The sequence below is a fragment of the Eximiradius proteiniborus genome (genome assembly GCF_058546985.1).
Genome location: NZ_CM178592.1, coordinates 634,385 through 749,727 on the forward strand (window position 1 = coordinate 634,385; position 115,343 = coordinate 749,727).

Annotated in this window: 90 protein-coding genes, 1 tRNA gene and 1 pseudogene (1 of these 92 cut by a window edge); 47 read left to right on the plus strand and 45 right to left on the minus strand. The window is 32.2% G+C overall.

Features of this window, described 5'->3' with window-relative positions; translation table 11 throughout:
* Positions 1 to 389, minus strand: the start of a protein-coding gene (locus ACY2LT_RS02675; protein ID WP_491816200.1) for a T9SS type A sorting domain-containing protein. The gene continues 1,684 nt to the left of window position 1, outside the view; the window shows 389 of its 2,073 coding nt (coding positions 1-389); the start codon lies at positions 387 to 389; its stop codon lies off the left edge, out of view.
* 181 nt (positions 390 to 570) lie between these two features.
* Here ACY2LT_RS02675 and ACY2LT_RS02680 point away from each other — a divergent pair, with 181 nt between their 5' ends.
* The 5 genes from ACY2LT_RS02680 (at position 571) to ACY2LT_RS02700 (ending at position 6,431) form a co-directional block, all read left to right on the plus strand.
* Complete coding sequence (locus tag ACY2LT_RS02680; RefSeq protein ID WP_491816202.1) at positions 571 to 2,802, plus strand: Tex family protein; 2,232 nt, start codon at positions 571 to 573, stop codon at positions 2,800 to 2,802.
* Between the two features lie 160 nt (positions 2,803 to 2,962).
* Positions 2,963 to 3,727 carry a hypothetical protein gene (locus ACY2LT_RS02685; RefSeq protein ID WP_491816203.1) on the plus strand — a complete coding sequence of 255 codons (765 nt, stop codon included), beginning with the start codon at positions 2,963 to 2,965 and terminating at the stop codon, positions 3,725 to 3,727.
* 9 nt (positions 3,728 to 3,736) lie between these two features.
* The gene (locus tag ACY2LT_RS02690; protein ID WP_491816205.1) at positions 3,737 to 4,549 is read left to right on the plus strand and encodes a hypothetical protein; all 813 of its coding nucleotides are present in this window, start codon (positions 3,737 to 3,739) and stop codon (positions 4,547 to 4,549) included.
* A gap of 33 nt (positions 4,550 to 4,582) precedes the next feature.
* Positions 4,583 to 5,629 carry a hypothetical protein gene (locus ACY2LT_RS02695; RefSeq protein ID WP_491816207.1) on the plus strand — a complete coding sequence of 349 codons (1,047 nt, stop codon included), beginning with the start codon at positions 4,583 to 4,585 and terminating at the stop codon, positions 5,627 to 5,629.
* Positions 5,630 to 5,648: 19 nt separating this feature from the next.
* Entirely contained in the window at positions 5,649 to 6,431 is a 783-nt protein-coding gene (locus ACY2LT_RS02700; RefSeq protein ID WP_491816208.1) for an enoyl-CoA hydratase/isomerase family protein, read from the plus strand.
* A 107-nt stretch (positions 6,432 to 6,538) separates the two neighbouring features.
* Here ACY2LT_RS02700 and ACY2LT_RS02705 read toward each other — a convergent pair whose 3' ends face one another.
* From ACY2LT_RS02705 to ACY2LT_RS02720, 4 genes are all read right to left on the minus strand, one after another.
* Positions 6,539 to 8,713 (minus strand): peptidylprolyl isomerase, encoded by a 2,175-nt coding sequence (locus ACY2LT_RS02705; RefSeq protein WP_491816210.1) that lies wholly within the window; start codon positions 8,711 to 8,713, stop codon positions 6,539 to 6,541.
* A gap of 284 nt (positions 8,714 to 8,997) precedes the next feature.
* A complete protein-coding gene (locus ACY2LT_RS02710) occupies positions 8,998 to 10,770 on the minus strand; it encodes an NADH-dependent [FeFe] hydrogenase, group A6 (RefSeq protein WP_491816211.1) in 1,773 nt (590 codons plus the stop codon).
* Between the two features lie 12 nt (positions 10,771 to 10,782).
* Positions 10,783 to 13,911, minus strand: coding sequence for an NADH-quinone oxidoreductase subunit NuoF (nuoF, locus tag ACY2LT_RS02715; RefSeq protein ID WP_491816212.1), 3,129 nt, complete (start codon positions 13,909 to 13,911; stop codon positions 10,783 to 10,785).
* On the minus strand, positions 13,908 to 14,444 hold the full coding sequence (locus ACY2LT_RS02720) for an NADH-quinone oxidoreductase subunit NuoE family protein (protein WP_491816214.1): 537 nt from the start codon (positions 14,442 to 14,444) through the stop codon (positions 13,908 to 13,910). The genes nuoF and ACY2LT_RS02720 overlap by 4 nt, the downstream gene beginning before the upstream one ends.
* A 453-nt stretch (positions 14,445 to 14,897) precedes the next feature.
* On the opposite strand from ACY2LT_RS02720, the gene asnS reads away from it, so the two are divergent.
* A complete protein-coding gene (gene asnS / locus ACY2LT_RS02725; RefSeq protein WP_491816215.1) occupies positions 14,898 to 16,250 on the plus strand; it encodes an asparagine--tRNA ligase in 1,353 nt (450 codons plus the stop codon).
* Between the two features lie 252 nt (positions 16,251 to 16,502).
* Here asnS and ACY2LT_RS02730 read toward each other — a convergent pair whose 3' ends face one another.
* Positions 16,503 to 16,739: a hypothetical protein gene (locus tag ACY2LT_RS02730; RefSeq protein WP_491816217.1), complete on the minus strand. Its 237-nt coding sequence runs from the start codon at positions 16,737 to 16,739 to the stop codon at positions 16,503 to 16,505.
* 149 nt (positions 16,740 to 16,888) lie between these two features.
* Here ACY2LT_RS02730 and ACY2LT_RS02735 point away from each other — a divergent pair, with 149 nt between their 5' ends.
* From ACY2LT_RS02735 to metF, 12 genes and pseudogenes are all read left to right on the plus strand, one after another.
* Positions 16,889 to 17,377, plus strand: a complete 489-nt coding sequence (locus tag ACY2LT_RS02735) for a hypothetical protein (protein ID WP_491816219.1) — start codon at positions 16,889 to 16,891, stop codon at positions 17,375 to 17,377.
* 1 nt (position 17,378) lies between these two features.
* A complete protein-coding gene (locus ACY2LT_RS02740) occupies positions 17,379 to 17,573 on the plus strand; it encodes a hypothetical protein (protein ID WP_491816221.1) in 195 nt (64 codons plus the stop codon).
* 262 nt (positions 17,574 to 17,835) lie between these two features.
* Positions 17,836 to 18,009 (plus strand): annotated as a pseudogene (locus ACY2LT_RS02745) (hypothetical protein); the annotation flags it as partial.
* A gap of 18 nt (positions 18,010 to 18,027) precedes the next feature.
* Positions 18,028 to 18,435, plus strand: coding sequence for a CdiA C-terminal domain-containing protein (locus ACY2LT_RS02750; protein WP_491816777.1), 408 nt, complete (start codon positions 18,028 to 18,030; stop codon positions 18,433 to 18,435).
* The gene (locus tag ACY2LT_RS02755; protein ID WP_491816223.1) at positions 18,426 to 18,659 is read left to right on the plus strand and encodes a hypothetical protein; all 234 of its coding nucleotides are present in this window, start codon (positions 18,426 to 18,428) and stop codon (positions 18,657 to 18,659) included. The genes ACY2LT_RS02750 and ACY2LT_RS02755 overlap by 10 nt, the downstream gene beginning before the upstream one ends.
* Before the next feature lie 113 nt (positions 18,660 to 18,772).
* Positions 18,773 to 18,940, plus strand: a complete 168-nt coding sequence (locus tag ACY2LT_RS02760; RefSeq protein ID WP_491816225.1) for a hypothetical protein — start codon at positions 18,773 to 18,775, stop codon at positions 18,938 to 18,940.
* Between the two features lie 9 nt (positions 18,941 to 18,949).
* Positions 18,950 to 19,147, plus strand: coding sequence for a hypothetical protein (locus tag ACY2LT_RS02765; RefSeq protein ID WP_491816227.1), 198 nt, complete (start codon positions 18,950 to 18,952; stop codon positions 19,145 to 19,147).
* A gap of 231 nt (positions 19,148 to 19,378) precedes the next feature.
* Positions 19,379 to 20,569: an oxygen-binding di-iron domain-containing protein gene (locus ACY2LT_RS02770; RefSeq protein ID WP_491816228.1), complete on the plus strand. Its 1,191-nt coding sequence runs from the start codon at positions 19,379 to 19,381 to the stop codon at positions 20,567 to 20,569.
* 6 nt (positions 20,570 to 20,575) lie between these two features.
* Positions 20,576 to 21,559: a GNAT family N-acetyltransferase gene (locus ACY2LT_RS02775; RefSeq protein WP_491816229.1), complete on the plus strand. Its 984-nt coding sequence runs from the start codon at positions 20,576 to 20,578 to the stop codon at positions 21,557 to 21,559.
* Positions 21,560 to 21,562: 3 nt separating this feature from the next.
* Positions 21,563 to 22,681 carry a glycosyltransferase gene (locus ACY2LT_RS02780; RefSeq protein WP_491816231.1) on the plus strand — a complete coding sequence of 373 codons (1,119 nt, stop codon included), beginning with the start codon at positions 21,563 to 21,565 and terminating at the stop codon, positions 22,679 to 22,681.
* 104 nt (positions 22,682 to 22,785) lie between these two features.
* Positions 22,786 to 26,436 carry a methionine synthase gene (metH, locus tag ACY2LT_RS02785; protein ID WP_491816233.1) on the plus strand — a complete coding sequence of 1,217 codons (3,651 nt, stop codon included), beginning with the start codon at positions 22,786 to 22,788 and terminating at the stop codon, positions 26,434 to 26,436.
* Entirely contained in the window at positions 26,433 to 27,386 is a 954-nt protein-coding gene (metF, locus tag ACY2LT_RS02790; protein ID WP_491816234.1) for a methylenetetrahydrofolate reductase [NAD(P)H], read from the plus strand. Before metH ends, metF begins: the two co-directional genes overlap by 4 nt.
* Here the strand turns inward: metF and flhB are convergent.
* The 6 genes from flhB to ACY2LT_RS02820 form a co-directional block, all read right to left on the minus strand.
* Complete coding sequence (gene flhB, locus ACY2LT_RS02795; RefSeq protein ID WP_491816236.1) at positions 27,383 to 28,468, minus strand: flagellar biosynthesis protein FlhB; 1,086 nt, start codon at positions 28,466 to 28,468, stop codon at positions 27,383 to 27,385. The genes metF and flhB overlap by 4 nt on opposite strands.
* A 2-nt stretch (positions 28,469 to 28,470) precedes the next feature.
* Positions 28,471 to 29,274, minus strand: a complete 804-nt coding sequence (locus tag ACY2LT_RS02800; protein WP_491816238.1) for a flagellar biosynthetic protein FliR — start codon at positions 29,272 to 29,274, stop codon at positions 28,471 to 28,473.
* 4 nt (positions 29,275 to 29,278) lie between these two features.
* Entirely contained in the window at positions 29,279 to 29,542 is a 264-nt protein-coding gene (gene fliQ, locus ACY2LT_RS02805) for a flagellar biosynthesis protein FliQ (RefSeq protein WP_491816240.1), read from the minus strand.
* Between the two features lie 7 nt (positions 29,543 to 29,549).
* Complete coding sequence (gene fliP / locus ACY2LT_RS02810; protein ID WP_491816242.1) at positions 29,550 to 30,329, minus strand: flagellar type III secretion system pore protein FliP; 780 nt, start codon at positions 30,327 to 30,329, stop codon at positions 29,550 to 29,552.
* 172 nt (positions 30,330 to 30,501) lie between these two features.
* Positions 30,502 to 32,433: a ferrous iron transport protein B gene (feoB, locus tag ACY2LT_RS02815; protein ID WP_491816244.1), complete on the minus strand. Its 1,932-nt coding sequence runs from the start codon at positions 32,431 to 32,433 to the stop codon at positions 30,502 to 30,504.
* A gap of 1 nt (position 32,434) precedes the next feature.
* Positions 32,435 to 32,671, minus strand: coding sequence for a FeoA family protein (locus ACY2LT_RS02820; protein ID WP_491816245.1), 237 nt, complete (start codon positions 32,669 to 32,671; stop codon positions 32,435 to 32,437).
* A 131-nt stretch (positions 32,672 to 32,802) separates the two neighbouring features.
* Between ACY2LT_RS02820 and phrB the strand changes: the two genes are divergently transcribed.
* On the plus strand, positions 32,803 to 34,143 hold the full coding sequence (gene phrB / locus ACY2LT_RS02825) for a deoxyribodipyrimidine photo-lyase (protein WP_491816246.1): 1,341 nt from the start codon (positions 32,803 to 32,805) through the stop codon (positions 34,141 to 34,143).
* Here phrB and ACY2LT_RS02830 read toward each other — a convergent pair.
* From ACY2LT_RS02830 to ACY2LT_RS02845, 4 genes are all read right to left on the minus strand, one after another.
* Positions 34,140 to 36,362 (minus strand): heparinase II/III domain-containing protein, encoded by a 2,223-nt coding sequence (locus tag ACY2LT_RS02830; protein ID WP_491816247.1) that lies wholly within the window; start codon positions 36,360 to 36,362, stop codon positions 34,140 to 34,142. The two genes, phrB and ACY2LT_RS02830, sit on opposite strands and share 4 nt — an antisense overlap.
* 42 nt (positions 36,363 to 36,404) lie before the next feature.
* Positions 36,405 to 39,659, minus strand: a complete 3,255-nt coding sequence (gene mfd / locus ACY2LT_RS02835) for a transcription-repair coupling factor (protein WP_491816248.1) — start codon at positions 39,657 to 39,659, stop codon at positions 36,405 to 36,407.
* Positions 39,652 to 41,742 carry a hypothetical protein gene (locus ACY2LT_RS02840; RefSeq protein ID WP_491816249.1) on the minus strand — a complete coding sequence of 697 codons (2,091 nt, stop codon included), beginning with the start codon at positions 41,740 to 41,742 and terminating at the stop codon, positions 39,652 to 39,654. Before ACY2LT_RS02840 ends, mfd begins: the two co-directional genes overlap by 8 nt.
* A gap of 90 nt (positions 41,743 to 41,832) precedes the next feature.
* Positions 41,833 to 42,582, minus strand: coding sequence for an outer membrane protein assembly factor BamD (locus ACY2LT_RS02845; RefSeq protein ID WP_491816251.1), 750 nt, complete (start codon positions 42,580 to 42,582; stop codon positions 41,833 to 41,835).
* A 114-nt stretch (positions 42,583 to 42,696) separates the two neighbouring features.
* Between ACY2LT_RS02845 and ACY2LT_RS02850 the strand changes: the two genes are divergently transcribed.
* The 4 genes from ACY2LT_RS02850 (at position 42,697) to ACY2LT_RS02865 (ending at position 47,966) form a co-directional block, all read left to right on the plus strand.
* Entirely contained in the window at positions 42,697 to 43,575 is an 879-nt protein-coding gene (locus tag ACY2LT_RS02850; protein ID WP_491816253.1) for a hypothetical protein, read from the plus strand.
* A gap of 128 nt (positions 43,576 to 43,703) precedes the next feature.
* Positions 43,704 to 45,617: a molecular chaperone DnaK gene (dnaK, locus tag ACY2LT_RS02855; RefSeq protein ID WP_491816255.1), complete on the plus strand. Its 1,914-nt coding sequence runs from the start codon at positions 43,704 to 43,706 to the stop codon at positions 45,615 to 45,617.
* Positions 45,618 to 45,787: 170 nt separating this feature from the next.
* On the plus strand, positions 45,788 to 46,201 hold the full coding sequence (locus ACY2LT_RS02860; protein WP_491816256.1) for a Rieske (2Fe-2S) protein: 414 nt from the start codon (positions 45,788 to 45,790) through the stop codon (positions 46,199 to 46,201).
* On the plus strand, positions 46,188 to 47,966 hold the full coding sequence (locus ACY2LT_RS02865; protein ID WP_491816257.1) for an OmpA family protein: 1,779 nt from the start codon (positions 46,188 to 46,190) through the stop codon (positions 47,964 to 47,966). The genes ACY2LT_RS02860 and ACY2LT_RS02865 overlap by 14 nt, the downstream gene beginning before the upstream one ends.
* A gap of 47 nt (positions 47,967 to 48,013) precedes the next feature.
* Here the strand turns inward: ACY2LT_RS02865 and ACY2LT_RS02870 are convergent, their stop codons facing one another.
* The 4 genes from ACY2LT_RS02870 to ACY2LT_RS02885 are packed head-to-tail and all read right to left on the minus strand — an operon-like array spanning position 48,014 to position 52,440.
* Positions 48,014 to 49,114, minus strand: a complete 1,101-nt coding sequence (locus ACY2LT_RS02870; RefSeq protein WP_491816258.1) for a response regulator — start codon at positions 49,112 to 49,114, stop codon at positions 48,014 to 48,016.
* 12 nt (positions 49,115 to 49,126) lie between these two features.
* Complete coding sequence (locus tag ACY2LT_RS02875; RefSeq protein WP_491816260.1) at positions 49,127 to 50,317, minus strand: cytochrome c3 family protein; 1,191 nt, start codon at positions 50,315 to 50,317, stop codon at positions 49,127 to 49,129.
* Positions 50,318 to 50,328: 11 nt separating this feature from the next.
* Positions 50,329 to 51,561, minus strand: coding sequence for an NrfD/PsrC family molybdoenzyme membrane anchor subunit (gene nrfD, locus ACY2LT_RS02880; RefSeq protein ID WP_491816261.1), 1,233 nt, complete (start codon positions 51,559 to 51,561; stop codon positions 50,329 to 50,331).
* A 9-nt stretch (positions 51,562 to 51,570) separates the two neighbouring features.
* Positions 51,571 to 52,440: a 4Fe-4S dicluster domain-containing protein gene (locus ACY2LT_RS02885; RefSeq protein ID WP_491816263.1), complete on the minus strand. Its 870-nt coding sequence runs from the start codon at positions 52,438 to 52,440 to the stop codon at positions 51,571 to 51,573.
* A gap of 412 nt (positions 52,441 to 52,852) precedes the next feature.
* On the opposite strand from ACY2LT_RS02885, the gene ACY2LT_RS02890 reads away from it, so the two are divergent.
* Complete coding sequence (locus ACY2LT_RS02890; protein WP_491816265.1) at positions 52,853 to 54,775, plus strand: TonB-dependent receptor; 1,923 nt, start codon at positions 52,853 to 52,855, stop codon at positions 54,773 to 54,775.
* Between the two features lie 5 nt (positions 54,776 to 54,780).
* On the opposite strand, the gene ACY2LT_RS02895 is transcribed toward ACY2LT_RS02890, so the two are convergent.
* From ACY2LT_RS02895 to ACY2LT_RS02925, 7 genes are all read right to left on the minus strand, one after another.
* Complete coding sequence (locus tag ACY2LT_RS02895) at positions 54,781 to 55,581, minus strand: energy transducer TonB (RefSeq protein ID WP_491816266.1); 801 nt, start codon at positions 55,579 to 55,581, stop codon at positions 54,781 to 54,783.
* A 1-nt stretch (position 55,582) separates the two neighbouring features.
* A complete protein-coding gene (locus ACY2LT_RS02900) occupies positions 55,583 to 57,148 on the minus strand; it encodes an SPOR domain-containing protein (RefSeq protein ID WP_491816268.1) in 1,566 nt (521 codons plus the stop codon).
* 2 nt (positions 57,149 to 57,150) lie between these two features.
* A complete protein-coding gene (locus ACY2LT_RS02905) occupies positions 57,151 to 58,788 on the minus strand; it encodes a hypothetical protein (protein WP_491816269.1) in 1,638 nt (545 codons plus the stop codon).
* 28 nt (positions 58,789 to 58,816) lie between these two features.
* Positions 58,817 to 61,939 (minus strand): tetratricopeptide repeat protein, encoded by a 3,123-nt coding sequence (locus tag ACY2LT_RS02910; RefSeq protein WP_491816270.1) that lies wholly within the window; start codon positions 61,937 to 61,939, stop codon positions 58,817 to 58,819.
* Between the two features lie 206 nt (positions 61,940 to 62,145).
* Positions 62,146 to 62,649, minus strand: coding sequence for a DUF6580 family putative transport protein (locus tag ACY2LT_RS02915; RefSeq protein ID WP_491816272.1), 504 nt, complete (start codon positions 62,647 to 62,649; stop codon positions 62,146 to 62,148).
* 67 nt (positions 62,650 to 62,716) lie between these two features.
* Complete coding sequence (locus tag ACY2LT_RS02920) at positions 62,717 to 62,947, minus strand: hypothetical protein (protein WP_491816273.1); 231 nt, start codon at positions 62,945 to 62,947, stop codon at positions 62,717 to 62,719.
* A gap of 22 nt (positions 62,948 to 62,969) precedes the next feature.
* A complete protein-coding gene (locus tag ACY2LT_RS02925; RefSeq protein ID WP_491816275.1) occupies positions 62,970 to 64,253 on the minus strand; it encodes a dihydroorotase in 1,284 nt (427 codons plus the stop codon).
* 184 nt (positions 64,254 to 64,437) lie between these two features.
* On the opposite strand from ACY2LT_RS02925, the gene ACY2LT_RS02930 reads away from it, so the two are divergent.
* Positions 64,438 to 65,154, plus strand: coding sequence for an inorganic pyrophosphatase (locus ACY2LT_RS02930; protein ID WP_491816276.1), 717 nt, complete (start codon positions 64,438 to 64,440; stop codon positions 65,152 to 65,154).
* Positions 65,155 to 65,156: 2 nt separating this feature from the next.
* On the opposite strand, the gene dusB is transcribed toward ACY2LT_RS02930, so the two are convergent.
* Genes dusB through ACY2LT_RS02955 form a run of 5 tightly spaced genes read right to left on the minus strand, consistent with a single transcriptional unit; the run spans position 65,157 to position 71,652 of the window.
* Positions 65,157 to 66,155, minus strand: a complete 999-nt coding sequence (dusB, locus tag ACY2LT_RS02935; protein WP_491816277.1) for a tRNA dihydrouridine synthase DusB — start codon at positions 66,153 to 66,155, stop codon at positions 65,157 to 65,159.
* Positions 66,152 to 68,038 carry a protein O-mannosyl-transferase family gene (locus tag ACY2LT_RS02940; protein ID WP_491816279.1) on the minus strand — a complete coding sequence of 629 codons (1,887 nt, stop codon included), beginning with the start codon at positions 68,036 to 68,038 and terminating at the stop codon, positions 66,152 to 66,154. The genes dusB and ACY2LT_RS02940 overlap by 4 nt, the downstream gene beginning before the upstream one ends.
* Positions 68,039 to 68,051: 13 nt before the next feature.
* Positions 68,052 to 69,698, minus strand: a complete 1,647-nt coding sequence (locus tag ACY2LT_RS02945; RefSeq protein ID WP_491816280.1) for an MXAN_6640 family putative metalloprotease — start codon at positions 69,696 to 69,698, stop codon at positions 68,052 to 68,054.
* On the minus strand, positions 69,691 to 70,440 hold the full coding sequence (lptB, locus tag ACY2LT_RS02950; RefSeq protein WP_491816281.1) for an LPS export ABC transporter ATP-binding protein: 750 nt from the start codon (positions 70,438 to 70,440) through the stop codon (positions 69,691 to 69,693). The genes ACY2LT_RS02945 and lptB overlap by 8 nt, the downstream gene beginning before the upstream one ends.
* Positions 70,441 to 70,449: 9 nt before the next feature.
* Entirely contained in the window at positions 70,450 to 71,652 is a 1,203-nt protein-coding gene (locus tag ACY2LT_RS02955; RefSeq protein WP_491816283.1) for a S1C family serine protease, read from the minus strand.
* Between the two features lie 99 nt (positions 71,653 to 71,751).
* Between ACY2LT_RS02955 and priA the strand changes: the two genes are divergently transcribed.
* From priA to ACY2LT_RS02975, 4 genes are all read left to right on the plus strand, one after another.
* A complete protein-coding gene (gene priA / locus ACY2LT_RS02960) occupies positions 71,752 to 74,283 on the plus strand; it encodes a replication restart helicase PriA (protein WP_491816285.1) in 2,532 nt (843 codons plus the stop codon).
* 102 nt (positions 74,284 to 74,385) lie between these two features.
* Positions 74,386 to 75,546, plus strand: a complete 1,161-nt coding sequence (locus ACY2LT_RS02965) for a protein-glutamate methylesterase/protein-glutamine glutaminase (RefSeq protein ID WP_491816287.1) — start codon at positions 74,386 to 74,388, stop codon at positions 75,544 to 75,546.
* 31 nt (positions 75,547 to 75,577) lie between these two features.
* Complete coding sequence (locus ACY2LT_RS02970) at positions 75,578 to 76,435, plus strand: hypothetical protein (protein ID WP_491816289.1); 858 nt, start codon at positions 75,578 to 75,580, stop codon at positions 76,433 to 76,435.
* Between the two features lie 186 nt (positions 76,436 to 76,621).
* A complete protein-coding gene (locus ACY2LT_RS02975) occupies positions 76,622 to 77,557 on the plus strand; it encodes a YitT family protein (protein ID WP_491816290.1) in 936 nt (311 codons plus the stop codon).
* A gap of 6 nt (positions 77,558 to 77,563) precedes the next feature.
* On the opposite strand, the gene ACY2LT_RS02980 is transcribed toward ACY2LT_RS02975, so the two are convergent.
* On the minus strand, positions 77,564 to 78,301 hold the full coding sequence (locus ACY2LT_RS02980; protein ID WP_491816291.1) for a class I SAM-dependent methyltransferase: 738 nt from the start codon (positions 78,299 to 78,301) through the stop codon (positions 77,564 to 77,566).
* A 394-nt stretch (positions 78,302 to 78,695) separates the two neighbouring features.
* Between ACY2LT_RS02980 and ACY2LT_RS02985 the strand changes: the two genes are divergently transcribed.
* From ACY2LT_RS02985 to ACY2LT_RS03025, 9 genes are all read left to right on the plus strand, one after another.
* A complete protein-coding gene (locus tag ACY2LT_RS02985) occupies positions 78,696 to 79,130 on the plus strand; it encodes a phosphate-starvation-inducible PsiE family protein (RefSeq protein WP_491816293.1) in 435 nt (144 codons plus the stop codon).
* Between the two features lie 8 nt (positions 79,131 to 79,138).
* On the plus strand, positions 79,139 to 80,212 hold the full coding sequence (locus ACY2LT_RS02990; RefSeq protein WP_491816295.1) for a hypothetical protein: 1,074 nt from the start codon (positions 79,139 to 79,141) through the stop codon (positions 80,210 to 80,212).
* Positions 80,212 to 82,902: a cytochrome C gene (locus ACY2LT_RS02995; protein ID WP_491816297.1), complete on the plus strand. Its 2,691-nt coding sequence runs from the start codon at positions 80,212 to 80,214 to the stop codon at positions 82,900 to 82,902. Before ACY2LT_RS02990 ends, ACY2LT_RS02995 begins: the two co-directional genes overlap by 1 nt.
* A 168-nt stretch (positions 82,903 to 83,070) precedes the next feature.
* Positions 83,071 to 84,069: a PhoH family protein gene (locus ACY2LT_RS03000; RefSeq protein WP_491816298.1), complete on the plus strand. Its 999-nt coding sequence runs from the start codon at positions 83,071 to 83,073 to the stop codon at positions 84,067 to 84,069.
* Positions 84,062 to 84,829 carry a diadenylate cyclase CdaA gene (gene cdaA, locus ACY2LT_RS03005; RefSeq protein ID WP_491816300.1) on the plus strand — a complete coding sequence of 256 codons (768 nt, stop codon included), beginning with the start codon at positions 84,062 to 84,064 and terminating at the stop codon, positions 84,827 to 84,829. Before ACY2LT_RS03000 ends, cdaA begins: the two co-directional genes overlap by 8 nt.
* A gap of 89 nt (positions 84,830 to 84,918) precedes the next feature.
* Positions 84,919 to 85,929, plus strand: coding sequence for a methyltransferase (locus ACY2LT_RS03010; RefSeq protein WP_491816302.1), 1,011 nt, complete (start codon positions 84,919 to 84,921; stop codon positions 85,927 to 85,929).
* Between the two features lie 11 nt (positions 85,930 to 85,940).
* Positions 85,941 to 86,753, plus strand: coding sequence for a TIGR00282 family metallophosphoesterase (locus tag ACY2LT_RS03015; protein WP_491816303.1), 813 nt, complete (start codon positions 85,941 to 85,943; stop codon positions 86,751 to 86,753).
* A complete protein-coding gene (locus tag ACY2LT_RS03020) occupies positions 86,740 to 87,726 on the plus strand; it encodes an aspartate-semialdehyde dehydrogenase (RefSeq protein ID WP_491816305.1) in 987 nt (328 codons plus the stop codon). Before ACY2LT_RS03015 ends, ACY2LT_RS03020 begins: the two co-directional genes overlap by 14 nt.
* Positions 87,727 to 87,860: 134 nt before the next feature.
* Positions 87,861 to 89,948: a M1 family metallopeptidase gene (locus ACY2LT_RS03025; RefSeq protein WP_491816306.1), complete on the plus strand. Its 2,088-nt coding sequence runs from the start codon at positions 87,861 to 87,863 to the stop codon at positions 89,946 to 89,948.
* Positions 89,949 to 90,033: 85 nt separating this feature from the next.
* On the opposite strand, the gene trxA is transcribed toward ACY2LT_RS03025, so the two are convergent.
* Positions 90,034 to 90,417, minus strand: coding sequence for a thioredoxin (gene trxA / locus ACY2LT_RS03030; protein ID WP_491816307.1), 384 nt, complete (start codon positions 90,415 to 90,417; stop codon positions 90,034 to 90,036).
* Positions 90,418 to 90,597: 180 nt separating this feature from the next.
* Between trxA and ACY2LT_RS03035 the strand changes: the two genes are divergently transcribed.
* Positions 90,598 to 91,947: an MFS transporter gene (locus ACY2LT_RS03035; protein ID WP_491816308.1), complete on the plus strand. Its 1,350-nt coding sequence runs from the start codon at positions 90,598 to 90,600 to the stop codon at positions 91,945 to 91,947.
* Between the two features lie 162 nt (positions 91,948 to 92,109).
* Here ACY2LT_RS03035 and ACY2LT_RS03040 read toward each other — a convergent pair whose 3' ends face one another.
* Both ACY2LT_RS03040 and ACY2LT_RS03045 read right to left on the minus strand, forming a co-directional pair.
* A complete protein-coding gene (locus ACY2LT_RS03040; RefSeq protein ID WP_491816310.1) occupies positions 92,110 to 92,418 on the minus strand; it encodes an MTH1187 family thiamine-binding protein in 309 nt (102 codons plus the stop codon).
* A complete protein-coding gene (locus tag ACY2LT_RS03045) occupies positions 92,405 to 94,117 on the minus strand; it encodes a YgiQ family radical SAM protein (protein ID WP_491816312.1) in 1,713 nt (570 codons plus the stop codon). The genes ACY2LT_RS03040 and ACY2LT_RS03045 overlap by 14 nt, the downstream gene beginning before the upstream one ends.
* A gap of 97 nt (positions 94,118 to 94,214) precedes the next feature.
* On the opposite strand from ACY2LT_RS03045, the gene ACY2LT_RS03050 reads away from it, so the two are divergent.
* From ACY2LT_RS03050 to ACY2LT_RS03060, 3 genes are read left to right on the plus strand one after another with little or no spacing between them, the layout of a single operon-like run.
* Complete coding sequence (locus ACY2LT_RS03050; RefSeq protein WP_491816314.1) at positions 94,215 to 95,390, plus strand: N-acetylmuramoyl-L-alanine amidase family protein; 1,176 nt, start codon at positions 94,215 to 94,217, stop codon at positions 95,388 to 95,390.
* Positions 95,391 to 95,399: 9 nt separating this feature from the next.
* Positions 95,400 to 95,870, plus strand: coding sequence for a 2-C-methyl-D-erythritol 2,4-cyclodiphosphate synthase (gene ispF / locus ACY2LT_RS03055; protein ID WP_491816315.1), 471 nt, complete (start codon positions 95,400 to 95,402; stop codon positions 95,868 to 95,870).
* Entirely contained in the window at positions 95,846 to 98,065 is a 2,220-nt protein-coding gene (locus ACY2LT_RS03060; RefSeq protein WP_491816317.1) for a sensor histidine kinase, read from the plus strand. Before ispF ends, ACY2LT_RS03060 begins: the two co-directional genes overlap by 25 nt.
* Here ACY2LT_RS03060 and ACY2LT_RS03065 read toward each other — a convergent pair.
* Together ACY2LT_RS03065 and ACY2LT_RS03070 are read right to left on the minus strand one after the other, a co-directional pair.
* Positions 98,058 to 98,840, minus strand: coding sequence for a hypothetical protein (locus ACY2LT_RS03065; protein WP_491816318.1), 783 nt, complete (start codon positions 98,838 to 98,840; stop codon positions 98,058 to 98,060). The two genes, ACY2LT_RS03060 and ACY2LT_RS03065, sit on opposite strands and share 8 nt — an antisense overlap.
* Positions 98,837 to 101,113 carry a T9SS type A sorting domain-containing protein gene (locus ACY2LT_RS03070; RefSeq protein ID WP_491816320.1) on the minus strand — a complete coding sequence of 759 codons (2,277 nt, stop codon included), beginning with the start codon at positions 101,111 to 101,113 and terminating at the stop codon, positions 98,837 to 98,839. The genes ACY2LT_RS03065 and ACY2LT_RS03070 overlap by 4 nt, the downstream gene beginning before the upstream one ends.
* A 106-nt stretch (positions 101,114 to 101,219) precedes the next feature.
* Between ACY2LT_RS03070 and ACY2LT_RS03075 the strand changes: the two genes are divergently transcribed.
* Positions 101,220 to 101,927 carry a DUF1573 domain-containing protein gene (locus ACY2LT_RS03075; RefSeq protein WP_491816322.1) on the plus strand — a complete coding sequence of 236 codons (708 nt, stop codon included), beginning with the start codon at positions 101,220 to 101,222 and terminating at the stop codon, positions 101,925 to 101,927.
* 62 nt (positions 101,928 to 101,989) lie between these two features.
* Here the strand turns inward: ACY2LT_RS03075 and ACY2LT_RS03080 are convergent, their stop codons facing one another.
* Genes ACY2LT_RS03080 through ACY2LT_RS03095 form a run of 4 tightly spaced genes read right to left on the minus strand, consistent with a single transcriptional unit; the run spans position 101,990 to position 106,969 of the window.
* A complete protein-coding gene (locus tag ACY2LT_RS03080) occupies positions 101,990 to 102,739 on the minus strand; it encodes a succinate dehydrogenase/fumarate reductase iron-sulfur subunit (RefSeq protein WP_491816324.1) in 750 nt (249 codons plus the stop codon).
* Positions 102,736 to 104,280: a glycosyltransferase family protein gene (locus ACY2LT_RS03085; protein ID WP_491816325.1), complete on the minus strand. Its 1,545-nt coding sequence runs from the start codon at positions 104,278 to 104,280 to the stop codon at positions 102,736 to 102,738. The genes ACY2LT_RS03080 and ACY2LT_RS03085 overlap by 4 nt, the downstream gene beginning before the upstream one ends.
* A 2-nt stretch (positions 104,281 to 104,282) precedes the next feature.
* Entirely contained in the window at positions 104,283 to 106,196 is a 1,914-nt protein-coding gene (locus tag ACY2LT_RS03090) for a fumarate reductase/succinate dehydrogenase flavoprotein subunit (RefSeq protein WP_491816327.1), read from the minus strand.
* Entirely contained in the window at positions 106,193 to 106,969 is a 777-nt protein-coding gene (locus ACY2LT_RS03095) for a succinate dehydrogenase cytochrome b subunit (RefSeq protein WP_491816328.1), read from the minus strand. The genes ACY2LT_RS03090 and ACY2LT_RS03095 overlap by 4 nt, the downstream gene beginning before the upstream one ends.
* A gap of 208 nt (positions 106,970 to 107,177) precedes the next feature.
* Between ACY2LT_RS03095 and ACY2LT_RS03100 the strand changes: the two genes are divergently transcribed.
* Positions 107,178 to 108,422 carry a metallophosphoesterase gene (locus tag ACY2LT_RS03100; RefSeq protein WP_491816330.1) on the plus strand — a complete coding sequence of 415 codons (1,245 nt, stop codon included), beginning with the start codon at positions 107,178 to 107,180 and terminating at the stop codon, positions 108,420 to 108,422.
* A gap of 6 nt (positions 108,423 to 108,428) precedes the next feature.
* Here the strand turns inward: ACY2LT_RS03100 and ACY2LT_RS03105 are convergent, their stop codons facing one another.
* The gene (locus ACY2LT_RS03105; protein WP_491816331.1) at positions 108,429 to 109,361 is read right to left on the minus strand and encodes a glycosyltransferase family 2 protein; all 933 of its coding nucleotides are present in this window, start codon (positions 109,359 to 109,361) and stop codon (positions 108,429 to 108,431) included.
* 122 nt (positions 109,362 to 109,483) lie between these two features.
* Between ACY2LT_RS03105 and secD the strand changes: the two genes are divergently transcribed.
* Positions 109,484 to 111,604, plus strand: coding sequence for a protein translocase subunit SecD (gene secD, locus ACY2LT_RS03110; RefSeq protein WP_491816333.1), 2,121 nt, complete (start codon positions 109,484 to 109,486; stop codon positions 111,602 to 111,604).
* A gap of 11 nt (positions 111,605 to 111,615) precedes the next feature.
* The gene (gene secF, locus ACY2LT_RS03115) at positions 111,616 to 112,560 is read left to right on the plus strand and encodes a protein translocase subunit SecF (protein ID WP_491816334.1); all 945 of its coding nucleotides are present in this window, start codon (positions 111,616 to 111,618) and stop codon (positions 112,558 to 112,560) included.
* 240 nt (positions 112,561 to 112,800) lie between these two features.
* Here the strand turns inward: secF and ACY2LT_RS03120 are convergent.
* Positions 112,801 to 112,890, minus strand: a tRNA-Ser gene (locus tag ACY2LT_RS03120).
* A gap of 121 nt (positions 112,891 to 113,011) precedes the next feature.
* Between ACY2LT_RS03120 and ettA the strand changes: the two genes are divergently transcribed.
* The gene (ettA, locus tag ACY2LT_RS03125; protein WP_491816336.1) at positions 113,012 to 114,688 is read left to right on the plus strand and encodes an energy-dependent translational throttle protein EttA; all 1,677 of its coding nucleotides are present in this window, start codon (positions 113,012 to 113,014) and stop codon (positions 114,686 to 114,688) included.
* A 77-nt stretch (positions 114,689 to 114,765) separates the two neighbouring features.
* On the opposite strand, the gene efp is transcribed toward ettA, so the two are convergent.
* Positions 114,766 to 115,329, minus strand: a complete 564-nt coding sequence (gene efp, locus ACY2LT_RS03130) for an elongation factor P (RefSeq protein ID WP_491816338.1) — start codon at positions 115,327 to 115,329, stop codon at positions 114,766 to 114,768.
* Positions 115,330 to 115,343: the final 14 nt, after the last annotated feature.

The following is a 115,343-nucleotide window of genomic DNA, read 5'->3' on the forward strand; positions in this document are numbered from 1 at the left end:
TTCCCATTATCTTGTGAACTAATTAGATACAACACACCGCTTTGAAGATGAAAAGGTTGATTTTCTTCAGTTGCAATAATGTCTCTACCAATTAATACATAAGAATTGGATATTGGTTCATAAGCTATTGGTTCGGTTTCTTCCTGGAACATCCAGCTCCCATACAAAGTATTTCCTTGAGAATTCTTGAATGCTTTGTAAATCGAACCCTGCTTATTTACTGGAGTTGCTTTAATAATACCTGGTACATCCTGTTTAAATAAATAAGGTACTTTTTTGTAAGAATCCATTAAAGCATTTGCATCAACCTGCTTTAGCTCAAATGGCTTTGAAAATGCAATGGCTGGTAATAATGCTAATACCAGTAAAGTTTTGAATAAATGTTTCATTACAAATCTCCAAAAATGTGAAAAAATAGACAAACAACAGTTTTTTAACAAAAATTTAACAAAAATACAAATATTTTACTCTTCTACAAAAAACATAATTTATGACAATACAAATTTCAAATTAGTTACACTCAACGATATTTTTTATTTTTGCCTTTTGTTTTTTTACTATAGAGGTGAAATGTTGGACATTAGAAAATTATTAGCTGAAGAATTTAACCTTCAACAATGGCAAATTGACAATACATTAAATCTACATAATGAAGGGGCTACACTTCATTTTATTGCCAGATATCGAAAAGAAAGAACAGGTAATCTTGATGAAGTTATCCTTAGAGAAATTTTCGATAGGTTTGAATATCTTATTGAACTTGAAGAGCGTAAAAAAACAGTTCTTCATACAATTTCTGAACAAGGAAAACTTACTGATGAACTTAAAAATAAAATCGATAATTGCCTTTCTAAAACAGAACTTGAAGATTTGTATCTTCCGTTTAAACCTAAAAAACGCACTCGAGCAACTATTGCAAAGGAAAAAGGACTTGAACCATTAGCCCAAATTATTAAACAGTTTAATACGGTTAATTCAGATGATTTAGATTTGCTTAAATTAGCTGAACAATATATCAATTCAGAAAAAGGTGTTTCTACTGCAAAAGAAGCATTATCTGGGGCTTCCGACATTATTGCAGAAGAAATTTCCGAAATTGCAGAATACCGCTCCTGGATAAGAAATTTTATCATTGAAAACGGATATTTTATATCACAAATAAAAGATGAATTTGAACCGGGTTCAACAAAATTTGAAACATATCGCGACTTTAAAGTAAAGATTAAAGATATTCAACCGCACACAATGCTTGCTCTTCGACGTGGAGAAGCAGAAGGAATAATATTATTAGATGTAGAATTCGATGAAGCAAGTGTTTTAAACTATCTGAACAATAAAATTATTTTAAATAAAAATGAAAATATATATAAATTCTTTGAAAATACTATAAAAGATAGTTTCGCACGGTTAATCAAAAATTCAATAATAGGAGAGGTTCGGCTTGCTAAAAAAGTCTATGCGGATGAAGAATCAATAAAAGTTTTTGAAAAGAACCTTCGTCAAATTTTACTGGCTGCTCCTGCAGGACTAAAAAGAACAATTGGGATCGATCCGGGTTTTCGCACCGGATGCAAATTGGCAGTTTTAGATGAAACAGGTAAGTTCCTTGAATATAAAGCGATATTTCCTTTCAATTCCGAATACGAAAAAAATACTGCGAAAAAAGTATTAATTTCATTCATTCAAGATTATCATATAGAACTCATTGCTATCGGTAATGGAACTGCAAGCCGGGAAACTGAGACATTTGTTCGGGAGACAATTTCTAATCTTTCAGAAAAGCCGATAATAATCATCATTAATGAATCCGGTGCATCAGTCTATTCTGCAAGTAAAGTAGCCCAGGAAGAATTTCCTGAATTAGACTTAACTGTTCGTGGAGCAATAAGCATTGGACGCCGCTTGCAAGATCCGCTTGCAGAACTTGTGAAAATTGATCCTAAATCTATCGGTGTAGGGCAGTACCAGCACGATGTCGATCAAAAATTGCTCAAAAAGAAACTTGAAGAAACTGTTTCGAGCTGTGTAAACTATGTAGGTGTGGATTTAAACACTGCTTCAAAGGAACTCTTGAACTATGTGTCAGGAATAACTCCACGTGTTGCCGAAAAAATTATTGAATGGCGAAATAATAATGGTAAATTCACTTCTCGTAAAGAACTTCTAAATGTGCCATTTTTAGGAGAAAAAACCTTCGAACAAGCTGCTGGATTCTTACGTATCCGTAACGCTGAAAATATTTTGGATAATACCGCAGTTCATCCTGAAAGTTATTATGTCGTTGAAAAGCTTTCAAAAGATTTAAACCTATCACTCGAGGAAATTGTAAAAAATCCAAAAATACTTAAAAGTGTTGATTTACAAAAATATTGCACTGATGTTATTGGTTTGCCAACGCTTCTTGATATTATTTCTGAACTGGAAAAACCTGGACGCGACCCTCGCGATGAATTTCGCTGGGCTAATTTTCAAGAAGGAATCAATGATATCTCAGATTTAAAAGTTGGGATGATACTCGAAGGTGTTGTAACGAATATTACTAATTTTGGTGCGTTTGTCGATATAGGTGTTCACCAAGATGGATTAGTACATATTTCAGAAATTTCACATAATTTTGTAAATGACCCAACAAAAGTTATCAAAGTTGGGCAAATAGTTAAAGTGAAAGTATTAGAAGTTAATGAAAAACTACGGCGAATTAGTCTTTCTATTAAACAAGCAATGGAAAATAAAGTGAATAGAATTAAGAAAAACAAAAGTTCATTTACAATAGATGACTTACGTTCAAAGTTCTCTAATTAAGTGACGGGAATTAATAAAATTATTGAATATTAAGAGAAAACATAATTTTTACTTTATAATATCGTTTTACAATTCATAATTGTATCATTGTAAACTTGAAACTTTTATTTAATTATTGAGTAAATAATTATTATATTCATATAAAATAGTCGAGATATCTATGAATAAGTTTATTTTCCTATTGATTATTGCTTTTTTACTATATTCTTGTTCTGATAATGATACTACTTCACAAACAAATTCAGAAATCCAACCAAGAAGTCTTTCTTCTTTTTGGATATTCGATAATTATAGTATTGATTCAAATAACATTGAGAAAAAATCCAATAACTATGATTCTGTGGTAGTTACTGGTCAAAAAACTTTACTTGATAGAGTAGGAACAATATTTTTTTCCACAACAAAAAATTACAATGGACAAGAATTGGCTACATCTGAATATTATATGTATGAAGAAAATCAAAAAATATATATGCATTCGAGTAGGTTCAACCAGTTTTTACAAGGCGGTGGCCAATTAGGCTTGCCATTTACTTTTAAAGAGCAATGGGTAAAAGTTGCTGATATGAATGATGATGATTGGAAAGCTTACGAAGATGAGATACCTGAAACAGTGTTTATGGGATTAGGTACAATTTCTGGGAAATTGCTTATCACAGGAGAAAAAAAAGGTAAAAAAGATTTCTATTTGAACAACAAGAAATTTCAATCAAACGAGTTTTATCTCAACGTTGCTTTCAACGGGAATTTGAAATTACAACAAGCTCCCATTCCTGTCAATTTAAATTTTGAACAAAAAATTTATATTCAGTTTGTAAATGGAATTGGACTTGTTCAGCAAACAAATCTTCCAACCAAAGTACAACTTTTTGGTTTTACTTTCCCTGGTTCGAAATCTGTATTAACAAAATATTTAATAAAATAGGAGTAAATAATGAAAAAGTATGTTTTGCTATTTTTGTTGCCTTTTTTCTTTGTTGCTTGTTCAGACGATGACAACAACAACAATCCAATTGATAATTCTACAGAAAAGAATTATTTTCCTCTTAAATCAGGGAATTACTGGTTTTATGAGAAATATGATTTAGATATGCAAAACCAAATCAAGCCTGATACCAAAAGAAATGATTCCGTTGTAACAGCTTCAAGTATTACATATCTTGAAAAAGTGGCATATCCTTTTGTTCAATATTCCTGGATGATAAATGATTTGCCTATAGAAACAGCTCGTTACCATTTTTACTACGAAAAACCTAAATTATATACAGAGACAAAATATGTATTACCAACAAACTCTGTTTTCGGATTGCCAATAGACAAAATTGAAAACAAATGGATTGTTCTTGCTGATTTTCAGGCAACAAACTGGGATGTATTTTCTCACCAGTTTGCGAATGAAACTGTTCAGCTTCCGAACCTCCCAATTTCCCTAAAATTTAATGCTAACTATACGGTCAAAGCAACTCGAAATGCTTCCACTACAAAAATTTCAATAGGAAATAATTCTTTCGATGCTGTCGAAGTTGTATTGAATCATTCGATCAAGGGTAATCTGAGCTACACTATTCTAAGCTTTCCGATTGAAGTTCTTTTAGTTCAAAGATTTTATTTCGTTGAAAATATTGGGTTGGTTAAAACAATTCTTGAATCTAAAACAATTGAAATTAATTTGGGAACTATGGGAACTCAACAATTTGATATTGAAGGCTATCAGAAAAATTTAGTTCGTTATAATGTTAGTAAATAATCCTTATAATTTTTGTAAAGTAGGGAAGAGGTAATGAAAAAAATTGTATATGTTATTATTGCTATTCTATTTTTAGCAAGTTGTAGCGATGATAATTCCACTCAACCGACAGAGAACAGGATTATTTATTTTGCTCCAACATCAGGTTCGGTTGGGAATGTAGTTGAAATTGTCATTGAAGGCTTTACTAATAAAAAATCTGAACTTGAAGTGAAATTTAATGGAAAAGTAGCTGTTATTGATACAATTACCAAAGCAGCTTCAAACAATCAATTTGTTATCAGAACTTTTGTTCCTTCTGGAGCAACAACAGGTAAAATTTCAATTACATACAAAGGTAAAACTTATTACAGCGAAACAGATTTTGTTGTAAATGTACTTAGTGGAGATCTTTTGCCTTTGGGCAACGGATGGTATTGGGTTTATAAAAAATATCAACTTGATACTAACTCAAATCCTATTATGAACTATTATACTTTAGATAGCTTGGTTTGTGTTGGTAAAGAATTTATTTTGCAGCAAGAAGCATACAAATTTTTGAGCTTTTCTTCTTTTGATAATTCTAATCAATATAATCAAAACAAAAATCAATACTTTTATAAAGTAAATAATACTTACTTCGCTCATTCGAGTTGGTTTGATGATTTAGTGAATTTTGGATCTTCGGGATTGGTTTTGCCATTCGAAATAACTGATCAATGGGTGAAAATTATTAACCCGAACCAAAATGACTGGCGTATATATTCTCATACATTTGTCAATGAACAATTTTCATTCGGTACAATTAATGGTGAACTTACAATTGATGGGATAAACAAAGGAAGTGTATCAACTACTATTAGCTCTACAACATTTCAAAATGCTGTTAAGGTCGATTATAAATTTAAATTTGTTGGTAATGCACAAACACAATTTGGTAATTTACCTCTTAATCTTGAAAGAGTACTATCGATTTATTACGTTCCCGGAATTGGCAAAATAAAAGCGAAGATGTTACCAATGAGATTTGTTGTTGAAGGACTCATTGATCAGATCATCCCTGGTTATGAGCAGCAACTTAGTAAAAACTTTATTAATTAAATTTCAATAGGAACTCCAAATGCCTTACGATACAATAATATTCGAGATTAATAAGGAAATTGCCATAATTAGGCTTAACCGTCCTGAAAAATTAAATGCTCTTAATAAAAAAATGTTAGATGAACTTGATGATTGCATCAAAAATATTGAGACAAACAATGCTATATACGGACTAATAATTACTGGTTCTGGCAATAAAGCTTTTGCAGCTGGTGCAGATATTTCTGAATTACACGAATGTAATAAACAAACTGGAAAGCTGTTTTCTGAATATGGTAGTTATGTCTTTAAACGAATTGAACAATTAACAATTCCTGTTGTTGCGGCAATAAACGGATATGCACTCGGAGGTGGGTGTGAACTTGCTCTTGCTTGTCATATACGTTTTGCTTCTGATAATGCCAAGCTTGGACAGCCAGAAGTTAGTTTAGGTGTTATGCCGGGTTATGGTGCATCTCAACGTCTCCCTCGAATTGTAGGCAAGTCAAAAGCTATTGAACTCATTATCTCTGGCGCGATGATTGATGCAAACGAAGCTTACAGAATAGGTTTAGTCAATAAGATTTTCTCGCAAGAAGAATTACTCTCGAAAACATTGGAATTTTTAAATACTTGCTTTAGAAACAGCAAATTGGCTATCAAGTCATCGATAGATTGTATTAATAAATCCTTTGAAATGTCTCTACTCGAAGGTCTTCATTACGAAAGTCAGCAGTTTGGTGAAATTTGCAACACTAAAGATTTTAAAGAAGGAACACTTGCTTATTTAGAGAAAAGATTACCTGATTTTCAAAATGAGTAATGATAGCTGATATTAATAGTTGATTATATAAAATAATTGATACATTTTCAGAATAAAAAGGCTGCTCTATTGGATGAGCAGCCTTTTTTCTGACAATATTTCAGTTTTTAGTATTCAGAATAGAATTTGGAACGATAGTCTTCAATCTTAGCTTTTTGCTTAACTGTTTGGAACCAACTACCATAAGCAGATGCACGTGCATTTTGGCGGAGCTCACGAGCTTTTTCTTGATATTTAGAATTCACTTCGTTTTCATTTGGAATAGTTTTAGAGTAAACCTGAATAATATACCAACCGTTTTCACCACGAATTGGTTCTAAAATTTTACCAGTTTCTGCATTCATAACTGAATTTGTGAATATAACGTCCATACCAACACCAGGTACTTGACCGTTATTGCTTAATTTTTCTTGATGAATGACGTTATGGTTTGTAACATTAGCTAAATCACCCAACGCTTTTACTTCGTTATAAACTTTTTGTGCTTTGTCTTTCAGCATTTCAATTTGCTTTTTGCGAATTATATTTCTACGAATTTCCTTTTCGTAAACAGCTAAACTTGGTGTGCCTTCACTAACGGCGTCAATAACCTGCATTATTACAATTTCATTTTGTTTTGTTTCTTTGGGTTTCGTTATTCCACCAACATTAAGTTCAAATACCTCATTTGTTAGTGCCCAAGAACCAAATAGAGGGAATGTTTTTGAGATGAAATCGGATGTATCTACTCTTAATTTAAGTTGTTTGGCTAATTCATCAAATGATTTTCCTTCTTCAACTTGTTTTACAAATGAGTGAGCATCCATAAACAGCTTATTACGTGTTGGATTGGAGATTGTAGGTGTAATTTTTATCTCGCTATATTTCAACTCGTCAGATTTTTTGTCCATTACTTTTATTATATGATAGCCAAATTGAGTTTCAACTGGACCTACAATTTGACCGGGATTAGCTGCAAAAGCTGCATCTTCGAAAGGTTTCACCATTCGTCCTTTACCAAAATATCCTAAATCGCCGCCTTGCATAGCTGAACCTTTATCCTGGGAAAGTTCTTGTGCTAATTTAGCAAAATCTTCACCAGAGCGAGCACGTTTCAGAATTTTTTCAGCTTCAGCTTTTGCACTATCTTTATTGTTTCCAAAAGAAATTAAAATATGGCTTGCTTGAACAACTTCATTTTCTCCCTTACGACGTCCGTCTAAACGGAAGAAATAAGTCCCATCAAATAACTTTACCGGACCGATAACTTGCTTTTCTACTGCATTTGCTAAATAGGAAAGGCGACTTGGATCTATATCTTTTATTAATTTCCAATCGTAAGTTTCTCCACTGAATTCGCTTAATCTAACTTCGAATGCACTATCAATAGCAGCAATATCTTGAAGAGTATTTAAATCATCTAATATTTTTTGAATTCTTTTTTCAGCACGTACTGAGTCTTCTTTTGATGGTTGAATAGGAATTCGCACGAATTTTATTTTTCTTTGGTTTTCTCCTTTGTAGAATTTCTTATTTTTTTCGAAATAATCTTTGATTTCTTGATCAGTTACTTTAATATTATCAACATTAATATCTTTGGCACCCAAATGAATAAAACGAACATCAGCAAAGCTGTTTTCATCCTTGTAAACTGTTTTAGCATACATAGGAGAAACAAAGCTACCAGCAGTTGTAATAGTTGTGTTCAAAGCTTCATTTAGTTTTTGAGAACGCAGATAATTCTCAATCTTAATCAAGTCGTTTCTGAAATCATTAATTGCCTTTTCTCTTTCTTCGATAGGTATTTGATTCGGGTCACGCCCCATATATTTGACAATATTTTCTGGATTTGTGATTAAATCATAATAGATTTGTTTATTGAGATTCCCAGCCGTATCAGTAAATGAACGAGCCAAAAAATCAGGTGGATTTTCAATTAAAACATCTACAATTTCATTATTAGTTACTTTTATTCCAAGCTTTTCTGCCTCTTGCTTTAGAATTATTTCAGAAATCATTTGGTCCCAGACTTGTGTCATTATTTGATTTTGGTCAATTTCAGCTTCTGGGTTTTGCATTTGTGCTCTTTGCTGTTCAATTGCTTGATTTACTCTTTCCTGAAAGTCCTTGTAGAGGATTTTTTCACCATTTATGTAGGCAATTGCAGCAGTTTGAGGGTTGCTACCTTGTTGCAAAAGTGTAGAAATATCTGCATCGCTTGCTACCATAAAACCAACAAAAATGACTACAAAAGCAGCCAGTGCATAAGGTGAAATTTTCCTAATTCTTTCAAAAGTTCCCATTAATATCAATTCTCCTATTTTTTATAATAATATAATTGTTATTATTTTCAATAAAGTGCAATACAAACTACAAATTTAATTATGAATACATTAATTTCAAAATGAATAAGTTGTAAAATACTAATAAAATGCAATAATTTTAATACCTGCGAAATGATAATTTAATTAGATGAAATTTAATATTCGAAAAGATAGATTTTGTTCAATATTTTTTGTTTCAAATAAGAAGAGGCTGTCTGATAATATTATGAAACAGCCTCTTTTCTCATTATTAATAAATGGAATTATTTAAAAATTTCTTTCTTTTTGTAATGTGTATGGAGAAGGTGATGTGATGTTTCTCCAAGTGGTTTCCCGAGATAGCGTTCATAAAGGCGTTTAATGTCTGGATTTTCGTGAGATTTCCTGATTTCTTTACCTTCATCTTCAGCATATATAGCTGATAAACGTTTCTGACGAACTGAATCATCAGTAAATCGTGGCTGTCCACCACCTCCAATACATCCTCCAGGGCAAGTCATCACTTCAACAAAATGATATTCTTCTCCATTTTCAATTGCATTGAATAATTTTCTTGCATTAGATAGTCCGTGAGCAACAGCAACTTTCAGTTCTACGCCTTCCAGAAATGACCAATCGGGTTGTGTGTCTTCAATTTTTAAAGAAGCCGTTTTCACACCATCTAATCCCATTAGGGGTTCGACGTGTAGATTTTCGAGTGGCAATTCTCTTCCGGTAACAATTTCATAAACAGTTCGAATTGCAGCCTCCATCACCCCACCTGTGTTTGCAAAAATATCAGCTGCACCTGAAGATAGTCCTAATGGCGAATCCATTTTTGAATCTGGAAGCGAAGTAAAATCAATTCCTGCTTGTTTTATCATTTTTGCTAATTCACGTGTTGTCAGTACATAATCAACATCCTGAATTCCACTTGCATTCATTTCCTCTCTCTGACATTCAAATTTCTTAGCTGTGCAAGGCATTACCGATACTACAACAATTTCATCAATATCTTTGCACAATATTTCAGCATAATATGTTTTTGCCAAAGCACCGAACATTTGTTGAGGCGATTTGCAAGTTGATAAATTTTCAGTATATTCTGGATAGAAATATTCAACGAAATTTATCCAGCCGGGTGAGCAACTTGTAAATTGAGGAAGGGAAACCTTCTTCCCATTAACGATTTTATCCTTCAATCTCATCAGCAATTCGGTTCCTTCTTCAATTATTGTTAGGTCAGCAGTAAAATTTGTATCGAAAACTTTATCGAAACCTAATTGCTTCAATGCGGTTACCATTTTGCCAGTTACCAATGTCCCTGGTTCATAACCGAAACATTCACCCAGAGCGGCTCTGATAGCTGGAGCTGTTTGCACTATAACCATTTTTGTTGGGTCGTCGAGTGCTTTCCAGACATCGTCTATATGACTTTTTTCGGAAATGGCTCCAACAGGGCAAACTGCAGCACATTGTCCACACTGGACACAAGCTACTGTATTTAAATCTGACATAAATGCAGGACTAATCATTGAAGAAAAGCCCCGTCCTTGTGGGAATAATGCTCCAACAGCTTGCACCTCGTTGCATACAGTTACGCAACGACGGCACTTTATACATTTTCCGTTGTCTCGAACTAATGCTGGTGTAGATTTGTCAATGTGTGCTTTAGCAACTTCTCCTTTTAAGCGAATGTCTTCAATGCCCATTTGAAAAGCTAAATTCTGTAATTCACAATCGTTGTTTCTGTCGCAAGTTTTACACTCTCCATTATGTTCAGAGAGCAAAAGTTCAACTACTGTTTTTCTTGCAAGCCGAGCTCTTTTGGTATTTGTAAATACTTTCATTCCGTTTGTTACAGGAGTGGAGCAGGAAGCCGCGAGTGCTCGCCCGCCTTCAATTTCAACAAGACAAACACGGCAGGCACCAAGTGGCTTTTTACCTTCGAAGTGGCAAAGTGTTGGTATATTGATGCCAACTTTCTTGGCTGCCTCTAAAACTGTTGTTCCTTCCGGAACTTCTACATTGATATTATTTATACTTAATGTAATCATTTTATTCTCCAATTAATGTCCATAATCACATCTTAAACATCTCTTAGCTTGGCGAATTGCTTCGGCTTCGGTGTAAGATTGCTCAACTTCATTGAAATTATTTCTTCTTCTATCAACTGAAAGAAGAGGCATCTTCACACGTGGATATGGTGCTGGATCAGCATCAGGATCGAATAATGTATCGTTAGGTTTTTCTTCTCGCCAGAAAGCATGATTATTACCTGTTATGTATGTATCAATACCAACTGCAGCACGTTCTCCGGCAGCAATTGCTTCAATCACAGTTCTATCTGAATTTCCAACTACGGCAACATCACCACCTGCAAACAACCACGGAATTGATGTTTGTTGAGTAACAGGATCAACAATAATATTCTCGTTATTATTCATTTTTAATTTTATTTTTTCAAAGATTTCTGGATTTTCTATTGCTTGTCCAACAGCTAAAATTACCTGATCACACTCAACAACGAAAGTTTTTTCTTCTTTAATTGGTCTGCGACGCCCGGAACGATCGAAATCGCCAAGTTTCATAGGAGTACATTTCATTCCGACTACTTTTCCATTTTCAGTAAGTATTTCTTCTGGATTAGTAAGTGGCATTAATGTAATACCTTCCTGCAATGCTTCATCAATTTCTTCGACATAAGCTGGCATTTCATCCTGGCTACGTCTATAAATAACAGTTACTTTTTCTGCACCCAAGCGTATTGCAGAACGTGCAGCGTCGAATGCAGCATTGCCACCTCCAACAATTACGACATTTTTCCCTACAGGGACAGAACCTCTTAAATTATATGTTCTCAGAAATTCCATAGCAGTTGTAACACCTTTTGCATCCGACCCTTTGATGTCTAAGTTGATACTTCCAGCATTACCAATTGCAAGAAACACTGCTTTATAACCATCTTCTATTAATTCTGAAAGTGTGAAATCTACACCAAGTTTTTTTCCTGTCAATATATCAACGCCCATATTTTCAATCATACGAATTTCGCGAGCTAATGTTTCTCTCGGTAGTCTGTATGCTGGAATGGTTTGCACCAACATACCGCCTGGACGTTGTTCTGATTCAAAAACGTGTGGGCGATAACCAAGACGTGCAAGGAAATAAGCACAAGAAAGACCTGCCGGACCTGCACCAATAATAGCAATCTTTGTTTTAGCATTTTTATCATTTTCACGAACTTCTGGCAACTGAATTGTGATTTCTTGATCTACCATAAATCTTTTTAAAGCACGGATTGAAACTGGTGCATCAAGTGTTGCTCTTCTGCATTTATCTTCGCAAGTATGAAAACATACACGAGCACAAACAGCTGCAAAAGGATTACGTTCCCTATGCAAACGTAAAGCTTCTGCATATCGTCTTTCACCAATGAGAGAAACAAATCCTGGAATATCCACTCCAGCAGGACAAGCACTTTGACATGGGGCACGAACGAGCCCTCGGCAAACTCCCGCTTCACAATGTCTTTTGAGAATATGCGATTCATATTCATGCCTGAAATGTCTAATTGTAGATAATACAGGGTTTGGAGCAGTCTGTCCCAATCCGCAAAGTGATGTATCTCTAATTTGCTCACCTAATTCAATAAGAAGTTCAATATCGCCTTCTTGTCCTTTTTTCTCTGTTATTCTTTCCAATATTTCTAACATTCGTTTTGTTCCAACGCGACAAGGAACGCATTTTCCGCAAGATTCGTCTTGGACAAATTCAAGGAAAAATTTAGCAACATCAACCATACAGGTGTCCTCGTCCATAACAATTAATCCACCTGAGCCCATTATTGCTCCAAGTTCATTCAACGATTCATAATCGAGAGGCACATTCAAATGTTGCTTAGGAACACAACCTCCTGAAGGACCACCAATTTGTGCTGCTTTGAATTTTTTATCATTAGGAATGCCATTTCCAATATCATAAATCAATTCACCAAGTGGTGTTCCGATTGGTACTTCGACAAGCCCAGAATTATTGATTGCGCCAGCAAGAGCAAAAACTTTAGTGCCTTTGCTCTTTTCAGTGCCAAATTGTGCGAACCAATCGCCACCTTTTAGTAAAATAACAGGCACATTAGCATAAGTCTCAACGTTATTCAATACGGAAGGCTTGTCCCACAAACCTTTTTCTGCAGGGAACGGTGGACGTGGACGCGGTTCACCACGTTTTCCTTCAATTGAATGAATTAATGCTGTTTCTTCACCACATACAAAAGCGCCCGAGCCCATTCTGATTTCTAAATCGAATGAGAAATTACTGCCAAATATATTTTTGCCTAAAATACCACATTCCCGAGCTCTATCAATTGCAACCTGAAGTCTTTCAACTGCCAATGGATATTCTGCTCGGACATATATATAACCTTGCGAAGCACCGATTGCATAAGCACCTATTGCCATACCTTCAATCACACTGTGTGGGTCGCCTTCCAAGATTGAACGATCCATATAAGCGCCTGGGTCTCCTTCATCAGCATTGCAAAGCATATATTTAACATCACTTTTGCTATTTTGAGCAAATGACCATTTCAGCCAGGTAGGGAATCCAGCCCCACCACGTCCGCGAAGCCCGGATTTTTTCATTTCATTGATGATATATTCAGGGCTATGTTCAGTAACTACTTTAGCCAAAGCAAGATAACCATCTCTACCGATATATTCTTCAATGCTTAATGGATTAATTTCTCCACAATTTCTAAGAACAATTTTCACCTGACGACGGAAAAAATCTATATCAGTAATCACTGGAATAGGTTTATCGGTAGCTTCGTCTTTCCAACAAAGGTGTTCCAAAATCTCGCCTTTTATTAAATGCTTTTCAACAATATCTTTTGCATCATCGGGGGATACACCTTGATAAAAGATTTTGTCTTTGGCAGTTACTATAACCGGACCACGTGAACAAGGTCCCAAGCAACCTGTTTCAACAAGAAGAACTTTATCATCGATGCCGTGTTCCTTTAGTTCTTTCTGGATAGCTGCTTTCACCATCAGCGAACCTGAAGCAATGCAACCACCACCAGCGCAAACTAAAATTTTATCAGCAATTTCATTTCCAATTTTTAAATTTTCATTTCTAACGGCATCGCCTATTTTTCTCAATTCTTCAATGCTATTTATTTTCTCTGCTTTTATCATCCTGCTTTCTCCTTAATTATTGTCATTTCAATATCACGGTAAAAATCGATAATTTCCTTTACTTTTTCGGGTTTAACTCTTTGATGAGTTTCGTCATTAACCATAATAACTGGTGCTAAACCACAAGCACCAAAACAACGCCCTACATCAAGAGAGAACAACCCATCTGTTGTAGTACCTCCAACGGAAATTTCAAGTTCTTTTTCGAGTGATGCCAGAACATCTTTTCCACCACGAACGTAACAAGCAGTTCCTAAGCACACTCTAACCATATATTTACCTTTTGGAACTGTTGTGAAAAAAGAATAAAAGCTAACAACACCAGTAACTTCACTGTAAGGTATGTCAAGCTTCATACTAATGAGCTGCAAAACTCGTTTGGGGAGATAGCCGAATAATTTTTGTGCAGTTTGCAGTGCGGGAATTAATCCGCCGGGTTTACCTACATAACCATCAAGAATTTCTTCAAATTGAGCCAATAGTTCATCTTCTGTTGGCTCTTTTGAGCATTCGGGACATTTTTCAAGGGACATAGGAAACAATCCTTTGTTAGTGGATAATTTTAATTGTTAAATAAATCAACAAGTTGAGTTTACACTATATTCTGATAAAATTTTCATTATTTTTATAATTAACATTTAGTTTAATCTAAAACATATCAACAATATTAGAGATAAAATTCTCTAATTGCTAATTTAGCACTTATTATCAGTATTATCCAAAAATTTTTTCGCTAAAATTATTGATATTTCTACATTTCTGGCTTAATTCATCAAGAGTTCATAATTGGTTCATCATTTATATTCTTCTAAATTCTAAACATAATGAAAACCTTGAATTTGAATTGCAGATATTTTCACGAATGACTTTTTTTTAATATATTTATTAAGTCTAAATTTCGTTTGTTGAAACTTTTATAATATTATATTAGTTTTGCTTATATTTGTAAAATTTTCGTTTGAATAGAAACATTTTAAGGAGTATTTATGGAATCTCGTTACAAAAGTTACAAGAATATCGAAAAATTGAAAGATTATGTAGGTGAAACCATCACTCTAAATGGCTGGGTTCATAATAAAACAGAAAAAGGGAAACTTGTATTTATTATGTTAAGAGATGGAACAGGATTTGTTCAGTGTGTTGTATTCAAAGGAAATGTTTCAGAAGAAATATTTGAAAATGCTAAAAGATTAACACAAGAGTCGAGTATTTCTCTGACAGGTTCGGTCAGGGAAGATAATAGAGCACCCGGAGGATTTGAAATAGATGTTACTGATTTAAAAATATATCATTTGGCAAAAGATTATCCAATCACTCCAAAAGAGCACGGTGATGCATTTTTACTTGAAAACCGTCATCTGTGGTTGCGTTCTTCTAAACAGATGGCGATTATGCGCGTTCGTGCTTCTGTAATTAAAGCAATTCGCGACTTTTTCGATGGAAATGGCTTCAAATTAATGGATTCGCCAATCCTTACTCCAAGTGCTTGTGAAGGCACCTCAACATTGTTTGAAACAAAATATTTCGATCTTGGGAGTGCATACCTTTCGCAATCAGGACAGCTTTATGCTGAAGCATCGTGTATGGCATTAGGTAAAGTATATACTTTCGGTCCTACTTTCCGTGCTGAACGTTCAAAAACTCGCAAACATTTGACTGAATTCTGGATGGTTGAGCCAGAAATGCCATTCTTCGACTTGGATGATGATATGGATTTAGCAGAAGATCTCGTAGAATACATAGTTCAATACTGTTTGAAAACTTGTCAAAAAGAGCTTGAAATATTAGAACGCGATACAACTAAGTTAGAAAAAATTAAACGTCCATTTTATAGAATGAGTTACTCAGAAGCTGTCGATTGGCTTCATAAAAACAACATTCCTCTTAAAAAGAAAATTGATGGTCAAGAAGTTGATATTTTGCCGTTTCCTTGGGGTGAAGATTTTGGGGCTGTTCAGGAAGAGGCAATTATGGAGCAGTTCGACAAACCTTGTATTATTCATCGTTATCCAGCAGAAGCAAAAGCGTTTTATATGAAACGCGATCCAGAAAATCCAAAAGTAGTTTTAGCAATGGATATGCTTGCACCGGAAAAAGGTGGCGAAATTATTGGAGGCAGCCAACGTGAAGACGATTTCGATGCTCTTTACCAAAGAATTGTTGAACACAATTTACCTCTTGATGCTTTCCAATGGTATTTGGACTTGCGAAAGTACGGTTCAGTTCCGCATAGTGGATTTGGTCTTGGGGTGGAACGCACAGTAAAATGGATTACAGGTGCTGCTCATATTCGTGAAACAATACCATTTCCAAGAATGATATATAGAATAGTGCCATAAAGTTGAAATTGGCTTTTGACTTTTTCAGTCGAGATTGAATAATTGTTTTTCTTGCTCAGACACTATTCGAATTATTATGACACTATTTGCTTTATTCTTTTAGAGTAGATAGGGAAGATATTGTAGTATCCTTTTATAAATAACTAAGATTATAAAATAACATAATAAAAAACCCTCCTCGAAGGAGGGTTTAGCATAAAATTGCTGCGGCATATAGCCTGAGTTTATTAAGGACAAACTTTTCTATTTTTGTCAAAGATACGAAATTTTAGCCAATATACAACGCGGATGATCAACTGTTTTTGCCGGCGAGTGCAATAAAGGAAATGGCGAAGGATGTGGTGCGATTGCGTGAGGGGTTCGACCGCCAGGTGTTTGAGATTGTAAGGCGTGCGATAGTGCGAAACGAGAGCGACAGAGAGGTGGCTCGGCGGCTTGAGCGGTTGGGTCGGGCAAAGCAGCAGCATTACTACACTTTGCAAAACACAATACGGATAGGGATAGCACGTCAAGGGATGATAGAGAGGTCTTTGGAAAGTGGGGTGAAGTATTTTAGGTATATGGGAGCGGTAGCGGGAGCGCGTCCATTTTGTCGGGAGCGGGTTGGCAAGGTGTATTCGATAGAGGAGATACGAGCGATGGATAACGGTCAGGGTTTGGCGGTGGAGTATTTTTGTGGCGGGTGGAATTGTAGGCACAGGTGGGTGGCGTTTTCGGGCGAGGTGGTCGGCGATGTTGCGGTGCACGATTCGTGGCGTAGTAAGTATGCGAAGGCATCGAAGCAGCGTCGGGCGGTGATGGACGGCGAGCGGGAGCTTGCCGGGAGGCTGGCAGAGTTTGGGAAGGTGGAGCTGAACGCACAAAGGGGCGAAAGGGAGAGTGGCGACACAGATATATATTTCGATGGAAGAGCGACACAGGTGAAGCAGACGGGATCGCAAAGGGTTGGGGTGCTTAGAGATTTGGCAAGAAAGGGAAGCAAGCAAGCAGACGTTGTGGTGATTGCCCACGGCGGGCATCCCAACGAAGAAGAAGAGGTGAAAGTGATTAAAAAATGGAAAGGAAAGCATCAAAAAAAGAAAATTTATATTTACAACAATTTGTTGAATACTTTTAAGGAGATTTAAAATGGGATTATGCGAAGATATGTTGGTGAGCTTAGAAGAGTTTCCCGAAGAAGATTGGAATATAGAAACGAAATGTTATGTGGTTGGATTGATCGATCAATTGTATATAAAAGGATTTTTAACATTTGAAGAATCGGAAATACTTACAAAAAAAATTCCTATAACCCAGGAAGAATTGAGCAGGATAAATTGGTGAGGCGAGTGGTAAAAATGGGCTCCACCTGGTAGGTGGAACACATTTAGATAGGTAGGTTGAAAATGGGCTCCACCTGAGAGGTGGAGCCCATTTGGGGAGGGGGAGACGACCGAAGGTTCTAAACCTTCGGAAGGGTTTTTATTGGAGGTGCCTTCATTCAATGAGGTAATATACATAAAAATAATATGTTAAGATAAATTAGCTAAGTTATTTTAACACAATACGGATAGGGGTAGGACGTCAGGGGATGATGGAGAGGGCGATGGAGTCGGGGGCGAGGTATTTCAGGTATGTGGGGACGGTAGCGGGAGCGCGTCCATTTTGTCGGGAGCGTGTAGGGAAGGTGTATTCGATAGAGGAGATACGGAGGATGGACAATGGGCAGGGTTTGGCGGTGGAGTATTTTTGCGGAGGGTGGAATTGCCGGCACAGGTGGGTGGCGGTGGCGCCGGGTGTGGTTAAGATTGAGGAAGGAGCGAAATTAAACAAAGACGAGCGGGAAGCGTTTGAGGTGGTAGCGAATTACGGGTATAATGTGAACATCCGGAAGCCGATAGGAAGGAGAAATGAGGGCGGGACGTATGATGCGATGATTGACGGATGGAAGGCGGAGCTAAAAACGATAACCGAAGAGATGACGGATGTGAATGTATCGGAAGCGGTTCGCAATAAGATAAGGGAGGCGATAAAGCAAGGGGCGGAATGGATACTGCTGTATGACAGGAAGGGAGCTAATCAAGATGATATAGAACACGGAATACTTAAATTTAAACAACGTTCGACTAAGACATTTAAAAAAGTATCGATAATTAAAAATAGGACAATAAAAACACAAAAATATGAGGACACAAAATGGGAATAAAATATTTAAAAGAAATAGAAAACAGAATTGATATTGCGTTAAAAAACAATATGCCCTACGAATCGAAACTGATATTTGTGGGTGAGTTGCTGGCTGCGTATTATCAAGAAATAATATCGATTGTAGAGCTGGATAAATATTTGGATAAGCTTGGGTTTACTCGTCAGGAGTTGCACAAGTGGACGGATTACGTAACATTTGGCGAGCCGCAGGAGGACGATTAGAGGGGGAGAATTCATCGGATGAGCGGGAGTCATCCGATGAGCGGGAAAATGGGCTCCAGCTGAGAGGTGGAGCCCATATGTGATGGGGAGCCTTCGGAAGGGATGGGGAGCGTTTGGAAGGTTTTTTTATTGGGCAATCTAATGTGTTTATATTTGAGTTGGAAAAAGATTTAATAGATGAACAGGAAGCGTTTATGAAAACGAAGCTCTGGCTTAATGAACACAAGGGAAAAGAAGTGTATATTTATAAAAAGCAAACAAATATGTTTAAAAAATTATAAGGTGAAGCTATGAGTGAGGACTATAAAGATTTGAAGGATATGCTGAACTCGGTAGAGGAGCACGAGTGGAACACTAATACAAACTGTTATTATTTAGGAAGAATACATCAAGCGTATGAATGTAAGTTAATCACCGAGGAAGAATTTAATGATTTACGCAAGATGCTAAGGATAACACAGAAAGAGATAGACGATATAGCTTGGTAAGGTGGATTGAATAATTGGATTGATTGTTTTAATTCATCGGATGGCGGGGAGGCGTGGGATTTCAAAATGGGCTCCACCTGAGAGGTGGAGCCCATATGGGATGGGAACCTTCGGAAGGGTTGGGGTGCTGAGTGATTTGGCAAGAAAAGGGAGCAAGCAAGCGGATTTTCTTTTTTACTTAAATTATTTTATTTAATTTTGTACTTTGTTTAATTAATGGTATTCAATTCTATGAGAATTTCAGAAAAAGTTACTTGGATTGGGAAAATTGATTGGGAACTTCGCAAATTTCACGGGGAACAACTTTCTACTTACAAAGGGAGTTCATATAATTCTTATCTTATAAAGGATAAAAAAATTGCTGTTATTGATACTGTTTGGAAGCCTTATTCAGAGGAATTTATTGAAAATTTAAGACAACAAGTTGAAATAGATAAAATCGATTACATTATTGTTACTCATGCTGAACCAGACCATAGTGGTGCTTTGCCATTACTTGTCGAGCAAGCTACAAATGCAAAAATAATTTGTACTGCGAATGGTGCCAAGTCAATAAAAGGATACTATCACAAAGACTGGAATTTTCAAACAGTTAAATCAGGTGATAAAATTTCTCTTGGCAAAAGTGAGCTGACATTTATTGAAGCTCCAATGTTACATTGGCCCGATACTATGATGTGTTTTCTTAATGGAGACAACATATTATTTTCATCGGATATTTTCGGGCAGCACTATGCTTCTTATGAATTATTTGACGGTAAAGTTTACGACAAAGATATTTTATATTATGAAGCATTGAAGTATTTCGCGAATATTATAGCACCTTTTGCAAAGAAAACGATAAAGAAATTAGAAGAACTTAAATCGTTAAACTTACCGATTAGTATGATCGCGACTGCACACGGTATTATCTGGCGTGAAGATATAAACACCATAATTAATAAATACTTTGATTGGTCTAATGGATATAAAGAAAATCAAATTACGATAGTTTACGATACAATGTATGATAGTACCCGAATAATGGCAGAAAGTATTGCCGAAGGAATAAAGTCAGTTGATAAAGATTGTATTGTGAAAATTTTCAATTCTGCACGTTCGGATAATAGTGATATAATAACAGAAGTTTTTCGTTCTAAAGCAATATTGATAGGTTCTCCTACATATAATAATGGAATTTTGAATTCAACAGCTGCAATTCTTGAGGAAATAAAAGGATTAGCTCTTGAAGGAAAAAAGGCAGCTTCGTTTGGTTCTTATGGATGGAGTCCTGCAAATGTAAAGATTATTAATGAATTTCTTCAAAATTCTGGTTTTGAATTATTTGAGGAAAATGCTAAAACACAATGGTTGCCTAATCAAGATGAGATACAAAAATTAAAGCAATTTGGGCAAAAATTTGCTGAATTTGTTGGAAAGTGATAATAGATGAGCAGTAGTATAAGCGTTGAAATTTATGAACCTTCGAAGAAAGGGGAATGGGAGGATTTTGTTGAGAAATCTAATAATGGAACTATGTTCCATTTACAAACTTTTCTTGATTATCACACTCCGGGTAAATTTGATTTTACAAGCTTTATGTTTAGAAAAAATGGCAAATTAATAGCAGTTCTCCCCGGTGGATTCAAAGAACAGGGAAAAATATTTTGGTCGCCAGTGGGAGCCAGCTATGGTTCGTTTGTTACAGACGATTTGCCTTTTTCTGAATGCCTTGAGTTAGTTGATACTTTTATGGATTATTGTGTTAAAAACAGTATTAACGAGATTTTCCTTATTCCTCCTCCAATAGTATATTCGAAAAATATTTCGCAACACATTGAATATGCTATGCTTTATAGAAAATTCGATTTTGAGCTTCATTATATTTCTCACGCAATTGACTTAAAATACGGAAAAGATACTTTTTTGCATTACGATAAAACTGCTCGTAAAACAATTAGAAAAATACTGCGTGATAATCGGATTTCCATAAGAGAAAGTAACGATTATGAAACTTTTAATCAAATTTTATTGAAAAACAAAGCAAAATTTAATGTGAAGCCTACTCATACTCTTGAAGATATGATTAAACTTGCCGAATTGCTTCCGGACAAAGTGCGTTTAAACATAGTTTATTATGAAGATACACCAATTGCAGGTTCCTGGCTGTTTTTCTGTAATAGTAAAGTTGTCTTGTGTTTTTATAATATGCTGCTATACGAATATGAATATTTAAAACCAGTCTATTTGATAATGCATCACACTGTTGAAAAGGCAATCGAGGAAGGTTACCAGTGGGTTGATATAGGCGTTTCCCAAGATACTTCTGCTTCCGACCCGATGACACCTTCAATAAGCTTGATAGATTTTAAAGAACGTTTTTTTGCCCGAGGAATATTAAGAAGCACTTATCATTATAAATTTTCGGATTAGTTAATGCAGTCAAATGTCTGCTTAATTACATTTTCTAATTTAATTAGCGACGGACGCAGTCTCAATGCTCTTCGTGCTGTTTCTAAAGTTTCAAATGTTGTTTGTTTTTCTTTAACTTCTGAAAATGAACTTCAAAAAATTTCACTTCCCAATAATGTAAAACATTTTTCATTTGATGCATCCAATAAAAGATTAATTTTAAACTGGCGTTTTTTTATTAATTACGTTAAAGAGACATTTCGCCGCAATAAATTAGATAAATATATTTTTTGGGCTTGCGATTTATATTCTTTAGGTGCGATTTATAAAATTGCCCGAAAAGATGATTATGTAATATATGATTCGCGTGAAATATATTCTGCTCTTGCAAATCTTTCAGGTTTCCCGTTAAAACAAAAAATATTGTCGTTTTTAGAAAAGAAATGGGTCAAAATAGTAAATCATTTTGTCGTCTCAGGCGAATTAGATGCTGAATATTTAAGAAGTTACTTTAAAACTGATAAGTTATTCACTATTCTTTATAACGTCCCACCTTATAGAGAACATATTACTTCAAATATTATTAAAGAGAAATATCCATTTTTGAAAAATTATGTCGTTTTATTATATCAGGGGGCTGTTCATCAAGGACGTGGGATTTCTCCTATTTTAGACTTTATTGAAAATCAGGAGAAATATGCATTTGTTGTGTTGGGTGATGGATTATTTCTAAATGAAGCAAAAATAATTGCTCAGAACAAAGGTATATTAGATAGAGTAGTTTTTGTTGGCAAAATACCATATGAAGAATTACATCAATGGACTTGTTCTGCTGATATTGGAGTGAATTTAATCGAACCAATTAGCTTCTCCTATAGTTTGGCTCTTCCTAATAAAATGTTTGAATATGCAATGGCTGGACTTCCACAAATTGCATCTTCACTTCCAGCAATGAAAAAATTTATTAATCAATATAATATCGGTGTTACTATAAAAGATTTTACACCAAATTCAATTAAAAACGCAATAGATAAAATTATTGATGATTATGAGTATTACAAGCAAAATTCTCTTCAATTTGCCAAAAATTATAATTACAGCGCAGAAGAAAAGAAAATACAAAAATTATTAGCCATAATATAATTCCTGTATTACTCTTACATTTTATTCTTTTCAGAAGACAAACAAGCGTAATTAATAATATTTTGCTCTAATCGTTTAATCTTTAAAAATTTATGAGTAATAATATGTCTATTGAAAACTTGCTTCAAAATCGTATCCTTGTTCTCGATGGTGCAATGGGAACAATGATCCAACGATATAAATTATCGGAAAATGATTTCCGTGGCGATCGTTTTGCTGCACATAATAAATTTCTTAAAGGTTGTAATGACGTACTTAATCTGACAAAACCTGAATTGATTGAAGAAATTCATTATCAATATCTCGTTGCAGGTGCAGATATTATTGAGACAAACACGTTTAATTCTACGAGCATATCACTTGCTGACTATGATTTGAAAGATTACGTTTATGAAATTAATTATAATGCAGCGAAATTGGCTCGAAAGGTTGCAGACAGGTTTTCAAAATCTGAATATAAATTTGTTGCTGGAAGTATAGGACCAACAAACAAAACACTATCAATTTCTCCGGATGTAAATAATCCGTCCTTCCGCAGTGTTAGCTTTGTTCAAATGGTCAATTCATACAAAGAACAGATAAACGGATTAATGGATGGTGGGTGTGATATTCTGCTTGTGGAAACTGTATTCGATACTCTTAATGCAAAGGCTGCATTGTTTGCAATTCAAAGTGTTTTCGAAGAGAAAAAGAGAAAGCTACCTGTTATGCTTTCAGTAACAATTTCAGATGCATCAGGCAGAACGTTATCAGGTCAAACTCTTGATGCTTTCCTTATTTCTATTAGTCATTTTCCTTTGCTATCGATTGGCTTGAATTGTGCGCTTGGTGCAAAGGAAATGTATCCTCTGATTTTGGACTTGTCCTATAGAACTTATCTTTTCATTTCTGCATATCCTAATGCCGGATTGCCAAATCAATTCGGACAATATGATGAGACTCCTGAAAGTATGGGTGAATGGATTAAATTGTTTATCGATGAGGGGTTAGTAAATATAGTCGGTGGATGCTGTGGAACCACACCTGATTTTATAAAAGTTTTTAAAGAAGCTACATTAGGAAAAACACCACGTAAACCGATTAGTTTTTCAAGAAAAACCCGGTTATCAGGTCTTGAACCACTTACTATTGAAAAAGATAGTAATTTTATCAATATTGGTGAAAGAACGAATGTAGCTGGTTCTGCCAAATTTGCAAAATTAATAAAAGAAAAAAAGTATGATGAAGCTCTATCGATAGCACGTCAGCAAATAGAAAATGGTGCACAAATAATTGACATTAATTTTGACGATGCACTATTAGATGCAAAGCAGGAAATGGAGATTTTTCTAAGAACTATTGCTGCCGAACCAGATATTGCAAAAGTTCCGTTTATGATTGATAGTTCAAAATGGGAAGTTATTGAAACTGCTTTGCAAAATATTCAAGGCAAAGCAATTGTGAATTCCATTAGTTTGAAAGAAGGTGAAGAGATATTTCTTGAGCAAGCCAAACTTATTCGTAAATATGGTGCTGCAACAGTAGTGATGGCGTTCGACGAAAAAGGTCAGGCTACTGATTTTCAGAGAAAGATTGAAATTTGTAATCGGGCTTATAAATTGCTTACAGAAAAAATTGACTTTCCACCTGAGGATATTGTATTCGATTGCAATATTCTTACGATTGGAACAGGTATTCCCGAACATAATAATTATGCTTTAGAATTTATTCGTGCAGTTGAATGGATTAAGAAGAATCTATCATATTGCAAAACAAGCGGTGGAATTAGCAATTTATCCTTTGCTTTTAGAGGCAACAACATAATTCGTGAAGCTTTACACTCTGTATTTCTTTTCCACGCAGTAAATGCTGGTTTAGATATGGGAATTGTTAATGCAGGAGCATTGCCTATTTACGACGAAATTGATGCCGAATTAAGAATTCTTTGCGAAGATTTAATATTAAACCGAAGAGAGGATGCCACTGAGAGATTGCTTGAATATGCATCAAGAGTTGAGCAAAAAGCAATAAGTATCTTTAAAAAAGTCGAATGGAGAAATTTCTCCGTTGATGAGCGTCTTGAATATGCTTTGGTTAATGGAATCAGTGATTTTATTGATGAGGATATTAAGGAAGCTCTTGAATTATACCGCTTTGCCCTAAAAATCATCGAAGGACCGTTAATGAAAGGAATGGACAGGGTTGGAGAATTATTTGGGCAAGGCAAAATGTTTTTACCACAAGTAATGAAATCAGCAAGAGTAATGAAGAAAGCCGTCAGCTTGCTTGAACCAATTATCATTGAGCAGAATAAAAAAGACGGAGTTGCAACAAAAGCCGGAAAAATATTATTAGCAACTGTTAAGGGCGACGTTCACGACATCGGGAAAAATATTGTTGGTGTGGTGCTTTCGTGTAACAATTATGAAGTAATTGACCTTGGAATAATGACGCCTGTTGAGAAAATTTTGTATGAAGCAAAAAAGCATAATGCAGATATTATTGGGTTAAGTGGTTTAATTACTCCATCCCTTGATGAAATGGTAAACGTAGCCGAAGAAATGCAAAAACACAATTTTACAATTCCTTTACTTATCGGTGGTGCAACAACATCAAAACTTCACACTGCAATTAAGATCGATCCTAAATATTCTGGTGCTGTTATTTACGTTAAAGATGCGTCTTTGAGTGTTCCTGTTGTTGCAGAGCTTTTGGATAAAAACAAAAGAAATGATTTTATCTTCAAAATAAAAAAAGAATATGAAGAATTGAGAAGTAAACATTTCGATGAAAAAAATATTAAAAATAATTCTATTTCATTAACAGAAGCAAGAAATAACAAGTTTGTATGGAAAAAAGAAGGCGCCGATATTGTTCGACCAAACTATATTGGAATAAATTATATTTTCAATATGGATTTGTCAGTATTAAAAGAATATATTGACTGGACTTTCTTTTTTTATCAATGGGGAATAAATAAAAAATATCCGGAAATATTTCAAGACAATGAAAAAGGAAAAGAGGCTTCTCGGTTGTTCAATGATGCAAATTCATTATTAGATGAAATAATAAAAGAGAAAAAGCTCACAGCAAATGCTGCATACGGTATTTTTAAAACAAATTCTGTTGATGAAGATGTGGAGATATATTTTGATAATGGAATTAGAAAATTGTGCTTTTTAAGAGATTGTAGCAAACGAAAAGACAGTGAGAATAATTTATGTTTAGCTGATTTTATTGCACCAAAAGAAACAGGAATAGAAGATTATATAGGCTTATTTGTGGTAACTGGCGGAATCGGCTCCGATGAATTTGCCGGCCAGTTCAAAAATCAAGGAGATGATTACAATTATACAATGGTCAAAATTCTTGCAGATAGATTTGCCGAAGCTTTTGCGGAATATTTGCACAAAGAAATCAGAACAAAGATTTGGGGATTTTCGCCTGACGAAAATTTATCAATTCCTGAATTATTCAAAGAAAAATATCGTGGCATTCGACCAGCACCAGGTTACCCAGCTTGCCCTGATCATTCTGAAAAGCAAATAATTTTCGAATTGCTTGATGCACAGAAAATAGGTGTTCAGCTGACCGATACATTTATGATGTATCCTGCCGCTTCTGTTTGTGCTTATGTTTTTGCACATCCGAAATCACATTATTTTAAAATTTTTTCTGTAGGAACTGAACAAATAGAGTTGTATGCTAAAAAGAAAAACATTTGTGTTGAAAATGCAAGAAAATATTTGTTGGATACTATAAATTTAAGCTTATGATAGTTGCTGACTTATTAAAAAATACCCAAAGAACACTTTTTTCCTTTGAACTTTTGCCACCATTAAAGGGGAAAAGTATTCAAGAAATATACGATGCTATCGAGCCACTTCTCGAATTTAATCCAGCATACATTAATGTTACATATCATAGGGAAGAGGTTGTCTATAAAAAACGTAATGACGGTTTGCTCGAGGAACGCCTGATTCGTAAACGCCCTGGAACAGTGGGAATATCTGCTGCTATAAAGCATAAATATAACATTGAAGTTGTTCCGCATTTAATTTGTTCAGGTTTTACTAAAGAGGAAACCGAAGATGCATTGATTGATCTGAATTTTTTAGGAATTCATAATTTATTGGTTGTTCGCGGTGATCCAGACAAAAATCTGAAAACATTTATACCAACTAAGGGTGGACACACTTATGCAAGCGAATTAATTGATCAAATTTCAAAATTAAATAATGGGATATATTTAGATGAAGATATTGCTAATCCTACACCAACTCAGTTTTCGATTGGTATAGCTGGTTATCCCGAAAAGCACCCGGAATCTCCAAATTTCGAGACCGATATTAGAGTATTGAAGCATAAATTAGATTGCGGTGCAAGCTACATAGTTACTCAATTGTTTTTTGATAACAAACGTTATTTTGATTATTTAGAATTGTGTCGTAAACATGGAATAGATGTTCCAATTGTACCGGGAATAAAACCAATTTCAGTCAAAGGACATCTCAGCATATTACCCAAAAACTTTTACGTTGAAATTCCAATTGAATTATCAAAAGAAGTTGAAAAATGTAATTCCAACAAAGAAGTTGAGCAAGTCGGAATAGAATGGGCTATCGCGCAAGCAAAAGAATTAATCGAAGCAAAAGTGCCGAGCATTCATTTTTATACTATGGGTCGCTCGTCAAATATTGCAAAAATAGCTCAAGCAATATACTAAAATGGAGTTTTTTGCTTAAGATGGTAAATGTAGGCTAATATTTGAGCAACCGCTTTGAATAGTTGTTCTGGTATTTCTTGATCAATTTCGCAAGTAAAATACAATTGTCGTGCAAGTGGTGGTTCTTCAACAACTGGCACATCATTTTCCAAAGCAATTGTTTTAATTTTCAATGCAAGATAATCAACACCTTTTGCGACAACTTTCGGTGCATTATCAACTCCCGACTTATATCTTAATGCAACAGCAAAATGCGTAGGGTTGGTAATAACAACATCTGCCTTCGGAACGTTCTTTAACATAAGTTTTCGCAAGCGATTTCTCATTATAGAACGTATTCTTGCTTTAACCATTTGATCGCCTTCACTCTGACGCATTTCGTCTTTAACTTCTTGCTTTGTCATTTTCATTTCGTTTTTAAAGCGCCACTTCTGATACATATAATCAAATGCAGCAATGAACAGGAACAATACCCCAATTTTCCATACTAATTCAAAACTTAGATCTACCATTAGTGAGCCAAAATCAAAAAAAGGTCTTTCTGAGAGTGTAATCAACTCTTCTGTATGATTTAATATTATATATATTGCTAATCCACCAAGCAAAAATAATTTAATGAAACTTTTTACTAATTCTACCAAAGAGTTAGTAGAAAACAGTATTTTACCAATTCCCTCAAATGGATTGAAAACTTTTTTGAAATTTAAACCTTCTGTAAATTTTTTTGTTGCAATTTTTAACCCGACCTGTGATATTTCTCCAATTAATGCAACAACGTATATTGTCAGCATTAGTGGTAAAAGAAGTGATGCCAGCAAAACAATAAATTTGTAAAAACTACTTATTATGTTTGTATATGTAATTTCATAGTTGGCGACATTATGTAAAACATTAATCATCAATCCTCTATATGTACTCATTATCGAGCTTCCCCAGGCGAATAGAAGCAACCCACCTAAGATAATCATACCCGCGGTTGTTACATCTTGACTTTTACCAACCTGACCACGATTTCTTGCTTCTTCCAGTCGCCTGCCAGTTGGTTCTTCGGTTTTCTCTTGACCTTCTTTGTTTTCTGCCATCTTTATCTCACAACATTCTCAGGATTTAGTGTTAATAGCATATTCATTAATTCGTGTTGGATACTCGACATAGCATATTTTATTACCAATACTACCATTGGTACGGTAAGAAAAAGCATCACCAATCCAACACCAATTTTAATTTGAAAGCTTAGCATAAAAATGTTTGTCTGTGGTGCCATTCGAGCCAAAAGTGCAAGCACTAAATTTGTGCAAAACAATGATAAAATAATTGGTGCTGAAATTTTCAAACCTAACATAAGAACTGATGAAACAAATTTTATTAGGACAACAACAGTTGCCTCAGAAATAGTAAAAGTTGTAAGAGGAACAGCTTTAATACTAAAGAAAAGTGTTTCTATCACATAATGATGTCCGTTAATCATTAAAAAAATCATCATAGCAATTAAAAAATAAAATTCACCAACTAATGTTGGTGCTCCTTGTTCTTGGTCGAAAATTGCTGCTGCTTGAAATCCCATTTCAAAATCTATTAATCCACCGGCAAAACGTGCAGCCCACATAACCATATTAGCTGAAAAACCTATTATCATTCCAACTAATATTTCTTTAAATACAAGCAATACTAAATTCCATAGATGAAAATCAATTTGCGGTTGTTCATTCCAAAATGGTGCTGCCACCGAAACTGTTAGGATTATTCCTAACATAAATTTCAAATGGACAGGTATACCTGTGCTTCCGAAAAATTGAGCAGTAATAAAAATTCCGCTAATCCTGATAAAGATTAACATTGAAATTAAAAATTTTGCTGTCAATATTGATAGAGTTGTTCCATCAAGCATTTATCTATAACCTTGGTATCCACGAATATATCTCTAATACAAATGATTTTAAAGTAGAGAGCATAAAAGGTAATAAAATTACGATTAATAATACTACTGATAGTATTTTGGGCACAAATGTTAAAGTCTGTTCTGAAATTGATGTAGCAGCCTGAAAAATTGATATAATTAATCCTACAATTAATGATACAATTAATAGAGGTCCCACTATTAATAAAACGTGATAAAAGGCTTCACGAACAATATGGATAACAAATTGGTCTGTCATTATATACTCACTTTATGATGCTTTTCATTAAAGAATCAACTACTAAATACCAACCATCAACCAGAACAAAAATTAGGACTTTAACAGGTAATGAAATTAATTGAGGCGGCAATAGAAACATACCAAGCGACATTAAAGTTGATGCAATTATCATATCAAGAACTAAAAAAGGTATAAAAATTAGAAAACCGATTTGGAAAGCAATTCGTAATTCACTTAATGAATAAGCTGGGATAATTGCCCATATCGAGACGTCTTCAATTGTGTTTGGCTTATCTCCACCGCTAAGCTTAATAAATAATCCAAGATCTTCTTCTCGAGTGTGTTTTAGCATAAATTCCCTGAATGGCTGAATCATATTGTTTACAGCCTGTTCCTGGTTTATTTCCTCTCTCAGATAAGGTTGCAATCCCTTTTGGTTTGCCTCATTTAACACCGGTTGCATAACAAAAAATGTCAGAAAAAGTGCTAAACTTGTAAGCAATTGATTAGGTGGCTGGGTCTGAGTTCCAAGTGCTTGTCGTAAAAAATGAAAGACAACTATTATGCGAGTAAAAGAAGTCATCATAACCAATATTGACGGTGCAAGCGTCAATATTGTCATTACGACAAGGATCTGAAGCGTAAGAACTAAATCATCCTTGCCGTCAGCCATATCAACATTTACTGATAATTTAGGTATAGCAATGGTGTTTTTTGCAGGTACTTCTTCCTGCCTCTGAGCGTACAGATTGCAATTTAATAGAAATATCAATATTGCTGTTAATATATATCCAGTAATTTTCATTTTCAATCGCATTTTTCTTGTTTGAATGCAATGAAAATGCCACATTATTGGATAAATAATTTGGTCTTTATAAGTTGTTGTTATGTAATAAGATAATATTGAACTATGGTTTATTAATATGTTTCAGTATGTTTATTTTTTGCTCAAATAAATACTATTGAATAATATTAGCCTATAACCCAATAAAGATAAATCCGAGGACAATTTTAAACAAATATGCAGAAATTGTTGCAACAATCAAGCTCAGAATTGCTGAAAAAATTACTACCTTTATTCCAAATTCTTTAAGAATCACAACAAATGTTGTTAAGCAAGGAAAATAAAATGTAACAAAAATAATAAAAGAAACGACCTGAATAATATTAAGCGGCAATTCGCCAATAAAATTAACTCCAAGTGCCTGATTTGCCATTACTAATATTAGTTCTTTACGCAAAAAACCAAAAATCAAAGTTGAACCGAGTTGTTCTGGAAGCCCAAGAATTGTAGTTAATATTGGCTCAAATATAATATTTAAATAATCAGCAAAATGGAAGTATTCCAACCAACTCAGCACAATACTACCAAGAAGCAGAAAAATAGACGCTTCTTTCAAAAAATCCTTTGTTCTAAGCCAGGTAGTCCTCATCGAACCCCGAACAGAAGGACGCTGTAATCTTGGAATATCTAATATTAAGCCAGTTGGTTTTGTGAGAATTTTTGACATTACTTTCCCGTGCAAAGCCAGAATAAAAAGAACATAAGCAAAAACAACAACAGCCCAGAATGGTCCGGTGAATGCAGCTGCTAAGGCAAAAATTACTGCTATTCTTGCAGAACACGGCACAAATGGAATAAGTACTGCGGTAATCATTCTGTCACGTGGATTTTCTATCATTCTGGTTGCATAAATTGCAGGAACAGAGCAGCCAAATCCCAAAATAATCGGTACCACTGATTTTCCGTGTAAGCCAATTTTATGCATCAACCCATCAATTAAAAATGCAACTCGCGAGAGATAACCTGTTTCCTCAAAAATTGATGTTAATAGAACAAGTGGAATAAAATACGGAAGCACTATTCCAACTATTCCAATGAATCCTTGAACTGCACCGTGCGAAGAAATATATAAAAACAGATTGATATTACGTAATTTTTCAACCTCAATAGTGATTAAGCTGAGCGGTTCTTCAGTTAAACTGGATAAAAATTCACCTAAAATAAAAATCAAAAAGAAATATAAAAAGAAAAACACAGTAAGAAAAAAATATCCATATACTGGATGCAGAAGTAAATTATCTATCTTGTTAATAAAAGGTGTTTTTCTTGTTGGTTGTATTATGCATACTTGTTCAGAAATTTTCATAGCTAAGTGGTGTCTTTCGTACGAAATGCATTCAAAACCATCCATACCGTGTTCTTTTTGCAATGCTTCCAGCACTTCTTTTTGAATATTTTCGACATGTTCGGTTATCGTTTTTGATAATATATCCGGATTTTCAATCGCTTTTATTGCATAAAATCTCGAAGATACTTCATTTCCATTAATATGATTTCTGATTTCTTTTTCAACTTTTTTTAATTCTTCTTCTAAATGATGTGTGTATCGAAAAATAGTTTGTTTATAATTTGTTTGATTTGATAGTAACTTATAAATTTCATCCAACAAATGTTTAGCACCTTTACCGTATAAAGCTTGAGTAGGAACAACCGGCAAGTTCAATAGTTTGGAAAGTTTTTCGGAATTAATTGTATGTCCTTGGCTATTAGCAATATCTTCGAGATTCAAGGCAACTACAATAGGAATGCCAAGTTCGAGAAGTTCAATTGTGAGTTCTAAGCTTCTTGTGAGCATAGAAGCATCAACAACGTTTATTATAAGATCAATTTTTTGATGAAGTAAAAACTTAACAGTAATTTCTTCTGCAGGGTGAATATAATTTAACGAAAAAAGCCCTGGCAAATCTATTAATCTTAATGTATCACCATATAGATTTACATCTGTTGAATTTACTTCGACTGTGGGTCCAGAACTAACGACTTTAATATCGGATAGAACTTTAAAGAGCGTGCTTTTCCCAGAGTTAGGTTGTCCGATAAGTACTGCTTTATAAACTTTGTTCATTCTAAAACTCTACAAAAATTTTATCAGCTAAACCTCTTCCAATGGCAACTTTAGAATTACCGTTGGATTTGTTTAATATTAATACTGGTCCCCACTTTGCCCAATTTTGTTTGATGATAATATCATTAATATGTATACCCAATATTGCTAAATGTTGGCGAATATCTTTGCCAGCTTGAACATCAATGACTTTCAGATTTCTTTCTGCTGGTGCTTCTATCAAACTTACTTTTGCCATAAAAATAAAATAATTCCACAATTAGGAATAACTAAATTACAAAATAGTAATAACTAATCAAAATTATATAATAAAAATCAATAAATTTCTTCAGTTATTCTATTTGAATTTGTTAATTAGAAAAAATAAAAATGAACTTAAAGAGAATTAGAAAATTAAATACCAAGCCTATAGTTAATGGTGAAATAATATATTGGATGAGCAGAGACCAGAGAGTTGAAGATAATTGGGCATTGGTTTATGCACATAAATTAGCTAATGAAAATGGCAGAAAATTAAAAGTAATTTTTACGCTTGATTTTACTTATCCATTAGCTAATTATAGAAGCTTCTCATTTATGTTAGAAGGGCTAAAACAAGTTCAAGATAAATTGTATGAGTTAAACATCTTTTTTGAATTATTAATTGGTAATCCGATCAAAAAATTAAAGGAATATCTTAATCTTAATCAAGTCGCGGCAATTGTTAATGATTTTGATCCTTTGAAAATAAAGCAGTTATGGAAGAAAGAAATTGCGAATATTGCCGATTGTGCTTTCTTTGAAGTAGATGCTCACAACATTGTTCCAGCGTTTTACGTTACTGATAAACAAGAATTTTCTGCTTTCACAATACGCCCTAAGCTACATAAGTTGCTTAATGAATTTCTCGAGGAATTCCCCAAAATTGAATATTATCTTCAAAATGGCAATATTAATAAAATTGACTATTTTCAAAATATTGATAATTATCTAAAACGAATTGACTATATAAATCCAGTTACATTTAAACCCGGAGCAAACGAAGCAATTAATGTATTAAATTTTTTTATTGAAAATAAGTTAATGCATTATTCTGAAAAACGAAATGACCCATCTATTAACTATCAATCAAATCTATCGCCTTACTTGCATTTTGGGCATATTTCTGCACAAAGGGTTCTTCTTGAAGTTTTGTCGAAAGACGGTATCGAAGAACATTCGAAAGAATTTATCGAAGAACTGTTCGTAAGACGTGAGCTTTCTGATAATTTTTGTTTATTCAACTCAAATTACGATAATTTTGATGGTTTCCCGGAATGGGCTAAAGCTACACTTAATAAACATCGAACTGATAAAAGAGATTTTATTTATTCAGTCGAAGAATTTGAAACTGCTAATACACACGATATATATTGGAATGCTGCTCAAAAGGAAATGCTTACAACTGGTAAAATACATGGTTATATGCGTATGTATTGGTGTAAAAAAATTCTCGAATGGACAAATATCCCTGAGGAAGCTCAGCAAATTGCTATTTATTTAAACGATAAGTATTCTATTGATGGACGAGACCCAAATGGTTACACTGGTATTGCTTGGTCGATTGGAGGAGTTCACGATAGACCTTGGCAAGAGAGACCTGTATTTGGTAAAATTAGATATATGAATGATAAAGGATTAGTTAGAAAATTCAATATTCATTCATATGCTGAAAAGTGGGGATTTTCTTAATAAATTTTGATTTTCCAATTAACATTTTCATTTTCAGAAGATATTATCAGACACTCTGCATTTTGAAGCAACCCATAGTTGAGAGAATATTGGTAGTGTTGTGTAGAAAAATTTAAAGCTTCTCCATAGATTTTAATTCGAATGTACCGATAATCGCAAATAACATATTCTTCCTTATTGACAATTTCAACACCTGGAAACAGATGTAATAGAATTTTTTTGTTTCCTTCATGCTTACAATAGTCGTTAAACTCAATAATTTCATCTTCAAAAGTAATTATTCTTCTACAAGGATATCTGAAAGCATAATGCTCGGCAATTATTGATTTATCAGAAAATTTGATTATTTTTCCTTTTGCAAGGTGCTTTTCTATCCAAAATAAATCATCTTTTGATTTTTCAGAAAAAATATTTTGTTCGAAACCATCGTATAAAATTGTATTATGAGAACAAATTGAGCGATATCGATTTCTTATTTTAGGGGAAGGAGTGTAGCAATACGTTCCTGCATTAACAATAATAGGTAAATTATCAACGAATAGTTCAAACGATAAACAATCACTATGATTATGACCACCTTTGCCTTTTTGTCCAAGTTTTCCAACTGAGAATACTAAATGATATTTTTTGTCCCAAACAGAGCAAATGCCAGATTTTTCAAATAATTTACCTTTATATATTTCATTTGAATTTTTGTTTTCTGTATACTTATTAATTGAAACAATAATATCATCAATTGAATTGATATTATATACAATATTTGATTTGTCTCTTAAAATTTTCCCAACATAATATTCATTATATCTTTCATACATTTTACTTTTTATTGAGTCATAAAAAAAGCCGGCAAAGAAACTCATACTATTCCAAGGATTATTTGCGCTATGAAACAAGAAATCCATTGTATTAACTTTCTTTGGTAAATATTTCACATATAAAGGTGTCAGATGAATAAAATAACCTCCATCATTATCTCCGAATTGTGGGACATAATGACTTTTTGTGGTATTGAACAACAAAAATTCAAAAATTCGAAATAGTTGAGAAAGTAACTTATTGCTAATAACTATCTGCTCGTCTATTAACTTAATATATTTACTTCTTAATTTGTGAAAAAGTTCGAATCTTGATTTAGAAATACTGAGAGCAGAGAATAATGAGTAGAATACCATTTCTGAACAAAATCTATGGTATGGCATCGATCCTTCGAAATTCCCTCCATCATCGTAAAATTGATAAAAAATTTCTTTTATTAGTTTGTTGAATGAATTGACAAATAGTTTCTGACTATAATTGTTGGTCGGCAAATATGTAGAAATAATCAAAAGCGAAGAAATGCAAGCAAGATAATGATTGCCGCGCAATCCAGAATTCCATTCAGGATTTTTTCTTACAAATTCAATATGTTCAAATAATGTATCTAAAAGTGTTTTCTCGAAAAATTCATCAAATTTTGCTCCTGCTTGCTTAAAAAAGCTATATGCAACTATTATATTTACAGCTCTTATTGCGGCGTCCATCGGAGAAATCCATTGCACACCAAATTTGGGCGGATTCGAAATTCGGAAATCTAAGATAATATTCTTGAAAACACTTTCGTAATGTGTAGCTCGTTCTTTGTTCCCAAAATGCGTAAATAGATAATATGCGTACGATAAAGTAATTAAATACTGCATACGTCCAAGTTCCCAAGGAACTTTAATATCAGCGCCTTTGACATTACCATATTTAATTTTACTTGAGACACTGGATATATTCCAATGATAATTGCTTTTGAAATCAGATTGCCAGTCAATAAACTTATGTTCTTTATCAATTTGGTCTAATAATGATAAAGCAGTTTTCCTATTTTCCTTGTTGGGAAAAGATTCTATTAATTCAATGATTTCCGGTTGAAATTCTTCTTTAATATTATTATGCTTTTTCTGTTCTATACGAACTGTTTTAATTCCACTTCCAAGTAAGTCGAATTTGTTTTCTGAAACAAGTGCTGCAACAGCTTTTATTTGTTCAGAAAAGTGATTTATTATTTCAATCGGAGGCAATGGAATTGTATGATAATGAATGCTTTTAAACCATTCAGGAGCCGATAAGTATGTTGCTTTCCTTTTGTTTAAATAAGAAATTATTGGTGTTAAAAGATGATTAATAGATTTTTGAAAAATCTTCCTGAAAGCAATGAGTGGAGATATTCGAAGTATTTTGATGATTTTGCTCAATTTGAAACGAAATTTTTTTAAAAAAAACGATAAGTATAAAAATTATTGTAAAAATAACTCAATTGATTTTTTGATTTTCCATAATAACTCTATAGCATCAGCATCACTTTTCAAATGTGCTTCAAGATGTAATTTCGTTTTTGTTTGCTTTAAATTTATATTATTCATAGTATTTACAAATTCTACAAGATGCAAGAAAATGTTATTATAATAATATTCATCAGAGGTATCGGGAAATTCAGCAATTAATTTCTTATTTTTCAATGTTATCTTATTAAAACCAGTATTTAGTGAAGCAATTCTTAATCGAACAGCAAAAATTAAACTTTTTGCTTCTTCCGGTAGTTTTCCATATTTATCAATGATTTCTTTAGTCAGTTCATCAAGTTCCTTATTTGTTTTACAATTATAAAGTAATTTGTAATAATTAAATCTGTCAGTCGAATTTTCAATATAATATTCAGGAAAGAAAGCATCTCTATCGATTTCAATTGTAATTTCTTTATCCAGCGATTTGGGAAAATGTTGAATGTCTTGAAATAGTTCGGGATATTCTTGGGTTCTTAACTCATAAACGGCTTCATCTAATATTTTTTGGTATAATTCATATCCAATATCAACAATAAATCCACTTTGCTCTGCACCTAAAAGATTGCCTGCACCTCGAATTTCAAGGTCTCGCATTGCAAGACGTAAGCCACTTCCTAATTCAGTAAACTCTTCAATTGCTTGAAGTCGCTGAATGGATTGTTTCTTTAGTATTTTAAAGTTAGGGACTACAAGAAAGCAGTATGCCTGAGTATTTGAGCGACCTACACGCCCACGAAGTTGATAAAGTTCAGCCAATCCAAAATTATGAGCATTATTAATAATCATTGTATTTGCGTTAGGAATATCAATTCCTGCCTCAATTATTTTAGTAGCAAATAAAACACTAAATTTTCTCTCTAAAAATTTTTTCATTACTGTTTCTACTTCATTTGTTGGCATTTGCCCGTGTACAATTCCATATTTCATATTAGGCAATAACATAGAAAGATCTGCTGCCAACTTATCAATTCCTTCAATTTTATCATTAACAAAGAAAACCTGCCCGCTTCTATTTACTTCATCTATAATAATTTTTGACAAAAATTCAAGGTTAAATTCTACTATCTCAGTTTCTATTGGTAAACGATTTCTTGGAGGTGTTTCAATTATGCTTAAATCCCTAGCCCCGAGTAACGAGAAATTCAGTGTTCTGGGTATAGGAGTTGCAGTCATCGTAAGAGTATCAATATTCACTTTTAACTGTCTCAATTTTTCTTTTGCAGCTACTCCAAATCTGTGTTCTTCGTCGATAATAAGAAGCCCTAAATTATTAAATTTCACATCTTTGCTAAGTAGTCTATGAGTTCCAATAATAATATCTATCTTACCTTTTGCAAGATTCTCAATGATTATCTTTTGCTCGCTCTTGGATTTAAATCGAGATAATACATCAATTTTAATAGGATACCTCGAGATCCTGTCGGAAAATGTTTGAAAATGTTGCTCAGCAAGAATTGTAGTGGGGACAAGAACGGCTACTTGCTTACCAGCATTTGCTGCTTTGAAGGCGGCACGAATAGCTATTTCTGTTTTTCCAAAACCAACATCTCCGCATATTAATCTATCCATTGGATAACTGTTTTCCATATCTTTTTTAACTGCAGCAGTTGCAGATGCTTGATCAGGCGTATCCTCAAAATAAAAAGATGCTTCGAATTCTTGTTGCCAAATGTCATCAGCCGGGAATGCGAATCCTTCACTGCTTTTTCTTTCTGCGTATAGTTTAATTAAATCTCTTGCTATATCTTTAAGTCTGGACTTTATTCTGCTTTTTTTACGTGTCCATTCAGATGAACCTAATTTTGTGAGTTTTGGGACAACACCTTCGCTTGAGGTATATTTTTGTATTTTGTGAATATAGTTAAGATGAACGTATAACAAATCTCCGTCAGCAAAAATAATTCTTATTGCGTCTTGTTTGTTTCCTCCAATCTCAATTGTTTGAAATCCATCAAACTTACCAATACCTTTATCTTCGTGAACAATATAATCTCCTATTTGAAGTTGTCGTAATTCTTTTAGAGTAATGCCTTGATGCTTTTTAGATCTTTTAGAGGGAGCTACTCGTTGGCGATTAAAAATTTGATGTTCAGTAAAATATGCAAATTGCTCTTCCTCAATAATAAAGCCTGAAGATAGTGAATAATTTTGCCAGATGATATTTTTTTGCAAATTGTCGAATACAATATCGTCATTAATTGATAATTCGAGCAATTCTTTTAATCTTTTTAAGTGAATTTCTCCGTTTGCGGCAATTATTATATCATATTTTTGATTAGCAAGATTTATTAATTCTTCTTTAAACTTAGCGATTTGAGAGTAATAATTCGGCTGTGGATTTATGTTTATGTTAATATCTGCATTACCTAATGGATTTAGTACAATTGAATTATAAGATGAGAATTTATTGATTAATTGTTCGTCAGTTTCTATATAATCAAACACTATTATTGTATTTTTGTCAAAATACTCAAAAATGTTACCGTAAAAGTTATTTGATGCATCGAAAGTATTATTAATAAAAGTAACTTCGCTTAGATTTTTTATACTACGTTGGGAAATAGGCTCAAATTCTCGAATATTTTCAATTTCATCATCCCAAATTTCAATTCTGATTGGGTTTTCAAATCCAATTGGGAAAATATCAATAATGTTTCCCCTGATTGATACTTCTCCATGCTGCGAAACAAATGTTTCCTTTTGAAAACCATTAAGTAACAAATTTTGTGTGAAAGTAACATAATCTATTTTTGAACCTTTTTTCAAGGTTATTCTTTTCTCATTTATTTCATTTATTTTAGGCAATTGCTGAGATAAGATAGCTTTATTTAATATTATAATACCAGAATTGCTTTCAATAATTTTATTTAATCCTTCAACTATATAGGAAAGATTAATATTCAATTCTTTTTCAATTGTTTTTTGTTTTGGTTCCTTAATAATTGAAACGTATTTTTCATCTATAAGTAAAATTATATCATCGTACCAGGATTCTGCCTCTGTATTATTATCACAAAGAACTACATATTTAGCTCTGCATTTTGAGCAAAGAGTAGCTAAAAATATACTTTTTACTGACGAAATTAATTTTTTAATACTTATTTCAAATTTTTGACTTGAATTGATAATTTCATTGATTTCATTGATAAATCGGTAAGATGAAAATTTTGAAACCAACAAAGTTTCTTTTTCAATTAAACTATTCATAATAAAATTTGTTGCTAATCTTGAAATTTAATAAGCTTATATCTTGATTAAATTTAGTAATAAGTGAGTTGAAAGTATTTATATTATTAATGATTTCTTGCTTTTTTTCAACTAATTTTTCAAGTTTATCCTGAATGTTTGCTTTTTGGGAAATCAAATCTTGTAGCATTTTCTTGATTTTTTGAAAACTGCCTTTGTCTTTCTTGATTTTTAAATATACAATTATCCTATTTAGCGAAACAATCCCTGCAAGAATGACAATAAACAATGAAAAGATAAAATCAATATTAATTAATTTGACAATGTCGTTTATCAGCACAAAAATAACAATAAAAATAGGTAATAGTATATATATCAGTTTCGAATCGTGCTTATACTTTTCAAGTAAAGCTTCAATCTCTGCAATTTCATTATTAATTACAAACAAGTTTGCTTCCAATTGAGAATATTGTGTCTTTATCTCAGTTTCGTTATTGTATAAATTGGTGATATTATTTGTCAATATTTCCAGTTCATTTGAAGAAGCTAACAATTCTTTTTGTACTTGTTCAAGATATTTATCCCAAGCTTCACGTATTTTCAAGTTGGTGGTTTCGAATAATTCTGTGCCGCAATATACTTCAAGAGACAATACAATCTGAGATATTTTACTATTTACAAAGTAAAGACCATTTTTTTCTTCAAAAAATACTGGATATTTATCAATAATTTTTCTTACAGTCGGTGCATTATCTCCAAAAACATATTGGATAGCAAAAAACTTATCAAAGCACTTGAAATATGAGAGCATTCTTAAAAAACGACGTTCCGACTCTTCGAATGTCTTGAACAATGTATAATAATTATTAAATAAATCAGCAATAATTTCTAATGATTTTGCTGTTTGTGGAGTCTCATTTCTGATATTATTGACAATAAATGTCCTAATTTCATCTTTAACTCTTATTCTATTATTAGTAATTTTCTCACAAAATTCGTGTGAATTTGATAAAAAACAAAATGCATCATCAATATTATCGCCAATTAGTGGAAGGAATTCGAGTGTTTCAATATCAAAGCTATCAAAAAAAGAAACTGATAACAAGTAATCTCTCTGTTTTTCTGTTAGATAATTAAATGCACGTTGAACAACTATATTCTCAATTTGAGAATAATCCGAAACTTCTCCATCACCCAATAGCACTGCTTCTGAGACTAAACTTAATATAAAAGGGTTACCTTTTGAATACGAATAAACAAAATCAATGCTATTACGTATATCGATGTTTTTTTGAAAAAAGAAATCTAATACCTCTTCTTTTGTGAAAGGAGATAGCTTAAAATGGTATTGAGATAAGCTTTCATTTTCCTGGATTTGATAATATTCTCTGCTTGCTAAGATAAATGTAAGGTTAAGGTAATCACCAATTTTAAGATTGGAGAAATCTGTCAAATCACTAAAAACTTCAGAAATATTTGCGTCGAGTAGATTCAATAAATGATTGAAAATCCAATGGTTTATTGTGCCAGCTGCAATGTCGTAATTGTCAATAATAAAAATAAAATCTTTTCTCTGCAAATTATCTAAGTCAATTTGATTATTAAAAAAGTCAATAACAAAGGATTTTGCTGTAAGCTCAAAAGAATTGCATAGGAATTGGAAATCATCTGATGATAATTCTTTTTCGGTACTTAATAAGTCAGCAAAATTATTTTCTTTATTTTTTTCACAAACAAATTCCGGGATATTTTGCAGTCTATACTTTTCTCTGATAGCTTTGTAGATTATAGGATTATTAGTTCTATGATAATTTAACAAATTATGAAACCTGTTCCTTAGTGCAAAGGTCTCTTCCGGGTCGGCGGACAGCATATTCGAGCAAGACATTGACAATGTATAAGCAAATTCGTGCAAAAATTCAATTTGTTTACTGTGTTGGTAATCATATATAATTGTATTGGGATAATTATTAGTAATCTGGTTCTTTAATTCATTTAATAAAAAAGATTTGCCACTTCCAAATGTTCCATTTATAAATATTACGGTATGTTTTTCTTTTTGAGAGTTGATAATATCGACAATATCATTAACAATATCAGGCATAATTATGTTATAATATTAAAAATTACATTTGTTAATTAAAAAATGCAGATCCAAACCGTATTTTTCTTTCATTTAATAGATATAAAGAAGTTATTTGATAAAAACAGTTCTTTCTAACTCAGCTATATCCTTTAAATATTTGCCATTTGGAAAGTTCTTTTTATATAATTGAATAATACTCTTTGCTTCATCTATTTTTTCCATTTCTAACAAAACTTGAACTTTTCCTAAAAACGAAGGTTCATAATATTCAGTATCATTATAATCTTTAATAACAGAATTATAATAAATCAATGCAGAATGTGGACTGTCAAGTTTTCTATATAGATTAGCCGTAAAAAAATCTCTATATGCAAGTTTGTTTCTTAATTCGCTTATCTTTTTACTTGCTTCTGGACTTAATGAATCGTCGGGATAAATGTATTGAAATTCTTGAAATGCTTGAATTGCTTTTTTGGTATATTCTTGGTCCCGGTCGAATTTTGGGGAAAGTTCGTAGAATGATAGAGCAGTTTTAAATAGACTTGTTTTGGCATATACACTTCCTGGATAGCTTCGCCGTAACTGGTTATAATTGAATGCAGCTAAAACATACTCTTTTCGTTTATATGCAATTTCGCCTAAATAGTACTGGGCATCATCTGCCCATTCAGTAGCCGAATACTGTAACTTTATCATCTCAAATAAATTACGTGATTCTAAATAATCTTCTTTATTAAATAACTCGACAGCTTTATTGAATACCGACTCAGGATCACGACTTTCAAATTTATCGGTACTTTTACAACTAATTAGAATTATTGCAAGAAAAAAGGAATATGCTATTAATTTTAATTTCATTATTGACTTAAAATTATTCAATAAAAATATATCTTATACAAAATTATTCATTTGTTAAGCAATTTCCAATTTTTTTCTTTGAATTAATTCTCGTTTGTAGTTAAGTTAATATCAATGAAGAAGGCTAAAAAAATATTTTTAATACTCTCACTATTAATATATTTCAATCCTTTGCTTGCAGATAATAATTACTCTATAGAAGAATTACTAAAGATATACATTAATTCTAACGATACAGTTAAAAGCTTGAATTATTTAAGTGTATCTTATGGAATTTCTAATTTATTGTTTGGGAATAGATTTAAAGATGACTTTTCAAATAACTATGTTAGCAAAATTGAATATGGTTTTTATAGAGACCGTTTTTTCGATGAATTTAATATCCTATCTTTTTCGTCTGAATTTGTTTATTTAGAAAATATATCTTCTCATTTTAAACCACAAAAAATTGAAAAAGGAGAATTAACAGTTGATGGATGGAACTTTGGCTTTGGACTGAATAACGGTTATGGATACAATATTTCTAACTCTTATAATTTACTTTTGGAACATTTTTCTGCAATTAATTGGAATAGGATTGACTTTGAAGTATTATCTAAAGACACTAATTTATTTTACTTACAAAAAAAATATGACGAAAAATATAAGTTTGGGTATTTATATTCAGTCGGAATTAGTTTTCAAGCTAACAATAAGATAATTATTGGAACAAAATATTCACAGAACATTATTTTTAATGATGTAAATACTAAAGACTTTCTTAAAATATTGTTGTTTGATAATTTATTCCAATTTTGGATTGAGTTGTTTGATCCGGTTCTTCGTGATAAATTCAAAGAGTACTACCCTTTATTGAAATTCCTTTATAAAAATTCTATTTCGATTACTTTCTCAAATCTACGAAAAACAAAAGAGAGCTTTCCTTTTGGAGATCATAATATTCCATTAAACATTAATAACGTAACAATTAATATTTCCTATATTTTTGAATGATTTTTTTTGGCATAATTTCTGCAAGCCACTATTACGAAATTTAATTCTTAAGACGTGCGACAAGTTGTCGCTTATTGCGAGACAAAATGTCTTATATGACAAAAATACATATAAATAGGAGGTAAAATATGGGAAAAATTATTGGAATTGATTTAGGAACTACAAACTCAGTTGTAGCTGTAATGGAGGGTTCTACCCCTGTTGTAATTGCAAATGCAGAGGGAAGTAGAACAACTCCGTCAGTTGTGGGATTTACAAAAAATGGTGAAAGATTAGTAGGGCAGGCAGCAAAAAGACAAGCTATTACTAATCCCAAAAATACTGTTTATTCAATCAAACGTTTTATGGGACGTCGAATAAACGAAGTTGATGAAGAAATCAAGATGGTCCCTTATACTGTCGTTCCGTCAGAGGATGGACAAACTGTCAGAGTGGATATTGATGGTCGCAAATACTCTGCACCTGAAATTTCAGCAATGATTTTACAAAAAATGAAGCAAACAGCTGAAGATTATTTAGGACAAAAGGTTGAAGAGGCTGTTATTACTGTTCCGGCTTATTTTAATGATGCTCAACGTCAAGCTACAAAAGACGCTGGCGAAATTGCAGGTCTTAAAGTTCGTAGAATTATCAATGAACCAACTGCTGCTGCTTTAGCTTATGGCTTAGATAAAAAAGGAAAAAATTTAACCGTCGCTGTTTATGACCTTGGAGGAGGAACTTTTGATATTTCGATTTTGGAAATAGGCGATGGTGTCTTCGAAGTTAAATCTACCAATGGAGATACTCATTTAGGTGGAGATAATTTCGACCAGAGATTAATTGATTATCTCGCTGATGAATTCCAAAAGAATGAAGGTATTGATTTAAGAAAAGACCCAATGGCTTTGCAACGTTTGCGCGAAGCTGCTGAAAAAGCAAAAATTGAACTTTCACAAATGCTGCAAACTGATGTAAATTTACCATTTATCACTGCTACACAAGATGGGCCTAAGCATTTGAATATTACAATAACTCGTGCAAAATTTGAAAGCTTATGTGCTGATTTGTTTGAAAGAACTCTTGGACCAGTCGAAAAAGCCATAAAAGACGCCAAACTTACTCCAAATCAAATTGATGAAGTTATTTTAGTTGGCGGCTCAACACGTATACCGAAGATTCAAGAACTCGTTCGTAATTTCTTCGGCAAAGAGCCTTCTAAAAATGTTAATCCTGATGAAGTTGTTGCTGTTGGTGCTGCAATTCAAGGTGGGGTGTTGGCAGGTGATGTAAGCGATGTATTGCTGCTTGATGTTACTCCATTAAGTTTAGGTATTGAAACACTTGGTGGAGTAATGACAGTTATGATACCTGCAAATACAACAATACCAACTCGTAAATCTGAAATTTTTTCAACTGCTACAGATAATCAAACTTCAGTTGAAATACATGTACTTCAAGGTGAAAGACCTATGGCAGCAGATAACCGCTCGCTCGGACGTTTTCATCTCGACGGTATTCCACCTGCACCACGTGGTATTCCTCAAATTGAAGTTACTTTCGATATTGATGCGAACGGTATTTTGGGAGTTTCTGCACGCGATAAAGCTACAGGCAAAGAACAAAATATCAGAATAGAAGCTTCTTCTGGTATTTCAAAAGATGAAATTGAAAGAATGAAAGCTGAAGCTCAGAAGAATATGGAAGCCGACAGGAAACGTAAGGAAGAAATTGATTTGAGAAATCAAGCTGATACATTGGTTTATTCTACTGATAAGCAATTAAAAGAAATTGGTGATAAAATTCCCTCTGAACATAAGTTGAAAATCGAAAATGCAAAAGAAAAACTATCAAATGCTATTAAGTCGAATGACATTAATGAAATAAAGAAAGCGATGGATGAACTTAATTCAGCTTGGAGCAGTGCTTCTACTGCTATGTATCAAGGTGGAGCTGCGCCAAACAATACTCAAGCTTCTTCTGATGGTTCTGCTGCAAATGAAGCTAAAAAAGACGATGGAGTCGAAGAAGCTGATTTCACTGTTGTTGACGAAGATAAGTAGTATTATTTACATATCAATTCTAAGATATTTGAGGCTGAATTTTCTTTTTCAGCCTCTTTTTATTTTATTTTTATAAAAAATATTCTATTTTATATAGAGTAATTTTGCTCATATAGTAAATTTTTTTTAGTTTTTTCCGATACTTAGTAATAATACTATATTTTCTTATTATGATTGAAAATGATAATACATATCCTCAGAAAATACTTGATGGCAAGGTGTTTGTTAATGTTGCCAAAAGTAATGAAATAGTTGAAAAGAAAGGATACAGATTTATCTTTTATGATGATTTAGATTTTCAGATTGCAATTTTCAGAATTAATGGAAGCCTTTTCTGTATAAATAATATTTGCCCACATAGACATCAAGATAAACTTTTTGAAGGTATTATTAATGATGATTTAACAGTTACTTGTCCTTTACACTTCTGGACTTATTCTCTACTTACAGGCAGGAATGTCAATCAGAAACAAGGTATCAGACAACTTGATGTTTATAAAATTTTTGAAGAAGACGGATTGGTTTGGGTAGAAAAACCCTTGTATCAACCACCTAAATGGAGAATTCACAATGAAAAAGAGTAATTTATTATTCATATTATCGTTTGCTTTGTTATTAATTAATTCTTGTTCTTACAAAATTATCGAAAGACAGTTTGAAGGAAAATCGATTGCCAGAGAAGGCGATACTATCAATATTTGTTGGAAATTTGATAAAGCTGATTATGTTGTTGTTGAAGGCGTGCAAAATCATTTTGCCCCAAATGAATGTTATAGTATTGTTGCTAAAGAAAATAAAAAACTTAATATTACAGCTATTAATTACTTCGATACATTATCAAAAGTATGGGATATAATTATAAAAGATAGGATAAAAACTGGTTTATTTGATAATCTTTCTGAAACGTCCAAATCGTTCAATTCTTCAAATTACTTCTCGGGAATTGATTTGGATGGCTTGAATTCAGCTAAACAACTTAAAGTTACTTCTTTCAAAGTTGAGAATAAAAAAATTAATGTCGATTTTATTATTCTTGACGAATTTGGAAACTTTATTTCCAATTATGACACAAGAAAACTCTCTGTATCAACTGAAAGTCAAAATGTTGATGTTGATAGTATTTATCAAGTAGAAAATAATCAAAATGATGTTAATAAACTCTATTTTTTTATAGATAATTCGTTTCCCTCTGATAATTTAGATTATTACTTTACTGGTATTTCTAATTTATTAAATCAATTACAAGATTATGAAGTTACAGTAGTAATTTATAATCATAAAAATTTAACAGAATTAAAGTTTCCAAGTGATAATTACGATGATAACTTGATACCAAATGAAAAAGGATTAAATAACTTATACTTTACTTTATATCATTATCTGGCAAATATTTTTAATTCTGAAAATGAAAATGTGCTTATTATTAACTTATTGTTTTCAGGAGATAATTCTTCCTTAGTAGTTGATGCAAAGGATGTTGCATCATTAGCAAGAGAAAAACGATGTAAAATTTATAATATTATTCCTGGTGATGAGGCAAGTACTCATTCATTTTTATATCTATCTCAATTTACTGGTGGCAGATTGTATTTTACCGAAAAAGGTAATCGGGACGAAGTGATTTCTGCCATTAAAGAAATATTATATTCACAGTCTTATCATTACAGTGCAAACTTTTCTTATGATATTAATTCAAATGCTAAATTTTTTGTGAAAACAGAAGATAATAATAATGTTCAGGATGCTTTTTCTGTTTATGCAGAGCCAGAAGATCAATATTCCGATAACCAGATTTTAGCATTGTTTGATTATAGAAGTGCTGAACTTTTAGAGAGTTACACTAATAATTTAGACATATTAGCAGAAATTGCAATCAATAATCCAAATTATACTTTAGAAATAATTGGATATGCAGAATTTGAAGGTAAAGAATCCGATACAAAAAATCTTGCTCAATACAGAGCACAAATTGTTGCAGATAAATTAATAGCGTTAGGCGTTAGTGCATCTCAAATTCGCGTTGTTTCTGAAGGAAGTAGCAAACCAATATATTATTTACCATCTAAAGACTGGCAAAAATTATATAATAGAAGAGTTGAAATTAGATGGATTACACCTGATGATTTACCATATGAAATTATTGAAAATATTTACCCATCAGAGGAAATTGCCCAAAATAAAGTAGATTTTTGGAAAGAAAGAGGATATAAATCTTATTATGAAAGATCCTTAAAAAATAATAAGCCCTACTATAAAGTTAAACTCTGGGGTTATGCAACAGCCGAAGAAGCAGAAAAAGTAAAAAAAATATTGAGTAAAAAATATAAAAGCAATTTTCAAGTCAGATAATAGATTTCCCATCTGATTGCTCAAACGGGAAATCTCATTAATAATAACTACTTTTCAAAAAAAGAATGAACTAATTTCTGGATTGTTTCATTATCAATTTGTTCAATAATTGATTTATCATAGTTAATAGAATATGCAGATAATTCTGCTTCGAGCTTTTCGTTTTCGGTATTAATATAATCATCAGCTTCTTTTCCAAACATAGCTAATGAAACTATTTCCTTAATATTTTGCGTTTCAATTTTACATATCCAATTTTTGTATGGTTTTTGGTACAAATCTTCAAAGTTCTCTCTGATTTTAACATTTGCTCCAACAACCTTTAAACCGTCTAAATTCAACTTAAAATAAATATCAAGCGTATTTTTCTTTACAACAAATAAAGGGTTTTCCTTAGACAAAATTATATTTAAATTTGCAAAGTCAATAGTATCAATTATCCCCAACAACTTCATTGCAAAAGTATCTAAACCAAAACGAATAAATCCATTTTCTTCAATATATCCCCAAATATGATTTTTCAATAGAAAATAACCTGCTGGGATATTTTCAGTCAATGTAGTCGTCTTTATTGACTTTTCAAGCTCTGACTTAATTTTTTCACGTCTTTTCGAAAGATGCTTTCTTACAAAGTCATTTAAACGATTGTCGACATAAGGTTTTTGAATAAAGTCAATAGCACCTTCTTTAATTAAATCATAAGGTGTTGTAGAGCTAACGCTTTCCGTTATTATAATAACATCAATATCGGGTCGCTTCTGTTTCATTCTGTTTGTGAGTTCTTCGCCAGAGATATCTTTTGTTTTTTCCCCAGTAAAAACAAAATCATAATGATTTAACAAGCAAAGCTGATATGCCTCCATTCCGCTTGTAACAGAATCTACTGAATAACCATCTAGTACTAGCAAGCTACGTAGTTTGTCCAATAATTCTTCGTCTTTTTCAACAATTAATATTCGTGCTAATGGATTTTGTAGTTCCACTCTTTTGAGTGAACTCGAAATTTTTGAATAATCTTTTGACAAACTCTCTTTCAATGCTTTTTGACGATGTTCTTTAAGCTTCTTTTCAGAGGCTTTCTTAACAACAGTTCTTATAAGAACTTCGATAATTATTACTAATATTATTACTGAAATTGTATATATCATAACTGTTTCCTCTTATTTAGTAACTAATCTACCTGGTTTTTGTTTTGGATAAGAAAAATTATCATGGCAATCGTTACATACAGTTTTCTGTGCAAAATTTCTTGACGGATGACAACTTTCGCAGTCTAATTCTTTATGAATTTCATCTAAAATCAGACCTGTGCGCCTATGGTTGAATTTCCCAGATACAAAGTCTGAATGACATGAGGTACAATTTGGATTAAGCTTATTCGGAGGGTTCATTTTAGTATGACACTTTTCGCAAGCTAATTTACTATGATGTTTACCTAAGTCGAAACCAGTTTGTTTGTGGTCGAATTTATCCTTAACCTCATTCATATGACATTTGTTACAAGAATTATCTTTATGGCAAGAGATACAATTTTGATGAACAACTTCAAATGGCTGTCCTTTTAAATTGTGCTTTCTTGGTTTGTCGTAAGTTCTATCAACATCGTGGCATTTTGTACATCTGTCATTCATATGACAAGTTTTACAAGTAAGTCCAAAAAGCTTTACGTGTTCATCGTGATTAAATGTAACTAAACGTCCATTTGCACTATTAGTTTCGTAAATAATTTTAGGCTGAGAAGCATATTCAGGATGATTTTTCCCAATTAATTTACTAACTTTTTTCTCGACATTTTCTTTTGTTTCTTTTGAAATTGGCAAATGGCAATAGGAACAATCATTTGAATGACTCCAATCTCTATGACAGCTATAGCACTGACGATGAAACGAAGCAGTTAAATCAGGGCGAGAAATATCTTTACGTTTCCTTTCTTGTTGGTGGCAATTTTCACATTTTTCGATTGGTCCAGCAATATTATAATGATGACATCCATCGCATCCAATAGAAATATCTGCCATCTGAGCATGAATAAGATGAGAGAAAACAACTTTTCCATATCGTTTGCCATTATTATTTAGAATAACATATTGTGGACCTTCCTCAGGTTTGTGATCAATAGTTATTAATTCATTTCTTGGACAAGCAATCAAGCATGGATTTTTCTTTGTTGGAAAATCGCAACTATGACATTTTTTACATTCAATTGGTAGTCGTTGATGTCCATCATTTGGCTTAATAACTATATCTTTTGATTTATTTTCTGGTTTAGCTTTCGGAGTTTGATTTTGTCCAATAATAAAACTACTAATAGCAATAAAAACAACAACAAATATTAGAATCTTATTTTTCATCTTATCTCTCCTCAATGAATTGGATTAGAAAGTGTTTCTGGTCTATGATCAGTTTCAGGCACACTAATAATTGGAAATATCATTACAAATGCTCTATATAGTAGTACTAAGAGTGCAATTAATCCAACAGTAACAGAAATTTCACCAAAAGACGGGAAATATGGAGACTGTGAGTAGGGTGGATGATAGGCAACAACGAAATTATTCAATCTATTAACAAATACTCCGAAAACAACTAACGTTGATGCAATAAATAACCACAAAGGTGAGTTTAATACTGCTTTGGACATAAACATCCTTAGTGGAATAACCACTCCCAGAATAATTTCAATCATAAACATTACACTGTGGATATTAATCTCGGCTAAATATATGTATGTTCCTCTTATCACCATATCTCCAATTTTGAAAGATAAATAAATAAACAGTAAAAGAGGAACTAAAGAGCCAAGCCTTCTTAACACAGGCATTTCAGGTTCTAATTTAAATGATCTTGAGGCAATTAAAGACTCAAAAATTACCATTGGAAATCCAACAGATATTGCAGACAACAGAAACAATAATGGCAATATTGGTGTCTGCCATAAAGGATGCATTTTACTTCCTGCAATTATCATTAGTGTACCTAATGAAGACTGGTGTAAAGTAGATAGCACAACCCCTGCTATAAAGAAAATAAACATTACTTTTGATAATGTTCTATCGAGAAACCTTAATATTTTGTCTAATAATTTATTAAAAATGGAAAAAAGACCTGGCAGATTAACTTTACCTATGAAACGTTCCGTAACAATAGGAAGGAACTCAATATAAAGCACAGTTAAATATATCATTACACAGATGCCAACTTCAAATAGTGCAGAATTGGGATTCCACATAATTAATGGATGCCAAATGTAATACCAACGTCCAATGTCAATAAATACACCCAAAGCAACAAAAGTATATCCAAGCATTGCGGTAAGAAGAGCAGGTCGAACAACAACATGATAATATTCACGGTTCATGACATGGCTCAAAGCAGCAGTAGTAAAACCACCTGCTGCTAATGCAACTCCTGTTGCAACGTCAATAGCAATCCAAATACCCCAAGGATATTGCTGATTAAGATTTGTAACTGAACCTATTCCAAAAATAAACCTCATTGCAAGAAATATTAAACCGTTTAATGCAAGCAAACACAAAACAATCACTCCCGGAGTGAAATATTTTATTTTTAAAGGTTTTGGTATCAATCCTTCCATATAATCCTCCTATTCTTCTTCTAAATCTGAACGTTTTTTTGTAAGCCACATAATTCCACCAAGCAGTGAATAAAGTGCTATTGGTGGAACAAAGTATGCAAAAATGCCGTGCTGTATGCTTTCTGAAACACCAGGGGCAGGTGCGAGTTTAAGTTTAGGCATTCCGAGTTCCCACATTTTTTTATTACCAATATAAACCCACGATGTTCCGCCAACTTCTTTCTCCCCATAGATATAGTTTTCATATCTATTGGGATATAGAGAGATTCTCTCTTTAGCAAGTTGGATAATTTCGTTACGTGGACCATATGTCATAACTTCCATTGGGCATATCTCAACACAAGCCGGAATCATACCTTTTTTAGTTCTTTCAATACAGAAATCACATTTCATTATTCGTGGCTCGATTGCTTTTTCATATTCAAAAGTCGGAACTTGAAATGGGCAAGCCACCATACAATAGCGACAGCCAATACATTTGTCTCCATCCCAAACGACACTTCCGTTTTCGAATTTACTAAATGCTCCGACAATACAGGCTGAAACACAAGCTGGATGGTCGCAATGATTACATTGTGCTTTTACGTAAATTGGAGACAGCTTGTTTTTGGGATTTTCAAATTCATTAACAACAGTTAGAGCTTTTTCATTAGGACGTCTAAAGTTTTTAAAAACACTACGGTCATGATATTCATCTAACTGACCAGCTGGAATATTATGGGCTTCTTTGCAAGCCCACTCACAATGACGGCATCCGATACATACTGTTGTATCAACAAGCACACCCATCCTTTCATCTGAAAGAATGTTTGTAGGAGTTGCATTAGTGCCCTGAGTGCTGATAGCAGTAACTGAAGCAATTGCAGCCGCCTTTTTCAAAAAATTTCTTCTGTTAATTTTGTCCATAACATTTAATAAAATTATTAATAATATTTCATTTGTAAATTAAGATTAAATACTAAACACTCTTTCATTAAAATATTAATATTGCTAACAAAATGCAAAAGAAAAATAAAAAAAATCTAATTATTTACTTGAAAATATTAGATTTATCTATGTTTATTTTTTAGTCGAACTAAAATTTCTTTATATTTAATATGAATTAGAATATAGCAATGCATATTCCACGTAAAATTTATTTCACTAATGAGATATAAATTTAAAATGAATATATTTTAATGTTTCTCATTTGAATTGATTTTCTCTAAAATTGAACTGTTCACATACCATTTTACAAGATGATTTTTATTAATTTTGAATACTATGTATAATATTATGTTGATTATTCATTATGAAAAAAACCGTTTTATTTTTAATCGTATTTAATGTATTTTTCTCAAGAGCAGAATTAATAAAGGAAACTATCACTAATCCAGTAGTAGTTACAGCAAATAGTCAGCCAGTTCTTTATTCTGAAACTGCTCGAATTGTAACCGTAATAGATTTTGAACAAATTCAAGCTTCGAATGCAAAGAACATAGAAGATTTACTTAAGTATATTTCTAATGTTGATGTTAGAAGAAGAGGAGGTCCACAAGCTCAGGCCGATTTTTCTGTTCGTGGCGGTTCTTTTGAACAAACTCTGATATTGATTAATGGGATTCCGTTTAATTCTGCTCAAACAGGACATCATAATGGTAATTTGCCAATTTCAATTTATGATATTGAAAAAATAGAAGTTTTAGAAGGTTCCGGAAGCAGAGTGCTTGGAACTAATGCTTTTTCAGGTGCTGTTAATATTATTACAAAAAATGCTTCGGACAATCAACAAATCAATTTTGCTACTTCGGGTGGGCAATATGGGTATTATGATTTTAACATATCTACAAATTTCAATTTATTTGATGAAATAAATTCTTTTTATTCTATTTATCGTCAAAAATCCGATGGATACATTCAAAATACTGATACAGATATCTTGAATTTTTTTGGTTCTAATACATATCGTTCCAAAGTTGGTGATTTTGCATTACAATACGGTGCGGGTAAAAGAAATTTTGGCGCAAATAGCTTTTATACTGCTAAATATCCTAACCAATTTGAATCTATTACTTCTTCATTTGTAAATATTTCATTTACTAAAAAAATCGATAATGTTATTTTTTTCGTCCAGTCTCATTACAAATCTCTATTTGATAGGTTTGAGCTTTTCCGTTCTATGAAAAACGCTCCTGAATGGTATAGCGGTCATAATTACCATAAAAATTCTTCATATGGTAGTCAAATGAAAGTTAGTCATGCATCAGACTTTGGAATTTCATCATTTGGTTTAGAATTCAGAAATGAAAGCATATTAAGTAATGTTCTGGGGAAAAAATTATCTAATCCCCAAAAAATATCAGGCGAAAAAGATAAATATTTTTATTATTCGGATAATAGACAAAATATTAGTGTGTTTTTTGAGCAGTTTATTAAATATGGGAATATATCTATTTCGTTCGGTAGTATGTATAATTGGAATTCACAATTTAAGTCTGATTTCTTCGGTGGTCTTGATTTATGTTATCAATTAAGTGAATATTCAAGTCTTTTTGGTAGTATTAATCAATCTGGAAGGCTTCCAAGCTTTACAGATTTATATTATAAAGGACCTACTAACAAAGGTAACCCCAATTTGAAGCCAGAGTATTCTACTTCTCTTGAAACAGGTATTAAATACAACAATGATTTTATGAGTTCAAGCTTTTCGATTTTCAGAAATTTTGGGAATGATTTAATTGACTGGATCAAACATCCTGACTCAACCTTGTGGGAAACAAGAAATCTTACTCAACTTAATACAATTGGGCTACAATTTTCAGCTAATTTATTACCTAAATCATTATACAATAACATAAACTGGTTTAAAATGCTTAGTCTTTCATACACTTTCATTACTTCAACCAAAAGCTCACAGAATTATCAATCACTTTATGCTCTCGACTATTTAAAACATAAATTCACTGTAAATGCTCTTTTCAATATTGGATATGGATTTACCTTGAATATAAATTCTAATTATCAAAAACGTAATGGTACTTATTATAGTTATGAAAATAATAAAGAAATGAAATATAAAGATATATTCCTAACAAGTATTAAAATATCATATACAATCTCTCGATACACTTTCTTTATGGATATCGATAATATTTTTGATAAAAAGTATCAGGATATTGCTAATGTAACTCAGCCTGGAAGATGGGCGAGAGGTGGTTTGCAATTCACTCTATAATTCCATTACCTTAGTCTGAATGTAAATGGAATTACTCCTACCATCTCAATATCTTCTTTAATTGGGTTAAATCTCCATTGCCGCAATGCTTCAATTGCTGCCCGTTCAAGTCTTGGGTCTGCTTTTTGAAGAGGTACTATTGAGCCAACTGTTCCATCAGGTCTTACTGTAAAACGAATTTTAATTTGTGCTGATGTATTTACACCTGGTGGGAAAGTAGGAATTTTCTTAACTAATACAACTCTATTTCCTCCACCGCCCCATTCTATATCACCAAAACCTTCGCCTTTTCCCGGTCCACTGCCACGAGTGCCAAGTCCTGTACCCCAATCTTCTCCGTCAGGTGAACCAACATTACGTGCACTCGTTCCAATGTCCGAAGGAGTTTGTTTTTCGCTCGAACTAATTTCACGCCTTGCAACAATATTTGATGATTCAGTAATATCAGTAGAAGCTGATGTTTTCGATATTTGAGTTTTCGTGGCAATTTCTGCGTCATGCAATTCACTTTGTGGCAAACTACCTTTGTGTGCTATACCTTCTCTTGATAAATTCCCCTTGCTCATTCCTGTTCCGTCTCCATATCCGAAACTCAATAGTTCAAGCGGAACAGTGTTGGATACTAACTGTCTAGCTTCCGGTTGAGGATCTCTGACAAGGTTAAGTAATAATAACAAAATAAATGTAGTAGGGATGGCAACAGCCAAACCTTTTGCAGTATTTGCATGCCAGGGTATCTTAAACTGAAATGAATAATTCTCATCTTTATAAGATGGATTGTATAGATAATTATCTTTTCCCCCCATATTATTTAATCCTATCAATCCAAGATTGTGAAAAACCCAATTTCATTGCAGTAGCGGTTGCTTCCTCCATACTGCTAAAATAACCATAGCGAATGCGATACCATTGTCTATCGCGAATAATTTGTGGAGAAATATATGCATCAATGTTATATCTCATTTTTATTTCTTTTAGCCAATTCTCCGCATCTTCAAGCGAAGGTGTTGCATAAATTTGAATTGTATAAATTTCTTCCTTCGCTACTTTTTTTGTACTTGATTTTAACGAATTATCACTGACATTAGTTACATTTTTTTTCGGTTCATTTTCAACAGTTTTCTTCTTTGGTTCTGGCTTAATCTCATCTGATCGGATGTTTGTAGCTACCTCGGGTTTCGATTTTTCCTTTATTTCTTGCTTTTGAATTACCTTAGGTTCTTCTGTTGTAATTTGTTTGCTTATCTCTGTTTTATCTGTTTGATCATTTTTAATTGGTTCTTGAGTATCAGGTTTTGCTTGTTCTTTTACTTGATTTTCTTCAGCAGAATGAGTAGCATCTATTGATTTTGTATCTTTAGTGTGTTGAACTATTTCTTTATCAGATTTATTACCAAACAATTTGGAACTTATAGGATTTATTTTATCATATCCAAAATTGTCCCAAATATAATACAAAGCAATTCCCGAAATCGCAAATAATAAAAAAATAGCAGGATATTTTATTAAGGAAGCGAATTTGGTCTGCTTTTCTTTATCTACTGAACTTACTGAATCTTTGGAATCTTCTAAATTATTCACTTTTGACTTCTTTTTGTCTGTATTATTTATTTTTTCAGAAAATTGTTCTTTGTTTGTTTCTTCAAATACCTCAATTAATTCACCAGTTGCTGGTTTTTCATCATCTGGAATATTAGAAGTGTTTTCTGTATCAATATCAGATAAAACAACAAATAGAGATGGATTTTCTTCCTCACTATCAAAAGACTGATCAGATGTATTATCAGGGGTTTCTTCTTCTAATATCTCTACTGATTCTTTTTTTGCTTTATTTTTTTCTATTTCTTTCTCTAATTCTTCGATAAATGAACTGTCAAGTTCTAAAGAAGCAATATTTTCAGGAATTTCAGTTTCCGTTTCAACTTGTGCTATTGAATCTGCTAATTGTTCAGATTCTTCTAACTTTTCATTAGCAATTTCAATATCATCTGCAAAAAGATACTCGTTTTCAGTTGCCTTTTCTTCTATTTCTTGTATCTGGTTTTGATTTTCTTGTGGAGTAGTTGAAACAGTAGCTTCAATATCAGCATTTTCAATATTTTCGGGTGCAATTTGAGAAGAGGCTTGTTCTTGCTCGAATATGTCCCAAACAGAGCCTTCAGAGGGAGGTTCGGGGATTTCTTCAATTACTTGCACGTTTTCTTCTTGTGTTAATAATGTAGTACCTGAGCTCTCATTTTCATCGGCAAAAGTTGGTATTGTACCTGGATAGTTTTGTTGAGTTTCGAGAAGAAATGTATCATCATCGGGTTCACCTGGTGTGAATCCGGTGTTTTCCTCGGGTCGCATTATTTCAGAAAAAATTTGTTTCATTATTAATATTGCCAGATTATTCCAATTTTGGCAAATAACCCTCTTTCTTTATATCCATTCCAATAATAAATATTGGAACCTAACAAGTTATTAAAATTTGCAAAAAATACAAAATTATTATTAATGATATAATCGGTACTAAATGAAAAATCTAAATAGCTCTCTAATTTTTTATCGTTTTTATTTGATATGTCGTTTTCACTAATGTAGCTTAAAGAAATATCAAAACCTAATTTTTCAAAGAAAACTTTTCGATATGATATATTAGATTTAAAGAATGGATGATAGGGAATAGGACCATCGGAATTATTTAATTTACTTAAAGATAGAATAGTATTGAATGCAATTTTATCACTTTTGGTAATATACCATAATAATTCAGGTGAAATTTCGAGAATTGTTCCCTGATCGTATGCTAAATTGAAAGTGTTATTATTTATCTCATCAAAAAAGCAAAGCCTATCAGTGATTCTCCAACTAATATTTGCAGAAGCAAATATATTTTCTGTTGGGTGATAGGTAATTGAACCATTAATCAAGGCAATATTGTATGAATAATCTAAATTAGCAGAAAAATCTAAATACGGGTTTTTATAGAACATTTCACTAAAAGAATTATTTTCTAATCCGCTTATAAAAGAACTTTTTACAGTAAATAGCTCGTTTATTCGATATTCAATTTGGGCTTCTAAGAGCAAACCACCACGAGATGTTTCGTTTGAATTTGTAGCGCTCTGCAAACCAACATTTCCAGCTATACTTAATTCATCGGAAAAATACGAAAAACCACCAGCAACTTCAATAAAATTAATAGAATTTTTTCTAAGTGAATGAAAATCAACAAGAATATTCCCATTGATTAAGTAGTCATTCCAATAATTTTTTATATTAAGAAACCCTTTTATTTCATTATCAACTGCGTTTCGTGTTGGATGATAACTAATAGATTTGCTATTTGCAGACAATTGCAAAGAATTAATATTAAAACCCGTATTAAATAATACACCTTCATAAGCACCATTTGTTTCAAGGTTTATTCCATAACTACTTGCATTTCTGTCAAAGTAGCCATCATTATTTAGTGAAAATTGATTAGCATAAAGGTTATAATTTTTTGAATTGAAGAAAACAGAAGAACGTGTTCTACTTCCTCCGAAAATCCAAAATTTATCAGGAGCGATGTAGTCGGAAAACAAATTAACAGAAAATTTATTATATTCAGAACGTTTATATTCACCTGAACTACTTTCATAATTTAGATAACCATATAAATCGTAACCTTCAACTTTTTGACGAGCACCTAATGTGATTTCAGGTGTAAAAAACATTCCAATGCTACTTCTAACATTTATTTTTGGAAAAATTTTTGATATACTTTTTGTTGGTAAAGTATCGGGTGCCAGCAGAAGTGAAGAGTGTTTTTCATATGAATTGATTGAATCAAGTTCTTCTTTTGTGAGTTTATTAATTCTTGTAGGCAATTGCTTGATACCGGATTTGACATTTACTTGTTCAACGCCTTCAATAATAAAATTCGGCAATTCCAGAGGTTTTGGTGTTTCCTGTGGAGGATTAGTCTGAGCGAATGAGTGATAATTCAGGCTAATCAATATACATAATATAATAATATGCTTTTTCATTCTCATAATTGATAAAATTGATTGTTAATTATTGTTTAATTCTTCGTAATCTTGATTTTGCGGTTTTACCAAAGTCATCTTCGGGTCTAAGATTTTCAAGTATCTGATACATTTCTCTTGCATACTCTAAGCGATTTAATTTTTCGTAGCATTCACCAAGACTTAACAAAGATAGAGAAAACCAGTCTTCATATCCTGTAAAGTTTTCTTTTACTATTTTAAATTCTTCTACTGCTTTTTCACAATCATTCATTCGCATATAAATTTCACCCAATCTGTACTGCGCTTCAGAAGCCAACGAAGGATTTCCTTCTTCCTTTGATAATATTCTGAAATGGACTAATGCAGAATCGAACATTAGTTTTGTTCGATAATACATAGCAACACGATAACGACTAAAATCTCCATATTCGGTGTGTGGATAATTATCAGCAACTGATTTCAGTTTATTTACTGCTCCCAAAGTATCTAACAGAAGCAGTCTAATTAAAGCACGTTCAAATCCTGCTTGGGCAGCTGTTTCGTGTGTGTGGTAATTTGTTTCAAGAGAAGAAAAAATTGTGTCTGCTTTAAGAGGGTTGTTGATTTGCTTTTGCAATAAACCATACTCTAATAATCCAAGCGGAGCATAATCGCTATTGGGATATTGTTTTGCAAGTTTATCAAATGTTTCAGAAGCTTTCTTAAATTCATTCATACTAATAAAGCTTTTGCCCATTAAAAACATTGCTTCTGCATTTTTTTCACTATCAGGATATTTATTAATAAAATTTTCAAATTCAGAAACAGCATCGTTAAATCTTCGCCCGGTGTAGAACATTTCAGCTCTTTTGTATTTAAACTCTTGAATATAAGGTGATTCAGGATTTGATTCTATATATTTATCTGCAATTTTTATAGCTTCATCTTCTCTTCCCATAGCCATAAGTGCAAACTGAACGCTTCTCATTGCCTCAGCGGCAAGTTCATTACTTGGAAATGTTTGAATAATATATTGATAACCTTTTATTGCTTCTTCATAATTACCTAAATTATAATAACAATCTGCAATAGCATAATAGGCTCTTGGAACTAAATTGCTCTGAGGATATGCTTTTATCATAAAATTAAAATTATCTATAGCTTCTGCGTATCTCTTTTGTTGAAAACGTATCCACCCAATTAAATATAAGGCATTAGGTGAATACGGAGAGTTGGAATAGCGGTTAGCAAATTCTAATAAAGAGGTAATAGCTTGCTCAAATTTTTGCATTCTGTAATAAGCATGTGCAAGTTGATAAGCGGAATATTGTCCATCTTCTGAATTTGGGGCTATTCTAAAAGCTTTCTGATATGATTCAGCGGCTTTAGAATAATTTTTGTTGAGATAATAACCATCACCTTGTCGGGTTAATACTTCTACTGCATAATCGGATTTAGGAAATTCCTTTACTAATTGATCGAATACTTTTGAAGATTGCTCGAAATTTTTTAAACGGAAGTGGGACCAACCTAATCCATATAGTGCTTCTTCGCGTCTATTTGAAAGTGGATATTCATCAATGATTTTTCTATAAATTTGTGCTGAATTATTTAGTAAATCAGAGCGATAATATGCTTCTGCTAACCAAAAATAAGCTTCATCGATATTACTTGATTTCTCGTTTTCTGAAATATAGCTAAGTAAAGGCTTAATTGCCTCAGAACTTCTAAGTGATAATACTAAAGCAATTCCTTGTTTTAATCTGGCTTCATTGATATAGAGCTTTTTGTTTTGGACAAAAATTTCATCGCTATTCATTGCTAACTGCTCTGCTTGCCTATACTCGCTATACGCCTTGTCGTATATTTTTAATTCAAGATATGTTGCACCAAGAAGTAATGAAACACGTATTGCTGTTCGCCCATCAAGAACTTCTCTACTTGCACGTTCTAAATCTTTTCTTGCTTGAACAAAATTGCCAGCCTCGTAATTCATTTGTCCTAATTCTAAAAGTACATTTCCTGAAAATCTATAACTTGAATTGAGAGATAGGGCGTATAGTTCTTTACGAGCGTTAGATGTGTCGCCCTTTTCCTTTAATGAAATTGCTCTGTATAGTTGAGCAAGTGATTTATTAATATCATTGTTATTCTCAATATTATTGATTAATTCGTCAAAATATGTTATCGCATTATCATAATTAGATTGATTTAATGAAGCCCAGCCAGCACCTAATTTAGCGTTATTAATCAAATATGAGTTGGGGTAGCTTTTAATAAGCTGATTATAAGCACTAATAGCTGCATCATAATTTTTCGACAAGTTGAATGCTTCTGCTCTAAGGTATATTATTTTTTCTTGATAAGCATCAATATTTGTTTGTTTTTCGAATTTTTTGGCATCTTCTTGCGATGCCAAAATAATTCTATTTATTGTTTCGGCTCTCTCAATTGCCAAAAGGGCAGAGCGGTTGTCTCTTAGCATTAAATGATTGTTTGCCTCTCTAATATATGATGCAATAATAGTATTTCTATACGGATACTTATTCTGCAAAAGCCTGTAAGATTCAATTGCTTTTTTATAATCATTGTTCATTTCATAAATAGAACCAATAGCATAAATTGCATCATCAGTATATTCGCCATATTCATAATTTTTAACTAATTCTTCAAAAATTGATGAGGCTTCGAAATGTTTTCCTTGGTTAGCCAATGCAATACCATTCCAGTAGAGTGCCTGATGTGCAATATATCTATATACGCTATCACTTCTTAATTTAAAATTCAAGTCTGCAGCATTTTTCGCATACTCAAAATTTTTGACAGCATCAGCATATTTTTTTCGTTCAAACTCTATAAAGCCGATTTTTAAGTATGAGTGTGGAATTAGTGGGGAATTGGAATTTGTTTTAATATATTCATTGATTTGAGCAATTGCAATAGAGTGATTGCCTGAATGTAAATCAATATCAGCTTGTAAAAGTATTGCTTTATCGTAAGCTGCTGTATATGGATATTCCTTAATGAGTTGCATTAGCCTAATTTCAGACTGACGAAGAAGCCTAATATCATAAATTTTCTCAACTTCAATAAACTCCTTAGTTCCATAATTATAATATGGAGAATTAATTTGAGATTGCGCCAAATAACAAACAAATACTATGGATAATAAGAATGTGATTTTTTTCATATTAAATTAATAGTTATATCATTATTAAAAACAGCAAAAAATTAAATAACATTTTTTTTGAGATGTTAATTTATGCTGCACTGTAAATATATAAAAATATATTCATTAAAAAAAGAATTGATTATGATATATTTCAACAAGTTCAATAATCAACAAAAAGGGCTGTATCAATAATTGACACAGCCCTTTATTAATTTAATCAAATATTATTTTGATACTAAAAGTGAGGGCATATATTTTGCTGATAATTCATAAGTTCCAAACATAACAGTTGAATACAAGAGAGCAGATGATATTGTATTTCTGAAAAATGGAATAGCCATTTCATAACAAGTAAGCAAACCGTTTAGATCGTAGCTATACATTCCTGATGTAATCCAAACTGATAAATTTGTAACTACGAAAAAGAGAACTGCTCCAGCAATTGAATTTATTAAAACCGATTTTACATTTACTTTATTAATTTTTGAGCCCATATAAATAATTAAAGCAAATGAACCATAAACTGCAAACATATCATAATGAAAGCCTAAGAATGCATCACTAATTAACATAGCAGCAAAAGGAACAAGATAAGCTAATTTTCTGTTTGATAAATACGCACCACTAAATAGGGCAAGAGAAATAATTGGCGAGAAATTAGGAGCAATCGAAACAAATCTCGATAATACAGCTAATATAATTAATGCGATTGGAAAGATGTAATTCATTTTTACTTACCAAAATTAATTTTACATTTAATTTAGTTTACATAATATAGATTATATTGCATTTTTATTATTCTTCATCAGTATCGTTTTCTTTTTTCTCTTTCAGAATATTTTTCAGTTTTTTCTCGATTTTTTGCTTTTTGTCTTCCTGTTCATTAATCAAACTTTTTATTGATTTTAGAACATGAGAATCTTCGGATTCAACCCTTGATTGTATTTTCTTCATCATTTCTTTTACAATCAAGTCCCGAAGCATTTTCTCTTGATGAGGATCCAAGTCAATGTTTTTCTTCGACATCACGACCTCATATTGTGTTGCTCTATAATGTAGACGACCAAATCTTTCCATTATTAATAGCAAATTTTGGGCGTCCTTTTAATTTCAAATTTTCATAAGGCATATTTTTCGAAATAGACATAAATTTTTTGCTAGAAACTACCCATTCTTCGTTAGGTGCAAAGATAGTCAAATTTACTTTTTCACCTTTCTTTATTTCTATTTGCTTTAAATTCAATATCTTTCTTGGATTAATTGATAACAATTCGATGATTTTATTTAATTCTATATCAAGTGAATGATGCAAGTTGTTTAAAATCAACCCAATAGAAGTTTCTAATCCGGTGATTCCATAAGGAGCTTTCTCGAATTCAACCTCTTTTTCGTGCAATGCGTGAGGTGCATGGTCTGTTGCAATGCAATCTATTGTTCCATCCTTGATTCCTTCAATAAGAGCTTTTATGTCTTCTTTTGAACGTAGTGGCGGATTCATTTTCAAATTAGTATTGTAACTATCCAATAAATCATTAGACAAAAATAAATGGTGTGGGGTTACTTCACAACTAACACGCAAACCTTTACTTTTTGCATTTCTTATTAATTCTATACTTCCTTTTGTGCTAATGTGTTGTAAGTGTAAACGACGGTTGCCGCAATATTCAGCAAGCAATATATCACGTGCAACAATTAGTTCTTCTGCAATTCTTGGATAACCTTTTAACCCGAGCTTAATTGAAAGCTCGCACTCATCCATAGCAAAGTTTTTAGTTAGCGAATGTTCTTCACAATGTTCAGAAATCAATAAATCTCTTGTGGTTGCATAGTCAAAAGCACGGCGTAGCATTTCAGAAGATTCGACACAATGTCCATCATCAGTAAACATTACAACACCGGCATCGTCAAGTTCTAACATTGGTGATATTAATTTACCCTCTCTTTTTTGACTTAGCGAACCTGCAATAAATACATCAACTAACAAATCTTTTGATTTGTTTTTAATATATTCAACGACAGTTACATCATCAATTGTTGGCTCGGTGTTTGGCATACATACAACACCAGTAAAACCACCATTTGCTGCTGCATCAGTGCCCGATTTGATTGTTTCTTTATATTCAAAACCTGGCTCACGTAAATGTGTATGAATATCAATAAATCCAGGAGCAGCAACTAATTGGCTTCCATCAATAATTTCTGTTGATGAATCTACAACGCATTCCTCGTTAGCACAATGCTCGATAATTCCATCTTTAATGAATAAATTTACAATTTTATCTAAATTTTCAACTGGATTGATTACTCTAATATTTTTAAAAAGAATATTCATTAGCACTCCTAAAAATTGTAAAATTACATTTTATAAAATTAATAAAATATCTAAATACATAAAAGTAATATTATTGTTTTTCTCTTTATTGTAGGTTAATATCAAACCGAAGATTGAAAATATAATTATCAGTTAGTCGTTTTGATAGCTTGAAAATATTATTAATAACTAATTATCGATATTTATGGCAAATGTAAGCGACATTTGGAACTTAGTCGGTCTTCGTTATAAGTCTCATCCTTGGCATGGCGTTCACATTGGTGATAATGCCCCGGAAATAGTTACTGCTTTTATTGAAGCTACTCCAAGCGATACAGTAAAATATGAAGTAGATAAAAAAACTGGATATTTGAAGGTTGATAGACCTCAAAAATATTCAAATGTATTACCTGCATTATATGGGTTTATTCCACAAACTTATTGTGCTGAATCTGTGGCAGATTACTGTATGGAGAAATCTGGTAGAAGCGGCATTATTGGAGATGGCGATCCTATAGATATTTGTGTATTTACAGAAAAGAACATTACTCACGGAGATATATTGGTGCAAGCAGTGCCTATCGGAGGATTTAGAATGATTGATGGAGGAGAAGCCGATGATAAATTAATTGCTGTTCTCAAAGGTGATGAAGTTTATAAAAATTGGCGCGATGTAAGCGATTGCCCTGTAACAATGATTGATAGATTAAAACATTATTTTCTTACTTACAAAGATATGCCCGGAAGCGAATCCTCTCGATGCGAGATCGTGCAAATTTATGGTAGAGACGAAGCATTAGAAGTAATAGAACGAAGTAGACGAGACTATATAGCAAAATTTGGAAAATTGGAAAACAAACTATCAATTGCTGCAATGGAAGCTTTTGCACTCGGTTTCAATATGAAAAAACTTCCACTTTGAAATTATTCTATGTAATAATTATTTAAATAATCACGATATTGTTCAAGAAGTTCAAACACTTCTTGAGTATCGTTCATTTGGACTAACATTTGTCTATAATGAGAAGCGTTATGCAATCCCTTTAAATATCCAGAGAAGTGTTTGCGAAACTCTACTAAACCTCTGGGAAGTCCCTTGTCCTCTATATTCATTTTCAAGTGTTCAAGCAAAACATCAAATCTTTCATTTATATTTGGTTTTTCAGGCAATTGACCAGTTTCGATATATTTCTTAGCATCTCTGAAAATAAAAGGATTTCCAAGCACGGCTCGACCAATCATTATAGCATCAGCACCATCAATTTCAAGAGCTGCGCGAGCTGTTTCTGGTGAAGTAATATCACCATTCAATATCAATGGTATGCTAATATTTTTCTTGATTTCAGGAATGAAACTCCAATCAGCCTTCCCTCCCATTCCCATTTCTCTTGTTCTGCAATGAACTGCGATTGCTTTTGCTCCACTTTCTTCTTGCATTCTCGCTACTTCATTGATTATTATGCTATTTTTATCCCAACCCAAACGAGTTTTAACTGTAACAGGAATTTTTACTGCTTTGACAACTGCTTGAGTAATAGCGTTCATCAGCGGAATATTTTTCAACAATGCAGCACCAGCATTATGACTGACTACTTTTTTCACCCAGCAGCCGTAATTTAAATCAATTATATCAGCACCAGCTTGTTCTACTATTTTTGCTGCTTCAGACATTACGTACGGATCGCTTCCAAAAATCTGTACTGCAACCGGACGTTCCTGGTCGATAACCCGAATTTTGATTTTTGACTTTTCAACATCTCTTATTAACGCTTCCGAAGCAACAAATTCAGTATATACAATATCTGCACCAAATCTACGGCAAATAATTCTGAATGGAAGGTCGGTTATTCCTTCCATTGGAGCCAAAAAAATACCGTTTTTTATTTCAATATTATCTATTTTAAAAATTTTATTTAGCATCATTTCTTAGCAAATAATTTGTAGTATTCTTCTAATTTTCTACTTTGAGCAGTGTCCCCAATTAACTGAGCATATTTATTCATTGCTAAAATATTATTTGCAATTACTAATCTTAATCCGTCATATAGATAATAACTTTTGTTTTTGGTTAATAAATTTAATTTATCGTAATTAATTCTAATACTTTCAAAATTCAAAGTATCCATTTGCTTGGATAGTTTTACAGCGAATCCATAAGGAATTTGTGCGTATGCTTTGGCAATAAAAGGCTCAATAAGAAGAATTTCAGGAGTCAGAAAAATATCTCTTTTGCCAATATTTTTCTCAATTATTGATACAAATACATTGATATAATTTGCTTGAATAGAAATAGGGTCATATTGTTTGCCAGATTCAAAAAGTTCTAAATCTTTCATATATGACTGAATTTCAGGACTTTGCATATTAACAATTTCGGGATACCATTTTGCTAATTGATAGGGATACCAGGTTCTTCTCATTAGTTCTTTTTCAATCAATACGATATCTTTTCTGTATCCTTCTACTTGTTGCAAATACCAGAAAGCAGAACAAAAGTAATCCCATTGTGAAGAAATAATTATCGAATTATTGGGCAAATTATCGATTATTGACTTTGTATATTCAACAACCGTCGTATCTTTGCTTTTATCAACTTCTGAATAGTTATAAAAAATAAGTAATAATGGAATAAATATATATAAACTTAAAAGTGGCTTTTTAATTTGTGATGAGTAGTAAACTGTTGGAAGTGCTAACAAAATAAACATTGAAAGGTAAGCCAAATAAAAATAAGGTTGAATATCATAAATTGAGTAATTAAATGAGTAAATGATGCAGGATAATAATGCAATTGTAAAAAAAGTAATAATGAATTGCCTGTATTTTTTGAACGATGTGAACAATAAAGCAAATGGTGCAAATATAAAATTAAAAATTGCACTTACTTTATTTTTATCGACAAAAATTAATAATAATCCAATCAGATAAGTAAAAAGAATGAGTGCACCAATATTTCCTGTAATTTCATTAATAAATACATTGAAGTTCTTTTTCCAGGCATCAAAACCAGAAAACATCCATACCTGATATTGTTTTCCAGAAATGTGGTAGAAAAATTTATCTATGCTTTTCGAAACGAAACCCCAGTTGAAAATTGGATCCATACTTGAACGTATAGGTAAATATAGATATAAAGAAAGTGCTAAAAAAAGCGGAATTATTAGAAAAATAAATTGCTTAAAGCGATTACCTGAGAAATCGAAACCTTTCCCACTTTTCTTAAAAAAAGTATATAAAGAAACCGGTATAAGTAATATTGAAGTCATATGGTTAGCTAAAGATAATCCGAGAACAAAGGCTGAAACCATAAATAGTTTATAGCTATTAGTAAAATGGGCTTTTAAAAGAAAATACAAAAATAAATTGACCATTAAAAAGTGCAATGAATATACTTCATTAGTTGTCGCCTGTTCCCATACAATCGAGGTAAACCCAAATCCAATTGCCAGAAGACCTGATGATAGTTGAATAGATAGCCTATTATCAATTGTTTTCTCAAAGTTGCTGAAAAATAAAACACTTAAAATCAAATACAATATCGTTGCAGATAATCCACAAAATATTGATGATAATAAATTCAACTGTGTGATATGATCAAAAGGCAGTGGAATTTTCAGCCAAAGATACGAAATAATCGTATATAGTGGATAACCTGTTGGGTGAGCAATACCTAATGTGGACGAAACTGAAGCAAGTTCACCACTGTCAGTAAAAAATAAACTTCTTGAAAATGTAAAGAAATAAACAGTAAAAGTAATGACAAAAATTAGTAAAGAAATCACTCTGTCAGTTTTATTAAGTTTCATATTATTCAATAAGTTATTTGACAACAAATTTCCCAATTTTCAATGAACTGTCATTTTTGACTTTGTAAAAGTAAACTCCGCTTGAAAATAAATTTTTATCCAAAGTTAATGCAACAACACGATTAGAATTATGAACCATAACTGTTGTTTCTCTGGAATAAACTTGTTCCATTTCTGAATTAAATATTTGTAGAGAAACTTTTTCTCCAAAAGGAATATTGGCAGGAGTAGGAATATATAAAGTAGAATTAATTGTAAAGTTGAATGGCATTGGATAGGCGTCCGGAACAGCAACTGTTTGATAACCTTTTCTGCAAAAAGCTGTGTCCTTGTAATATGAAGGAGAGGTTGTTTTATATTGTTTATCGCAAATTTGTTTGGAGTTGATGTCCGACGAAGGATAATTCAAATCAATTTCAGAATTGGTCATAAATTGATTGAAAACTTTTTCCATATCTGTGTTTGATAAAAAAAAATCAAGAGTATCAGGTGTATCAAAAATTCTGTTAGTGTTTACTATTAAACGAATTGGTCTAATTTCTAATGGAAGAACCTGAGATTTTAGTTGAAAAACTTCCGTATGTAAAATTTCTCCAGAGTATACAAAATTTATGTCAGGGAAAAGCCTTGCTTGATAAAATGAATAACCATCAATTGTTCTATTACCCGTATGATATATCCACGAAATAAACTCAAGCCAAGAACCAACAATGGAAGAACCTTCTTCTTTTAATGCAGAATCCAAAGCTTGAAATTGGAACAAACCATTTTCAACCAATTCCCACATTCTTTTGACAGGTCTATTGCCAAAAAATTTATCAATAAAATGAAAGTATATTCCATAACTGTAACCTATTGTAGCCTCACCATCACCGAAAGCATATTTCGGGAAATTCTTAAATAACGAACGAACATATTGAAGATAGTCTCTTGATTCTGGAAACAGTTTGTTTTCCATATATACAGATACTGCTTCGTGCAGAGAAAACATATTAGAATTCGGATCTCCATAGATAAATTGAATTGCGTGGTGAAATTCATGTGCAATTGTAATTTTCATACCAAGTATTCCGTTCGTCGCATATGTTGGATATTTTCTATTGCTTCCATCATCGCTTATTGTCATATCATTTTGTGAGTAGTTATTATCTATAATAATATAGGATGAATATTTGGGAAAAATTTTACGAGGGAAGATTTCATATTCAGCGCGAGTTTCTCCATAATATGCTTCTCCCCTATATCCATTTCCAATATCAAGAACATAAATATCATAATGCTCGCTTCCACCTCCATATTGTTCAGGATACGGAGATTTCAGTCCTATGTTATTTATCATTTGTTCATAGACATAGTCTGCATAAAAAGCTACAGAATCAATGTAATCAGGAATTCCGTTTTTATCCCTGTCGGTCGCTTCAACTGCATTATTGCCAAGAGTGTCATAATGAATTTTGAAAATATTACGAGTAGAAATAGAGTTGGCTTGTGTTTTGGGTCTAAAATCTGATAATTTAGAAAGCATTTTACTGTCAAATTTTTTTCTTTCTACAAGCCACTTGTATGTATGGCTCTTATTGATAAATATATCATCATCAGACAAAAGAAATATCGGTTGAAGTAAATAAAACAGGAATATTATTGACAGAAATCTATTCATATCTTTCTAATTTAAATGTTTCACCTAAATATAATCGTCGCACTTCCTCATTTTGAGCGATATCCTCTGCTGTTCCTGAAATATAAATGTTACCATCGATTAATATATATGCTCTATCGGTAATAGATAATGTCTCGTGAACGTTATGGTCTGTTATTAAAACACCTATATTTTCATCTTTTAGTTTTCTTACAATTTTCATAATATCTTCAACAGCGATTGGGTCGATTCCGGCAAATGGTTCATCTAATAAGATAAATTTGGGATTTGAAGCTAAAGCACGAGCAATCTCGCATCTTCTTCGTTCTCCACCAGAAAGCATATAACCCTTACTTTTTCTAATCCTTGCAATACCAAAGCTTTCAAGTAATTGTTCTAATCGATTTTGTCGTTGCTTATTGGACATTTTTTGAAGTTGCAAAATAGACATAATATTGTTCTCGACAGACATCTTCCGGAAAATAGAAGCTTCTTGCGGAAGATAAGAAAGCCCTAATCGAGAACGTTGGTACATTGCCTTGTTTGTAATATCAGTGTCGTTAAGATAAACTCTTCCTTCATTCGGCTTTATCATCCCAACTATCATATAAAATGATGTGGTTTTCCCGGCACCGTTTGGACCTAACAGACCAACAACTTCACCTTGAGCAATTTCTAAATCGACACCTTTAACAACTGTTCTTTGTTTATATTTTTTGACTAATTTTTCAGCTTTTAGTACTGATTTTTCTACTTCTAACACTTTACAACCTTATTTTTTTTCCAACTTGAATGTTTTTTTAATTTTCTCATCACCTCTTAGCAACTCTAATGTAATCTTTTCACCAACTTTTGAATCACCAATTTCAATGTAATAATCTTCAGCTTTGTGAATATTTGTATCATTAACCTTAAGAATTATATCTCCTGGCTCAATACCATTTTTGTCAGCAGGTGAACGTCTTTCAACAGAAAAAACAACCGCACCTTCTTTTACATTTGATTTTAAATATTGAGCAATTTGTTCATCAATATCTCTAACGTCCATACCAATATAAAAATCTCTATCAATCGACTTATTCTTTTTTATTTCATCGATGATTTTTTTCACTCTATTTATCGGAATAGCAAATCCGATTCCTATACTACCAGCACCAGAACGTGATTGAGCTGTGGAGAAAATAACTGTGTTTATGCCAATCACTTCACCTAAAGCATTAACAAGTGGTCCACCAGAGTTGCCTGAACTTATCGCAGCATCAGTTTGAAGCATATTACGATAAACTCTGTTTTGAGGTCTGTCTTCCTGAATAAAACTAACATTTGTATTCGAAATAACACCTACAGTAACTGTTGGTTTCGAATTCTTATCAAAAAGTCCAAATGGGTTGCCAAATGCAATTGCCCATTCGCCGACAATTACATTATCTGAATTTCCTAATTCCAGATATGGGAGATTTTTCCCATCAATTTTTAGCAATGCCACATCGCTAACCATATCAGCACCAATAATTTCTGCATCGTATTTCTCTCCGTTAGTCATTGTAACTACTACCTTAGTGGCATTACCAGCAACATGGTGATTCGTCAGTATGTATCCATCTGGCGAAATAATAAAACCAGAACCTAATCCTTGCACTTTATATTCCCGTTTACGTTGTCCACCTCCAAAAAATTCTCTAAACCTCTGAAAAAAAGGATCATCAGCAAATGGGAAATCGAAGAATGGATCTTGATAAATCACCTGTCTTACTTCTGTAACATTGATTCCAACTATTGCAGGACGGCACTTTTCCACAGCTCGTGTTATAGCATTTTGCCTTGAATTAGCAACTTCCATTTGTGCTCTCTGGGCTTCTGCTGTTGAAATATTGGATTCTTTGTAAAAATGGCTAATATCTGATTGTTTTTCATCACAGGAAACAGTAACAGTTGATAAGAAAAGCAAGATAATAAATAATTTTGTCCTTTTCATCAGTTTCAATCTCCATTGTTCTGCAAATTAACAATTAATCGCAAAAAAATGTTAATTTTAATGTTAAATTTACGTATAAATAAATATTTAATTTTAATTATGAACACTGAATTTTGTTTGATAGAAGTAGCGTTACCAGTCGCTATCGATAATGTGTTTACTTATAAATTGCAATATCCCAAAAGTGATTCTCTCATTGGTCGAAGAGTTATAGTACCGTTTAAGAATACAAAAATAACCGGTGTTATTGTAAAAATCTTAAAAGACGATCATAATGCTGATACAAATTATCAAATCAAGCTTGTTTATGAGCTTCTTGATGATAGTCCAATTATTTCTGACAAACTACTATCTTTGGCAAAATGGATTTCAGAATATTACTTTTCGCCATTAGGAGAAACTATTAAAGCAATGATACCATTATCTTTAAATATTAAATCTGAAAAAAAAATCAAATTGATACAATATTTAAGTGATAATGAAATTGATAGAATTTTTAAAAATTCAACAAACCAAAAAATTGTTTATGATTTTTTAAGAAATAGAAAAAACAACTCTGAAATATCTCAAAGTTTTTTAAAGAAAAAATTGAAAATTGACAATATTTCATATGTTGTTGAAGCATTAGCAAAGAAAAATTTAGTTGAAATCAAAGATAGTATTAATCAGTCTATTTCACAGCAATTTGAAAAACTTATATTTTTAAATGAAGATTTTTTTACAGATAATGATAAAGTAATCCATTTACTCAATATTTTAGAAAAAAAAGCGCCAAAGAGACTGAAATTTTTATTAATGTTAGTTGAAAAGTATGAAGAAAATCAAAAATGTTTATACTATTCCAGTGTGGTTAGTCAATTCAATAAAAAAACAATTGACTTCTTTATAACAAAGAATATAATTAAAGTAGCATTACAAGAAAAAGAACAAAGGTTTCTTGAAAATGCAAATTTTTCTTTAGCTAAAATTAATGAATTGAATCTACCTTTAACCTCTGAACAACTTTATGCAAAAAATACTATTGAAGAGACAGTAGTTGAGGGCATATCCAATACTTTTCTATTGTTTGGTGTTACAGGAAGCGGTAAGACATTAATATACTTACACGTCATAAAAAAAACACTCGAGATCGGTAAATCTGCTTTGGTTTTAGTGCCTGAAATTGCATTAACACCACAGTTAATTGACAGATTTTCCAAATCATTCCCAAACCAAGTTGCAATTTTTCATAGTAAGATGTCTGAGCAGGAACGTTTCCAAGTTATCAATAACATTTTGAAAGGGAATGTGAAAATTGTTGTTGGTGCCAGGTCTGCTGTATTTGCTCCACTGAAAAATCTTGGACTAATTATTGTTGATGAAGAGCACGAAAGCTCTTACAAGCAGGATTCGCCTAATCCAAGATACAACGGGCGTGATGTAGCCATTATGCGCGGGAAATTCGAAAATGCGACAGTAGTATTGGGTTCAGCAACTCCATCAATTGAGAGCTATTATAATGCTAAAGTTGGCAGATATAAATTATTAGAAATTAAATCGAGAGCAGATGGAGCAAATCTTCCAGTCATAAAGATTATTGATACTATATATAATCGAAAAAACGGATTAATGCAGGGAGAATTTTCTAATGAATTACTTGAAAAAATTAAAGAAAAAATTCTGAAAAAAGAAGGTGTTATATTATTTCAAAACAGAAGAGGTTTTGCAAGTTACCTTCAATGTCCTGATTGTGGCTATATTCCAATGTGCAACCAATGTAGTGTAGCACTTGTCTTCCATAAAACCACTCAGGATTTACAGTGTCATTATTGCAATGCTTCAAAGAAAAATACGAATACTTGCCCCGAATGTGGCTGCAATAATATGAAAGAGATTGGAGCAGGCACACAAAGAATAGAAGATGAACTTACAGCCTTATTAGAAATGGATAGTCTGAATTATACTATTGAAAGAATTGATTTGGATACAACACGCCTCAAAGGTTCTCATAGATCAATTTTGGAAAGATTTGCGGCAGGTAAGACCGATATTCTGGTAGGAACTCAAATGGTTGCTAAAGGAATTGATTTCGAAAGAGTAACTCTTGTAGGAGTAATGAACGCAGATTTACTTATGTATGTGCCAAATTTCAGAGCAAATGAACGTGCCTTGCAATTACTGATTCAGGTCTCAGGTCGCTCTGGAAGAAAATCCAATTCAAAAGGAGAAGTTATTATTCAAACTTCTCAACCAGATAGTTTTGTTATTCAAAATGTTGTGAATAACGATTATGTATCCTTCTATAATAACGAAATTAAAACAAGACAAACCGCAAAATATCCACCATTTTATAGATTCTGTATAGTTGAATTTAAGGATGAGAATGTTGAGAAAGTTGAAGCCGCAGCTTCTTATTTTAGAAAATTTTTAAATAATAACAGTTATATTAATGTTCTGGGTCCAATTATTCCAACTATTAATAAAATTCAGAGCCAATTTAGAAGAATAATTATTATTAAAAATGATAAGTCAAAAGACCCTGCTGCGAAATTACTTAATTCATTATTATCAAAAGCAAAATCACATTATTTGTCAAGCAAATACAAAAATATCAAATTTGTCATCGATATTGATAGCAATCAAAGTGTATAATTTTTATGAGAAAAAATATTTTCCTCACAAAATATTATAAATCTTTTTCGTTTTTATTAAGCAAGTATTAGTTAGAAGTATTAATATTTTTAAATTTGGATAATGGATAAAATCAAAGTAATTGTTGTCGATGACTCGGTTTTTATGCGTAAGGCACTAACCAAAATTATCAACTCCGATGACATAGAAGTCATTGAAACAGCAGTAAATGGCAAAGATGCTATTGAGAAAATTAAGGAGTTTCAGCCTGACCTCGTAACCCTTGATATAGAAATGCCAATAATGAATGGCATCGAAGCACTCAAAGTAATTATGCAAGAGTGTCCCGTTCCGGTTATTATGATAAGCACATTAACAAGTGAAGGAGCGGATGCTACAATTGAAGCATTGTCCAACGGGGCTGTTGATTTTGTTACAAAGAAAACAGCTTTTACAGAAATGAACTTACTGCAAGATGAAATTCTTGGGAAAATCAGATCAGTAGCTAATAATAAAGCATTACGTAATCAACTGAAAAGACGAAGTTTAATATTACAAAAAAAGAATGAATTTATTCAGAATGTTACGGCTCAATCTGATAAAAAAGTTTCTGCAAGCCATTTAGAGATAGCAAAGCAGTTAGCTGAGAGATCTAAACAAAGAAAAGCAAGTTATATTCAAAAATCCAATAGGAAAAGACCTGAAGCAAACGAAATCGAGTTAATAGTGATTGGAATTTCTACTGGCGGACCTGTTGCTTTACTAGAACTTTTCAAACATTTACCGGGTAATATCCCGGTTCCAATATTAGTAGCTCAACATATGCCACCATATTTCACAAAATCATTAGCTGATAGACTAAACGGTTTGTCGGAACTTAATATAAAAGAAGCTGAAGACGGAGAAACCATTAAACCAGGATATGTATATTTTGCACCTGGTGGCAGACAAATGACAGTGAATAAAAAACTTAACTTGTGTATTTCTGATGAACCTCGCAATGAATTGTTTAAACCTTCTGTCAATGTTTTGATGAATTCTGCAATAGATGTTTTTGGAAAATCTATGGTTGGAATAATTATGACAGGAATGGGACACGACGGCAGAGATGCTCTTAAAAGGCTTCATAGTATCGGTGGATATGTTATTTCTCAGGACGTCGAAAGTTGTGTTGTTGCAGGTATGCCAAGGTCTGTTATTGACGCAGGTATTGCTGACGAAATCCACCCACTTAATGATATGCCTGATGCTATCGCTTCGCTATTTAATTTAACAGCTAAATAATTAGGGCATATTTTTTGATTAGTTTTATTTAATGGCAAAAGAAAAAGAATATATCGACCCTTTTTCAGAAGAATTCGATGAGAAAGATGTTGTGAACAGACCCAAACCTTTCGAAGAATTTTCTGATGAAACTGATGATAATGAGCAAATAGGTCCTAAAATTGTGGCTGATATTGTTAGTGATGGTGAAAATTTACACCTTCAAACTATTGATGAAAATGAAGATGAATTTTTTGGCTTAATCAAAAAAGAAGATATTGATAGCGGTAAGCATTTGCTTGAAGAAATTGAGGATTTTAATAACCAGACTGACTCATCTGATACATTTGATACTAACAAAGATGATGATTGCGAAGAACCTCAAATTATTGAATTTGTTCGTCCGGAAGAAGAAACACAAAAATATTTACAGCAGAATTTTAGAGACTATATTAAAGTACCAAAAATTTCAGGTAAATTAAATAAGTTTTCTGAAAGGAACTTACTAAAGAAGGAAGAAATAAAACCTACCGGGAAAAAACTTGAAATCGTGGATAACCTACCTAAAGGATTAAATCCAAAGTCTAAAACTTCAATTTTAATCAACAGGGATATTAACGGAGAGATTGAATCAATAGAAGTTATGTGCAAATGTGGTGAAAGAACTCTTATCTCTTTTGATTACTCGGATATTTCTGATGAAGAAGAAGAATTAACTGAAATCATTGATGAACCGAAAGATACTATTCCATTTGATAATTTACACAAAGTAAATGAAAATATACTAATTGTCAATCCTGATTTATTAATCGAGGACTTGAAGAAAATTGAAGATATTGATGATGACGAAAATGAAGATGAAAATCAAGAAGATGAAGATGAAGACGATATTGATGAAGAAGATTTTTAGAGATAACGATCTGTTCTTTTTAATTCTTCTATTATTCATTTTCCACAATTAATTAGTATAAATATATCAATAAATCTATATCAATTATTGTTTTTCATAAATTAATTACAGATTTTTTTGTAATTTTGTACTTTGTGTTGAATACATATATTGTTAATACTTTGTCTAATTATCATATAAGTGAATATGGAAAAAATTAAGTTTCATAAAGAGTTGATTTTAGAATATTTCTTTTTGTCGCTTGGTGCAGCAATAATGGCAGCAGGTATTGGAATATTCTTAGTAGATGCTAAAGTAGTGCCAGGCGGAGTTAGCGGTTTGTCTATGGCAATACATTACCTTTCCGGAAGTAAAATACCTGTAGGCTTATTAATGTGGGTACTTAATGTTCCTTTATTTTTCTGGGGCATAAAAGAATTAGGTAAAACATTTGCATTTAGAACATTCTACTCATTCACTTTGAATTCGTTTTTCATTGACTTGTTTAGAGGCGATGTTCCCGGACTTCGTTTTATCAGATTTCAAGACCATCAAGCTGTGCAAGAACTTTTGAAGCAAGATTTTCTCTTTTTGATTCTATTAGGAGCAGTCCTGTTAGGAGTTGGTTTGGGGATTATTTTCAAATTCAAAGGAACTACTGCTGGCTCAGATATTGTCGCTTCTATTATGCAGAAGCATTTTGGGATCAAGCCAGGACAAGCTATAATGATTATAGATTTCTTCGTAATTACTTTTGCTGGACTTGTAATTGGACTGAAAGGTTTGAGTCCCGAGAAAAGTGCAGTTACTCTTACACTATATGCGTTTTTCCTTTTATTTGTTTCCAGTAAACTAATCGATGTAATTATTGACGGCTTTGACTATGCAAGAGCTGCCTTTATTGTTTCAAACAAATCCCAAGAAATTGGAGATGCTATAATAAATAATTTACGTAAAGGTGCGACCGCATTTAAAACAAGAGGATTGTATTATAATATTGATAGAGAAGTTATTTATACTGTTGTTTCATTAAAAGATATGACTAAATTGATAGAATTAGTTAAAAGCATAGACCCTGATGCTTTTGTAACAATTCATAACGTTCACGAAGTATTGGGTGAAGGTTTTAGAAGAAGAATTTAGAGATAGTTAAATAGGTTTTAAAATAAAAGCACAGGTATCCCCATATTTTATTTTATTTAGTTCCTGTGCTTTTTTCTTATAGTAAAGTATTTCTTTCCTTTTAAAAATTGAACTTTTTTTGTTTTTATAAAATGATTTTTCACTTACAAGCGGAATTCCTCTTAAATATTGTTCACTTCCTATAAATTGAAATTCACTTGAAACATATTGAATATCCTTAATAGCGAAACCACATTTTTCAGATAAAATTCTCATACTATTAGTTGAGTGCAAGAAATAGTGTCTTGGAGCATCTAATTGCACCCAGTTCTCCTTGTATTTTTCCCAAGCATAAGAACTAACAGTTGGTACGCAAATGAGCACAAGTCCATCAGGCTCTAATAATTCTTTTACTTTTTTTAGAGTATCAAACTGTTCTTTAATGTGTTCAAAGGAATGATGAAACATTATCAAATCATACTTTTCGTATAGATCAAAAATACTTTTTTTAAGAATACTCAAACCGTTTTGATAAATAATATCATTTTCAATATACGGATCAATTCCTAATAATTTTTTGTAACCAATTTCATTTAAATCGTAAAGCAATGTCCCATCACCACAACCAACATCTAATATTTTTGCAGATTTATCTATTAGGACATTTCTCAGTAAAACCAAAGAGTAATTAGGTAATAACATATTTAATACTCTTCCTATTATTCCTTTCCCAGTAATCGCGAATTTATTTCTTGTATTTTTCAAAATTCTTTTAATAAAGTTAGCGTGTGAATTAATTCCGTAACTGTAATAATTATCAGGATAATATTTATCGATATTTTGTGGGAAATCGCAAATTTGAAGACAACCACATTCACCACATTGAAAGTATTTAAACTCGTCCTGTGTTCCAAACATCATTTCCTTAACAAAATATCCTTTATTGTCCTTTGTATTGAGACAAATTCTACATTGCATAAGACATCCAATATTATGTTTTTATGTAGATATTAATTCTAATAAAAATTATATTCAATTAAAGTGAGAGAATTAATAATTGGTACCAAATTAATGAAAATAAAATAATTTTACAAATATTGTAAATTAATAAAAAATGTATTAAATTTTAGTTGAATGTATTCTAACAGAGATGCTTCCTATGCTATCAAAAGAAACTATAGATAAAGTAATTTCTGCTGTTGAGAATTCAATACTCATTGTAATTATTCTGTTTTTAATAGTTAGTTCTGTTCTGCTAATAATTGAAGAGATTAGTTCTATTGTTATGTATTATGGTGATAAACAATCAATAAAGATAATTATTGAAATAATCTCCAAGACACTTTTATTACTAATGATTATTGAAATACTGATAACAGTTAAAATTTCACTAACAGAACATATTCTTTCTTGTCAACCATTCTTAATAATTGGATTGATTGCAGCTGTACGAAGAATCTTAATAATAAGTGTTGAAATTGCATACGTTCACGAAATGTTTAACCACTACATTATTGAAATGGGGTTATTAATTTTCTTAATATTAATATTTGTTATTGCTCTTGCAATTTTAAGAAAATATTCTATAAAATAGGAGGTATTATGGATCCTAATCAACTTATTCCTAAACCTGACACAATACCTGCACCACCTTGGTTAATGATTATTCTTGAACAGTTGTTGTTTATGCTCCATATTTTGATTGTGAATGCTTTATTCGGCAGTGCTCTAATTATTTTTTTCCGTTGGCTTAAAAATAATAACAATGAAGAATTTATTGAGCTAAACAAACCTATTGCCTCAAAAATTCCTATAATGTTTGCTTTGGGAATTAATCTCGGGGTTGCACCTTTGCTATTTTTGCAAGTTACTTTCGGACATTTATTTTATTCAAGTTCAGTCCTTATGGCAACATATTGGATATTAATTATTCCTTTTTTAATTATTGCTTATTATGGAGCCTATATTCATTATAAAAAAATGGATCTTAGACAGGGTTTTGCAAAATTTTCCATCGCTGTTTTATTATTAATGGTGCTTTATATAGCTTTTATGCTTGTTAATAATAATGCACTTATGGAACAACCTGAAAAATGGGTAAAGTACTTTGACAATCGTAATGGGACCATATTGCTTTTGTCTGATTTGTCAATTTACCCAAGGTTCTTAAAATTTGTCTTTGCTTCTGTTGCTATTGGTGGTTTGTTCTCAGCGTTGTTATTTTACTTCAAAAAAGATGTTTCAAAAAAAGAAGAGAAAATAAAACAAGGACTAAAAATCTTCGGAATATCTACTGCAATACAAATGGCAATTGGTTTCATCTATTTGTTTTCACTTCCAGAAGAAATTATGCTAAAATTGATTGGAAGAGATCTTCTTAGTTCAATAATTTTATTGGTTGGAATAATTTCTGCTATAGGAGCTTTAATATTTGCTTTTCAGGGAAAATTATTTGCTACTTTATATCATCTGTTGCTTACAATGATTGCGATGATAATAACTCGATATTTATTAAGGATGATGTATCTGAACGATAATTTTAGTTTAAGTTCCTTGCAGATAGAACCTCAATGGATGGTATTTTCACTATTTATTGTTATTCTACTAATCGGTTTGTATTCTGTTTGGTATATGCTCAGAATAGGTTTTGCAAATAATTCAGGGAGGGCAGAATAATGAACTATCCAATATGGGAATTGTATTACCTGAATTCAGGAACACTGGTTGCGATTATTTCAATATTACACGTATATATTTCGCACTTAGCTGTTGGTGGCGGTTTCTTTTTATGGTACACCGACAGAAAAAGCATAAAAGAGAACAACACAGAATTGAGAGAATATGTTAAAAAACATACGTGGTTTTTTCTTTTGCTAACAATGGTATTTGGTGGAGTTACAGGTGTGGGAATATGGTTTATTATTGCACTTGCTAATCCAGCTGCAACTTCATCGTTAATACATACATTTGTATTCGGGTGGGCAATCGAGTGGGTGTTCTTTGTAGCTGAAATAACAGCTCTCTTAATTTATCATTACCGATTTGATAAAATGACTGATAAGGATAGGCTTAAAATTGCATTTCTTTATTTTTTGTTTGCTTGGTTAAGCTTATTCATTATCAATGGCATTCTAAGTTATATGCTAACACCCGGTAATTGGTTAGAAAATAAATCTTTTTGGTCGGGCTTTTTCAACCCTACTTATTTTCCATCTTTGCTTTTCAGAACAGCTGTGATGGCTCTTGTTGCAGGCCTATTTGGACTAATAACTGCTGTGTTTATGAAAGGCAGCGAATTTCGTTCTTATCTTATCAAATATTGTTCTAAATGGTTGCTTTATTCTTTCCCATTTATGATTATTTTCGGTTTATGGTATTTTTATTCAATTCCTGAAAATACTCGTTTTACAAATTTCGTTCTCAATCAGCAGATGACGAATGTTGTTTCGATACTATTAATATCAACTGCCTTACTATTCTTTTTTACATTGTTCTTTATTATTCGTTCCAAGCCATCGCTACAAAAAATAATGGTTTTCATTCTTCTTATTATTGGACTTGGTTGGTTTTCCGGATTTGAATATGTTCGTGAGTATGCTCGAAAACCGTATATAATACACGGTTATATGTATTCTACTTCTATTTATGTTCAAGACGAAGATAAATTAAATACTGAAGGGATTCTAACTCACGCCAAATGGAGTTCTGTAAAAAATATTACCGAAGAAAATAAAATTATTGCTGGGAAAGAAATATTTAATATCCAATGCCTATCTTGCCATACAATCAATGGAATTAAAAACGATGTTGTGAGTAAATTTAAAAATTTAGCTTATGTTGGAATAATGTCTCAAATCTATGGTCAAGGAAAAGTACTTAATTATATGCCTAAATTTATTGGAACGCGCGAGGAACTGGAAGCATTGGCTTTATTTATTGCGAAGAATTTGCTTGGTAAAGAAGTAATGACACAGCTTACCACTCAAAAACCAAATCCTGTTGAATTGGATATTCCAGCTTTTGACTCAAAAAATGATGAATACGTTCTTTTGGCTTGGAATGATATTGGAATGAAGTGCATTACAGATAATTACAAAATGTTTATGTTTTTACCTCCGGGGAACATTTTAGAGGCATTACTTATTAAAAGAGATGCTTTTCCAATCGTTGTCTCAAAGGGAGTTGAAATCGAATATGAAGTCGAAGCTGGGTTTGAAAACCCATCCAAATTTATTGATTTTTGGAAATATTCAGAAGCATATTACGGGAAGAAAATACCGGAAAACATTGGATCAACAGGAAATGGTCTAAAAGGAAAATTCGTTTGGGATGAAAAAGAAAGAAAATTTATTGCGAAAGGAATTCCTGTTGTCCCATATAAAAATGATGGAAGTTATAATCCATATCCGAGGTTTAAGGTTAAAGCGATAGATGTTGCAACAGGAAAAATTCTAAAAGAAACGAAGGTCGTTGCTCCTGTTTCTTCAGAAATGGGATGTCGCTTATGCCACGATGGTGGCTGGCGAATAGATAATGTGTCGGGTCTTGCTGACAAAACAGCGGCAAATATTCTTTCCACACACGATAGACTAAATAAAACAAAACTTCTTAAATCTGCTCAAGAAGGCAAGCCTGTTATGTGTCAAAGCTGCCACCCTGACCCACTTGTTAAATCTGATGGTTTACCCGGTCATAATAGTTTTTCAGCTGCTATGCATGGTTGGCATGCAAATTATATGGTAATTGAAGGACCGAATGCTTGTGTTACTTGTCATCCAAGTAGTTCAACCGGAAATACTCAATGTAGCCGCGATATTCATTCTCTTGTAGGATTAAATTGCACAAGTTGTCATGGAAATATAGATGAACATGCTGCTTCTCTTTTAAAACATGAATTTAATAACAATACAAGTGCCAAGAGGCTTGCTTCTAATCTGAAATTAAAACAGGTGAAATCAATACAAGAGGTTAATGCAAGAAAATCTTGGCACCAATTGCCTGACTGTATGAATTGTCATGAAGGTTACGAACAACCTAAATCTAATTTTAAAAGCTTCAACAAATGGGTAGCCTCTGCTTCAGATTTATATAAAAATCGGCGAGATGACAGAGGACGTGTTCAATGTGTGGCTTGCCATAATTCACCTCACGCTATTTATCCAACTAAGAATATTGTCAATCCAAACCACGATAACATTCAACCTTGGCAATATCAAAATAATCCATATCCAATAGGAACTAATAACAGCTGTGCGATTTGTCATAAAATTGATATGAAAATGTTAAAACACCATCCAAATATGGATAAACCGTTTAGAAACTTTCAATTAGTGGAAAAACACGGACTTTTACAAGTCAAGAAGTAATTTAAAGATTGATGCCTGAACATCAAACAAAAAGGCTGCCTTCACAAAGCAGCCTTTATTTTTTCCTATTCAGCATTCTTTTGATTATTCAAGTTTTTTAGTTAATTTTGACGAAAACTATCATTTTATGATGTAAGTTCTTTATTTTAAATAAAATTTTTGTTTAATATGGAAATTATTGAAAAAAAATTAAGAATTGAAGATGCAGAATTAATTTCTGCTTTCGAACTAAATGATACTTTTTTGCAGTTGATTCAAAATAGGTTCAAAACCGCCGTTTTAATTCGGGGTGAAAATTTAATTCTGAAAGGATACACTGATGAGATAAAAGTAATTGAAAGACTTTTTAAAGAATTTTCATATTTACTCAAAAGAAATGGTGTTATTCTACAAAGTGATATTTCTACAATTTTAGAATTGATTGATACAAAAGATGTTGATCAAATTAAAAATAATGGGAACCACAAAAATCCTGTAATATACAACGGTGTTAAAGAAATAATTCGGGTAAAGTCTCAAAAACAGCTTGAATATTATGAAAAAGTGCTGAACAACGATTTAGTATTCGCAATTGGTCCTGCTGGAACAGGTAAAACTTTTTTAGCGGTTGCTATGGCATTAGCCGCATTAAGACTAAATGAAGTCTCAAAAATAATTATCACGCGTCCAGCAGTTGAAGCAGGGGAATCGCTTGGTTTTTTACCCGGAGATATGCGAGAAAAAATCGATCCTTATTTGCGTCCTCTTACCGATGCTATGCACTATCTGCTTTCAGGTGATAAACTTAAAGCATTGTTAGAAAAACAAACTATCGAAATTACTCCTCTTGCTTATATGCGTGGCAGAACCCTTAACAATGCTTTTATTATTCTTGATGAAGCTCAAAATGCTACGCGTACTCAAATGAAGATGTTTTTAACTCGTTTTGGACCAAATTCTAAAGTTATTATTACCGGAGATGTTACTCAGATCGATCTGCAAAATAAAGAAGATTCAGGACTTATTCACGCAAGTAATATCTTAAAAGGAATTAAAGGAATTGAATTTGTTTATTTCAGCAATAAAGATGTTGTTCGCCATAAATTAGTTGCAGAAATAATAAAAGCGTACGAGAAAGAAACAAAGACTGAAACAAAAAAATCCTCTGGAAAAACAAAGAATGATTGACCTATTTAAAATTGGTTTTTTAACAGTTACATTAATTGATTTAGTCGACATTGCTATTGTTACTACTTTTTTCTATTGGCTTTATAGTCGCTTGCGAGATACAATTGCAGTTAATGTGCTGTTCGGCTTGGTGATTGTTATAGCATTGTCTTTCATCACAGAAGCAGTTAATCTTAAGTCACTCAATTGGATTTTAAGAACAATATCTGATATTTGGTTAATTGCATTTATTGTTCTATTCCAGCCTGAAATACGAAAATTACTAATGATAATTAGTAGAAGCAGAATTTTTCGTTCTTTTGTGCAAACTAAAATATCTGATGTTATTGATGAAATCACTGATGCAGTCAAAGAACTTTCGGAAAAACATATTGGCGCATTAATCGTATTTCCACGCTCCCAGAACGTTCAAATGACAATCGATACCGGTATTAGGATACAGGCTACTTTAACAAAAGAACTTGTATTGTCGATTTTTAATGTAAAGTCTCCATTGCACGATGGAGCAATAATTATTGAAAATAATATTATTGTTGCTGCAAGATGTATTTTGCCATTATCTCAGCAAACAAAATTTAAAGGAAAAAATCTGGGGACGCGTCATCGTGCAGCACTCGGTCTATCGGAACAAATTGACGCAATCATTCTGGTTGTATCTGAAGAAACTGGGAGCATTTCAGTTGCAGATAGCGGTGAACTGAATTTGAATATTCACATTGATAACCTTGCTGCTGTATTAACTTCAAAATTAGCTGACTAAGCTATTCAGTATATCTTTGTTTTTATTTGTAATTATTCATATTTATTCTTAATTTATAAAATGCATTTTTCAATAAGGGTGAGCAACATATGAATTCTTCATTGTGGAGCGAAAATTCTAAATACAACATAATTATTGATATTGCTACTGCTTTTCAAAAAAGCAAAGTTTTCTTTGCTGCTATTGAATTAAATATTTTTTCGATTATTGGTGATGAAAAATTATCTGCCAAAGAAATTTGCAATAAAATTCAATCTGACTTGCGAAATACCGAAAAACTGCTCAATGCTCTATGTGCTCTCAACTTTTTAATCAAACACAATGATTTATATGAGAATTCTCCTATTACAAAGCATTATCTACTCGAAAATGGTGAAGAGTATATTGGGGAACTTCATCATATTAACGATCTTTGGAACTCTTGGACAGATTTAACATATTGCACCAAAAAAGGAAAGCCTCGAGAGTTCAAAACTGTTAACGAGAAAGACAGTGAGTGGATTTATAATTACTTGCTTTCACTTAAATGGAAATCAAAATATGAAGCACCTATTGTTGTGAGAAATATGCATCTTAGAAATTGTAAAAGAATATTAGATTTGGGTTGTGGTTGTGGTTCATATTTGATTGAGATTTCAAAAAATTATCCTCATTTGGAATGTGTTGGTCTGGATTACCCAAATGTTGTTAGTCAGATTGAAAAAGTTAATCAAATAAGCAAATATGAAAATATAAAAATACTTCCTTGTGATGTTTATCTTCAGGACATTGGAAGTAATTACGATGCTGTTCTTATTTCATATTTACTCCAAGAGTATTCATTATGGGATAATATGGAATTATTAAGAAAGGTTTATAATTCTTTAAATAAAAATGGTTTTGTTTTTATTCATCAGCAAGTAATTAATGATGATAAAATTTCACCCAAAAGTGCAGTAATGAACTCTCTTAATATGATGGTCAATACTCTTGAAGGCGATATTATGACTGAAACAGAACTGTGGGTTATATTGAAAGAAAATTGGTTTGATAATATTTCATTTGTCAAAACTGACTTCGATACTACAATAGTTAGTGGACAAAAATTAACAAGTTTTTAGATGGAGTTAAATTGAAAAATAGTATTTTATTTATTGGTGATATTGTAGGAGAACCTGGATTAAATGCTGTTAAAGAGCATCTTAGCAATTTAATTGAAAAGTATGAAGCAGATTTTGTTGTTGCAAACGGTGAAAATGTTACAAATGGAAAGGGTATTACAAAAGACGAAGCAGAAGAGCTTTTTAAATTAGGTGTTGATGTTATTACCACAGGTAATCATATTTGGGATAATTGGCATTCCCGTCCACTGATAGCTCAAGATGATAGAATTATTCGTCCCAACAACTATCCACAAGGTAATCCTGGTCGTGGTTATAAAATATCTCAATCGAAGAAAGGAAATCAAATTGCTGTTGTGCAGATTCAAGGCAGGTCTTTTATGTATCCTATCGATTGCCCTTTTAAATCAATTGATTATGTAATCAATTTTTTACAAAACAAAGCAAAAGTAATAATCGTTGATTTTCACGCTGAAGCAACTGCTGAAAAAATTGCTATGGGATGGCACACCGACGGAAGAATATCCGCACTTCTTGGCACACATACTCACGTTCAAACAGCTGATGCTTGTCTTCTTCCAAATGGTACGGCTTATATTACTGATGTTGGAATGACAGGTCCCTATGATTCTGTTCTTGGTCTCGATAAATCTGTTGCTCTGAAGCGATTTACTCTTCAAACTGCTCACAAATATAAACTTGCAGAAAATGATGTTCATTTGTGTGGTGTGCATCTATTAATTGATTCAGATACAGGACAAGCTCTTAAAATTAGTTCTTTTATTATTCCAGAATTTGAGAAAAGTATATATGAAAAAAGTTAATTTAGCTATTGTTGGCGTTACCGGTTTAGTTGGAAGAACATTTTTAAAAGTCTTAGAGGAAAGGAATTTCCCAATCGACACTCTTCGGTTATTTGCTTCTCCAAGCTCGGCTGGCAAAGAAATTACATTTAAAGGAAGGACGTTTGTAATTGAAACCTTAAATAATGATTCATTTAAAGGTTTAGATATTGCTCTTTTTTCAGCTGGTTCCTCTGTTAGCAGGGAGTACGCTCCTATTGCAGCACAAAGTGGATGTGTTGTAATAGACAATAGTAGTGCCTGGCGGAGAGATAAAAATGTACCATTGGTAGTTCCAGAAGTTAATCCTGACGATATTTTCAAGCATAATGGTATTATCGCTAATCCAAACTGTAACGTGATTCCACTTGCAGTTGTATTCAGCCCATTACATAAGAAATATCAAATTACAAGAGTAGTTGTTTCAACTTACCAATCAATTTCTGGCGCCGGACAAAAAGGATTAGACAAACTGGAAAAAGAGCTACAAGGACTTCAAACAAACGACAAACACAGAATTTTTTCAAATATAATATTTCACCCTGTTGAAACAGAACAACCAGAAATCACTAACGAAGAGGCTAAACTTCATTTCGAACCCTGTAAAATTTTGCATTCATTCGATATTAAAATTACATCAACTTGTGTTCGACTTCCATTTTTCGCTTGTCACTGCGAAGCTGTTAATATTGAAACTAAACTTCCTTTTCAAATTGATGAAGTAAAATATTTACTTGCAAATTCAAAAGGTATTAAAATTATTGATGATTTGCAAAATGATGACTACCCTACCCCCGATATTGTGAAAGGAAAAGATGAAGTTTATGTAGGTCGAATTCGAAGAGACAATACAATCGAAAACGGTATGAATTTATGGGTTGTATCAGATAATATAAGAAAAGGTGCTGCAACAAATGCTATTCAAATAGCCGAACTGTTAATCAAATCTGAATAATAAGGAGGTGATGTCCCTTGGGGAAAGAAAACCCTAAATATACACCAGAACAAATTTTGAAATAAGGTCGGGCGGGTGGGAAGCTAATCTGAATTGAAAATATCAATTATTATTTAAATATAAAAAGGTATTCTATGAAAAAAATAATAGCTTTATTTTTGACTTTTATCGTTTCTTTAAGTATTCTGCAAGCACAATATCCTCAGTTTTTATTAGAAAAAGGAGACTTTTTAGAATATAAAAGAAATCTAATAAGTAACTATGAATTACCTAAATATCAAAAGTTGCTTGATAATAAAACCAACCGTAATTATGACGTTCTGAACTACAATTTAGAACTCGATTGGACTGAAGCATTATCATCTGAACCAATTAAATTCGAATTTTCTGGCAAAAACAATATTACTATCAAAATTACAGAGCCAAATATTAACAAGATTGAATTTGATGCTGTGAACTTATTGATTAACTCTGTTTTTATTAACGACATCCCAGTTTCTTCATTTGATTATTCAGAAGGTTTGCTTTCTATTTCATTAGATAATTTTCAAAACATTGGTGATACCATAGATGTATTAATTGATTACAAATTTGTTGGTCCGGATACTCTTGGGTTTTATCTTTATCCAAAAGATATGCCGGTAGGATATGGTCCGAGTGGAGAAATGGTATATACACAGGAACGAATTGCTTATACAATGAGCGAACCAGAAGATGCGAGATATTGGATGCCTTGCAACGACATACCAAACGATAAAGCAAGAGCAAGCATATCTATCAAAGTGCCCAAAGGCTTTCTTGCTGTTTCAAACGGAGTACTTATGAATGTTGATGAAAACGAAGAAACTGTAACTTATCACTGGGCTGACACCGCGTTAATCCCGACATATTTAATGGCTGTTGCTGCATCAAAATATGTTTCCTACAATGAATGGTTCAAGTATTCTGATAATCAATTGGATTCTATTGAATTAGTATATTATGTCTGGGAGAATGATTTAGATAATGAGAAAACAGACTGGACAGTTTATAATGCAAAAAATGCTTTTAAACCTACATCCAAAATTATGCAAATTTATTCAGACGCATTTATCCCCTATCCTTTCCGAAAATATGGACAGGTAGCGATACAGCCATTTTATTTTGGTGGAATGGAACATCAGACAATAACTTTTGTTAATCGTTCTTGGCTTCGTGGTAGAAATGAATCAGGTATTGCTCACGAAATGGCACACCAGTGGATTGGCGATTTAGTTTCTTGCGAAGACTGGAGCAACATCTGGTTCAACGAAGGTGGGGCTACCTGGAGCGAAGCAATTTGGGCAGAAGACTGGGGTGGATATGATACTTATTTAAATTATATGGACGCAGTTGGCAACCAATATCGTAGTAGAAAGTTTTTAATGACTGTTCCAATTTATGGAATTCCAAACCAGTACTTATTTTCATTTCCGTTCAGTTTACTTGTTTATAACAAAGCTTCCTGGATATACCACCAATTGAGAATTATGCTTGGAGATGAGGTCTTCTTCCCTACTTTTCGTAACCTGCTGAAAAAATACGCATTTTCAAATATCAATGTTGATAAATTTCAGCAGCATTTTGAAGACGAAGTAATAGGTTCCCCTGTTCCATTGGATGTTTTCTTTGACCAATGGCTAAAAAAACCGGGACATCCAATATATCAATTATCTACCGAAGCAGATTTGTTACCTGAACAGAATAATTATTCAGTTAAAGTAAATTTGAAACAAACTCAAAGCAGTCAAAACGCTCATCCCCTATTTGTTACTTATTTGCCACTTGTTTTTTTCAATAAAGATACAGTTTCAGAAATATTTGTCGTTAATGATCAAATTGAACAAAGTTTTACAATAAATTTAGACTTTCTTCCAGATAGTGTTTATATTGATACAAGAAAAGTATTGGCAGAATCGAATAAAGTAAAGGTAAATCTAATTTCTTCTGTTGATAATAGTTTTTCAAATGTCAAAATCTATCCTAATATTGTAGAGAAAAATGGTTTTATTACAATTAGTTCAGCAGATAATTCTAATATACAAATAATTGAATTGTATAATTCTGTTGGCGAAAAATTAATTAAAGAACGTCCGGAGAAAAACTTTTATCAACTTTCTTTGAGAAACCTATCTTCTGGTGTTTATTATGCCGTTATCTATGTTGATAACAATTGTGTAACTCAAAAAATCGTTGTCCAGTAAACTTTACTGTAAATATTTATATGACCAAATAATAAAATCCCCAACTAAAAATAGTTGGGGGTTATTTTTTACTATTAAGTAAATTTTAATTAACGATAATGTTACTTTTTCCAGGATGTTGCAGATTGAAAATGTCTTCAATTGCTTTGATAAATCCATCTTTTGGAAATGCACCAACAGCCATTTGTGGTCTGTCATTTACAGGGATAAACAAAATTGAAGGAATGCTACGAATTCCAAAAACCATTGCTAATTCCTGTTCTGCTTCAGTATCAATTTTGTAAATATCAATCAATCCTTCGTATTCTTTTGCAATTTCTTCCAAAATTGGTGATACCATTTTACAAGGTCCGCACCAATCAGCATAAAAGTCAATAATCGCAGGTTTTGTGCCTTTGAAGTTCCATTCGTTACTATTTTCATAGTCGAATATCTTTTCAATAAAAGTTTGCTTTGTTAGATGTTCCATTTTTTCTCCTTTAATAAAAATGATAATATTTTTATCTATTGACGATTATATTGAAACTATATTGCTGGAATTTCATATAATCATTTTTTATTTATAAAAAGTAAGTTAATCAATTTTTTTTACAATTTCACAAAAAAAACAATTATTTTTAAAATTATTGATATTTACTGGGAGAAAAAATTGAGTAGTGTTCAAGATTTATCTAAATTAACAAGATGGTTCGTATTGCTTTTGGTTAGTATTAGTATTTCTGCTAATTACTATGTTTATGATGCAATGTCATCAATTAAATCAATTATGCAGAGCGAACTCGGTTTCAGTAATACTGCTTATGGTTGGTTAGTTTCACTTTATTCATTTCCGAATACATTTTTAGCAATGTCCATACTTGGTGGTATTATTTTAGACCGATGGGGAATTAGAAAAACAGGATTGCTTTTTGTCTCTTTGTGTGTTTTGGGTGCTTTTTTTTCTTCTTATGGTGCAAGTCCATATTTCTCAAACGGTGGTTTTGGTTACGGATTGGTATCTGCAATTATACCTTCAATTTCACCTGAACTAAAAATGTTAATGTTAGGTCGGTTATTGTTCGGCTTGGGTGCCGAAACAAGCATAGTAGTTTCAAACAAAATAATGGTTAAATGGTTTAAAGGAAAAGAATTGGCATTAGCTTTTGGTGTCAATTTAGCAATTGCCCGACTTGGAACTGCTGCTGCGTTAATTTTATCACCTATATTTGTTAATTATATCCATTGGACAACAGCACTTTGGGCAGCAACAATATTAATGTCTATTGGGTTCATTTGCTTTATTGTTTATATTTATTTGGATAAAAAACATACTCCTAAAGAAGATAAATCTGCAAAATTAGCCGAAGATGAAATTTTCCGTATGAAAGATATTATTGAATTAATAAAAAATAAATCGTTTATTTATGTATGTATATTGTGCGTAACTTTTTACTCTGCTGTTTTTCCATTCCAAAGTTACTGCCCCGATTTGCTTCATAATAAATTTAATCTCTCAATTGAATGGAGCGGCATATTATCAAGTTTGATTATTTGGGGAACCATTGTTTTTACTCCAATGTTTGGTTATTTCGTGGATAAAAAAGGAAAGCGAGCTTCTTTGATGTTTGTTGGTTCTGCTTTGCTGATTATATCACATTTAATTTTATCGCTTACTTATTTAACTCCATATATTCCAATGTTTTTGCTTGGGATTGCTTTCTCGCTTGTTCCTGCCGCGATGTGGCCCTCTGTTGCATTAATTGTTGATGAGAAAAAACTCGGTACCGCTTACGGTACAATAGCTTCTATCCAAAATTTGGGTTTGTGGGCATTTCCAATTATTGCTGGTTGGGTATTAGATAAAACTAATGTAGGCGTTTCACCTGGAAATTTAGATTATACTTATACTATTTTAGTTTTTGCTGGGCTTGGTATTGTTGGTTTTCTTTTTGCATTTCTTCTTAAACATAACGAAACAAAAGGTAATTCACACGGATTGGAATTACCTTCTCAAAGCTAATAATATTTATTATACATTAGTGGTTTCATTACATAAGTAAGTTTATAGGCATTAGATTTTGAACAATCTAAGAAGCCTATAAACTTACTAATTAGGAATATAGAATAACTACAAATTTGTTAAGCGATACCTATAATATTCAATATTTTCAACAACATATCGCTATTTATTAACAGGCTTTTCAAGCAACTTTTCTATTTTGTTAATTTTAGAGGTCATTCGAGATTCGTCGCCTTTCCTGTAATCAATTTTAATAGTTGAATATATTCTGTTTGCTTGTGGTTCAAGAATTTTGAAGCAGCTTGAAATAACATTCATTACTTCTTCCCAACTACCTTCTAAGATAGTTCCCATTGGCGTTAACTTATATGTTATCCCACTTTTATCAATAAAATCAATAATCTGGGATACGTATGCACTGACGCTTTCTCCTTTGTCAGTGGGAAACATTGAAAATTCAGCAAGAACCATTATTTTTTCTCCTAATGATTTTATTTAACAAAATATCTTTTTGTTTTTGTTTATTGGGGTTAGACTTCTCTACAAAAATCATGTTTTTAGTAAACGGATTAGTTTCAGTATAATACATCAAAGTTGAATATGTTGAAGGAGTCGGAGTATAAATTTGAACTTGTTCAGGAACAATTTTCAGTTCCTTTTTCAAAAAATTCTTAAGTTCAACCATATCATTTTCCGAACAACCAGGATGAGCAGCCATAAAATAATAAGTTAGAAATTGCTTTTTCTCAGCTTTTTTTGAATAATCCATAAACTTTTTTCTAAACAAAGAGATATCTTCCTTCCTGACTATTTTTCCCATTGCTTCAAGAACATTTTTTGAAATATGTTCTGGGGCAATTTTAAGCTGTCCAGATACATATTTTTCAGCAAGCACTTGAATAAATTTGTCTCCATAAATACTATCATTTAAAAGCAAGTCAAATCTTATACCTGATGAAATAAATATTTTTTTTATCTTAGAAATTTGAGCTATTTCTTCTAAAAGATTAAAGTATTTCTGGTGATTATTGTTTAAATTCTTGCATTTTTTAGGAAACAGACATCTTTTTGCAGTGCAATGTTCGTCGAACTGTTTGCAGTCCATTCCATACATATTCGCACTTGGACCCCCAACATCATAAATTATTCCATTAAAATTAGGCTTGTTTGATATTCTTTGAGCTTCTTGCAGCACTGAATGAACACTTCTACTTATTACTTTCCTTCCTTGGTGAACAGCAATTGCACAAAAATTACATTCTCCAAAACAACCTCGGTGCGTAATAATAGATTGCTTAATAGTTTCGAGAGCTTTGATTTTACCTTTTTGTTTGTAAAAAGGGTGTACATCATATTCATAATCAAGTTCGAAATAGCTATCGATTTCTGATTGAGTAGGATAAAATTGAGGTGGATTGTGTATTAAATACCTATCCCCTGTTTTTTGGCACAATCCTTTTGAAGAGTTCGGTTCATTATTTGAGTAAAATAATTCAAACATTTCTATAAATTTGGAATTTGAGCTTAATATATCTTCATAAGAAGGTAATTGAATATATTCATCTTTTGCACTTTTAGAAATATAGCATAATCCTCTTATCTCTTTCGGATTTTGATTATTTTTTATAGCCTCTGCAAATTCCAGTATGCTTTTCTCAGCCATACCATATATCAAATAATCAGCTTTGGAATCGAACAAAATTGAGCGTCTGATTTTATTATCCCAATAATCGTAGTGAGCAACTCTTCTTAAGCTTGCTTCAATCCCACCAATAACAATTGGAATACTTTCCTTGCAATATTGGCGAATCAAATTCACGTATTTAATAGTTGCTCTATCCGGACGCAATATATTTTGTCCACCAGGTGTTAAGTCATCAAGTTTCCTCCTTTTTTTTGTAGCAGTATAATTTGCAACCATAGAATCGACGCATCCGGCTGTAACTCCCCAAAATAGTTTAGGTCTTCCAAGTCGTAAAATATCTTCTTGAGATTCAATTGTCGGCTGAGAAATAATACCAACTTTATACCCGTTACGAATAAGCCATTTACCAATGGCTGCTGCTCCATCGTATGGAGAATCGATATAAACATCTCCTGTTACTATTATTACATCAAGTTTTTCCCAATTTAGTTTCTTTAATTCTATTTTTGTAGTTGGAATATACATTTTTTATGACTTTTAGTTAATATGTTATTATATTTGTTATTTAGATTGTGTAAATTAAGAATAATCTATAAAATTGAAAAATTATAGTATTTTATTGTTGTTTATCTTGTGTTTTAATTCAAGCCTGTTCGCTGAATTATTAAAAGTTTCACCACAAAAAGGTGAATCTGTTTATACATTACTTACAAGATATAATTTGACTTACGAGAAAAATATTGATTTCTTTTTGAAACAAAATCAGAATAAAATTTCAGAACAAAAAGGTTTGTATCTTGGAAAAGAATATGAACTTCCTATCAAAATTGTAAAGTTCAATAATAAAAACATTCGTTCAACTTTAAATATTGATTATGAGACTGCAAAAAAAATTCAAGAGTATAATTCAATTGTAGTAAAAAAAGGATTAAAGAAATCTTCTTATAAAGATGACCAAATTCTTTGGGTACCATTTATTGAATATGATTTAAACAATGACATTAATAAAAAAGAAAATGAGAAAAATGTTGCAAAAGATATTTTTTTAAGAAATAATTTTAAAAAAAACAACGATCTATTCGGTGAAAAATACAAAATCAATTCTGTTTTAGATAATAAATTAGCTGGACATTATTTCTATTTGATCTCAGGGCACGGCGGACCAGATCCGGGTGCAATTGGATTTAGAAACGGTTTCGAATTACACGAGCATCAATATGCTTACGATATATCACTCCGGTTGGCTAAAAAGCTTATGGAAAGCGGCGCAGAAGTGTTTTTGATCGTTCAGGACGATGAAGATGAAATATCTGATGAGAAATTTCTTAAAAAATCTGGAACTGAGAAATTATTAAATGGTGATACAATTTCAAGTGTTCAGTCAATACGATTAAAACAACGAACAGATTTAGTCAATGAAATATTTCGAACTTATAACAAGAAGGAAACAAATCATTTGCTCATTGAAATACACGTAGATTCAAGAATCACTGATAAACGTATTGATATTTTTTTCTATCATCAGCCTGAAAGCGAAAAAGGAAAAGAATTTTGTGAAGCTCTTCTAAATACTATCAAAGAAAAATATGACAAAAATCAGCCAGGACGTGGTTATCAAGGTAGGATATTTGGCAGAAATCTTTGGACGCTTCGAAATGCTATTCCTACTGGGGTTTACGTTGAACTGGGTAATATTCAAAATCCGCAAGATCAAATTAGATTGATAGAACCATCTAACCGGCAGGCAATTGCAAACTGGCTATACAAAGGTATTTTACAGGCATATAATATAAAATAGAGGGAATTTATGGTAGGTGTTGGTTACGATATTCATCAATTAAAGCAAGGCGAAACATTAATACTCGGTGGTGTCAATTTTGAGACAGAATTTGGCACTGTTGCCCATAGCGATGGCGATGTTCTGCTTCACGCAATAATGGATGCGATTCTTGGAGCAGCCTCTCTTGGCGACATTGGAGAACATTTCCCAGACAATAATGAGTATTTCAGAAATATTTCTTCTCTTGAATTATTGAAAAATGTGATAAAATTAATTGATGAAAAATATATTATCGTCAATATCGATGCTACTCTCATTGCCGAAAAACCTAAAATTAAAGATTTCAAAAACAAAATGCGAGAAAATATTGCTAATGCTTGCAATATTTCTATTCACCAAATAAATATTAAAGCTACGACTAATGAAAAATTAGGTGCTCTTGGTCGTGGAGAAGGAATTGCGGCTATTGCAATATGCCAATTAGAAAAAAAATATTAAAATATTTAAGTCATCTTGTTTTATTTGTTTTGCTTACAATCCCAGTGTTTGGGAATTATTTCTATCCATATAAAATTAATTTTTTCAAATCAATTGATCTTGGTGAAATTATTCATTCAAACAATGAATTTTATATATTAAACTATGGTCTGTTTGGTGAAAATAGCTACATCTACAAAACTAATAATTTTAACCCTGAAAGTGGTCTTACACTCCACAACACCTCGTTATTGTATGCGAAATCAGCATTGGATAAACTCATTTTACTAACATCCGTTAATGATAGTTTATTTCTTGAAGTATACTCGGATAATACTATAAGCCATAAAATATATATTTCCAGTTCATTCGAGAATTATTATAAATTAATTGACATTCAAGTTCAAAAGAACAATATTTTATTACAAATTGACAAAAATATTTATTTATTCAATATTACTAACAATTTCCCAAAAGTATTTTCAATATTAAGTCAGAATGCATTAGATGCAAATTTTTATTTGTTAAATGATAAAGTCTTTATTGCAATTGTTGAGGAAGAAAGTTCCCAAAATGTTATTAAATTTTTTGATTCGGATGGGAATATTTTTAATAGTCTGTCAGTTCCTTCCTATAACAATGTCAAAATTATTGATATATATAATTATTTATCTCTTATTTTTAGTTCATTTGACAATAAATCTTTGATATATTTAATAAACAAAAGAGATTATACAGTTAGCAATTCAATATGGGTTAATTCTAATTCAAATTTCATTGCTATTTCAAACAATTCTATATACTCTTTGCAAACAAATGAAAAAACGTATGTATTAAGTAAAATTCACACTTATTCAAATATTATAAATAATGCTGATTTTCCAATTGAGTTAGTTGAACCATTTTATTTGAAAGTTATTAACAATCGTATTTATGCAATATTTAAAAATGGTATCTGCATTACAGATACCAATTTGTCGATACAAGCAGTTTATTTTTTCAATATTTCACAGCAAATAAGCAAAATTATTGATGTTTTTGAATGTAAAAATCAAATTATTATTACATCCAAATCAAATTCAATGTTTTTTGAAATAAAAGATAATCAACTTTCAGTTGTGAAATTCTTTTTCTATAAATATGCTAAATACATTATTCCATTATTAATTGTTCTAATAATGCTATTCCTCATTAACAAAATCATAGCTAAGAGCAAATTACTAAATATTATTGCAAATATTCCTTCTACAGGTTTTTTATTTATTATTAACCACAGGGGTAAACTGATTTTTGCTAATGATTATGCCTCTAATTTGATTTCACTTAGTAGGAATGTTCCATTGAATAAAAATTTCAGAGATTATTTCAAAAATGATGCTATTAGTGAAGTTTATAAATTTTATGAGATAAATAAAAGTAACAAGAAAACTATTAAAGAAAAATTATCATTAAATTTAGATGGTAATCCGACCGAATGGTTATGTTCGATAATTCCTATAAGAGATTTCAGAGGCTTTGCAAAAGGTTATGTGCTATCCGGAATTGATATAACTGAACAACTTGAAAGAAAAAGATTAGCTAACTGGGCTCAACTTGCTCATGATATGCAAACTAATCTATCTACAATAAAACTAAATGCTGAACATATCAGTAATTCTGACATTGACCAAATTCATTCACGACAGAAAAAAATAATTCATCAGGTTAATATTTTGATGAACCGTATTCGTGATATTGTAACAGTTGGACGAACAGATATTCTGGACTTACAGATTGTGAATTCTTACGAAATATGTAGTCAAGCAGTTGCAGAATTTGACGAAGAATTATTTCCAAATGTGAAATTCACATTAAATGTTAAAAATTTCGAACTAAAGTGTGATAAAAATAAACTTGTGCGAGCTATTCGTAATGCTATTGAGAATGCAATACGTGCTCTCCCAGACAAAAAAGGCGAAATTACTATTACTTCAGATTTCGATAATAACTTCGCATATTTTTCCGTAATTGATAATGGCAAAGGAATGGACGACGAAACTAAATCAAAATTTCTCAAACCCTACTTTACAACGTCTAGTCAATATGGAGGCAGTGGAATTGGAACAATAATAATGCAAAAAGTCGCAGAAATGCATAAAGGGCGTATCATTGTCGAAAGCAAAGTGAATGAAGGCACTAATATTACTTTCGTTATTCCTTTTAAAATATCTATTTAAGCCACCTCATAATTCTAATTCCCAAAATCGCCTGTACCGACTTCCATTTTTCTTCTCGTATTTGGTCAAGTAATAAATATGAAATTTGAATATAAGGACTAATGTAGTATTTTTGCCCAATATCAATATCTCTTCCAACATTCAAAAATGGAGCAAGATTAAAGGTATTAGCTTTATTAATCCGACCTTCACTAACAACTCTGCTATATGATGGTGGATTTGTCGGAAATGGATTTGCATAACTTGGAGATAATATTTTTTCAATATGTTTTTGCTTGTTAGATAGAATTATATGAAAAACGTTCCCAATTGAGACATAATAAAAACTATTTTCAATTCTTTTCTTAAATTCAAAATTGAAAGCTATATTATCGAATGAATTTCTAAAAATATTTTCATAAGTAATCACATCTTCTTGCCCATTCGGTAAAATTATTGGTAATTGCTGTTTTGCCGAAAACTCATTTTTCCGGTAATTATAATTAATTCCTAAAGAGAACGAACTATTCCCATCTAATATCCATTTTTCATAATTGATTCCCAAAACATATGAAGAACCATTACCATCCTCAAATTTGCCACAATTGCAATCATTCTCATAAAAACTAAAATTACCCAATTCTTTTGAAAAACCATGTTGCAAGGCTATTCCTAAAAAATCATAATTGATATTTTCTGGCAACCTTGGCGATAGTTCCCAATTAAAACCTTGAGCCTCCAAGCTAATGCTTACAATAAATAAAGTGAAAAAAACTATTATCAACAATCTTGTCATCTCTCAACAATAAAAAATTTTGTATCAAAAATTGAATATCCATCAGTTATGGAAATTGCATAAACTCCAACACTCAAAGAATTAACATCAATATCAATTAAATCTAAGCCATCAGTTTTTATTGTCATCAGTTTTTCATAAAATATTTGTCCATATGAATTTGTTATTTTCACTAATAAACTTGAATAATTCTTTGATGTATTAACCAAAAGATTTAATTTCTCGGTTACTGGATTTGGGTAAAGGGAAATAATTACTGGTCTATTAAAATCAATAGGATTTATTTTAAGTGGCAACCCACAAATTGAATCAAGAGAATATTTCCCGTTAAGAATTTTTAAATCATATATTTTTTTACAATTATCAGAACCAAAAACCACATTTTGAAACGCTAATTCGCTTATTTGATTATCACCAAGATAAGTTTTAAATTTTAGTATCAACAAAGTATCATTTGGAAGAAGAAAAATATCGGAATGAGCTTGAACAGTAAGTTTTCCTTTTACATTATCATTAATATTGACAGAAGCACCTTCTGAAGCTGTTCCTTGTGTTGTTTTACTAATATATTTTAGCAATGTAGGATTAAATACAACTTCAAATTGATAATATTTGGCATATATTGAAGGTTTGTAATGTTCTGCTGAAAGTAATATTGGAATATCTATTATTCTTCCCGGTTTACTTTTAATATTATTGTCAATGTTCAATTGAGCCAATATTGGTGGAACACTTGCTGCCTTCAACATAATTATTAACGTATCTTTGGGAGCAGTAGAATTGTTTATTAAATAAGCCCGTGAATAATATACTCCCGGTGGATAAGAAGCGTTAAATGTAAATGTTACGTATTCTGAACCATTTGGATTAATAGAAAAATCGTTCTTGGAAACAGAAAATTTATCATTATCCTCAATCATTATTTGATTTACATAAAGCTTAGTGTTACCTATATTTTGTATTCTTATCGTTGTATCTTTCGAAGAAGGACAATTTCCTTCAATATCGGCACTATAGAACACATTTCCAAAGTCGATAGTATCAATATTGGTAAAGATTTCTGGCTCTATTGCGCGACCAACTAAAAATATTTCTTTCTTTGTATCGCTGCTACTGTATCCAAATAGATTTCTTGTAGTAAAATCATTTTCAATAGTATATTTCAATAAGAAAAGACCTCTTTTATCTGGATTAATATCAACAGCAATTTCATTTTCTTGGTCAGGAAATAAATGAGCCTTAGGAAACGGTTTTGATATTGTAGCTGAGCCTGAAATAGTATTATTAATATTATCCCAAATGTTTTGATTAATTATACCATAAGGGATATTTCCAGTGTTTTTCAGTCGAAAAGTAACCCTTGTATTTTTTTTGACTTGAATATCTCCAATAAATATTGTATCTCTACGAAAGTCATAGTTAGAATGAGTTAATTCTAAATTCTGTTTTACTCCGCATCCGATTACTTTGACAACACAAAAATCAACAGAATCAGGTTTCAGGTCTTCACGAGGAGTAAAACGCACTTTAAAAATTGCTGTATCAGGTCCCAGATCTATTGGTCGATATCTAATTTCATAAACTAAATTTGTTTTTTTCGGTAATAATGAAATTGGATACTGTTTTTCTTCAAATTCAAATTCTTTACTGGTATATCCTTGGGTAATTAAAGAATCATTTGAACCAACAATTTTGATTGGAAAATTCTGAGTATTTCTGACAATATGTTTTCTCATCTGTTCTAATGGAGAACTAACAAACATCGAATCAAACATAATTACATCGTCGAATCCATCAATAAATTTAACTGTTTTTTTAGTAATTAATTTGAAAGTTTTTTGAATAATAATTCTCGTTGTATCTTTAGGATCCACTAATCCAAGTTTAATCATTGCTGTTTTTCTTCCAACTGGTTCAGCAATCAAATCAGGCAATGGAGAATATTTAATTACAAGGTTTTCATTTCTTCTATCTGAAGTGTTTAGGTTGAAAGGTAAAGCAGGTGAGTGAGGAGAAAATCGCAAATATTCAAATTCTGTAAGAGCATCTGGACTTGCGAATATCTCAATTGAAGGCGAAACATTAAGCATTCGCAATTCCCCGGTACCAATATTTTTTAATACAAAAGTTTCATACACTTCGTCATAAATATAGCAAGGACCAAAATGTATCGTAGATTTTGTTGAATCTTGTAAATAGTATATATCACCTGCTAACTGAGAATATGAATTATTTGAAAAAACAAAAAGTAATATTATTAATATGATTATCATTTTTTCAAGTAATTTTATTATTTTAGTTAAACAAATGTAACTTTATTGTAAAATTATCATTATTAGTTATAAGAAACAAATAATAAAAAGAATAGGAGAATATAAAATGAAACGGTTTTCAGCTTTTATTTTATTCTTTTTTGCAATTTTTCAATTGTATTCACAACCCAAAATTGAATTTATAGGTGGTGAAACTGTTGATTGGAAAGATGTTTCTCCAAAAGACAATCCACTTCATTCTGAAATAATCATTAAAAATGTAGGTAATGAGAAATTGGTCATAAAGGAAGTAAAACCTACTTGTGGATGTACCACCGCTCCATTAGATAAATATGAGTTAGCTCCCGGAGACACGACAAAAATGAAAATTACTTTGAATTTAGGTTCTTCTTCCGGAAAAATCCATAAAACAATACGAGTAACATCCAACGATCCAACTGCTCAAAATAAAATTATCTCTCTAAAAGCAAATGTTATTCGACCAATTGAGATTAAGCCAGCTAATTACATTGTTTTTGATAATCCAAAAGTTGGTGTCGAAAGCACTGCTAAATTCTTTATAAAAAACAATACTAATAAACCAATAAAAATAAGTGATTATAAAACTGAACCGAATATTCTAAAAATCAATCTCGTCGGTGAAAAACAAATCCAACCAAATGAAGAAATTGAAATCATTGCAAGGATTATCCCCGATAAAACCGGATATTTGAACGCATTTATTAAAATGAATACAACAGAACCCGATACACCTGAAGTAGAAATTCGTTGCTATGGTAATGTTACCGAATCGCCAATTTTTAACTCAAAATAATATTTACAATTACCAATGCATTATTTTAGTTAATAGGCTGCCCCAAAGGGCAGCCTATTTCATTACATAGCTTTAGTAGTTGAGGCTGACAGAAATTCAATATTCATTCTACTAATAAATCTCACTGGAATATTCTTTGGACAATTCGCTTCGCATTCATAATAATTACGACAAGCACCAAAACCTTCTTTATCCATTTGTTCAATCATAGCAATAGCTCGTTTCTTTCGTTCTGGTTGCCCCTGCGGAAGCAAAGCTAATTGCATGATTTTCGCTGCTGTAAATAACATAGCAGCACCATTAGGACATGAAGCTACACAAGCACCACAACCTATACACTGAGCTGCATCCATAGCTAAATCTGCGTGTTCTTTTGGAACAGGGATAGAATTTGCATCCTGAGCTGCTCCTGTATTCACTGATACATATCCTCCAGCAGCAATAATTCTATCTAAAGCTGAACGATCGACAACTAAATCCTTTATAACAGGAAAAGCACGGGCTCTGAATGGCTCAATCCACAGTTCATCTCCATCTTTGAACATTCGCATATGAAGCTGGCAAGTAGTAGTTCCTTTTACATTTCCGTGAGGTCGCCCATTAATTGTCATAGAACAGGCGCCGCATATTCCTTCGCGGCAGTCATGGTCAAAAGCTATTGGCTCTTTCCCTTCAGAAATTAAACGTTCATTTAACACATCAATCATTTCCAGCAGCGACATATGCTCGGAAACATCCTCCATTTTATAAGTTTCGAAACTCCCCTTGGAGGCAGCATCTTTCTGACGCCAAATGTGAAGTGTAAATTTCATTTTTGCACCTTTATTGTGTTTAAATTATTTAGCTTATAAATAATTGAATTGTTAATATTCAAGATAACAACCTTGTCCTTTTGTTTCAGTTCGTCAATTATTTTTCTATAATCTGGTGATAATTCACTATCAGAATAGAACATTTTTCCAATAAAATATACCTCATTCTCATCATAAAAATTATATTGATTTACTTCTTTAATATTTTTGAAATCGTTGTATTTGAGATAATCATAAAGCATATAGTTATTATTATCTATCACTAACAAGTCGTTCTTGTCTATTGCCAATTTGAGATTATCGATTTTGTTTTGATAAAAATCATTATCAGAAGTTAATACAAATTGAGTTGTTGAAATAAAGTTATAACTAAAAAGCAAAATTCCTATCGAAAGATAAAGTTTAAAACTAACATTATTGTTAATGAAAATTACAAGAAACAATATTAGAAAGAAATATATCGATATCCAGAACTCAAGATTATTCGAAGACCAAAAACTGAAAAACCCTACAAAAAAAATCAAATATAATATTAGCCAAAATTTTTCAATTTTATAAGATTTATTTTTGATGAAATTATTTATTGAAATAATGAAGAAATAACAGAATAATGTGCATAGTGTGAAGAGTAATATTAATGCAAAATAGATTTCCCAATTTAAAGCATTTCGAATTAAATAATACTCTTCTTTAAAAGAATTGCTAGAGAAATAATTTGAAATATTGTTTTGAACAAAATCTAAACCAAGTATTAAATGTATTGAAGTAATTACACGTGCAAAACCTATTAGATCATTTAATATTATTGAAAATCCAAGATTAGACCAGAAATATGGTAATTTATGAGCATAAAAGGTTAGTTCATAATATGCCTCAGATATAGATTTCACTTTGTAATCAAAAATCAATACTAATACATATGGAATACCGACAAGAAGCAAAAAATATATTCCAAACTTTAAAATAATACTTGTTTTTTTTCTCGAAAAAAGAAAACTAATAAAGTATACAAAAAGCAGAAAAACATAAGTTTGATGAAATAAAGTGGCTAAAGCAGCAAATAAAGAAATTTTAAAGTAATCATCTGGATTTTTTAAGAAGTAATACAACGATAGCACAGCAAAAAATAATGGAATAATGTATACTTCCACAGAAGTAGAATAATACCAAATTCCGTAAGAAAAAGCCACCAGAAAAGAAGCAGAAATTGCTTGAATTCTCTTAAAATCGTAACGTTCAATTAATATCAAACAAAATAAAGTAACAAGAGCAGCTCCAAATGCACTATTAATTCCGGATAATATCAAATACACTTCGCACGACGGGATGAAAATGTGGATTCCTTTTACTACAAGTAATGTAAAAACGTGATAAAGAAGGTGATGAGGATGAAATACCCACACACCTTCTTTTGCACGAGCTGCATAAATTATTCCATCGTGTGCAATCGCTTGATTTTTTGATAAAGTAAGTAAGTAGATAGCCAAAAATACACTATATACAAACAAATAGAACAAGCGATTATTTGTCTTTTCGAGCATTATTATTTATAGCTCCGCACTTGCAATGGAACATTTTCAAATGTTAATTCTTCTTGGTGTCTAATTGGTTTTTTACCATCTCCGTTATATTCCCAAACTGCAACGTGACAATATTTCTCGTCATTGCGTTTTGCTTCGCCATCTTCGTATTGGTATTCTACTCTGAAATGTGCCCCACAGGATTCTTCTCGTTCAAGGGCATCCCAAGCAAGCAATTCTGCAAATTCAAGAAAATCAGCAACTCGACAAGCACGTTCCAGAGCAACATTTAGTGATGCATCCTCACCTGGAACATTTAGATTGTTCCAGAATTCTTCCCGAATTTTTGGAATTTCTTCCAGTGCATGTTTGAGACTTTGAGCACTACGCGCCATCCCAACATCTTCCCACATTATTTTACCAAGCTGCTTGTGGAATGAAGTGGGTGTTCTTTTTCCTTTTATAGAAAGTAATTTATGAATTTTATTACGAACGTCTTCTTCTGCTTTTCTGAATTCTGGATGCTCTGTAGTTATTTTTTCAAGTTTTGCTTTTGCAAGATAATCTCCTATTGTATAAGGAATAATGAAATAACCATCCGCAAGACCTTGCATAAGAGCACTTGCTCCAAGTCGATTAGCACCGTGATCGGAGAAATTCGCTTCACCAAGAACATGTAATCCGGGAATTGTGCTCATTAAATTATAATCAACCCATAGCCCGCCCATTGTATAATGAGCTGCAGGATAAATCATCATCGGTGTTTTATATGGGTCGTCTCCGGTAATGCGTTCATACATTTCGAAAAGATTACCATATCTTTCTTCGATTTTTTGCCTGCCCAATCTCTTTATTGCATCAGCAAAATCGAGATATACACCATATCCGGTCGCAGATACTCCGCGACCTTCGTCGCACACTTCTTTGGCTGCACGTGAAGAAATATCACGGGGTGATAGATTTCCGAAACTTGGATATTTGCGTTCAAGATAATAATCGCGTTCATCTTCAGGAATTTCGTTTGGAGGTCTGCGGTCTCCTTTTTTCTTAGGCACCCAGATTCGTCCGTCGTTACGTAAAGATTCACTCATCAATGTTAGCTTAGATTGATGGTCGCCGCTTACTGGTATACATGTTGGATGAATTTGAGTAAAGCAAGGATTAGCAAAACCAGCACCTTTTTTATAAGCACGGAAAGTAGCTGTAACATTGCAAGCTATAGCATTCGTAGATAAAAAGAAAATATTAGCATATCCACCAGTTGCTAAACACACTGCATCGCCAACAAAAGATTCGATTTTTCCAGTTATTAAATCACGAGTAACTATTCCACGACACACTCCATCAATCAGAACAATATCCATCATTTCTTTACGAGTGTGTATTTTAACGTTGCCGTTTTGAACTTCTTTCATTAAAGCTTGATACGCACCAAGTAGAAGTTGCTGTCCCGTCTGCCCACGAGCATAAAATGTACGAGAAACCTGAGCACCGCCAAATGACCGATTATCGAGCAATCCACCGTACTCACGAGCAAAAGGAACTCCTTGTGCAACACACTGGTCAATAATGTTATTAGACACTTGTGCTAATCTATAAACATTTGCTTCACGAGCACGGAAATCACCACCTTTTACTGTATCGTAGAAAAGCCGCCAAATACTATCACCATCATTGCGATAATTTTTTGCAGCGTTAATTCCACCTTGTGCAGCTATTGAATGAGCTCTGCGCGGAGTGTCGTGATAAGTAAATACTTCAACATTATAGCCAAGCTCAGAAAACGATGCTGCAGCAGAGCTACCTGCAAGCCCTGTACCAACAACAATGATTTTATATTTGCGTTTATTAGCCGCATTAATAAGTTTCATTTCAAAACGGTGTTTGTCCCATTTATCCTGAATTGGACCACTTGGTATCTTCGAATCTAATTTCATACTGCACCTCCAACCAATCCTAACAGAACAGAAATTGGTATTGATATGTATAACAATGTAATAATTATCGAAAAAATAGTACTACATCTCTCCATCCAAGGAGTAAATTTCGGACCAGTAACGCCTAAAGTATGGAAACAACTTTTAATTGCATGGCTAAGATGAAAACCAAGTAGAACAACTGCAACAATATATGCGAGAGAAATGAAAGGATTTCTGAAACCTAACACCACCATTTTATAAACATCGTGTCTCTCAGTTAATATGTTTTGCTCTACAAAGCAGTCTTTTGGCATAGATTTCAATTGCTCTTCCGAAACATTACCAGGCAAAACATATGCTTTCTTAACGGTGAGTTCGTGATGTGCGTAGTCCTCTGGATTAGTAATTCCGAAAGTAAAATGCAACAAATGATAAGTTACAAAAGCAAAAATCATTATTCCTGTTACAAGCATCGAACGTGAATTGATTTTGGCTTTTGCGTAGTTAACAACCTGATATTTCACCGGCTTAGCAGCACTATTAATTGAGCTAAGATACAACGACGTAATAATATGAAGAATAAGAGAAACGAATAATACTATTCTCACAATCCACAGTATCTCTCCTATACTTTTCAGAAATTGGGCATACGTATTAAGTGGTTCAGGACCAAGGTAAATTTGAAGATTTCCGACCAAATGCCCAATAATAAAAAGCAGTAGCAAAACACCTGTGGTTGCCATCACGATTTTGCTCAATACAGTTGAGCGTAGAAAATTTAAAATTGCCATAGAACTTTTTATTATTGTTAATAATTTTATTATTTTCATTTTCAATGTTACACAAACACACAAAATTATAAAATAATATGAATTAATATTAGAAAAATCACATATGCGATACTTTTTTATCGATAAAATTGCACTCAAATAATTTTACTTGTATTTGCGTCTATTATTATTTATAATGATATTTATAATGATTAAACAGATATAGAATATGAATTTACATAGATGGATCCCTTTTATATTGATTATTACCTTTTTTACAATTATTATTGAAGCATACGTTTTGTTTCACTGGACAAAGTATGCAAAAAAACATAAGTTCCATAAGTTAACCTATCAAATTCCTATAGTTATCTCATTTTTAGCGATAATTTCATCAATGTATTTCAATTTTCTAAGACTATTTTCAAATTCGCCAGATTTAAAGTATAATTTTTTTCTAATTTTCTCAAGTTTATGGTATCTTCCTAAATTAGTTATCGTACCTTTTTTGATAATTAAAGATTTAATTGTTTTTTTCAAAAATATATTAATTTCAATAAGAAACAAAAAAAATATTGCTAAGCATTCAAATATTTCAGAAGTAGACTATTCAAAAAGACATTCGATTGCAACAGTTGGATGGTCTTTTGCTGCAATTCCTTTTATTTCGGCTGGTTTTGGTCTCACTCGTGATACAAATTCAATACAATTCCAAGTTATTGAATTAGAACTTCCAAAATTTCCTTTAAAAAATAGTCAATTCACTATCGTCCAAATTAGCGATATTCATAGTGGGTCTCTCCTATCTAAAAAGCTTATTGAAAAAACAGTAAGTGCGATTAATGATATTAAACCTGATATAGTAGTTATTACAGGTGATTTTGTTAATTTTCGAATTGAAGAACTTGACTTTATTTTACCTTCGCTAAATAATTTATATCCAACTTATGGTACTTTCGGTTGTATGGGCAATCATGATTATTACGTTGGTAGTGATAAGATTAGTAAGTTCAATCAAAAATTGGAAAAAGTTGGTATTAAAATGCTTAACAACTCGAATATTCAAATAAATACTGGTCAGGGTATTATTCAAATTGCTGGTGTTGAAAATACAGGAATGAGCAATCAAAATTTTGCTGATTTCGATAAGGCAATTGAAGGGTTAAACCCAAATAATTCGATTATCTTGCTTTGCCACGAACCAAATAATTGGGAAAAGAGTATATTAAAAAAATTACCTATTGACTTAACTCTATCAGGGCACACTCACGGAGGACAATTTGGAATTAACATAATTGGGAAGGAAATCTCACCTGCATCACTTGTTTATAAATATTGGGCTGGTCTATACAGAATTAGCGAACAATACTTATATGTTAATCGAGGACTTGGGACAACTGGACCACCTTTCAGAGTTGGAGTAAAACCTGAAATTACTATTTTTAAACTTAAAGCTCCTAAAAAAATAGTTTAACATGGTTTAACAATGTAATTCATCTAATATTTCACGCCACGCTTTAATATTATTTTTATGGAATTTTGCAACTGAAGTCTCCTCCTCAGAATCACGAAAAATCAAGCCGAGAAAAAATTTAACTATTTGAGATTTAATAATTTGGCATTTTGCATAAAACTTCAGTTTGTTTATTAGATTATGTTTTTTTGCAAAAAATACTTTGCTTAGAAGCAATTTTTTTGTGGTCTCGAATGAAAATCTATCGCTGCTTGAACTTGCACCACGCAAATGAATTACTCGTGATTGATGACAAAAGATAATTCTTTTCCCGAAGGATTTAATTTTATAAGAAAAATCCATATCTTCTGAGTAGAAAAAATAATCTTCATCGAAACCACCAATTTCATCAAATACGCTTTTTCTTACTGCCAACACAGCACCATCTGCATATCCAAAACAGAATTTTGGGAAGTCAAGATTGAACTTATTAAAAATTGCTTTTCTTATTGTGTTTTCAATTGGATTAATAAAAGTCAATTCTTTTAAACCACTTAAAATATTAGGAAAATCACCATAAGAATATTGATAATTGCCATTTGGAAAAATCTGTCTTGGAAAAGCAACCGCATTCTTTTTGTTTTGGGATAATTTTTTCAGTAATCTCTCAATAGCATTATCCAAATAAATTACATCAGAATTAGAAATAATAACGAAGTCATTGCTACATTTTTCCATACCACGGTTAACAGCATATGAATAGCCAAAGTTTTCTTCATTTTTTACTACAAAAACATCTGGAAAAGAATTACGTAAGTATTCAACAGTTCCATCAGATGAGCAGTTATCAACTACAATAATATTTTGCACATATTTATTTGCAGTACTATAAATTGATTCTATACATTTTCCTACTAAATATTTTGTGTTATAAGAAATAACAACAACATCGCACTTCATACAAGTCAAACATTATTTTAACAATTTAATTGGTTATTATTGTAAATATAAATAAATTTGTAGTTTGATAAAACTTGTTTTCGATATAATTTACATATTATAAATTATTGGAGGTATGTTCATTGAAAAAGTATTTCGGTAAGATTTTACTTGTTGTTGTTCCAGTGATTGCTGCAATAGTATTACTCTATCCAACTTACCAGGCATCAAAGTTGGAAGAAAAAGAAGCACAAGCAATTGCCAAAGCTAAGCAAGCAACCAATAGCACAGACTCACTGGCAATAATGGAAGCATTTAAAAAGCAATACGGTGAAGCATTAAAAACCGCAAAAGCTCGTCGCTTAAAGTTAGGTCTTGATTTGCGTGGCGGTATGTATGTTACAATGGAAGTCGATGTTGTAAAACTAATTGAGGAAACTGCTCAAAGAGAAACTATTGACGAAATTTTTAAAGATGTAATTGCTAAAACCCGCAAGGAAGCTGCAAATACTGATGAAGCAGCATTAAATATATTCCTTCGTAATTTTGATAAGATTGCTCGACCTCAAGGCAAATCCTTATTAAATTACTTTGATGTTGGTGATTTACGTGATGCTTCCGAAGAAAAAATTATTTCCTCACTGAACGAAAGCATTGATAAGGCTATCGACCAGGCTCAAGAAGTAATTCGTCAGCGTATTGACCAATATGGCGTAAGTGAACCAAATATTCAAAAACAAGGTTCGCGTCGAATTATGCTTGAACTCCCGGGCATAACAAATCAAGATGAAATGCGCAGCCTTTTGCAAACTACTGCTCGCCTTGAATTTAAATTAGTAAGAAATTATAAAGAAATAGTTCAGGCATTTTACAAAATAGATCAGATGCTCAGCAATAAAATAAAAGCAGGAAAAGGACTTATTGAAGAACCAATTGCTCAATTAGACGCTCTCAAACCAGACACTCTAAAAACAGAGCAAACCAATCCTAAACAAGATACTACTAAACTTGCTCAAAAAACAGATACTACAAGTGCCGATACGACTAAATCTACTTCAGACAGCGTTAAAGATCCATACGCAGGACTTCCACCTGAAGAAGCTCAACGTAGATATGCACTGGATCATCCTTTTACAACTCTATTTTCCACATTTTTTGTTCCCGGACAAAATCAAAATATTGTTCCAATTTATTATACATCAGACAAATTCCCTGATGGAGAATATATTTTCAGAATACCTAAAGATTCTATTTCAAAATTATTAGTATTATTATCCAGACCTGATGTTGCTGCATTAATTCCTGCTGAATTAGAAATTGCTGTTGATGCAAAACCTGACACCAGATTAAAACAAAGACAAAATATTGAAATCTTCGATTTCTATGCTTTGAAAAAAGAACCTGAACTTACTGGCGAAGTAATATCGAATGCTCGCGCTTCGTTCGACCCAACTACAAATCAACCTGTTGTGCTTATGAGTATGAGCAGCGAAGGTGCTGAAAGTTGGGCTCGCATTACAGGTGCCAATTTGAAAAAACGTATTGCAATTGTTTTAGACGGAAGAGTATATTCAGCACCAACAGTTCAAAGCAAAATTACCGGAGGAAATTCTCAAATCACTGGAATGGCAAATACTGAAGAAGCACGCTTACTTGAAATTGTTTTGAATGCTGGCGCATTGAAAGCACCTGTTCAAATCATTGAAGAACGAGTTGTAGGTCCATCGCTCGGTGAGGACTCAATTCGCAGTGGATTAAATGCTTCACTTATCGCTGTTATTTTAGTAGTTCTCTATATGTTGATGTATTATGGAGTTGGTGGAGCACTTGCAGATTTTGCTGTATTGCTTAACGTGTCGCTTATTTTGTCTGTTCTCGCTGCATTGGGTGGAACACTCACTTTGCCTGGTATTGCAGGTATTATTTTAACTGTTGGTATGGCAGTGGATGCAAACGTGCTGATTTTCGAACGTATTCGTGAAGAGCTCGATAACGGTCGTTCAATGCGTTCAGCGATCGACGAAGGTTTCAGAAAAGCTCTTTCTGCAATTATGGACTCTAACGTTACTACATTCTTTACTGGTGCTATTTTGTATTTCTTAGGCACTGGTCCGATTCAAGGATTTGCACTTACTTTGATGATAGGTATTTTAGGTACTTTATTTACTGCAATTGTTGTAACTCGTGCAATTATTGAAATCATTATGGCAAAAGGTGTTTCTTCGATTGATTTTGGTCAACCAAAAATTAAACAAAATAATTAATGAGGTGGAATATGAGATTTTTCAAAAATCCAAATATAAATTTCTTAAAGTATAGAAAATTATTTGTGAACTTATCAATCACTTTGATAATTGCTTGTATAATAATAACAATCATAGAAGGTGTTGAGTACGGTATTGATTTTGCCGGAGGTACAGAAGTTGCCATATCCGTTTCAAAACCATTATCAACAGATAAAATACGTTCGGTTGTAACTAAGTCCGGACTTACTGGTGTAGAAATAAAATCTTTTGGTGAAGAAAACCAGTTTTTAATTAGAACAATGGAGTCCACAAATGCTCCTGAACTCATCAGCAATTCTCTTACTAAAGCATTTCCAAATGAAAAAGTAACAATTATGAAAGTTGATAAAATCGGTCCAAAAATTGGTAGCGAGCTAAGAGCTCAAGCTTTCTGGGCTGTTTTACTTGCTGTTATTGTTATGTTAATATACCTTGCATTCCGGTTTGAGTTCATTTTCGGATTAGGTGCAATCGTCGCTCTTGTTCACGACGTAATTCTAACATTTACAATCGCTGTTACCCTAAACAATTTAGGAATTTTTAACTTGGAAGTTAATTTGTCTATTCTTGCTGCAATGCTAACTGTTGTAGGTTATTCAGTAAACGACACAGTGATTATCTTTGACCGTATTCGTGAAAACAAAGAGCGCCACAAAGGTATGAACTTTATTAAATTAGCTAACCTTAGTATCAATGAAACATTAAGCCGTACTGTTAATACTGTTTCTACTACTTTACTTGCATTATTATCATTGTTCATCTTTGGTGGTCCTGTTCTTCAAGGATTTGCTCTTATAATGATTATTGGTATTATTCTTGGAACTTATTCATCTGTATATATAGCAAGTGCTTTTGTTATTTGGTACTTGGAAAGAATAAAGAAAATCGACCTTGAAAGTGGTTTTCGTGAAGTTATTGGAGCAAAATCTGAATAATTAAGTCTCTTGAATTATTATAAAAAGGCTGTCAAACTTTTTTTTGGCAGCCTTTTTAATTATATAAGTAAATTAGTATTAGTTCCATTATCAATTATCAATTATTTAATAATTAAATTAGAAGAAGGGACATATTTAATAACTAATATATGCCTAATAAGAAAATATTTTATTAGATATTTTAACTTAATACAAATAAAATGATAATCTTGGAGATATAATTGAAGTAATGGTTTGAAGCGGAGAGGGCGAGATTCGAACTCGCGGTAGAGAGTTTATCCCTACGACGGTTTAGCAAACCGTTGCCTTAAGCCACTCGGCCACCTCTCCTAAAAGAACATAAATGAGATACAAAATTAATATATTATCTTATAATAAACAAATATTTTTTATATTATCGCATATTTTATTCTTATTTTTGTAATATAGTTAAATTAAATAAGGAATAAAAATGGCAGATGATAAAAAAATAATTTTCTCAATGATTGGTGTTAGCAAAATTTATCCACCAAATAAACAAGTTCTTAAAGATATTTATCTTTCGTTTTTTTACGGAGCAAAAATTGGTATCATTGGGTTAAATGGTTCAGGAAAATCATCCTTGCTTAAGATAATTGCAGGTGAAGACCAAAACTACGACGGACAAGTGGTTTTCTCTCCAGGTTATTCTGTTGGATATTTGCCGCAAGAACCCATCTTAGACAACAATGCAACAGTTAAAGACATTGTTATGGAAGGGGTGCAAGAAGTCGCAGATTTGCTTAAAGAATACGAACAGGTTAATGCTAAATTTGCTGAAGAGCTCTCAGATGAAGAAATGGACAAATTAATTCAAAGACAAGGCGAACTTGCAGATTTGCTCGACAAACACGATGCTTGGGAATTAGATAATAAACTCGAACGTGCAATGGACGCATTACGTTGTCCCCCACCTGATGCGATTATCGGCAATCTTTCCGGTGGTGAACGCCGTAGAGTTGCTCTTTGCAGGCTTTTACTTAAACAACCTGATATTCTACTTTTGGACGAACCAACAAACCATCTTGATGCTGAAAGTATATTTTGGTTAGAACAACACTTACAACAATACAAAGGAACCGTCATTGCTGTTACCCATGATAGATATTTTCTTGATAATGTTGCTGGTTGGATTCTCGAATTAGACCGTGGAGAAGGTATTCCTTGGAAAGGAAATTATTCGTCGTGGCTCGACCAAAAAGCAAAGCGATTAGAACTTGAAGGGAAAACTGAAGCAAAACGTCGTAAAACTCTCGAAAACGAGCTTGAATGGGTTCGTATGTCTCCAAAGGCTCGGCACGCAAAATCAAAGGCTCGTTTAGCTGCTTATGAAAAACTATTAAATGAAGATATTAAAGAAAAAGAGGAAAAATTAGAACTTTATATTCCAAATGGTCCCCGGCTTGGTTCAAAAGTTATTGAGTCTCAAAATGTATCCAAAAGCTATGGCGACAAGTTACTATTCGAAAATTTGAATTTCGATTTGCCACCAGCAGGAATTGTTGGCGTTATAGGACCAAATGGTGCTGGAAAAACTACTTTATTCAGATTAATAATGGGGATTGAACAACCGGACACAGGCAACATTACAATTGGCGATACTGTTAAAATTGCATATGTAGACCAACAGCATACCGAAGTAAATCCTGAAAAAACTGTTTGGGAAGTTGTGTCAAACGGATTTGATGAAGTAGTGCTCGGAGGAAGAAAAATTAATACTCGTGCATATCTTGCCAGATTTAATTTTTCGGGCTCCGACCAGCAAAAGAAGTGCGGCGTTCTCTCTGGCGGCGAACGTAATCGTCTTCATTTAGCTATGACTTTGACAAAAGAAGCAAATGTATTGTTGCTTGACGAACCTACAAATGATATTGACGTTAATACTTTAAGAGCTTTAGAAGAAGCATTAGACAATTTTGCCGGTTGTGCCGTTATCATCACTCACGACAGATGGTTTCTCGATAGGATTGCAACTCATATTCTTGCTTTTGAAGGCGATTCACAAGTATATTTCTTTGAAGGCACTTATTCAGAATATGTTGAAAACAGGAAAAAACGTGTAGGCGACATTACACCACATAGAATTAAATACAAGAAATTAATCAAGTAGTTTATTTAAGTTAATAACAAAAAAGCAGTCCCTATAAAAGGACTGCTTTTTATTTATACTTATCTTATTAGGAAAAATTATTCCTTAACTCTTTCTAAATATTCACCAGTACGGGTATCTACTTTAATCAAATCGCCTTCATTTACAAATAACGGGACGCTAACTTGTGCTCCTGTTTCTACAGTTGCAGGCTTCAAAACATTTGTAGCAGTATCACCTTTCAAACCAGGTTCAGTATGAGTAACTCTTAAATTAACAGTAGGTGGAAGCTCCACACTAAGAACAATTGTGTCTTCAAATGCAATTTGGACTTGTTGATTTTCTTTCAGAAAGTTGATAGCATCTCCTAAAATATCAGCTCCAACAGGAACTTGCTCATATGTTTCATTATTCATAAATATTAAATTATCGCCTTCGCGATAAAGATATTGATAATCATGCTTTTCAACTCGAACAAAATCAATGCTTTCCCCCGAGCGAAAGCGATTCTCAAGTAATTTACCTGTTCTTAAATTACGCATTTTAACTTGATAGAAAGCACGAAGATTGCCAGGTGTTCTATGTTCAGATTCAAGAACCAAACAGTTTTCGCCGTTAAACTTGATAACTGCACCTGGACGGAGGTCGCTTGTTGTTCCCATAAATTTCCTTTGTT

Bases quoted from the DNA above. Each gene is read 5' to 3' on its own strand.
- ACY2LT_RS02720 (WP_491816214.1), bottom strand. From the start codon at position 14,444: ATGTCCCTTGAAAAATGTCCCGAATGCTCAAAAGAGCCAACAGAAGAT.
- metF (WP_491816234.1), top strand. From the start codon at position 26,433: ATGATAGTTGCTGACTTATTAAAAAATACCCAAAGAACACTTTTTTCC.
- mfd (WP_491816248.1), bottom strand. From the start codon at position 39,659: ATGAATAGTTTAATTGAAAAAGAAACTTTGTTGGTTTCAAAATTTTCA.
- metH (WP_491816233.1), top strand. From the start codon at position 22,786: ATGTCTATTGAAAACTTGCTTCAAAATCGTATCCTTGTTCTCGATGGT.
- ACY2LT_RS03060 (WP_491816317.1), top strand. From the start codon at position 95,846: ATGCCAATTAGAAAAAAAATATTAAAATATTTAAGTCATCTTGTTTTA.
- ACY2LT_RS02735 (WP_491816219.1), top strand. From the start codon at position 16,889: ATGGATAACGGTCAGGGTTTGGCGGTGGAGTATTTTTGTGGCGGGTGG.
- ACY2LT_RS02755 (WP_491816223.1), top strand. From the start codon at position 18,426: ATGGGAATAAAATATTTAAAAGAAATAGAAAACAGAATTGATATTGCG.
- ACY2LT_RS03025 (WP_491816306.1), top strand. From the start codon at position 87,861: ATGAAAAAAATAATAGCTTTATTTTTGACTTTTATCGTTTCTTTAAGT.
- ACY2LT_RS02690 (WP_491816205.1), top strand. From the start codon at position 3,737: ATGAAAAAGTATGTTTTGCTATTTTTGTTGCCTTTTTTCTTTGTTGCT.
- ACY2LT_RS02860 (WP_491816256.1), top strand. From the start codon at position 45,788: ATGATTGAAAATGATAATACATATCCTCAGAAAATACTTGATGGCAAG.
- ACY2LT_RS02890 (WP_491816265.1), top strand. From the start codon at position 52,853: ATGAAAAAAACCGTTTTATTTTTAATCGTATTTAATGTATTTTTCTCA.
- priA (WP_491816285.1), top strand. From the start codon at position 71,752: ATGAACACTGAATTTTGTTTGATAGAAGTAGCGTTACCAGTCGCTATC.
- ACY2LT_RS03045 (WP_491816312.1), bottom strand. From the start codon at position 94,117: ATGTATATTCCAACTACAAAAATAGAATTAAAGAAACTAAATTGGGAA.
- ACY2LT_RS02995 (WP_491816297.1), top strand. From the start codon at position 80,212: ATGAACTATCCAATATGGGAATTGTATTACCTGAATTCAGGAACACTG.
- ACY2LT_RS02985 (WP_491816293.1), top strand. From the start codon at position 78,696: ATGCTATCAAAAGAAACTATAGATAAAGTAATTTCTGCTGTTGAGAAT.
- ACY2LT_RS02775 (WP_491816229.1), top strand. From the start codon at position 20,576: ATGAGCAGTAGTATAAGCGTTGAAATTTATGAACCTTCGAAGAAAGGG.
- ACY2LT_RS03070 (WP_491816320.1), bottom strand. From the start codon at position 101,113: ATGATAATCATATTAATAATATTACTTTTTGTTTTTTCAAATAATTCA.
- ACY2LT_RS02685 (WP_491816203.1), top strand. From the start codon at position 2,963: ATGAATAAGTTTATTTTCCTATTGATTATTGCTTTTTTACTATATTCT.
- secF (WP_491816334.1), top strand. From the start codon at position 111,616: ATGAGATTTTTCAAAAATCCAAATATAAATTTCTTAAAGTATAGAAAA.
- ACY2LT_RS03095 (WP_491816328.1), bottom strand. From the start codon at position 106,969: ATGGCAATTTTAAATTTTCTACGCTCAACTGTATTGAGCAAAATCGTG.
- ACY2LT_RS03085 (WP_491816325.1), bottom strand. From the start codon at position 104,280: ATGCTCGAAAAGACAAATAATCGCTTGTTCTATTTGTTTGTATATAGT.
- ACY2LT_RS02915 (WP_491816272.1), bottom strand. From the start codon at position 62,649: ATGAATTACATCTTTCCAATCGCATTAATTATATTAGCTGTATTATCG.
- ACY2LT_RS02845 (WP_491816251.1), bottom strand. From the start codon at position 42,582: ATGAAATTAAAATTAATAGCATATTCCTTTTTTCTTGCAATAATTCTA.
- ACY2LT_RS02780 (WP_491816231.1), top strand. From the start codon at position 21,563: ATGCAGTCAAATGTCTGCTTAATTACATTTTCTAATTTAATTAGCGAC.
- ACY2LT_RS03105 (WP_491816331.1), bottom strand. From the start codon at position 109,361: ATGAAGTGCGATGTTGTTGTTATTTCTTATAACACAAAATATTTAGTA.
- ACY2LT_RS02850 (WP_491816253.1), top strand. From the start codon at position 42,697: ATGAAGAAGGCTAAAAAAATATTTTTAATACTCTCACTATTAATATAT.
- phrB (WP_491816246.1), top strand. From the start codon at position 32,803: ATGAACTTAAAGAGAATTAGAAAATTAAATACCAAGCCTATAGTTAAT.
- ACY2LT_RS02705 (WP_491816210.1), bottom strand. From the start codon at position 8,713: ATGGGAACTTTTGAAAGAATTAGGAAAATTTCACCTTATGCACTGGCT.
- ettA (WP_491816336.1), top strand. From the start codon at position 113,012: ATGGCAGATGATAAAAAAATAATTTTCTCAATGATTGGTGTTAGCAAA.
- ACY2LT_RS03065 (WP_491816318.1), bottom strand. From the start codon at position 98,840: ATGACAAGATTGTTGATAATAGTTTTTTTCACTTTATTTATTGTAAGC.
- ACY2LT_RS02870 (WP_491816258.1), bottom strand. From the start codon at position 49,114: ATGATATATACAATTTCAGTAATAATATTAGTAATAATTATCGAAGTT.
- ACY2LT_RS02820 (WP_491816245.1), bottom strand. From the start codon at position 32,671: ATGGCAAAAGTAAGTTTGATAGAAGCACCAGCAGAAAGAAATCTGAAA.
- ACY2LT_RS02910 (WP_491816270.1), bottom strand. From the start codon at position 61,939: ATGAAAAAAATCACATTCTTATTATCCATAGTATTTGTTTGTTATTTG.
- ACY2LT_RS03040 (WP_491816310.1), bottom strand. From the start codon at position 92,418: ATGGTTCTTGCTGAATTTTCAATGTTTCCCACTGACAAAGGAGAAAGC.
- ACY2LT_RS03080 (WP_491816324.1), bottom strand. From the start codon at position 102,739: ATGAAATTTACACTTCACATTTGGCGTCAGAAAGATGCTGCCTCCAAG.
- ACY2LT_RS03090 (WP_491816327.1), bottom strand. From the start codon at position 106,196: ATGAAATTAGATTCGAAGATACCAAGTGGTCCAATTCAGGATAAATGG.
- ACY2LT_RS03010 (WP_491816302.1), top strand. From the start codon at position 84,919: ATGAATTCTTCATTGTGGAGCGAAAATTCTAAATACAACATAATTATT.
- ACY2LT_RS02875 (WP_491816260.1), bottom strand. From the start codon at position 50,317: ATGAAAAATAAGATTCTAATATTTGTTGTTGTTTTTATTGCTATTAGT.
- feoB (WP_491816244.1), bottom strand. From the start codon at position 32,433: ATGAACAAAGTTTATAAAGCAGTACTTATCGGACAACCTAACTCTGGG.
- ACY2LT_RS02925 (WP_491816275.1), bottom strand. From the start codon at position 64,253: ATGAATATTCTTTTTAAAAATATTAGAGTAATCAATCCAGTTGAAAAT.
- dnaK (WP_491816255.1), top strand. From the start codon at position 43,704: ATGGGAAAAATTATTGGAATTGATTTAGGAACTACAAACTCAGTTGTA.
- ACY2LT_RS03020 (WP_491816305.1), top strand. From the start codon at position 86,740: ATGAAAAAAGTTAATTTAGCTATTGTTGGCGTTACCGGTTTAGTTGGA.
- ACY2LT_RS02895 (WP_491816266.1), bottom strand. From the start codon at position 55,581: ATGGGGGGAAAAGATAATTATCTATACAATCCATCTTATAAAGATGAG.
- ACY2LT_RS02695 (WP_491816207.1), top strand. From the start codon at position 4,583: ATGAAAAAAATTGTATATGTTATTATTGCTATTCTATTTTTAGCAAGT.
- ACY2LT_RS03075 (WP_491816322.1), top strand. From the start codon at position 101,220: ATGAAACGGTTTTCAGCTTTTATTTTATTCTTTTTTGCAATTTTTCAA.
- ACY2LT_RS03000 (WP_491816298.1), top strand. From the start codon at position 83,071: ATGGAAATTATTGAAAAAAAATTAAGAATTGAAGATGCAGAATTAATT.
- ACY2LT_RS02970 (WP_491816289.1), top strand. From the start codon at position 75,578: ATGGCAAAAGAAAAAGAATATATCGACCCTTTTTCAGAAGAATTCGAT.
- asnS (WP_491816215.1), top strand. From the start codon at position 14,898: ATGGAATCTCGTTACAAAAGTTACAAGAATATCGAAAAATTGAAAGAT.
- flhB (WP_491816236.1), bottom strand. From the start codon at position 28,468: ATGGCAGAAAACAAAGAAGGTCAAGAGAAAACCGAAGAACCAACTGGC.
- ACY2LT_RS02975 (WP_491816290.1), top strand. From the start codon at position 76,622: ATGGAAAAAATTAAGTTTCATAAAGAGTTGATTTTAGAATATTTCTTT.
- ACY2LT_RS02710 (WP_491816211.1), bottom strand. From the start codon at position 10,770: ATGATTACATTAAGTATAAATAATATCAATGTAGAAGTTCCGGAAGGA.
- ACY2LT_RS02955 (WP_491816283.1), bottom strand. From the start codon at position 71,652: ATGAAAAGGACAAAATTATTTATTATCTTGCTTTTCTTATCAACTGTT.
- fliQ (WP_491816240.1), bottom strand. From the start codon at position 29,542: ATGACAGACCAATTTGTTATCCATATTGTTCGTGAAGCCTTTTATCAC.
- ACY2LT_RS02840 (WP_491816249.1), bottom strand. From the start codon at position 41,742: ATGCCTGATATTGTTAATGATATTGTCGATATTATCAACTCTCAAAAA.
- ACY2LT_RS02920 (WP_491816273.1), bottom strand. From the start codon at position 62,947: ATGTCGAAGAAAAACATTGACTTGGATCCTCATCAAGAGAAAATGCTT.
- nuoF (WP_491816212.1), bottom strand. From the start codon at position 13,911: ATGATAAAAGCAGAGAAAATAAATAGCATTGAAGAATTGAGAAAAATA.
- ACY2LT_RS02990 (WP_491816295.1), top strand. From the start codon at position 79,139: ATGGATCCTAATCAACTTATTCCTAAACCTGACACAATACCTGCACCA.
- efp (WP_491816338.1), bottom strand. From the start codon at position 115,329: ATGGGAACAACAAGCGACCTCCGTCCAGGTGCAGTTATCAAGTTTAAC.
- cdaA (WP_491816300.1), top strand. From the start codon at position 84,062: ATGATTGACCTATTTAAAATTGGTTTTTTAACAGTTACATTAATTGAT.
- trxA (WP_491816307.1), bottom strand. From the start codon at position 90,417: ATGGAACATCTAACAAAGCAAACTTTTATTGAAAAGATATTCGACTAT.
- ACY2LT_RS02800 (WP_491816238.1), bottom strand. From the start codon at position 29,274: ATGCTTGATGGAACAACTCTATCAATATTGACAGCAAAATTTTTAATT.
- dusB (WP_491816277.1), bottom strand. From the start codon at position 66,155: ATGATGCTAAATAAAATTTTTAAAATAGATAATATTGAAATAAAAAAC.
- ACY2LT_RS02680 (WP_491816202.1), top strand. From the start codon at position 571: ATGTTGGACATTAGAAAATTATTAGCTGAAGAATTTAACCTTCAACAA.
- nrfD (WP_491816261.1), bottom strand. From the start codon at position 51,561: ATGGAAGGATTGATACCAAAACCTTTAAAAATAAAATATTTCACTCCG.
- ACY2LT_RS02770 (WP_491816228.1), top strand. From the start codon at position 19,379: ATGAGAATTTCAGAAAAAGTTACTTGGATTGGGAAAATTGATTGGGAA.
- ACY2LT_RS02865 (WP_491816257.1), top strand. From the start codon at position 46,188: ATGAAAAAGAGTAATTTATTATTCATATTATCGTTTGCTTTGTTATTA.
- ACY2LT_RS02740 (WP_491816221.1), top strand. From the start codon at position 17,379: ATGGGATTATGCGAAGATATGTTGGTGAGCTTAGAAGAGTTTCCCGAA.
- ACY2LT_RS02945 (WP_491816280.1), bottom strand. From the start codon at position 69,698: ATGAATAGATTTCTGTCAATAATATTCCTGTTTTATTTACTTCAACCG.
- fliP (WP_491816242.1), bottom strand. From the start codon at position 30,329: ATGAAAATTACTGGATATATATTAACAGCAATATTGATATTTCTATTA.
- ACY2LT_RS03100 (WP_491816330.1), top strand. From the start codon at position 107,178: ATGAATTTACATAGATGGATCCCTTTTATATTGATTATTACCTTTTTT.
- ispF (WP_491816315.1), top strand. From the start codon at position 95,400: ATGGTAGGTGTTGGTTACGATATTCATCAATTAAAGCAAGGCGAAACA.
- ACY2LT_RS02765 (WP_491816227.1), top strand. From the start codon at position 18,950: ATGAGTGAGGACTATAAAGATTTGAAGGATATGCTGAACTCGGTAGAG.
- ACY2LT_RS02905 (WP_491816269.1), bottom strand. From the start codon at position 58,788: ATGAAAAAGCATATTATTATATTATGTATATTGATTAGCCTGAATTAT.
- ACY2LT_RS02700 (WP_491816208.1), top strand. From the start codon at position 5,649: ATGCCTTACGATACAATAATATTCGAGATTAATAAGGAAATTGCCATA.
- ACY2LT_RS02900 (WP_491816268.1), bottom strand. From the start codon at position 57,148: ATGAAACAAATTTTTTCTGAAATAATGCGACCCGAGGAAAACACCGGA.
- ACY2LT_RS02940 (WP_491816279.1), bottom strand. From the start codon at position 68,038: ATGAAACTTAATAAAACTGACAGAGTGATTTCTTTACTAATTTTTGTC.
- ACY2LT_RS02930 (WP_491816276.1), top strand. From the start codon at position 64,438: ATGGCAAATGTAAGCGACATTTGGAACTTAGTCGGTCTTCGTTATAAG.
- ACY2LT_RS02965 (WP_491816287.1), top strand. From the start codon at position 74,386: ATGGATAAAATCAAAGTAATTGTTGTCGATGACTCGGTTTTTATGCGT.